The sequence below is a fragment of the Burkholderia latens genome (assembly GCF_001718795.1).
Taxonomy (GTDB): domain Bacteria; phylum Pseudomonadota; class Gammaproteobacteria; order Burkholderiales; family Burkholderiaceae; genus Burkholderia; species Burkholderia latens_A.
The window spans coordinates 1,441,536-1,556,878 of record NZ_CP013438.1 but is presented as its reverse complement, the minus strand read 5'-3'; the positions used below and the strand labels follow the sequence as shown (position 1 = coordinate 1,556,878).

General features: G+C 65.7%; 101 protein-coding genes and 3 pseudogenes (2 of these 104 cut by a window edge). 67 read left to right on the top strand and 37 right to left on the bottom strand.

The window, feature by feature from the left end:
* On the bottom strand, positions 1-969 hold the 5' portion of the coding sequence (locus WK25_RS26235) for an MFS transporter (protein WP_069243161.1). 492 nt of this gene lie to the left of the window's left edge; the window shows 969 of its 1,461 coding nt (coding positions 1-969); its start codon is at positions 967-969; its stop codon lies off the left edge, out of view.
* A gap of 169 nt (positions 970-1,138) precedes the next feature.
* Here WK25_RS26235 and WK25_RS26230 point away from each other — a divergent pair, with 169 nt between their 5' ends.
* Entirely contained in the window at positions 1,139-2,011 is an 873-nt protein-coding gene (locus WK25_RS26230) for a LysR family transcriptional regulator (RefSeq protein WP_040141212.1), read from the top strand.
* A gap of 413 nt (positions 2,012-2,424) precedes the next feature.
* Here the strand turns inward: WK25_RS26230 and WK25_RS26225 are convergent, their stop codons facing one another.
* Positions 2,425-3,324 (bottom strand): LysR family transcriptional regulator, encoded by a 900-nt coding sequence (locus WK25_RS26225; RefSeq protein WP_059548737.1) that lies wholly within the window; start codon positions 3,322-3,324, stop codon positions 2,425-2,427.
* Positions 3,325-3,423: 99 nt separating this feature from the next.
* On the opposite strand from WK25_RS26225, the gene WK25_RS26220 reads away from it, so the two are divergent.
* Positions 3,424-4,404, top strand: coding sequence for an NAD-dependent epimerase/dehydratase family protein (locus WK25_RS26220; protein WP_069243160.1), 981 nt, complete (start codon positions 3,424-3,426; stop codon positions 4,402-4,404).
* A gap of 87 nt (positions 4,405-4,491) precedes the next feature.
* Here WK25_RS26220 and WK25_RS26215 read toward each other — a convergent pair whose 3' ends face one another.
* From WK25_RS26215 to WK25_RS26195, 5 genes are all read right to left on the bottom strand, one after another.
* A complete protein-coding gene (locus WK25_RS26215; protein WP_040140340.1) occupies positions 4,492-5,193 on the bottom strand; it encodes a DUF2848 domain-containing protein in 702 nt (233 codons plus the stop codon).
* A gap of 50 nt (positions 5,194-5,243) precedes the next feature.
* Complete coding sequence (locus WK25_RS26210; protein ID WP_069243159.1) at positions 5,244-6,563, bottom strand: MFS transporter; 1,320 nt, start codon at positions 6,561-6,563, stop codon at positions 5,244-5,246.
* A gap of 111 nt (positions 6,564-6,674) precedes the next feature.
* Positions 6,675-7,364, bottom strand: coding sequence for a DUF4286 family protein (locus tag WK25_RS26205; protein WP_059548733.1), 690 nt, complete (start codon positions 7,362-7,364; stop codon positions 6,675-6,677).
* Positions 7,365-7,463: 99 nt separating this feature from the next.
* Positions 7,464-8,522, bottom strand: a complete 1,059-nt coding sequence (locus tag WK25_RS26200) for a LysR family transcriptional regulator (RefSeq protein WP_069243158.1) — start codon at positions 8,520-8,522, stop codon at positions 7,464-7,466.
* Positions 8,523-8,715: 193 nt separating this feature from the next.
* Positions 8,716-9,507 (bottom strand): SDR family NAD(P)-dependent oxidoreductase, encoded by a 792-nt coding sequence (locus tag WK25_RS26195; RefSeq protein ID WP_069243157.1) that lies wholly within the window; start codon positions 9,505-9,507, stop codon positions 8,716-8,718.
* 383 nt (positions 9,508-9,890) lie between these two features.
* On the opposite strand from WK25_RS26195, the gene WK25_RS26190 reads away from it, so the two are divergent.
* From WK25_RS26190 to WK25_RS26140, 11 genes are all read left to right on the top strand, one after another.
* A complete protein-coding gene (locus WK25_RS26190) occupies positions 9,891-10,769 on the top strand; it encodes a neutral zinc metallopeptidase (protein WP_069243549.1) in 879 nt (292 codons plus the stop codon).
* A 195-nt stretch (positions 10,770-10,964) separates the two neighbouring features.
* Positions 10,965-11,708, top strand: a complete 744-nt coding sequence (locus WK25_RS26185; RefSeq protein WP_069243156.1) for a helix-turn-helix transcriptional regulator — start codon at positions 10,965-10,967, stop codon at positions 11,706-11,708.
* A 319-nt stretch (positions 11,709-12,027) separates the two neighbouring features.
* Positions 12,028-13,530, top strand: a complete 1,503-nt coding sequence (locus tag WK25_RS26180) for an aldehyde dehydrogenase family protein (RefSeq protein ID WP_069243155.1) — start codon at positions 12,028-12,030, stop codon at positions 13,528-13,530.
* Between the two features lie 82 nt (positions 13,531-13,612).
* Positions 13,613-14,953, top strand: a complete 1,341-nt coding sequence (locus tag WK25_RS26175; RefSeq protein WP_069243154.1) for an aspartate aminotransferase family protein — start codon at positions 13,613-13,615, stop codon at positions 14,951-14,953.
* 244 nt (positions 14,954-15,197) lie between these two features.
* A complete protein-coding gene (locus WK25_RS26170) occupies positions 15,198-16,700 on the top strand; it encodes an APC family permease (protein ID WP_069243548.1) in 1,503 nt (500 codons plus the stop codon).
* On the top strand, positions 16,697-17,299 hold the full coding sequence (locus tag WK25_RS26165; protein ID WP_069243153.1) for a DUF3156 family protein: 603 nt from the start codon (positions 16,697-16,699) through the stop codon (positions 17,297-17,299). The genes WK25_RS26170 and WK25_RS26165 overlap by 4 nt, the downstream gene beginning before the upstream one ends.
* A gap of 54 nt (positions 17,300-17,353) precedes the next feature.
* On the top strand, positions 17,354-18,292 hold the full coding sequence (locus WK25_RS26160; RefSeq protein ID WP_040141204.1) for a helix-turn-helix domain-containing protein: 939 nt from the start codon (positions 17,354-17,356) through the stop codon (positions 18,290-18,292).
* Between the two features lie 169 nt (positions 18,293-18,461).
* Entirely contained in the window at positions 18,462-19,670 is a 1,209-nt protein-coding gene (locus WK25_RS26155; RefSeq protein WP_069243152.1) for a porin, read from the top strand.
* A 276-nt stretch (positions 19,671-19,946) separates the two neighbouring features.
* The gene (locus WK25_RS26150) at positions 19,947-21,185 is read left to right on the top strand and encodes an ABC transporter substrate-binding protein (protein WP_069243151.1); all 1,239 of its coding nucleotides are present in this window, start codon (positions 19,947-19,949) and stop codon (positions 21,183-21,185) included.
* A 34-nt stretch (positions 21,186-21,219) separates the two neighbouring features.
* Complete coding sequence (locus tag WK25_RS26145; RefSeq protein ID WP_069243150.1) at positions 21,220-22,089, top strand: carbohydrate ABC transporter permease; 870 nt, start codon at positions 21,220-21,222, stop codon at positions 22,087-22,089.
* On the top strand, positions 22,086-22,946 hold the full coding sequence (locus WK25_RS26140; RefSeq protein ID WP_069243547.1) for a carbohydrate ABC transporter permease: 861 nt from the start codon (positions 22,086-22,088) through the stop codon (positions 22,944-22,946). Before WK25_RS26145 ends, WK25_RS26140 begins: the two co-directional genes overlap by 4 nt.
* A gap of 9 nt (positions 22,947-22,955) precedes the next feature.
* On the opposite strand, the gene WK25_RS26135 is transcribed toward WK25_RS26140, so the two are convergent.
* Positions 22,956-23,978 (bottom strand): LacI family DNA-binding transcriptional regulator, encoded by a 1,023-nt coding sequence (locus WK25_RS26135; protein ID WP_069243149.1) that lies wholly within the window; start codon positions 23,976-23,978, stop codon positions 22,956-22,958.
* A gap of 6 nt (positions 23,979-23,984) precedes the next feature.
* Between WK25_RS26135 and WK25_RS26130 the strand changes: the two genes are divergently transcribed.
* Positions 23,985-24,905: a phosphatidylinositol-specific phospholipase C gene (locus WK25_RS26130; protein ID WP_156789109.1), complete on the top strand. Its 921-nt coding sequence runs from the start codon at positions 23,985-23,987 to the stop codon at positions 24,903-24,905.
* 70 nt (positions 24,906-24,975) lie between these two features.
* On the opposite strand, the gene WK25_RS26125 is transcribed toward WK25_RS26130, so the two are convergent.
* Positions 24,976-25,587 carry a LysE family translocator gene (locus WK25_RS26125; protein WP_069243148.1) on the bottom strand — a complete coding sequence of 204 codons (612 nt, stop codon included), beginning with the start codon at positions 25,585-25,587 and terminating at the stop codon, positions 24,976-24,978.
* An 86-nt stretch (positions 25,588-25,673) separates the two neighbouring features.
* On the opposite strand from WK25_RS26125, the gene WK25_RS26120 reads away from it, so the two are divergent.
* Positions 25,674-26,201, top strand: coding sequence for a GNAT family N-acetyltransferase (locus tag WK25_RS26120; RefSeq protein ID WP_040140315.1), 528 nt, complete (start codon positions 25,674-25,676; stop codon positions 26,199-26,201).
* A gap of 15 nt (positions 26,202-26,216) precedes the next feature.
* Here the strand turns inward: WK25_RS26120 and WK25_RS26115 are convergent, their stop codons facing one another.
* The 3 genes from WK25_RS26115 to gcvA form a co-directional block, all read right to left on the bottom strand.
* Positions 26,217-27,278 carry an alkene reductase gene (locus WK25_RS26115; protein ID WP_040140309.1) on the bottom strand — a complete coding sequence of 354 codons (1,062 nt, stop codon included), beginning with the start codon at positions 27,276-27,278 and terminating at the stop codon, positions 26,217-26,219.
* 71 nt (positions 27,279-27,349) lie between these two features.
* Positions 27,350-27,658 carry an ArsR/SmtB family transcription factor gene (locus WK25_RS26110; protein WP_040140307.1) on the bottom strand — a complete coding sequence of 103 codons (309 nt, stop codon included), beginning with the start codon at positions 27,656-27,658 and terminating at the stop codon, positions 27,350-27,352.
* A 200-nt stretch (positions 27,659-27,858) separates the two neighbouring features.
* Positions 27,859-28,758 carry a transcriptional regulator GcvA gene (gene gcvA / locus WK25_RS26105; protein ID WP_069243147.1) on the bottom strand — a complete coding sequence of 300 codons (900 nt, stop codon included), beginning with the start codon at positions 28,756-28,758 and terminating at the stop codon, positions 27,859-27,861.
* 120 nt (positions 28,759-28,878) lie between these two features.
* Here gcvA and WK25_RS26100 point away from each other — a divergent pair, with 120 nt between their 5' ends.
* Positions 28,879-29,583: an SDR family oxidoreductase gene (locus tag WK25_RS26100; protein WP_069243545.1), complete on the top strand. Its 705-nt coding sequence runs from the start codon at positions 28,879-28,881 to the stop codon at positions 29,581-29,583.
* 52 nt (positions 29,584-29,635) lie between these two features.
* Here WK25_RS26100 and WK25_RS26095 read toward each other — a convergent pair whose 3' ends face one another.
* From WK25_RS26095 to WK25_RS26085, 3 genes are all read right to left on the bottom strand, one after another.
* Positions 29,636-30,775, bottom strand: coding sequence for a patatin-like phospholipase family protein (locus WK25_RS26095; protein WP_069243146.1), 1,140 nt, complete (start codon positions 30,773-30,775; stop codon positions 29,636-29,638).
* Positions 30,776-30,884: 109 nt separating this feature from the next.
* A complete protein-coding gene (locus WK25_RS26090) occupies positions 30,885-31,226 on the bottom strand; it encodes a cupredoxin domain-containing protein (protein WP_040140302.1) in 342 nt (113 codons plus the stop codon).
* A gap of 35 nt (positions 31,227-31,261) precedes the next feature.
* Positions 31,262-32,206, bottom strand: a complete 945-nt coding sequence (locus WK25_RS26085) for a metallophosphoesterase family protein (protein WP_069243145.1) — start codon at positions 32,204-32,206, stop codon at positions 31,262-31,264.
* A 430-nt stretch (positions 32,207-32,636) separates the two neighbouring features.
* On the opposite strand from WK25_RS26085, the gene WK25_RS26080 reads away from it, so the two are divergent.
* The 9 genes and pseudogenes from WK25_RS26080 to WK25_RS26035 form a co-directional block, all read left to right on the top strand.
* Entirely contained in the window at positions 32,637-34,391 is a 1,755-nt protein-coding gene (locus tag WK25_RS26080; protein WP_069243144.1) for an ABC transporter permease, read from the top strand.
* A gap of 11 nt (positions 34,392-34,402) precedes the next feature.
* Positions 34,403-35,749, top strand: a complete 1,347-nt coding sequence (locus tag WK25_RS26075; RefSeq protein ID WP_040140296.1) for an AAA-associated domain-containing protein — start codon at positions 34,403-34,405, stop codon at positions 35,747-35,749.
* Between the two features lie 791 nt (positions 35,750-36,540).
* Positions 36,541-38,247, top strand: a complete 1,707-nt coding sequence (locus WK25_RS26070; protein ID WP_069243143.1) for a ShlB/FhaC/HecB family hemolysin secretion/activation protein — start codon at positions 36,541-36,543, stop codon at positions 38,245-38,247.
* Between the two features lie 81 nt (positions 38,248-38,328).
* Positions 38,329-39,234: a hypothetical protein gene (locus WK25_RS26065; protein ID WP_069243142.1), complete on the top strand. Its 906-nt coding sequence runs from the start codon at positions 38,329-38,331 to the stop codon at positions 39,232-39,234.
* A gap of 74 nt (positions 39,235-39,308) precedes the next feature.
* Entirely contained in the window at positions 39,309-48,761 is a 9,453-nt protein-coding gene (locus WK25_RS26060; RefSeq protein WP_156789108.1) for a hemagglutinin repeat-containing protein, read from the top strand.
* A gap of 188 nt (positions 48,762-48,949) precedes the next feature.
* On the top strand, positions 48,950-49,159 hold the full coding sequence (locus WK25_RS26055; RefSeq protein ID WP_069243141.1) for a hypothetical protein: 210 nt from the start codon (positions 48,950-48,952) through the stop codon (positions 49,157-49,159).
* Between the two features lie 110 nt (positions 49,160-49,269).
* Positions 49,270-50,402 (top strand): IS3 family transposase gene (locus tag WK25_RS26045; protein ID WP_156789107.1). Its coding sequence is split into 2 segments (ribosomal slippage): positions 49,270-49,519 and positions 49,519-50,402, totalling 1,134 coding nucleotides; the frame shifts between segments, so codons are not numbered across the junction.
* Between the two features lie 23 nt (positions 50,403-50,425).
* Positions 50,426-51,385, top strand: a complete 960-nt coding sequence (locus WK25_RS31465) for a hypothetical protein (protein ID WP_167432676.1) — start codon at positions 50,426-50,428, stop codon at positions 51,383-51,385.
* A 303-nt stretch (positions 51,386-51,688) separates the two neighbouring features.
* Positions 51,689-53,557 (top strand): annotated as a pseudogene (locus tag WK25_RS26035) (hemagglutinin repeat-containing protein); the annotation flags it as partial.
* A 22-nt stretch (positions 53,558-53,579) separates the two neighbouring features.
* On the opposite strand, the gene WK25_RS26030 reads toward WK25_RS26035, so the two are convergent.
* Positions 53,580-54,790, bottom strand: a protein-coding gene (locus tag WK25_RS26030; protein ID WP_135801118.1) for an IS3 family transposase whose coding sequence is annotated in 2 segments (ribosomal slippage) — positions 53,580-54,475 and positions 54,475-54,790 — 1,212 coding nt in all. Because the reading frame shifts where the segments join, the coding sequence is not laid out codon by codon here.
* Between the two features lie 162 nt (positions 54,791-54,952).
* Here WK25_RS26030 and WK25_RS31460 point away from each other — a divergent pair.
* The 6 genes and pseudogenes from WK25_RS31460 (at position 54,953) to WK25_RS30900 (ending at position 59,075) form a co-directional block, all read left to right on the top strand.
* Complete coding sequence (locus tag WK25_RS31460; RefSeq protein ID WP_167432675.1) at positions 54,953-55,258, top strand: hypothetical protein; 306 nt, start codon at positions 54,953-54,955, stop codon at positions 55,256-55,258.
* 5 nt (positions 55,259-55,263) lie between these two features.
* Positions 55,264-55,515: a hypothetical protein gene (locus WK25_RS26020; RefSeq protein WP_040140288.1), complete on the top strand. Its 252-nt coding sequence runs from the start codon at positions 55,264-55,266 to the stop codon at positions 55,513-55,515.
* A gap of 53 nt (positions 55,516-55,568) precedes the next feature.
* Positions 55,569-55,751, top strand: a complete 183-nt coding sequence (locus WK25_RS26015; RefSeq protein ID WP_156789104.1) for a hypothetical protein — start codon at positions 55,569-55,571, stop codon at positions 55,749-55,751.
* The gene (locus tag WK25_RS31455; protein ID WP_156789103.1) at positions 55,748-56,089 is read left to right on the top strand and encodes a hypothetical protein; all 342 of its coding nucleotides are present in this window, start codon (positions 55,748-55,750) and stop codon (positions 56,087-56,089) included. The genes WK25_RS26015 and WK25_RS31455 overlap by 4 nt, the downstream gene beginning before the upstream one ends.
* 248 nt (positions 56,090-56,337) lie before the next feature.
* A pseudogene (locus tag WK25_RS32210) lies at positions 56,338-58,476 on the top strand (hemagglutinin repeat-containing protein); the annotation flags it as partial.
* Positions 58,473-59,075 carry a hypothetical protein gene (locus WK25_RS30900; protein WP_083253085.1) on the top strand — a complete coding sequence of 201 codons (603 nt, stop codon included), beginning with the start codon at positions 58,473-58,475 and terminating at the stop codon, positions 59,073-59,075. The pseudogene WK25_RS32210 and the gene WK25_RS30900, both read left to right, overlap by 4 nt.
* Before the next feature lies 1 nt (position 59,076).
* Here WK25_RS30900 and WK25_RS26000 read toward each other — a convergent pair whose 3' ends face one another.
* Positions 59,077-59,673 (bottom strand): DUF4291 domain-containing protein, encoded by a 597-nt coding sequence (locus WK25_RS26000; protein WP_069243134.1) that lies wholly within the window; start codon positions 59,671-59,673, stop codon positions 59,077-59,079.
* A gap of 328 nt (positions 59,674-60,001) precedes the next feature.
* Between WK25_RS26000 and WK25_RS25995 the strand changes: the two are divergent.
* From WK25_RS25995 to WK25_RS25980, 4 genes and pseudogenes are all read left to right on the top strand, one after another.
* Positions 60,002-60,268: pseudogene (locus WK25_RS25995) on the top strand (transposase); the annotation flags it as partial.
* Positions 60,226-60,753: an SDR family oxidoreductase gene (locus tag WK25_RS25990; RefSeq protein ID WP_257785762.1), complete on the top strand. Its 528-nt coding sequence runs from the start codon at positions 60,226-60,228 to the stop codon at positions 60,751-60,753. The pseudogene WK25_RS25995 and the gene WK25_RS25990, both read left to right, overlap by 43 nt.
* Before the next feature lie 290 nt (positions 60,754-61,043).
* Positions 61,044-62,561 carry a purine-cytosine permease family protein gene (locus WK25_RS25985; RefSeq protein WP_069243133.1) on the top strand — a complete coding sequence of 506 codons (1,518 nt, stop codon included), beginning with the start codon at positions 61,044-61,046 and terminating at the stop codon, positions 62,559-62,561.
* A gap of 435 nt (positions 62,562-62,996) precedes the next feature.
* A complete protein-coding gene (locus WK25_RS25980) occupies positions 62,997-63,605 on the top strand; it encodes a cysteine hydrolase family protein (protein WP_069243132.1) in 609 nt (202 codons plus the stop codon).
* Between the two features lie 401 nt (positions 63,606-64,006).
* Here the strand turns inward: WK25_RS25980 and WK25_RS30895 are convergent, their stop codons facing one another.
* On the bottom strand, positions 64,007-64,384 hold the full coding sequence (locus WK25_RS30895; protein WP_083253084.1) for a YXWGXW repeat-containing protein: 378 nt from the start codon (positions 64,382-64,384) through the stop codon (positions 64,007-64,009).
* Positions 64,385-64,996: 612 nt separating this feature from the next.
* On the opposite strand from WK25_RS30895, the gene WK25_RS25970 reads away from it, so the two are divergent.
* Entirely contained in the window at positions 64,997-66,079 is a 1,083-nt protein-coding gene (locus WK25_RS25970; protein WP_069243130.1) for a porin, read from the top strand.
* A 168-nt stretch (positions 66,080-66,247) separates the two neighbouring features.
* Here WK25_RS25970 and WK25_RS25965 read toward each other — a convergent pair whose 3' ends face one another.
* Complete coding sequence (locus tag WK25_RS25965) at positions 66,248-66,646, bottom strand: GreA/GreB family elongation factor (RefSeq protein WP_040140274.1); 399 nt, start codon at positions 66,644-66,646, stop codon at positions 66,248-66,250.
* A 512-nt stretch (positions 66,647-67,158) separates the two neighbouring features.
* On the opposite strand from WK25_RS25965, the gene WK25_RS25960 reads away from it, so the two are divergent.
* Complete coding sequence (locus WK25_RS25960) at positions 67,159-67,488, top strand: DUF4148 domain-containing protein (RefSeq protein ID WP_040140272.1); 330 nt, start codon at positions 67,159-67,161, stop codon at positions 67,486-67,488.
* Between the two features lie 152 nt (positions 67,489-67,640).
* On the opposite strand, the gene WK25_RS25955 is transcribed toward WK25_RS25960, so the two are convergent.
* Positions 67,641-68,102: a CBS domain-containing protein gene (locus WK25_RS25955; protein WP_040140269.1), complete on the bottom strand. Its 462-nt coding sequence runs from the start codon at positions 68,100-68,102 to the stop codon at positions 67,641-67,643.
* A gap of 177 nt (positions 68,103-68,279) precedes the next feature.
* Here WK25_RS25955 and ribA point away from each other — a divergent pair, with 177 nt between their 5' ends.
* Both ribA and WK25_RS25945 read left to right on the top strand, forming a co-directional pair.
* On the top strand, positions 68,280-68,930 hold the full coding sequence (gene ribA / locus WK25_RS25950; RefSeq protein ID WP_040140267.1) for a GTP cyclohydrolase II: 651 nt from the start codon (positions 68,280-68,282) through the stop codon (positions 68,928-68,930).
* 288 nt (positions 68,931-69,218) lie between these two features.
* Positions 69,219-69,767: a GNAT family N-acetyltransferase gene (locus tag WK25_RS25945; protein ID WP_236857840.1), complete on the top strand. Its 549-nt coding sequence runs from the start codon at positions 69,219-69,221 to the stop codon at positions 69,765-69,767.
* 534 nt (positions 69,768-70,301) lie between these two features.
* Here WK25_RS25945 and WK25_RS25940 read toward each other — a convergent pair.
* From WK25_RS25940 to WK25_RS25930, 3 genes are all read right to left on the bottom strand, one after another.
* Positions 70,302-71,060, bottom strand: a complete 759-nt coding sequence (locus tag WK25_RS25940; protein WP_069243128.1) for a hypothetical protein — start codon at positions 71,058-71,060, stop codon at positions 70,302-70,304.
* Positions 71,061-71,112: 52 nt separating this feature from the next.
* The gene (locus tag WK25_RS25935) at positions 71,113-71,721 is read right to left on the bottom strand and encodes an acyl-homoserine-lactone synthase (protein ID WP_040140262.1); all 609 of its coding nucleotides are present in this window, start codon (positions 71,719-71,721) and stop codon (positions 71,113-71,115) included.
* A 210-nt stretch (positions 71,722-71,931) separates the two neighbouring features.
* A complete protein-coding gene (locus tag WK25_RS25930; protein WP_040140260.1) occupies positions 71,932-72,375 on the bottom strand; it encodes a DUF4902 domain-containing protein in 444 nt (147 codons plus the stop codon).
* Between the two features lie 73 nt (positions 72,376-72,448).
* Between WK25_RS25930 and WK25_RS25925 the strand changes: the two genes are divergently transcribed.
* The gene (locus tag WK25_RS25925) at positions 72,449-73,168 is read left to right on the top strand and encodes an autoinducer binding domain-containing protein (RefSeq protein WP_040140258.1); all 720 of its coding nucleotides are present in this window, start codon (positions 72,449-72,451) and stop codon (positions 73,166-73,168) included.
* Between the two features lie 38 nt (positions 73,169-73,206).
* Here WK25_RS25925 and WK25_RS25920 read toward each other — a convergent pair whose 3' ends face one another.
* The 6 genes from WK25_RS25920 to WK25_RS31445 form a co-directional block, all read right to left on the bottom strand.
* On the bottom strand, positions 73,207-73,914 hold the full coding sequence (locus WK25_RS25920; RefSeq protein WP_040140256.1) for an MgtC/SapB family protein: 708 nt from the start codon (positions 73,912-73,914) through the stop codon (positions 73,207-73,209).
* A gap of 331 nt (positions 73,915-74,245) precedes the next feature.
* On the bottom strand, positions 74,246-75,793 hold the full coding sequence (locus tag WK25_RS25915) for a TolC family protein (protein WP_069243127.1): 1,548 nt from the start codon (positions 75,791-75,793) through the stop codon (positions 74,246-74,248).
* Positions 75,780-77,861, bottom strand: coding sequence for an FUSC family protein (locus tag WK25_RS25910; protein WP_069243126.1), 2,082 nt, complete (start codon positions 77,859-77,861; stop codon positions 75,780-75,782). The genes WK25_RS25915 and WK25_RS25910 overlap by 14 nt, the downstream gene beginning before the upstream one ends.
* Positions 77,842-78,891, bottom strand: a complete 1,050-nt coding sequence (mdtN, locus tag WK25_RS25905; RefSeq protein WP_069243125.1) for a multidrug transporter subunit MdtN — start codon at positions 78,889-78,891, stop codon at positions 77,842-77,844. The genes WK25_RS25910 and mdtN overlap by 20 nt, the downstream gene beginning before the upstream one ends.
* Positions 78,888-79,181, bottom strand: a complete 294-nt coding sequence (locus WK25_RS25900) for a hypothetical protein (protein ID WP_040140249.1) — start codon at positions 79,179-79,181, stop codon at positions 78,888-78,890. Before WK25_RS25900 ends, mdtN begins: the two co-directional genes overlap by 4 nt.
* 88 nt (positions 79,182-79,269) lie before the next feature.
* On the bottom strand, positions 79,270-79,680 hold the full coding sequence (locus WK25_RS31445) for a hypothetical protein (RefSeq protein WP_156789102.1): 411 nt from the start codon (positions 79,678-79,680) through the stop codon (positions 79,270-79,272).
* Between WK25_RS31445 and WK25_RS25895 the strand changes: the two genes are divergently transcribed.
* A complete protein-coding gene (locus WK25_RS25895) occupies positions 79,679-80,827 on the top strand; it encodes a metallophosphoesterase (protein ID WP_069243124.1) in 1,149 nt (382 codons plus the stop codon). The two genes, WK25_RS31445 and WK25_RS25895, sit on opposite strands and share 2 nt — an antisense overlap.
* A gap of 6 nt (positions 80,828-80,833) precedes the next feature.
* Here WK25_RS25895 and WK25_RS25890 read toward each other — a convergent pair whose 3' ends face one another.
* Entirely contained in the window at positions 80,834-81,418 is a 585-nt protein-coding gene (locus WK25_RS25890; RefSeq protein WP_059774236.1) for a malonic semialdehyde reductase, read from the bottom strand.
* Positions 81,419-81,679: 261 nt separating this feature from the next.
* On the opposite strand from WK25_RS25890, the gene WK25_RS25885 reads away from it, so the two are divergent.
* From WK25_RS25885 to WK25_RS30880, 3 genes are all read left to right on the top strand, one after another.
* A complete protein-coding gene (locus WK25_RS25885) occupies positions 81,680-82,285 on the top strand; it encodes an alpha-ketoglutarate-dependent dioxygenase AlkB family protein (RefSeq protein WP_059547338.1) in 606 nt (201 codons plus the stop codon).
* A 318-nt stretch (positions 82,286-82,603) separates the two neighbouring features.
* A complete protein-coding gene (locus tag WK25_RS25880; protein ID WP_040140242.1) occupies positions 82,604-82,810 on the top strand; it encodes a hypothetical protein in 207 nt (68 codons plus the stop codon).
* Positions 82,811-83,008: 198 nt separating this feature from the next.
* Positions 83,009-83,281 carry a prepilin-type N-terminal cleavage/methylation domain-containing protein gene (locus WK25_RS30880; RefSeq protein WP_226208948.1) on the top strand — a complete coding sequence of 91 codons (273 nt, stop codon included), beginning with the start codon at positions 83,009-83,011 and terminating at the stop codon, positions 83,279-83,281.
* Here the strand turns inward: WK25_RS30880 and WK25_RS25875 are convergent.
* A complete protein-coding gene (locus WK25_RS25875; protein ID WP_167432661.1) occupies positions 83,239-84,012 on the bottom strand; it encodes an ImpA family type VI secretion system protein in 774 nt (257 codons plus the stop codon). The genes WK25_RS30880 and WK25_RS25875 overlap by 43 nt on opposite strands.
* Positions 84,013-84,040: 28 nt before the next feature.
* On the opposite strand from WK25_RS25875, the gene WK25_RS25870 reads away from it, so the two are divergent.
* Together WK25_RS25870 and WK25_RS25865 are read left to right on the top strand one after the other, a co-directional pair.
* Positions 84,041-84,952 (top strand): DotU family type IV/VI secretion system protein, encoded by a 912-nt coding sequence (locus tag WK25_RS25870; RefSeq protein WP_236857839.1) that lies wholly within the window; start codon positions 84,041-84,043, stop codon positions 84,950-84,952.
* Between the two features lie 255 nt (positions 84,953-85,207).
* Positions 85,208-86,167, top strand: coding sequence for an IclR family transcriptional regulator (locus tag WK25_RS25865; RefSeq protein WP_040140241.1), 960 nt, complete (start codon positions 85,208-85,210; stop codon positions 86,165-86,167).
* Positions 86,168-86,290: 123 nt separating this feature from the next.
* Here the strand turns inward: WK25_RS25865 and WK25_RS25860 are convergent, their stop codons facing one another.
* The gene (locus WK25_RS25860) at positions 86,291-87,370 is read right to left on the bottom strand and encodes a porin (RefSeq protein ID WP_059547336.1); all 1,080 of its coding nucleotides are present in this window, start codon (positions 87,368-87,370) and stop codon (positions 86,291-86,293) included.
* Between the two features lie 447 nt (positions 87,371-87,817).
* On the opposite strand from WK25_RS25860, the gene WK25_RS25855 reads away from it, so the two are divergent.
* From WK25_RS25855 to WK25_RS25785, 15 genes are all read left to right on the top strand, one after another.
* Positions 87,818-88,135: a non-heme iron oxygenase ferredoxin subunit gene (locus WK25_RS25855; protein ID WP_011354710.1), complete on the top strand. Its 318-nt coding sequence runs from the start codon at positions 87,818-87,820 to the stop codon at positions 88,133-88,135.
* Position 88,136: 1 nt separating this feature from the next.
* Positions 88,137-88,448 (top strand): recombinase-like helix-turn-helix domain-containing protein, encoded by a 312-nt coding sequence (locus WK25_RS25850; RefSeq protein ID WP_059547333.1) that lies wholly within the window; start codon positions 88,137-88,139, stop codon positions 88,446-88,448.
* A 60-nt stretch (positions 88,449-88,508) separates the two neighbouring features.
* The gene (locus WK25_RS25845) at positions 88,509-89,579 is read left to right on the top strand and encodes an aromatic ring-hydroxylating oxygenase subunit alpha (RefSeq protein WP_059547330.1); all 1,071 of its coding nucleotides are present in this window, start codon (positions 88,509-88,511) and stop codon (positions 89,577-89,579) included.
* The gene (locus tag WK25_RS25840) at positions 89,572-90,342 is read left to right on the top strand and encodes an SDR family oxidoreductase (RefSeq protein ID WP_040140237.1); all 771 of its coding nucleotides are present in this window, start codon (positions 89,572-89,574) and stop codon (positions 90,340-90,342) included. The genes WK25_RS25845 and WK25_RS25840 overlap by 8 nt, the downstream gene beginning before the upstream one ends.
* Positions 90,343-90,376: 34 nt before the next feature.
* A complete protein-coding gene (locus WK25_RS25835) occupies positions 90,377-90,904 on the top strand; it encodes a cupin domain-containing protein (protein ID WP_040140236.1) in 528 nt (175 codons plus the stop codon).
* An 18-nt stretch (positions 90,905-90,922) separates the two neighbouring features.
* A complete protein-coding gene (locus tag WK25_RS25830) occupies positions 90,923-91,819 on the top strand; it encodes an alpha/beta fold hydrolase (protein ID WP_059547325.1) in 897 nt (298 codons plus the stop codon).
* Positions 91,816-92,673, top strand: a complete 858-nt coding sequence (locus WK25_RS25825; RefSeq protein WP_059547322.1) for an IclR family transcriptional regulator — start codon at positions 91,816-91,818, stop codon at positions 92,671-92,673. Before WK25_RS25830 ends, WK25_RS25825 begins: the two co-directional genes overlap by 4 nt.
* The gene (locus WK25_RS25820) at positions 92,670-93,467 is read left to right on the top strand and encodes an SDR family oxidoreductase (RefSeq protein WP_069243121.1); all 798 of its coding nucleotides are present in this window, start codon (positions 92,670-92,672) and stop codon (positions 93,465-93,467) included. The genes WK25_RS25825 and WK25_RS25820 overlap by 4 nt, the downstream gene beginning before the upstream one ends.
* A complete protein-coding gene (locus WK25_RS25815) occupies positions 93,460-95,130 on the top strand; it encodes a thiamine pyrophosphate-binding protein (protein ID WP_040140232.1) in 1,671 nt (556 codons plus the stop codon). The genes WK25_RS25820 and WK25_RS25815 overlap by 8 nt, the downstream gene beginning before the upstream one ends.
* Positions 95,123-95,962 carry an aspartate dehydrogenase gene (locus WK25_RS25810; protein WP_069243120.1) on the top strand — a complete coding sequence of 280 codons (840 nt, stop codon included), beginning with the start codon at positions 95,123-95,125 and terminating at the stop codon, positions 95,960-95,962. Before WK25_RS25815 ends, WK25_RS25810 begins: the two co-directional genes overlap by 8 nt.
* An 81-nt stretch (positions 95,963-96,043) precedes the next feature.
* The gene (locus WK25_RS25805) at positions 96,044-97,534 is read left to right on the top strand and encodes an aldehyde dehydrogenase (RefSeq protein WP_069243119.1); all 1,491 of its coding nucleotides are present in this window, start codon (positions 96,044-96,046) and stop codon (positions 97,532-97,534) included.
* An 18-nt stretch (positions 97,535-97,552) separates the two neighbouring features.
* Complete coding sequence (locus WK25_RS25800) at positions 97,553-98,515, top strand: VOC family protein (protein ID WP_069243118.1); 963 nt, start codon at positions 97,553-97,555, stop codon at positions 98,513-98,515.
* Positions 98,512-99,756, top strand: a complete 1,245-nt coding sequence (locus WK25_RS25795; protein ID WP_069243117.1) for an NAD(P)/FAD-dependent oxidoreductase — start codon at positions 98,512-98,514, stop codon at positions 99,754-99,756. Before WK25_RS25800 ends, WK25_RS25795 begins: the two co-directional genes overlap by 4 nt.
* A 38-nt stretch (positions 99,757-99,794) precedes the next feature.
* Complete coding sequence (locus tag WK25_RS25790; protein WP_069243116.1) at positions 99,795-101,195, top strand: MFS transporter; 1,401 nt, start codon at positions 99,795-99,797, stop codon at positions 101,193-101,195.
* Positions 101,196-101,367: 172 nt separating this feature from the next.
* Positions 101,368-101,769, top strand: a complete 402-nt coding sequence (locus tag WK25_RS25785) for a PPC domain-containing DNA-binding protein (RefSeq protein ID WP_069243115.1) — start codon at positions 101,368-101,370, stop codon at positions 101,767-101,769.
* An 86-nt stretch (positions 101,770-101,855) separates the two neighbouring features.
* Here the strand turns inward: WK25_RS25785 and WK25_RS25780 are convergent, their stop codons facing one another.
* The 4 genes from WK25_RS25780 to WK25_RS25765 all read right to left on the bottom strand — a co-directional run bounded on the left by WK25_RS25780 (position 101,856) and on the right by WK25_RS25765 (position 106,223).
* Complete coding sequence (locus WK25_RS25780; RefSeq protein WP_069243543.1) at positions 101,856-103,091, bottom strand: DUF2252 family protein; 1,236 nt, start codon at positions 103,089-103,091, stop codon at positions 101,856-101,858.
* A gap of 112 nt (positions 103,092-103,203) precedes the next feature.
* Positions 103,204-104,490 carry an Nramp family divalent metal transporter gene (locus WK25_RS25775; protein ID WP_040140218.1) on the bottom strand — a complete coding sequence of 429 codons (1,287 nt, stop codon included), beginning with the start codon at positions 104,488-104,490 and terminating at the stop codon, positions 103,204-103,206.
* Positions 104,491-104,918: 428 nt separating this feature from the next.
* Entirely contained in the window at positions 104,919-105,167 is a 249-nt protein-coding gene (locus WK25_RS25770) for a hypothetical protein (protein WP_040140216.1), read from the bottom strand.
* A 621-nt stretch (positions 105,168-105,788) separates the two neighbouring features.
* Positions 105,789-106,223, bottom strand: a complete 435-nt coding sequence (locus WK25_RS25765; protein WP_069243114.1) for a universal stress protein — start codon at positions 106,221-106,223, stop codon at positions 105,789-105,791.
* A gap of 352 nt (positions 106,224-106,575) precedes the next feature.
* Between WK25_RS25765 and WK25_RS25760 the strand changes: the two genes are divergently transcribed.
* From WK25_RS25760 to WK25_RS25735, 6 genes are all read left to right on the top strand, one after another.
* Complete coding sequence (locus tag WK25_RS25760; RefSeq protein WP_069243113.1) at positions 106,576-108,060, top strand: amidase; 1,485 nt, start codon at positions 106,576-106,578, stop codon at positions 108,058-108,060.
* A gap of 243 nt (positions 108,061-108,303) precedes the next feature.
* Entirely contained in the window at positions 108,304-108,996 is a 693-nt protein-coding gene (locus WK25_RS25755; protein WP_069243112.1) for a hypothetical protein, read from the top strand.
* A gap of 161 nt (positions 108,997-109,157) precedes the next feature.
* The gene (locus WK25_RS25750; RefSeq protein ID WP_069243111.1) at positions 109,158-109,991 is read left to right on the top strand and encodes an arylamine N-acetyltransferase family protein; all 834 of its coding nucleotides are present in this window, start codon (positions 109,158-109,160) and stop codon (positions 109,989-109,991) included.
* Between the two features lie 116 nt (positions 109,992-110,107).
* Positions 110,108-110,284 carry a ribbon-helix-helix domain-containing protein gene (locus tag WK25_RS25745; RefSeq protein WP_040140209.1) on the top strand — a complete coding sequence of 59 codons (177 nt, stop codon included), beginning with the start codon at positions 110,108-110,110 and terminating at the stop codon, positions 110,282-110,284.
* 1 nt (position 110,285) lies between these two features.
* On the top strand, positions 110,286-110,636 hold the full coding sequence (locus WK25_RS25740) for a VOC family protein (RefSeq protein ID WP_069243110.1): 351 nt from the start codon (positions 110,286-110,288) through the stop codon (positions 110,634-110,636).
* A 10-nt stretch (positions 110,637-110,646) separates the two neighbouring features.
* On the top strand, positions 110,647-111,513 hold the full coding sequence (locus WK25_RS25735; protein WP_069243109.1) for a class I SAM-dependent methyltransferase: 867 nt from the start codon (positions 110,647-110,649) through the stop codon (positions 111,511-111,513).
* 52 nt (positions 111,514-111,565) lie between these two features.
* Here WK25_RS25735 and WK25_RS25730 read toward each other — a convergent pair whose 3' ends face one another.
* A protein-coding gene (locus tag WK25_RS25730) for an NAD-glutamate dehydrogenase (protein ID WP_069243108.1) crosses the window boundary here: on the bottom strand, positions 111,566-115,343 show its 3' portion. It continues 1,064 nt past the right edge of the window; only the last 3,778 of its 4,842 coding nucleotides appear in the window; the start codon falls outside the window, past its right edge; it ends in the stop codon at positions 111,566-111,568.

Sequence of the window (115,343 nt, the reverse complement as noted above, 5' to 3'; positions counted from 1 at the left end):
CCCTGACGCAAGCGGCGACCAGTGCAGGCAGCCCTGCAGGTAGATCCCGTAGCTCAGGAAGAACGCACTCAGCATGTAGAACAGGAACGCGAGCGCGAGCCCGAGCGCGACGACCGGGTTGCGCAGCAGCCGCACGTCGAGCAGCGGATCGCGGCCGCCTGCGAGCCTGCGCGCTTCGACTGCCAGCAGCGCGCCGAGCACCGGCAACGCGCCGACGAGACACGCGACCATCCATAGCGGCCAGCCGGCCTCGCGTCCGTGCGTGAGCGGGTAGACGAGCATCAGCAGGAACAGCGACAACAGCACGGTGCCCGGCACGTCGATGCGCTGGCCGCGCGGTGGCCTGCTCTCCGGGATGAAGCGCCAGCTGCCGAGCAGCGCAAGAATGCCGATCGGCACGTTGACCAGGAAAATCGCACGCCACCCCAGCCCGAACGGATGGAGGCTGATCAGCGCGCCCCCGCCGAGCTGACCGATCACGGCCGCGAGCCCGAACACGAAGCCGTAGAAGCCCATCACGCGCACCTGCTCGTGCGGGCTGAATACGCTGCGGATCGTCGCCAGCACCTGCGGTGCGAGGATCGCCGCAAACACGCCTTGCAGTACGCGACCGCGGACCAGCACCGCGCCGCTGCCGGCGAGCCCGCACAGCGCGGACGCGACGACGAAGCCGGCCATCCCGACCATGAACATCCGCTTGCGGCCGTACAGATCGCCGAGGCGCCCGCCGGTTATCTGCACGACCGCGTTCGCGCATGCATAGGCCGACACGACGAGCTGCAGCTCGGCCGGCCGCGCGCCGATGCCGTCGCGAATGGCCGGCAGCGCGAGATTCACGATGAAGTAGTCGAGCGGCGGCAGAATGGCGCCGACCAGCAGGACCACGAGCGCCCAGCCGTGATGGCTGCGCGGCGGCGCCGCGGCAGCCGCGCCGGATGCCGCGCAATGGGCGAGAGTGTTGTCGGTCATGAGCGAAGATCCGAAAAATTGAGGGCCGCAATGTACGAGACGCTTCCCGGATCAGGCCGTGACCGCGTCCGGGCGACGGTTGAACCGATATTGTGCGAATTGCCGATGATTCGGAAAAGCGGGAATTGGTGGTAGCATCCATCGGGTTATTCGATGGATGGAGGGCGCTGTGCGCGGTTTCGACCTGGATCAATTACGCACATTCGCGGCAGTGGCGGATGCCGGCAGCCTGACGGCAGCCGCGCCGCGGCTGCATTTGTCACAGTCGACCGTCAGCGAGCAGGTGCGCAAGCTCGAGTCGCGGGCCGGCGTGCCGCTGTTCGTGCGCAGCAAGCGCGGCGTGGAACCGACGCCGGCCGGCGCGCGGCTGTTGCAACATGCACGGCGCATCGTGGCCCTGAACGAGGCCGCGTTCGACGAATTGCGCGGCCAGGCGATCAAGGGCGAGTTGCGCGTCGCGATCACCGACTACTACCGCACGCACGAGGTCGCGGGCCTCCTTGCGCGGCTGCGCGAGTGCTACCCGCAACTGAGCCTGCACGTGAGCGCGATGAAGAGCGCGGACATCGAGATTGCGCATGCGCGCGGGCAGATCGATCTCGGCGTCGTGATGAATCTGTCGAGCGGCCCGTTCCGGCCTGCGTCGGCCGATACGCGCTGGGTGCTGCGGCGCGAGCCGCTGTCGTGGGTCGCGTCGCCGGCGATCGCCGAGCAGTTGCCCGAGCCGTTGCCGCTCGTGCTGTTGCCGGACGACTGCATGATGCATCAGATCGCGGTGCGCTCGCTCGACGAACAGCATGCGCCGTACGTGCTGGTGCACAGCGCGTCGGGTGTCGCGGGGCTCCAGTCGATGCTGGCGGCGGGGCTCGGCGTCGGGTGTTTGTGCGCGTCGGCGATCGGCGACGGTCTCGTGCGGCTCGGCGCGAAGTACCGGTTGCCGGCGCTGCCCGACGCGGTGTTTTCGCTGACACCGCCGATGCCGGGCGAGCGCGATACGGTCACGCAGGCGCGCGAGGTGTTGTCGCGGCAGCTGCTGATGTGAAATCGTACCGAGCGCTCGGCACGTTGCCGGGGAACCGGCGGGGGACGATGCGCATGAACGACGAACGGAAGCGCCGGATGGCCGAGCGGCTGCAATACGCGCTCGACCGGTGGCCGACGCGCGCTCGCTGATCCACTTCCCGCGCGTGCTCGCCCATGACCGGCACAACGCGGGCCAGCTCGCTGGCCGACGCGCCGCAGTCGCCGCATGCGAGTTCCGCGCTCGGCCAGGAAAATCGCGCGATCGGCGAGTATGAGGAGGCGATGGTCGACTGGGCCGACGCGCCGGAAGACGCCCTGCATTGCCACGATCAGCCCGACAATCCGTGGCGCCGCATCGCCGACATCCCGTTCGCCGGCAAGCGCTGCGAACAGCGCGCCGCGGCAATCGACGCAAGCGGTGTAGCGAGCGGCCTACTCGGCGGTCCCTTCTGCATACGCGCGCAGCCCGTTCGCCAGCGCATCGAACACGGCCCGGCAACGCGGGCTCGTGCGCAAATCCTCGTGCATGACGATCCAGGTTTCCAGTGCCATCGCCAGTTCGTCCGGCAGCACGCGCACGAGCCGCGCATCGCGTTGCGCGAGCCGGTTCTGGCAGAAGCCGATTCCGTAGCCCGCGCGAATCATCGCGAGATGCGCGAGATTGCTGTCGGTGCGCAACGCGAACGCATCGCGCTTCCAGAACGGCATCCCGCGCGCGGCTGAACGGATGAACGGCGTCACCGTATCGAAACCGATTAGCGCGTGATGCGCGAGTTCGTCGAGCGTTGCAGGCGTGCCGGTGCGCGCGAGATAGTCGTCGCGCGCATGCAGCCCGACGTCGATTGCGCCGACGCGTCGCGCGATGAGCGCTTCCTGCGCCGGCGACGCCATCCGCACCGCGATGTCGGCTTCGCGATTGAGCACGTCCTGAACGCGGTCGGTCGCGACCAGCTCGATTACGACCCCGGGATGGTCGCGCCGCAGCTGCGCGAGTATCGGCGGCAGCACCTCGACTGCGATCACGTCGCTCGCCGAAATCCGCACCGTGCCGCGCACGCCTGCGCCATGGCTCGCGGCCGCGCGCTCGAACGCGGCGGCCGCGCTGCGCAGCGCCTCCGCATGGCCGCGCAGCGCAAGCGCCGCCTCGGTCGGCAGCAGTCCCGACGGCGACCGGGTGAACAGTGTCTGCCCGAACGCGGCTTCGAGCGCCGCGACGTGGCGCCCGGCGGTCGGCTGCGTAATGCCGAGCGCGCGCGCGGCGCCCGACAGCGAGCCTTCTGTGAGTACGGCCAGAAAGGTGCGGTAGCGTTCCCAGCTCAGATCGATGGTCATACATAAATGTATAGCAGATCGACTATGTTCGGCAATTTATGAGTAGGGCGCAAACTGCCAGAATGCGTGCTGACAACGGTCCATTCACGGAGGATTGCAATGACGGCGAACGCAGACGGGACGCAACGACAGGCACTCGTGCTTGGCGCGAGCGGAGGCATTGGCGGCGAGGTCGCGCGTCAATTGCGCGACGCCGGTTGGCAGGTTCGCGCACTCAAACGCGGGCTCGACGCCGACGCGGTCGAGCGCGACGGCATCGCCTGGATGCGCGGCGATGCGCTGGACCGCGAAGCGGTGGTCCGCGCGGCGCGCGGCTGCAGCGTGATCGTGCATGCGGTGAACCCGCCCGGCTACCGGAACTGGTCGACGCAGGTGCTGCCGATGCTCGACAACACGATCGCGGCGGCGACGCACGCACAGGCGACTGTCGTGCTGCCCGGGACGATCTACAACTTCGGGCCCGACGCGTTTCCGGTGCTGCACGAAGATGCGCCGCAGCATCCGGTGACGCGCAAGGGCGCGATCCGTGTCGAGATGGAACGGCGGTTGCAGGCGGCGACCGCGCTCGGCGTGCGGACGATCATCGTGCGGGCCGGTGACTTCTTCGGTGCGCACGCGGGCAACAACTGGTTCGGGCAGGGGCTGGTCAAGGCGGGGCGGCCCGTCGCGGCCATCAGCGTGCCGGGGCGGCCGGGCATCGGCCACCAATGGGCGTACCTGCCGGACGTCGCGCGTACGATGGTCGCGCTGGTCGAGCGGCGCGCGACGCTGGAACCGTTCGCGCGTTTCCATTTCGGCGGCCACTGGGACGCGGACGGCACGCAGATGGCACAAGCCGTGCGCCGCGTCGCGCAGCGGCACGGGATGCAGCCGGCGGTGCGGCGGTTTCCGTGGTGGCTCGTGTGGGCGGCCGCGCCGTTCGTCACGACGATGCGCGAGATGCTCGAAATGCGCTATCTGTGGCGTGAGCCGCAGCGCATGGACAACGCGCGCTTGACGGCGGAGCTGGGGCGCGAGCCGCTGACGCCGCTCGACGCGGCGGTCGAGACGACGCTGGCCGGGCTCGGCTGCTTGCCGTGACGGCGGCCGTCGCGTCGGACGGCGGAGATGCGCCGCAGGCGCGGGCGCGCCACATTCCGCCGATCGCCGGACGCGCGCCAGCGTGCGTCATGCCACGACGGGCAGCACGTCGACTGCATACCGGTGCCGCAGGCTGCGGCCGAGCACCGGATCGTGCAATTCCATCTCGAACGCATCACCGTCGTCCATCGTCGCGATCGCGCCGTGCACGGCAACGGTGCCGCCGAACATCGCGCAGCGTGCGGGCATCGTGCGCCGGTCGTCGAAGCGCTGCCACAGCGCTTCGGGAGCCAGCAATGCGCTGACTGCGCCGTGCTGGTAAGCGATGCGCTCGCCGTCGCGTTTGACGAGCCACGAACGCATTTCCAGCGCGTCCCAGTGATCGGCGACATCCGCATGGCGCCACGCGTCGCGGCCGAGCGGCTTCGCGCATACCTGTTTCGATACAGCGACGCCGTAGGCCTCGACTTCCCGATCCGTATGATCGGAGCCGACCGTGACCAGCGTGCCGATCGAGCTGTCGATCGACACGCATTCGATCTCGCCGCCCGAGCGCGCGCCGAGCACGCCGATCGACGCCGCCTGACTGAGCAGCGCGGACGACACGCGATAAAAGCACGGTGTGGTCGATGGCGGCGCGACACCGAGCGCCGCGAGTTCGTCGATGTGTGCGCGGATCGCCGCCGGGTCGCGACCGGCCCAGCCGGCGATCACGACGCGTTCGATGTCGACGTCGACGGCGGCCGGCGCGTCGTGCACGAGCATCACGTTGAACGACAGGGTTTGCATGCAGGTATCCGTTTGAAGTGCGAATGAATGAGGAGCGGCTGCCGCAACGCTCAATCGGCGAGCGGCCGATGCGCGGTCTCGCGCGCTGCGAGCAGTGCGATCGACGTCACGACGAGTGCGGCGGTCACGTACAGCGACACGGCCGTCGTCGTTCCGGTCTGGCGGAACAGCGCCGCGATCACGAGCGGCGCGAACCCGCCGCCAACGATGCCGGCGAGCGTGTACGCCAGCGACGAACCTGCGTAACGCACACGCGTCGGAAACTGTTCAGTGACGAACGCGCCTTGCGGGCCGTACATTACCGCATGGATCACCAGGCCGATCGCAACCGCTGCGACGATCGCCGCCGGCCGCGCGGAATCGAGCAGCACGAAGAACACGAACGCCCATACGATTCCCGCGATCGCGCCGCCGAGGTAGACGGGGCGGCGCCCCAGGCGGTCCGACAGCGCGCCGAAGAACGGCACGGCGAGCGCGTTGCATGCGGTGCCGATCATCACGGCGGTCAGCGCGACGGGGCGCGACAGGTGCAACACGGTCGTCACGTAGGTCAGCGTAAACACGACGATCAGCGCGTACAGCACGTCGGAGCCGATTCGCGAGCCGCCGGCGATCAGCAGGCGCCGCCAGTGGGACTTCAGCACTTCGGCGACGGGCACGTCGGCGGTCGCATGCGATTCGGCGAGCTGCTCGAACTGCGGCGTTTCATCGACGCCGCGCCGCACCCAGAAGCCGAACGCGACGAGCAGCGCGCTCGCCGCGAACGGCACGCGCCAGCCCCACGACAGGAAGTCGCCGGGCGTGGTGGACAGCGTCACGAGCGCGATGCAGCCGGTGCCGAGCAGCGTGCCGAACGACGGGCCGATCTGCGTCCATGATGCGGACAAGCCGCGCCGCTTCTGGTCGCCGTGCTCGACCGACAGCAGGACCGCGCCGGCCCATTCGCCGCCGAGCGCGACACCCTGCACGAAGCGCAGCGCGACGAGCAGGATCGGGCTCAGGATGCCGGCCTGCGCATAGGTTGGCAACACGCCCATCAGCGCGGTCGTCACGCCCATCAGCACGAGCGTGAGCATCAGCACCGCGCGCCGGCCGATGCGATCGCCGAGGTTGCCGAACACGAAACCGCCGAGCGGACGCGACACGTAGCCGACCGCATACGTCGAAAACGCGAGAATCGTGCCCGCCAGCGGATCGACCGACGGAAAGAACAGATGGTTGAAGACGAGTGCCGCGAGCGTGTTGTAGATCGTGAAGTCGTACCACTCGAGCGACGTGCCGATCATGCTCGCGGTCGCGAGTCGGCTGTTGCGGACGCGGCGGGGCGCGTGGGCGGCGGGCTGGGCGAGAGTGCTCATGGTATCGGGCATGTCGTGAAGGGATGACGGGATGACGGACGGCGCCTGAGCGGCTGGGTGCCCGGCGCCATGCGCCGGGCGCAGCGTTGCCGATGTGGCCGCGCGGCAGCGTCGGGTTCCGGTTCAGCCGGGGAGGTCTGCCGCGGCCGCGGCTTCCGCTTCGGCGTCGCGACGTGCAGCCGGCAGCGGCGCGGCGGCGCGCCACAGCAGATCGAACGTGCGCACGTCGCCGTGGCCGGCGATTGCTGCGGCGACGCGGCGCGTGGCCGCGGCGTCGCTGCCTTCGATCAGCACGAGCGCATCGGCGTCCGGACGCGTGGCCGCATCGGCGCCGATCGGCGCGGACAGTTCCGGCACGGTACGGAACAATCGCGTCGCATGGATGCCGGGTTCGCGCAGCGCCACGTCGAAGCGTTCACGCAGGTGCGGCACGTCGATGCGCTCCGGCGGCACCACGAACAGCGCGAGATGGATGCCTTCGCCGTCGCCGGCCTCGAGCGTCAGGTCGCCGACGCGCCGCTGCGTGCCCGTCATCCGTTCGAAGTTCGCGAGCGACCACGCGGTCTGCTGCGTGAACGCGCGCCGGTACGCGTCGCTGCGGAACACGTCGAGCGTCTCCGTCACGTACAGCGCGAGATATTTGCGCGGGCCGCCGTCGGTTGCGCGAAACCGCCGCGCATGCGTGAAGCCGGGAATCGCGACACGCTCCTGCATATGCTCGCGGTCGTACCAAGCATTGAAATCGGCTTCGTGCGCGGGATCGATGTCCGTCCAGACGCAGAGCTGGCCGTGCGGAAGGGAAGGGCGGGTCATTGCGGGTTCCTTGCGACGCGGTGTGTCAGGAACTGCAGTGTCCCGAAGACGGGGCGCGCCCGTCCAACAAGAAAACAAATTCGCGGTGAACAGGTTTTCTTATGAGCGGCGCGGACGGCGTTTCGCAGCGGCGGCGGGCGGTGCGGATGCGGGCGCGCGCTTTGCCGCCGCGGCCACGGTGCCGGCCGTTGCGTTGGTGTTGGCCGCCGTGCGGGCACGCGTGTCGCTGATGACGCCGGCATCGGCCGTTACCACCGCCGACGGTTTCACTTGTCCCGCCGCGGCCGGCATTGCGCGCGCCACTTCGCTCGCCAGCTCCGCGATGCGCGCGGCGACCGGCAGCCCTTGCGTGCGATACGACGCGACGAGTGGCAGCGCAGGGAATTCCGGTTCGACGTCGAGCAGTTCGAGCGTGCCTTCGTGCAACTCGCGGCCGATGATCGCGGGCGGCAGTGCGGCCACGCCGAAGCCGTCGGCGACGAGCCGGATCATCGCGGCGACCGACGTGATGCAGTTGATGCTGGCCGGCCGCTCGACGGCCGCGAACAGCCGCTCGATCGTCGCATGCGGCCCCGAATGGCGCGAGAAGCTGATGATCGGATATGCGGCGAGCTGCGCGACGCCGAGCCGTTTGCCGCCGAGCCCGACGCGCGGGCTCGCGACCCAGCGCACCGGGAATTCGCACAGCGGCAGATTGGTGAAGTCGGGGCCCGGCACAGGATCGGTCTGCAGGATCAGGTCGACGCCGTCGGTACTCATCAGGCGGATCAGGTGCAGCGTGGTGTCGCTCGTGATCTCGACGTCGAGGCGCGGATAGCGCTCGCGCAGTTGCGCCATCAGCGCCGGAAACCAGCTGTGCACGATCGATTCGATCACGCCGATCCGGATCAGGCCCGCGTCGCTTGCCGCGTCGATATCGCGCCGCATCTCGCTGTCGAGCCGCACGATCCGTTCCGCGTACGCGAGCATGCGCCGCCCCGCGGGCGTGAGCGTGGCCGAGCGCGTGTTGCGGTCGAACAGCCGCACGTCGAACGCCTCTTCCAGCGACGCGATGCGGCTCGACACGGCCGCCTGCGTCGTGTGCAGTTTCTCGGCGGTGAGACGGAAGTTTTCCAGCTTCGCGAGCCAGACGAAGGTTTCCAGGAACCGGATGTTCATCGAAGTCCGAACGGTGAGGCCGTGCCGCGCTGCGGCGGGATCGGTCGATGTTAGCGGATTTCGGGCGCGGGACAGTAGCGAAGCGCGCACCCGCTCACGCGCGGGCGAACCGCCGACGGGCAGGATGCCGCGCGCCGAACGTCGCGCGTTCATGCGCCATGACGCAGCGTGCGGATAGGTGCGGTTGCCGGCGTCACAGCTTGTCGAACGCGAGCGTCGGCACGTCGACGACCGTCGCGCCGCCGTCGGCGACGAGCGTCGCGCCGCTGACGAACGACGCGTCGGGCGACGCGAGGAACGCGCACACGGCCGCGATCTCGTCCGGATCGGCCGCGCGCCGCAGCGGCACGTCGGCACTGACGCGTGCATAGGCCGCATCGAGCGTATCGCCGTATGCGGACATCAGCGGCGCCATTTCCGCATCGGCCATCGGCGTGCGGACCCACCCGGGGCACACCGCGTTCGCGCGCACGCCGTGCGGTCCGTAGTCGCGGGCGAGCGAACGTGCGAGGCCGAGCAACGCGTGCTTGCCGACCGTATAGGCGCACACGCCGGGACCGGCCGCGAGCGCGGCGATCGACGCGACCAGCACGATGCTGCCGCGCTGCGCGATCAGGTCAGGCAAGCACGCGCGTGCACTGGCGAATGCGGTGTCGAGATTCGCATGGATCGCATCGCGCCATTGCGCGTCCCCGGTTTCGCCGGCGCGGCCGAGACCGTGGCCGCCCGCGCAGGCGATCAGCGAATCGATGGGGCCGAATCGCGCGGCGATCTCCGGCAGGAAACGCGCCCAGTCGGCCGCGTTCGCGGCGTCGCCGGCGAGCGCCAGCCCGCCGAGTTCGGCGGCGAGCGCGTCCAGCGGCGCCCGGCGCCGGCCGAGCAGCACGACGCGGTCGCCGCGGGCCGCGAAGCGGCGTGCGCACGCGGCGCCGATACCGGTGCCTGCGCCGGTGATCGCGATCGTACGAGGGCGAGGGTGCGTCATGTCGTTCTCCGGAAGGGACGTTTCCGGTCACTCTAGGCGGTGCCCGCGCACGCCGGTATCCGCCGAACGGATGAATGCGATGCGGCATTTTGCAAAGGCTGACGATGTTCTGCGCCGAATCGCTCTATCCTCCGTATTTTTGCGACAAGTCGCAAAAGCCCGGCAAAATAGGCGCGGGCGAGCCCGCGCATCGACGTACGGCGCGCCGGCCCCGGCCAATTCCGTCGTGCAAGCGGAGCGGCCGGCGCTGCGATCGGCGCATGCCGCGCGAGCGTGCGCGGTGCGGATCGATCGCATTGGCCGATGATGAACGTCGCGGCGACGGGTCGCCCGGCTGCGCATCGCGCGGCCGGACCATCGACGAGAACAGGGAGGGGCCGGCAATGAGGCTGGACGACGAGAGAGAAAGCATGAACGTCGAGGATCGCCGCGGCGGCGGCGGCTTCGGCGGCGGGCGCGCGACCATCGGCATCGGCACGATCGTGGTCGCGCTCGCTGCATCGTATTTCTTCGGGATCGACCCGCGCGTCGTGCTCGAAGGCGCATCGGCGCTGCAAGGGCGGCAGCAGCAGGCGCAAACCGCGCCGACGCAACGCCAGGGCGCGCAGGCGAACGATCCCGGCGCGGTGTTCACGCGCAAGGTGCTCGGCAACATCGAGCGGACGTGGTCGGGCGTGTTCAACACGCAGCTGCACGCGCAGTACGAGCCGCCGAAGCTCGTGATGTTCACGAACTCGACGCCGACCGCGTGCGGCACCGGCCAGACCGCAATGGGGCCGTTTTACTGTCCGGCCGACCGCAAGGTGTATATCGATCTCGGCTTCTACGACGAGCTGCGCAAGCGATTCGGCGCGGGTGGCGATTTCGCGCAGGCGTATGTGATCGCGCATGAAGTCGGCCATCACGTGCAGAACCTGCTCGGCATTTCCGACAAGGTCGACGCCGCGCGCCGGCGTTCGAGCGAAGCGCGCTCGAACGCGCTGTCGGTGCGGATGGAGCTGCAGGCCGACTGCCTGGCCGGCGTATGGGCGAACAACGCGCAACGTGCAAACCAGCATCTGATGGAGCCCGGCGATTTCGAGGAGGGGCTAAGGGCGGCCGCCGCGATCGGCGACGACCGGCTGCAGCAGCAAGGTCAGGGCTATGTCGTGCCGGAGAGTTTCACGCACGGCTCGAGTGAGCAGCGCGTGTACTGGCTGCGGCGCGGGATGGAGTCGGGTGAGGTCAGCGCGTGCGACACGTTCGCCGCGAACGCGCACTGATACGAGCGCGAATCTGGATTCAGACCGGCCGCGCCGTGCGCGCACGCTGCTGCGCCGTCAGCGCGATAGCGCGGGCCGGCCGCGCCCCGCGCCCTGCCATCCCGAGACGAATTGCCGATTCGTGCTCACCGGTCAATTGCGGCGCCGGTAGGCTGGCGCGAACTCAGACGCGTCCGGCCGCCGGCCGCTCCAGCCATGCAGATTCCGCTCCCGATCCCACCCGTTACTGCCGCCGGCGACTGCGCCGACTGGCCGCGCGCGCTGCGTGCATGCGTCGCTGCGTTCGACGCGTTCGCGAGCCCGTCCGCGATCGTGTTCTACCGGCTCGACCTGAGCGGCGAGCCCGCCGATTTCGAGCTGTTCGGAATGCCGGAGTCAATGCATCGCACTTACCTCGCGCGTTACCGGATGCTCGATCCGCTGCATCCGTCGCGTTGCGCGGCGGCCGAGCCCGCGGTCGTGACGCTCGCGTCCCAATTGCCTGACGAAAGACGCGACGCGTCCGCGTACTGGACCCGTTTCCTGCGGCGACACGACGTGGCCGACGTCGTCGAAGTCTGGCTGCGCGACGACGCGTGCCGCACGGTCGGCGCGTTTTCGCTATTGCGCTTCGGCACCGGCGACGCAGACGGCAACAGCCCGGCTGGCCGTTTCGCGCCGGCCGAGATCGATGCGCTCGCGCGGCTGCAGCCGGTCGCCGAAGCCGCGCTGGCGCCGCTGCTGCGCGCGCGGCGCGGCATTCACCGGATCGGCTGCGAGGAGCGGCTGACGTATCGCGAGGAACAGATCGCACGCCTGGTGCGCGACGGCCGCTCGAACAAGGCGATCGCACGAGATCTCGCGCTCGGCCAGACGACGATCAAGACGCACCTGATGCGCATGTACCGCAAGCTCGGTGTGTCGAACCGCACCGAACTGGTCGGCGCATTGTTCCTGTAATTTCCCGCGCACCGCGCACCGCGCACCGCGCACCCCGCACCCCGCACCCCGCACCCCGCACCCCGCACCCCGCACCCCGCACCCCGCACCCCGCACCCCGCACGCTCACGTCCACCTCGTGCCGCATTGTTAGTCCGACGATGACTCGGAGCCCATGCGCCGCCGTGCCTGCGTCAGTGTCATCCACATGTCGAGTGCGTGTCGGTTGCCGATGCGCTGCCAATTTGCGCTCACCGGGCGCGTGACCGCGTCGATACAGTGGTCCGAAAACCGCGTGCCGAAGCGCATGCGGCCCGCCACGACAACTATCGGGACGCCCATGACCACCACGAACCACGTCGCCGTGAGCGACACCGTGCGCACCTTCCTCGCACGTGACTTCGGCCTTTTCATCGACGGTCGAATGCAGCCCGCGCATGCGGCCGCGCGCGTTGACGTGTACGACCCGGCGACGGCCGAGCGTCTCGCGACGGTTCCGGATGCCGACGCGGAAGACGTCGGCCGCGCGGTCGCGAGTGCGAAGCACGCATTCGACACGCGCGTGTGGAGCGGGCTGCGCCCTGCGGACCGCGAGCGCATCCTGCTGAAGCTCGCCGACCTGATCGAAGCCGACGCCGAAACGCTCGCGCAACTCGAAACGCTGAATCAGGGCAAGTCGATCCACGTGTCGCGCGCGATCGAAGTCGGCGCGACCGTCGAATACGTGCGTTACATGGCCGGCTGGGCCACGAAGATCACCGGCCAGACGCTCGACGTGTCGATCCCGTTCCCGCCCGGCACGCGCTACACGGCCTATACGCGCAAGGAACCCGTCGGCGTGGTCGCGGCGATCGTGCCGTGGAATTTCCCGCTGATGATCGCCGTGTGGAAACTGATTCCGGCGCTCGCGGCCGGCTGCACGATCGTGCTGAAGCCGTCGCCGGAAACGCCGCTGACCGCGCTGCGCGTCGCCGAACTCGCACGCGAAGCCGGCGTGCCGCCCGGCGTGTTCAACGTCGTCACCGGCGGCCGCGTCTGTGGCGCCGCATTGTCGAGTCACCCGGCGGTCGCGAAGATCTCATTCACCGGCTCGACCGCGACCGGCAAGCTGGTCGGCGCGGCGGCCGTGCAGAACATGACGCGCTTCTCGCTCGAACTCGGCGGCAAGAACCCGATCGTGATGCTCGACGACGTCGACGTCGCACAGGCGCTCGACGGCGTCGCCGCCGGTGCGTTCTTCAACCAGGGCCAGGTGTGCGCGGCCGCGTCGCGCATCTACGTGCACCGCAGCCGGTTCGCGCAACTCGCGGACGGCCTCGCAGGCGTCGCGCGGTCGATGAAGCTCGGCGCGGGCCTCGACACGACCGCGCAGATCAACCCGCTCGTCTCCGCGCACCATCGTGACAAGGTGCGCCAGCACATCGAAGGCGCGCGCCGCGCGGGTCTCACGTTCCTGGCGGGCGGCACGCCCGTCGACGATCTGCCCGGCTACTACGTGCGGCCGACCGTGATCGCCGATCCGCCGCCGGACAGCGCGATCGTGCGCGACGAAGTGTTCGGCCCCGTGATCGTCGTCGTGCCGTTCGACGATGCAGCCGACGCGGTGCGTCTCGCGAACGCGTCGCCGTACGGGCTCGCCGCGAGCATCTGGAGCAACGACCTGAAGCGCGTGATGAACCTCGTTCCGCAGATCGAGGCCGGCACCGTATGGGTGAACTGCCACGTTCCGCTCGACCCGTCGATGCCGTTCGGCGGCTACAAGCAATCGGGCATCGGTCGGGAGTTCGGCCAATACGCGATCGAAGGCTTCACCGAAACCAAATCCGTCTGCATCGCGCACTGACGCGCGGGCCGATCCAGGCGCCGCAAAAAACCGCGAAAAGCCGCAAACACCGCACAAACCGATCCGAAAAGTGGAGATTGCAATGAGCTATAACGAAGCGAAGTTCTGGCACCCGATGCTGCATCCGAACGAAATGAAACAGCGCAAGCCGATCCGCATCGTGCGCGGCGACGGCTGCTACGTGTTCGACGAAACCGGCAAGCAGCTGGTCGACGGCGTCGCAGGGCTGTGGAACGTGAACGTCGGGCACAACCGGCAGGAAGTGAAGGACGCGATCGTGCGCCAGCTCGACGAGCTCGAATACTTTCAGCTGTTCGACGGCATCTCGCATCCGCGCGCGGAAGAGCTGTCGAAGAAGCTGGTCGACATGATGGAGCCGGAAGGGATGCGCCGGGTGCTGTACAGCTCGGGCGGCTCGGATTCGATCGAAACCGCGTTGAAAATTGCGCGCCAGTACTGGAAGGTTCGCGGCCAGGCCGACCGCACGAAATTCATCTCGCTGAAGCAGGGTTATCACGGCACGCACTTCGGCGGTGCGTCGGTGAACGGCAACACGGTGTTCCGCCGCAACTACGAGCCGAACCTGCCGGGCTGCTTCCATGTCGAGACGCCGTGGCTGTATCGCAATCCGTTCACGCAGGATCCCGAGGAACTCGGCCGGATCTGTGCGGAAATGCTGGAGCGCGAGATCCAGTTCCAGAGCCCGGACACGGTCGCCGCGTTCATCGCCGAGCCGGTGCAGGGCGCAGGCGGCGTGATCGTGCCGCCGGCCAATTACTGGCCGCTCGTGCGCGAGGTGTGCGACCGCTACGGCGTGCTGCTGATCGCCGACGAGGTCGTGACGGGCTTCGGCCGCAGCGGCAGCCTGTTCGGCAGCCGCGGTTGGGGCGTGCGCCCGGACATCATGTGTCTCGCGAAGGGGATCTCGTCCGGCTACGTGCCGCTCGGCGCGACGGCCGTGAACGCGCGGATCGAGGATGCATTCGCCGCGAACGCGGATTTCGGCGGCGCGATCATGCACGGCTACACGTATGCAGGGCATCCGGTCGCGTGCGCGGCCGCGATCGCGAGCCTCGACATCGTCGTGAACGAGGATCTGCCGGCGAACGCGGCGAAGCAGGGCGCGTATCTGCTCGAAGCGCTGCGGTCGTTCCCGGAGCGCTTCGCGGCGGTCGGCGAGGTGCGCGGCAAGGGACTGATGCTCGCGCTCGACCTCGTTGCGAACAAGCAGACGCGCGAGCCGATCGATCCGCTGTCCGGCTATGCAAACGCGGTCGCCGAAGTCGCGCGCGAACACGGCGTGCTGGTGCGCCCGGTTGGCACGAAAATCATCCTGTCGCCGCCGCTCGTGATCCAGCGCGAGCAGCTCGACCGGATCGTCGATGCACTTGCCGCGGGCTTCAACGCCGTGCCGTTTGCATGACGGCGTGAGCGTGTGACGACGAACCGGCGGTGGAGGGCGGGATAACCCGCTGCCCACTGCCGGTTTGCCGATTTGCGCTATGACGGGCTTATTTTGCCTGCGTATTTTTTCGACTTCGGAGCAGGATTGGACCGGGCGGGGCCGGATGGTGAAGCGCGGAAGCGCCGGCCCCGGCCGATCGTGAAACATGGAGCCGGAGCGGCGCCGCAGCGGCGGCGCCGGCCGATACTGGAAGGAGACGAGGATGTCGGGATGGTCTGGATTGACCGGCGCCGCGGGCGATACGCCCGCCGGCGGGCCGGCTGAAGCGGGCGGCGGCGCGGTGCTGAAGGCGGGCGCGGTCGGTTTTCCGACGGCGCTCGCCAGCGCGGTGGGCCTGATCATGGCGAGCCCGGTGATTCTCACCGCGACGTCGGGTTTCGGGATGGGCGGCTGGGCGTTCGCGGTCGCGATGATCATCGCGTTCGTGATGATGCAGGCGCAGGCGACGACGTTCTCCGAAGCCGCCGCGATGCTGCCGACGGCCGGCTCGGTTTACGATTACCTGTCGTGCGGGCTCGGCCGCTTCTGGGCGATCACCGGCACGATTTCCGCGTACTTCCTCGTGCACGTGTTCGCCGGCACCGCGGAGACGATCCTGAGCGGGATCATGGCGCTCGTGAACTTCGAGTCGCTGAACGCCGCGTTCGAGAAGCACAACAGCGCGTGGCTCGTCGGCGTCGGCCTCGTGGTCACGTTCGCGATTACCAACATCATCGGCATCAAGGTGTTCAGCAAACTCGAGGTCGTACTGACCGCCGGCATGTGGCTGTCGCTGATGATCTTCGGGATTCTCGGCCTCGCGGCCGAGCCGGCCGTGCATCTCGACGGCTGGTTCGGCGGATCGGAAATCGGCACGTCGGCGCCGGCCGTGTTGTCGCTGGTCGGGATGGCGATGTTCATGTTCGTCGGCTGCGAGTTCGTCACGCCGCTCGCGCCTGAAATGAAAGCGCCGGGGCGCACGATTCCGCGCGCGATGGCGATCGGCCTCGTTGGCGTCGCGGTCTGCATGTTCCTGTACGGCGCGGCGATCCGTCGCCAGGTCGCGAACGTGCCGGTGAGCCCGGACGGCCTCACGCACCTGCTCGACACGCCGGGCGCGATTCCCGCGTTCGCGCTGCAGGTGCTCGGGCCGTTCGGGCGGATCTGGTTCGGCATCGCGTTCCTGTGCGCAGGCGCCGCGACGATCAACACGCTGATGGCCGGACTGCCGCGCATCCTGTACGGGATGGCGATCGACGGCGCGCTGCCGCGCTGCTTCGCGTATCTGCATCCGCGCTTCAAGACGCCGGTGGTTGGCATCGTCGCATCGGCGATCGTGCCGATCTTCCATGCATGGCTGATCAACGGCAATCTCGACAGCATCCTGCACCTTGTGCTCGCCGCGACCTGCGCGTGGGGTACCGCTTACCTCCTCGTCACCGCGTCGGTCGTGATGCTGCGGATCCGCCGGCCGGACCTGCCGCGTCCGTATCGATCGCCGTGGTTCCCGCTGCCGCAGATCGTGTCCAGCGTCGGCATCGTGCTCGCGATCTGGTATATCACGCCGCCCGGCATGAACGCACGCGACATCTACGTGCCGTTCGGCGCGATGCTCGGGCTAACCGCGCTGTATGCGCTGTTCTGGACGCTCGTCGTGCAGCGTCGGCATCCGTTCAAGCCGGTGCCGGTCGAGGAAGTGCTGCGCAACGAGCACGTCGCATCGTGAAGGCCGTGCTCGCGTGGTGGCGCGCGTCGCCCGATGCGCGGCCGCCCGGTTACCGGCCGGGCACGGTCGTCGCGCGCGTGCTGACCGACCTGCGCGCGGTGCGCGATTCGAATGGCGGCGCGGGCGCAACGGCAACCGCCGTTGCTGCCCGGCTGCCGAATGGCGTGCACGTGAACATCGCGGAGCGCGCCGATCGCCAGTTTCTGATGCATACCGTCAGCGTGCAGGTATCGGCGGCGGCGCGCGGTCCGGCCGGACACGGCCACGCGCGCATCGTGCAGACCGGCTGGCTGCGGCGCACCGGAATCGCCGCCACGCCGCTGCCCGGCTGCGACCCCGCGTTCGTGCGCGCCGTGTCGGCAATCGTCGCGCAGCCGGCAGTAATCGATGCGTTGCGCCCGCTGCACGTGACCGGCTGCACCATCGCCGCGTGCGACGGCCGATGGACGCTCGACGTTGCGCCGTTCGGCGGCAGCGAGGTCGTGAACCGGATGCCGTCGTTTCGCCGCTACGTGCGGCTCACCGGCGAGCAGGCCGCCGCGCTGTCGGCCGCGTGTGCGGCATTCGAAACTGCGCTGCGCGGAATTTTGCGGGGGTAAGCTGTGACGCTGCGCGCTGCGCAACGCGGATTCAGGGTTTTACCGGAGATGCCGATGCTGTTTCAGTCACGCTCACACGAAGACGTGCACGACCACGGGCTCGCGATCGCGGGCTGGCATCAGGTGTACCGCCAGATGACGCCGGGCCGGTTCAAGGGCACCGTCACGCAGGTGCTGTACGACGATTTCCATTTCTTTCGCGAGACGACCAATCGGCGCGTCGCGCAAACCGGCCTCGCGCCGCACGCGCGCACGTCGCTCGCGGTGCCGTTGTCGGTGCCGCTCGCCGGCACGTTCCAGGGGCAGCCGGTCGACGGCTATGCGCTGCTCGCGTTGCGCGCCGGCGAGGATTTCGAATTCCATACGCCTGAAGGAATGGGACTCGTGGGGATCAGCGCCGCGTCCGACATGATCGACGAACTGTGCGAGGCCGAATTCGGCGCGGCCGGCGCGCGCAAGCTGCGGCACGTGACGCGGCTGTCGGACGCGCAGGGCGTCGCGCTCGGCGCGCGGCTGTCGTCGCTGATCGACGACGCGCAGCGCAACCCCGGCTGCCTCGAATACGCGGCCACCCGCAAGATGTTCCGCGATGCGATGCTCGGCATGTTCCTCGATGCGCTCGAGCAGGGCATTGGCGTCGAGCGCCGCGACATCACGCATGCTACGTACAGCGATATCGTCAGCCGTTGCGAGAAGCACTTGCGCGATCGGCCCGAGGAGCCCGTCACCGTGCTCGAGCTGTGCCGCGCGCTGCGTTGCAGCCGCCGCACGTTGCAGACGAGCTTCCAGCGCGTCGCCGACGTCACGCCGGTTGGCTATCTGCGCACGATCCGGCTGAACGCGGTACGGCGCCTGCTGCGCACGACGTCCGCGCAGCAGCTTGGCGTCGGCGAGGCCGCCGCGAGCTGGGGCTTCACGCATCTCGGCTATTTCGCGCGCGAGTATCGCGACCTGTTCGGCGAACTGCCGTCGCAAACCTTGCGACCCGAATGACGCCGTCGTGCCGCGACGGCGCCGCCCGGCGCCGTCACCAATCAATCGCCGCTTCACCGTTTGCTGATTTGGGATAGGGGTCCGAAATTTTCGCTGGATAAAGTCCTGTCACCCATATCGGCAACCCATCGGTCTGTAGTGCAAACCGATGACAACAGAGGGGCGGGACATGACGATCGGACGACGACTGGCCGCGACTGCGGCGGCGCTGGGCTGCATGCACGCACACGCGCAGACCGCCGGCAGCGTGACGCTGTACGGCACGGTGGACACCGGCATCATCTATTCGACGAACCAGCAGTTCACGCGCGCCGACGGCAGCACGGGCGGCGGCCATGCGTGGCAGATGGGCGGCGGCAACCTCGTGCCGTCGCGCTTCGGGTTCCAGGGTGCCGAGCCGCTCGGCGGCGGGCTCGATGCGGTGTTTACGCTGGAGCAACAGTTCCTTTCCGCAAACGGGCAGGCGCTGCAGGGCGGCTCCGCATTCAGCCGGCAGGCGTGGGTCGGGCTGCGCCAGGACGGGATCGGCACGCTCGGTCTCGGCCGGCAGTACGACTCGTATACGGACATGCTCGGCACTTACGTGTCGAGCAACAACTGGTCGACCCCGTACGGATCGCATCTCGGCGACGTCGACAACCTGAACGCCGCATTCAACTTCAACAACGCGGTGAAGTTCACCAGCGCCGACTTCAACGGCCTGACGTTCGGCGGCACGTTCAGCTTCGGCGGCCGGGCCGGCGATTTTTCCGCAAAGCGCGGCTATGCGGTCGCCACAACCTACGCGCGCGCGCCGGTCGCGTTCTCCGTCGGCTATCTCGACCTGCATCAGCCGCTCGATGCGGCGCTCGGCGGCGCGAACGGCTATATCGGCGACTTCGCGTGCAGCAACGCGGGCGCGATGTACTGCCTGCTGCAGGACGCCGGCTCGATGCGCGCATTCGGCGCGGGCGGCTCGGTCACACTCGGTGCCGCGACGGCCGCGCTCACTTACACGCACACGCGCGTCGATGACAGCCGCTATTTCTCGACCGGCGCGCAGCCGCGCACGCAGGCGTTCACGTTCGATATCGGCGAGCTGAACGTCACGTACATGTTCACGCCCGCGCTGCAGGGCGGTGTCGCGTACATCTTCAACGCCGCGCACACCGACGGCCGCGGCACGACGCGCTTTCATCAGGTGAACGTCGGCACGAACTACAGCCTGTCGAAGCGCACCGCGCTGTACGCGGTCGCGATCGGCCAGATCGCGAGCGGCCGGGGGCTCGGCGCCGACGCGAACGGCAACGCGGTGAACTACGCGCAGATCCCCGTGCTCGCGAACAGCAATTCGAGTCGGCAGCTCGCGGTAATGGCCGGCATTCGTGTGAACTTTTGACGCCGGGTGCGGGCGGCGGCACGTGGGTCGCGTGCCGCCGCGCTGCACCCGCGTTGAGCGGCCGGCCCGTGCGTTCGATGGAAGTCGATGCTTGAAAAAAACATCCGGATGCCCGACCGAATGGGCGTGAATCCGCCGAACGCGCGCGTCGGTTTGACGAGCTTGCGGCTTGCCACAATACCTTCACGGTCTGCATGAACAATGGCGACGCTTCAGCATTGCACACGTGTGCAATGCACGACCGTTGCCTTCCATACGCCGACCGGGAGAGACCACATGACCCTGCTGAGCCGCCTGCGCGCGCTGTCCGCCGCCGTTGCGCTGTCCGTTGTCGCCGCGCACGCCTGCGCGGCGGATCTCGTCATCGCAGGCCGCGACGACATCTACGGCAAAGGGCTCGCCGACGCCGTCGCCGGTTTCACCAGGCTGCATCCGGGCACCGACATCGAGCTGCTGAAGCTGCCGAACGCGAACCTGTACCAGAAGCTGAAGCTGTCGATGCGCGAAGGCACCGGCACGTACGACCTCGTGATGATGGACGACACGTGGGCGCCTGAATTCATCGGCAACGGCTGGCTGAAGCCGTTGCCCGCATCGCTGGCCGACGCCGATCTCGTGCCTTCGGCGCTCGCGCTCGGCCGGAATGCGGGGGGCGTCCTGTACGCGCTGCCGATCGTCGGCAACGTCGAGATGTTCGCGTACCGGAAGGATCTGCTCGCGAAGTACAAGCTGCAACCGCCGCGCAACTGGGACGACGTGCTGAAGATCGCGCAGACCGTCGGCGGCGCGGACAAGAGCGTGTCGGGCGTCGTGTTCCGCGGCACCAAGGGCAACCCGGTCGTGACCGGCTTCCTGCCGATCCTGTGGGCGTATGGCGGCGATGTGTTCGACCGTGCCGGCAACGTGACGATCGATTCGCGCGAGTCGCAAGCTGCGCTGAAAACCTTCGTTGCGCTGAAGGCCTCGGCACCGAAGGACGTCGACGTGTATGGCGCCGCCGAAGTGCGCGACGCACTGCAGCGCGGCACCGCCGCGCAATCGATCGAAGTGTGGCCCGCATGGATTCCGGCGCTGGACGACCCGAAGCAGTCGCGCGTGGTCGGGCAGATCGCACTGCAGCCGCCGCCAGGACAGACGGCGGGTCCGGCGCCGATGCTCGGCATCTGGCAAATGGGCGTTCCGAAGGATGCGCCGCACGCGAAGCTCGCGCAGGAATTTCTCGCATACCTGAGCGCGCGCGACACGCAAACACGTCTTGCGGGAATCGGCATTCCGCCGACGCGCCGCAGTGTGTTCAACGATCCGGCACTGGTGCGCCAGTACCGCTGGTATCCCGATCAGCTGAAGGCGCTCGAAGCCGGTCGCGCGCGGCCGCGCGTGAAGGACTGGCAGCAGGTCGAAAGCATTCTCGGCGACCAGTTGCAGCTCGCGCTGACCGGTCAGGCGGCTCCCGACGCCGCGCTGCATCAGGCGCAGCAGAAGATCGCGCAGGCGATGGCAACGGCCGCCAAATGACGGCCCGCCGTCACGCATCGTCCGCAATCCGCGCATGAAGGCGCTCGGCCGAAGCCTGCCGTTCGTCGCGCTGCTCGGCCCCGCGCTGCTGGTGCTGGCCGCGCTCGCGCTGTATCCGGTCGCGCAAGTGCTCGTGGATTCGTTCTGCCGCGTCGACTACGCGGCCGGCCGGCGCGCGTTCGTCGGGCTGGCGAACTACCGCGCGGTGCTCGGCGACGACGCGTTCGCGGCCGGCTTCGGCAACACGCTGCGCTTCACGGTCGTCGCGTCACTGGCCGAGGTCGCGCTCGGCTTCGGTCTCGCGCTGCTGTTCGTGCGCGCGTTTCCGGGGCGGCGCATCGCGCTGCCGCTCGCGATCCTGCCGATGATGCTGTCGACGCTCGTGTGTTCGGCGATCTGGCGCAACTGGCTCAACTTCGACGGCTTCCTGAACGCGTTGCTTGCCGCGTTCGGACGCGAGGGCGCGCGTTGGCTGTCCGATCCGCATCTCGCACTGTGGTCGCTCGCGCTCGTCGACGTGTGGCAATGGACGCCGATGGCGTTCCTGATCGTGCTGGCCGGACTGCAAGCGATCCCGCACGAACTGTACGAAGCCGCTCGCACCGACGGCGCGAGCGAATGGCAGTGCCTGCGCGACATCACGCTGCCGCTCGCGGCGCCGCAGATCGGCCTCGCGCTGCTGCTGCGCTCGATCGACACGTTCAAGCTGTTCGACAAGGTCTATGCGCTGACGGGCGGCGGCCCCGGCAACGCGACGCAGACGCTGTCGACCTACATCTACGACACGGGCTTCCGCTTCTTCAACGTCGGGCCGGCGAGCGCCGCGTCGGTGCTGATGCTCGCGGCGTCCGCACTGCTGGTTTCGGGGTACGTATGGCAGACGGTTCGCAAGCGGCGCGCATGACCGCGCGACCGGCGCGCATCGCACCCGGGCGAACGGGCGCGGTATTCGGTCGCGCGGCGCCATGGATTCTGCGCATCGTCGCGCTCGCACTGTTGCTGTTGCCGTGCCTGTGGATGGGCGGCGCCGCGTTCATGCCGACGCTCGAGCGCCTCGATCATCCGCTGCGGATCTGGCCGGTCGCGCCGACGCTCGAGCATTTCACGTCGGTATGGTCGAACGGCCTCGGTGCGCCGCTTGTCAATTCGCTGCTGGTCGGCGCGGGCACGACGGTGCTCGCGCTGACGCTCGCGTTTCCGGCCGCCTTTGCGCTCGTGCGGCTGCGCTTTCCGGCGCGGCTCGATCTGCTGTTCCTGATGCTCGTGCTTGCATTGAAGCTGATGCCTCCGATCACGATTGCGGTGCCGCTGTTCGCGCTCGCGAAGCGGCTGCATCTGCTCGATTCGACGCCCGGGCTGGTGCTCGCGTACCAGCTTTACGCGCTGCCGATGGCGATCTGGATGCTGCTCGCGTTTGTGCGCGACGTGCCCGTCGAATACGAGGAGGCTGCCTGCATCGATGGCGCGGGCCTCGCGCGGCGGCTCGTGCAGATCGTGCTGCCGCTGTGCGCGCCAGGGCTGATCGCGACCGCGATCTTCGTGTTCATCGCCGCATGGAACGAGTTCCTGATCGCGCTGCTGTTCGTGTCGACGCCGAGCCGCTTCACGCTGCCGCTCGCGATTGCAGGCTACGTGACCGAAAACGGAATCGACTGGGGCGATCTGATGAGCGCGGGGCTGCTGGCGTCGCTGCCGACGCTCGCGGTGGCCGGCTACGTGCAGCGTTATCTGCTGCGCGGTTTCGCCGGCGGGCTGAAGTGATGCGACGCGTTACGCGCAGCTATGCCGCACCACGTGCGTGACCGGGACGATCCTCGTGCGCGACGCGCCGTCGAATGCGTGGATCCGGTCGGCGAGCAGGTCCACCGCTGCGTGTGCGAGCGCTTGCGTGTCCTGGCGCAGCGTGGTGAGCCGATAGGCGTTGTATTCGGCGGCAGGAATGTCGTCGAAGCCGATCACGCGCAGGTCGCCGGGCACGCGCAAGCCGTATGCGTCGCGTGCGGCATCGATTACGCCGAGCGCGAGCAGATCCGACGAGCAGAACACGCCATCCGGACGCTCGCCTGCCACGAAGAGTTGTCGCGCCGCGTCGATCCCGCACGCATGCGTGTCGGACCGCGTATCGATCGTGCGGACGAGCGTCGCGCCGAGCGTGTCGCCGTGCTGCAGCGCGTGCTCGAACCCGAGCGAGCGCGCGCGTGCGCTGTAGCTCGCGGTTCGCGGCCCGACGAACGCGAGCCGGCGCGCGCCGGCGAGCACCAGCCGTTGCGCGGCACCGGCCGCGCCTGCGGCGTTGTCGCTGACCACGACGTCCGCGCCGGGCAGGTTCGCTTCGCGGTTGATCATCACGACCGGAATCCGGTGATCGAGATACTGTTGCGCGACCGACAGCGGCGGCGATGCCGACGTCATCACGAGGCCCGCGACCCGGTAGCTGAGCAGCCGCTCGAGCGATTGCCGAACCTGATGCGGATCGTCTGCGTTGGTCACGAGCGGTGTGAACGCGCGTTGGCCGAGTGCGGCCATCAGGTCCGACAGCAGCCGCGCGCGGAACGGATTCTCGAAGCCGGCCGTCACGACGCCGATCATGCTGCTGCGCTGCGTGATCATGTCGCGTGCGATCAGGTTGACCTGATAGCCGAGTGCGCGCGCGGCCACCATCACGCGTTCGCGCGTTTCCGGCGCGATACTGGCCGTCGGCGAGAACGCGCGCGAGACCGCGGAGCGCGACACGCCGGCCCGCACCGCGACATCCGACGCGGTTACCCACGTTTTTCTTTCCTTGTCAGTCATCGATACATGAACCGTTCGCGACACGAAGAACCCGCGCCGCTGGCCGACTGGATGTCGGTGCTCGACGACGCGCGACTGCTGCACACGCTGACCTTACCCGGCAGCCATGACACCTGTGCGTATACCGTCGACGATCCGCTCGTGCGCACGCAGCACGCGCCGCTCGCGGCGCAGCTCGCGCACGGCGTGCGGCTGCTCGACATCCGCTGCCGGCACCGGAGCGATACGTTCGACATCCATCACGGCGGGATCGCGCTCGGCATGACGTTCGACGACGTGCTCGCGGACTGCACGCGTTTTCTCGATGCGCATCCGCGCGAATGCATCGTGATGTCGGTGAAGTACGAATGGCCGGCGCACGCATGCACGCGCAGTTTCGACGCGACGTTCGATGCGCATTGCGCGCGGCATCCACGGCTGCACTGGCATTCGGGCAGTGCGTTGCCGACGCTCGGCGACGTACGCGGGGCCGTGGTGCTGTTGCGCCGCTTCCGCAGCAGCCGGCCGTTCGGTATCGACCTGACGGCGTGGCCCGACAACGCGACGTTCACGATCGATCATCCCGATGCGGCTTTCGTGATCCAGGATGAATACCGGGTGCCCGTGCCCGGTTCGATTCACTACAAGTGGCGGGTGATCGACGCGCTGCTCACCGGCATGCCGTCGCCGGACAGCGGCCGCTGGGCGATCAATTTCTGCAGCGGGACAGGGATGGGCGCGAATCCGTCGGTAGTCGCGCACGGCGATGGCAGCGTGCAGGGGATTCACTCGCGGCTCGCGCAGCGATTGCGTGAAGCGCGCGGGCCGTGCGGCGCGATGCTGCTCGATTTCTGCGACGACGACGACTGGGCGCTGGTGCGGGCGCTGGTCGAATGCAACTGGCATGTGCGTGCGGCGGGAAACACGCGCAGGCCGGCCGGGTGTTAGTGTGAAGCCGCGCCGGGCGCCGCCCGATCGCGTGCGCGTTGCCGGTCACATTGCGACGCGCGATGCCGACCTAGCGCGTCGCGATCGCCACCGCCGCCCCCGCCATCGCGGTCGCACTCGTGCGGTTCGCGATCCGTTTCGCGCGGGCGGAGGTGAGGAACGCGCGCGCACGAACCGCAAGCAGCGACCAGAAGCAATCGGCGAGAATCAGGATCGCGAGCATCGTGCCGACCAGTTCGGCCCACGCGACGACGCCGACATGCGTCAGATCGACGATCGTCGGCAGTAGCGCGAGATAGAAGAGCATGATCTTGGGATTGCCGAGCGTCACAAGCGTGCCCGCGATGAACATCCGCCACGGCGACTGACCGCGCGGCAGCTCGCCGGCTTTCGTGTCGGTCGGCGCGGTCCACATTTTCCATGCGAGAAACAGCAAATACGCGACGCCGAGCAGCTTCAGCACGAGAAGCCCCGTCTCGAACGTGCGCGCGAACGCGGACAGCCCGGCGACGGCCAGCGTGAGCCACAGTGCTTCGCCAAGCCACATCGCGGCGAGGAACGGCAGCACGTCTCGCACGCCGTTCGTCAGCACGCGCGCGACGAGCGCGGCGACGCTTGGCCCGGGCGTGCCGGCGGTGACGAGCAGGGCGATGGCGAACACGGCGAGCGCGGACGGCGTCATGGCGAACCTCGTGGGCAGGGCGTTCGAAAGGTGTGAGGTTTCGATTATAGTGACGGCCGTCCCTGCTTGCCTGCTACGTCGTCGTGATGACAGTACCGATCCGGATTCGTCCCGCCACGCGGGAAGACGCGGCCGCGATGGCCGCCGTCGAAGTAGCCGCCGCCCGGCGGTTTCATGACGTCGGCATGCCCGACATCGCCGACGGTGAACCGACGCGTGCTGCCGACTTGCTGGCGCGCATCGCCGACGGCCACGCGTATGTCGCGACGGATGAAGCCGGCACGTGCGTGGGCTTTGCGTTCTACCGGCTGCTCGACCCGCAGCGGCTGTATCTGGAAGAACTGGATGTCGCGCCGTCGCACGCCGGGCAGCGGATCGGCGCGCGTCTGATCGAGCGGATCATGACGCGCGCCGCGCAAGACGGCATTGCACAGGTCGTGCTGTCGACGTTCCGCGATGTGCGGTGGAACGCGCCGTACTACGCGCGCCTGGGCTTTCACATCGTCGACGACGCATCGCTCGACGACACGCTGCGCGCGATCCGCGCACACCATATCGCGCTTGGCCTTGACGAAACGCAGCGTGTGTTCATGCGCGCGGACGTGCGCGCATGAACGCGGCGCAGGCCGTCAGGCCGCGTCGCTGAGCGCCGGGTAGTCGGTGTAGCCCGTTTCGCCTTCTGCGTAGAACGTCTCCGGCACCGGCTTGTTCAGCGGCGCGCCGAGTTCGAGGCGGCGCGGCAGGTCGGGGTTCGCGATGAACAGCTTGCCCCATGCGATCGCATCGGCGTCGCCGTTCGCGAGCGTGTGCTGCGCGGATTCGAGCGTGAATTGCTCGTTCGCGATCAGCGGCCCGCCGAACGCCTCCTTCAGGCGCGGGCTCAACTGGTCGCCCGAATAGGCTTCACGCGTGAAGATGAACGCGATCTTGCGCCGGCCGAGTTCGCGCGCGACATAGCCGAACGTCGCGGCCGGGTCGGAATCGCCCATCGTGTGCGCGTCGCCGCGCGGCGCGAGATGCACGCCGACACGGCCCGCGCCCCACACGTCGATCGCCGCGTCGACCACTTCGAGCAGCAGGCGCGCGCGATTCTCGATCGGGCCGCCGTAGGCGTCGGTGCGATGGTTGGTGCTGTCCTGCAGGAACTGGTCGAGCAGGTAGCCGTTCGCGCCGTGGATCTCGACACCGTCGAAACCGGCCTTCTTCGCGTTTTCCGCGCCGTGGCGGTACGCGGCGACGATGCCCGGAATTTCATCGAGTTCGAGCGCGCGCGGCGTCACGTACGGACGCTGCGGGCGCACGAGGCTCACGTGGCCGCCCGCGGCGATCGCGCTCGGCGCGACCGGCAGGTCGCCGTTCAGGAACACCGGATCGGAAATCCGGCCGACATGCCACAGCTGCAGCACGATGCGGCCACCGGCCGCGTGCACCGCCTGCGTCACGCGCTTCCAGCCTTCGACCTGTTCGTCGGACCAGATGCCGGGCGTGTCCGCATAGCCGACGCCTTGCGGCGTCACCGACGTCGCTTCGCTGATGATCAGCCCGGCCGACGCGCGCTCGGCGTAATAACGGGCCATCAGGTCGTTGGGCACGCGCGTGCTGCCGGCGCGGGCGCGGGTGAGCGGAGCCATCACGATGCGGTTCGGCAGTGTCAGGTCGCCGAGGGTGACGGGGTCGAACAGGGTAGGCATGGCGGAAAACCTCTTCACGAAAGGCGGGATCGCGCCGCGTCGTGCGCGGCGTGCGGCCCGCATGGCCTGAGTCAGAGTTCGCGACGCAGCGCGTCGAGAAATGCGTCGATGACGGCCTCGTTGCGCCGGAAGAACGCCCACTGGCCGATCCGCGTCGACGTCACGAGCCCCGCGCGCTGCAGCGTGGCGAGGTGCGCGGAGACGGTCGACTGCGACAGCCCGCAGCGCGCATCGATCTGCCCCGCGCAGACGCCGTGGTCAAACGGCAGCGTCTGGTCCGGAAAATGCGCGCCCGGCGTTTTCAGCCAGACGAGAATTTCCCGGCGCACGGGGTTCGAGAGCGCTTTCAGGATCGCATCGATGTCGAGTTCGGTCGGCATGGAAAGGCGGAAGGTTCAGCCGGAAAATCCGGGCAACTAGGTATCGTCGATGGCCGAATCATATATCGTAAAAACACGATATGTTCGATGACACTGTCGGTGGTGGGGTTTATTGCGCTCGATATCGGTAAATCGGGAACACGCGCGGATGCGAGCGGGGCGCGATCGGACGCGGGAAAAACGGCTGCGTGCGCGCCGAATCACGCGTTTCCATACTGCGCGAACAGCCACTGGCGCATCGCGCCGAGTGCGTACGACTCCGCATTCGCCTGCGGAAAGACGACGTAAAAGCCGAGCGACATCGGAAACGAGAAATCGAACACCCGCCGCAGCCTGCCTTCCGTGATGTCGCGTTCGACGAGCGGCTCGCTGGTCAGCGCGATGCCCTGTCCGGCGACCGCCGCGTCGATCGCGAGCAGCGACTGGCTGAATCGCGGTCCCTTCGTCGGATCCGCGCGGCCTTTGCCGCCGAGCTTCCCGATGAATTCGGGCCACAGGTCGTGCGCGTCGTGCAACAGCACGTGCTTGGACAAGTCCGCGGGCTTGCGGATCGGCGCGCCGCCGTCGAGCAGCGCCGGGCTCGCGACGGCGAAGACGTCGAGCGGAAACAGCAGTTGCGCGACCAAGCCCGGCGGAAACGGCGGTTTGCTCAACCGGATCGCAATGTCGACGCCGTCGGCCCGGAACGTGGCCAGCCGTTCGTCTGCGATCACGCGCACCTCGATGTCCGGATGCAGCCGGCTGAAGTCCGCCAGGCGCGGAATCAGCCACTTCGACGCGAACGATGGCGTCGTGCTGACCGCGAGGACCGTCGGGCGTTCGCCGAGGGCGTCCGTCGCATCCGAGATGATTTGCAGCGCGCGCTGAACCGACGAGAAATACTCGAGCCCGCCGCGAGTCAGCGCGAGCCCTCTGGGCAGGCGCCGGAACAACTGCACGTCGACGACATCCTCCAGATGCCGGACCTGCTGCGCGACCGCCCCCTGCGTCACGCCGAGTTCGTCGGCGGCCAGCCGGAAATTCAGGTGCCGCGCAGCGGCCTCGAATGCGCGGAGCGCATTGAGCGGCGGCAACCGGCGGGTGCGGGATAAAGCGTTCATGCAGTAGAAATTCTACAGTCTGGATGGAGAAATCATCGTTCGACAAGGCGATTATAGAGCCCTAAAGTGGCGCTTTGGATCGACGATCACGGCGTTGAGCCGATCTATCGGGAGAGCGGTATGACTGTAGAGAAAGTGGCTTTGATCAGCGCGGCGGGGAAGGGCATGGGGGCGGCGATCGCGCGCGATCTTGCGCACAACGGCTATCGCGTCGCGCTGATGTCGCCGTCGGGCAGTGCGGTCGAGCTCGCGAAGGAGTTGGGCGGGTTCGGCATCGCGGGGTCCGTCACCGAAGACGCCGACATCGCGCGCTTCGTGGACGAGACGCTCGCGAAGTACGGCCGCATCGATGCTGTCGTCAACAACACCGGGCATCCGCCGAAGGGCGACCTGCTGTCGATCGACGACGACAAATGGCACGAAGGGATCGACCTGATCGTGCTCAACGTCGTGCGTGTGCTGCGCCGCGTGACGCCGGTGTTCCTGAAGCAGGGCGGCGGCGCGGTGGTCAACATTTCGAGCTTCGCGGCCGACGCGCCGGAGCAGCCGATGCCGGTGTCGTCGGCGCTGCGCGCGGCGCTCAGTTCGCTCACGCGCCTGTACGCGGAGCGCTATGCGAAGGACAACATCCGCATCAATTCGGTGCTGCCCGGCTTCATCGACAGCTGGCCGGAGACGCCCGAGATCGTCGCGCGCATTCCGGTCGGACGTTTCGGCAAGACCCAGGAGATCGCGCAAACCGTGACGTTCCTGCTGTCTGAAGGCGCCGGCTACATCACCGGGCAGAACATTCGCGTCGATGGCGGCATCGTGCGCGCGCTGTAAGCGGGCGCGGCGTCGCGACGATGCGCGCAACCGGTCGCGCGGCGGCATCGGCTCAGTTGTGCCGCTCGCCGATCCGGTTCTCTTCGGGGCTCCATACGCTCAAGCCCTCCGTCGGATCGAGCGGCAATTCCCACGGCCGCGCGGCGATCGCCTGCATCGTCGCGTCGAAGCCGGCCTGGCGGCGCGCGGCGATCCCGTCCGGCGTGAAATCGATGTCCTTCCACTGATCGTCACCGTCGAGCCGCGGCGCCGCGAGCTTGATGACATGCATCGTCGTCTGGCAGCCCCACGCGGCGAGCGCCTGCACGTCGGCCGACGCGCGCTCCGCTTCCGGCAGCCGCATCACCAGTTCCTTGATCACATGGCGCAGTCGGTGAATCTGTTGTTGCCGCGCGATGTTGCTGTCGGTGCGGCTCGCGTACTGGATGTCCTTCTGCCGCTCCGACACCTGCCAGATGCTTTGCGGCTCTGGCCCGACCGGATTCCACATCTGCACCGAGAAGATGATCGAGCTGCGGCGCGGCGCATCGTCGAGCACGACCTCGACCGGCGTGTTCGAAAAGATGCCGCCATCCCAGTACGGCGCACCGTCGATCCGCACGGCAGGGAATGCGGGCGGCAGCGCGCCCGAGCTCATCACGTGTTCGATGCCGAGCGGCCGGTCGCGCGAATCGAAATAGCGCATCGTGCCGGTGCACGCATTGACCGCGCCGACCGTCAGTCGCGGTCGCCCCGCGTTCAGCAGCTCGAGATCGATCAGCGACGCGAGCGTGTCGCGCAGCGGCTCGACCACGTAGTACGACGCGTGCTCGACGCCGACACGCGCGAGCGGCCCGAGCCATGCGGCCGGATTCGGCCGGAAGAAGCCTGGAATGCCCGCGCCGATGACCGCGAGTTCGGCGCCGATCTTGTCCCAGCTCGTCGGGAAGCCCGGCACGTTCACGGCCGCGTGTTCGGTCACGTGGCGCCAGAATTCCGCCATCCGCTGCGCGCGGCGCGCGGGCGCGTTGCCGGCGATCAGCGCGGCGTTGATCGCGCCGATCGACGTGCCGATGACCCAGTCGGGCTGGATGCCCGACGCGTCCATTGCTTCGAATACGCCGAGCTGGTACGCGCCCAGTGCGCCGCCGCCCTGAAGCACGAGCACGGCCTGCCCGGGCAGTTTCGGATGTGCGGGTTGGCTTGCCGTCATCGCTGTCCTCACGGTCGATGCCGGCCGGCGAGTGCCGGCCGGTTGCAACCAGTGTAGGCGATCGGCGTCGGTCGGTGCCGGGTCGTCGCGCGCCGTGCGGCGCGCCGCGTCACTCCACCGTGATGGTTTCCTTCATGTAAGGATGGATGCCGCAGAACACCTTGTACACGCCGGGCTTGTCGAAGCGGAACGAGTAGGTTTCGTCCTGGTCGAGCGCTTTCGAATGAAAGATGCCCGCGTCGTTGACGACCGTATGCGGTTCCGCGTCGAGGTTTTTCCACGTGAGCGTCGTGCCGGCCTTGATCGTGGTCGACATCGGCGAAAACATGAAATTGCGGATCGTCACGAGCGGGCCGGCCGGCGTCTGCGCGAATGCTGCGAGCGGCGCGCCGGCGGCCGCCGCGCACATGAGCAGCGCGGCCGTGCGCATCGAAGGCTTGAGAAAGGTCATGTCGGTCTCCTTGCGTATCGAAAGCAGCCGAGGAATCACGCGATCGTCGTGTCGTGCAGCGACGCAGCGACCGGATGGCCGGTGAAGTCGACGGTCGTCACGCCGAGCATTGCGGGCAGGCGGTCGCGCGGCACGGCAAGCGGCACCGGCCCCGGTCCGTTGCCGGCGGTCGGTTGCGGGAATGCGGTGGAGCGCGCGGTATGGAACGTCACGTTGCCTTCGACTTTCGACACGATCTGATGGATGTGTCCGTTCAGCACCGTGACCGAGCCGAAGCGGCGCAGCAGCGCCATCGCCTGCGGCGCGTCGCCGGTGCCCCAGCCCCACGGCTCGTAGATCGTCCACATTGGCATGTGCGAAAACACGACGATCGGCGTACTCGACGACTGGCCCTTCAGATCCTGCGCGAGCCACGCGAGCTGTTCGTCGCCGAAGCTGCCGAGCCCGTTCGGCTTGAAGTGCATCACGTTGACGAGCGCGACGAAGTGCACGCCCGCGTGGTCGAAGCTGTAGTAGCCGCGGTTGTTCGATGCGTTGCCGAACCGGCTGAAGTATTCGGCGCCCGAACCGTCGGTCACGTCGTGTTCGCCGGGCACCGTGTGCAGTTCCGGCACGCGCAGCCCGGACAGCAGCTGTGACGCATGGTCGAACTCTTCGGCCTTCGACAGATGCGTGATGTCGCCGGTATGGATCGCGAGCGCGGGCGTCGCCGGCATCGCGTTGACGAGATCGATGGTTTGCCGCAGCGTGGCCGCGACGTCAGGATTCGCGTCCTTGTTGAACCCGATGTGCGTGTCGCTGATCTGCACGAACAGCGGCCGGCCCGCATTCGCGGGAAGTGCGGTGCCGCTTTGCGCGAGCGCGAGATCGAACGGCGTCAGAACGCCGCCCGACAGCGTGAACAGCGTGCCGAGGCCGCCGAACGCCATGCATTGCAGGGCCTTGCGGCGCGACGGGCGAGTGGGATTCGATGAAGACATGTGAGCCTCGCATTCGTATGACGGAACCGGACGGCCGGGTCGTCCTGGATTAAGCCGGCGCTTTCGCATGCGATACCGATGCGGCGGCGGTTTTATTCCCGCGCGTTGCGACGCCGTGCCGGGCGGTGACGGCCGGCCGATGACCCGTCAATGTCCTGTAAGTGACACGACATATGTGCGTCACGCCCGCCAGATAGCCTGCGACACCGAATCACGTGTCCGGAGCCCCTCATGCCGAATCCCGCGGCAACGGAAACCCGCGGTGCGGCTCGTCGTCGCCGGCCCGCCGTCAGACTCGCGCTGCCTTTCCCGATCGCCGTCGATCGTCCATCCGGTTCGCGGGCTCAAGCTCATATCCGCTGACGCACCTGTCGGCCGCGCGGCATGCGGCCGGCCCCATCGATCTTTCAATTCGACCAAGACGCTACCGATGGATATCAGTTTCTTCGACCCGAACCGCACCGCCAACGCGTCCGCGTGGCGCGTGCTGCCCAACCGCTGGGATGCGGTCGCGTTTCCGCTGATCATCGGCATCCTCGCGATGGCGATCGTCGGCTTTCACGAAACGATGGCGCCGATCGCCGTGCTGCAGACGCAGAAGATCTCGCTCGATCCGTCGAACCTGCCCGAATACGCGCTGCGCACCACGCTGCGGATGCTCGCCGCGATGGTCGCGTCGCTCGCGTTCACGCTCGTGTACGGCACGCTCGCCGCAAAAAGCCGCCGCGCGGGCATGGTGCTGATCCCGATCCTCGACATCCTGCAATCGGTGCCGGTGCTCGGCTATATCTCGTTTACGGTCACGTTCTTCCTCGCGCTGTTTCCCGGGCGCGTGCTCGGCGCCGAGTTGGCTGCGATCTTCGCGATCTTCACGAGCCAGGCATGGAACATGACGTTCAGCTTCTACCAGTCGCTGCGCACGGTGCCGCGCGATCTGAGCGAGGTGTCGCGCGGCTTCCATCTGACGCAGTGGCAACGGTTCTGGAAACTCGAGGTGCCGTTCTCGATGCCGGGGCTGATCTGGAACATGATGATGTCGATGTCGGGCGGCTGGTTCTTCGTCGTCGCGTCGGAGGCGATCACCGTCGGCAACCAGACGATCACGCTGCCGGGCATCGGCGCGTATCTCGCGCAGGCGATCGCGGACAAGAACCTCGGCGCGGTGGGTTGGGTGATCGTCGCGATGTCGGTCGTGATTCTTGCGTACGACCAGTTCCTGTTCCGCCCGCTCGTCGCGTGGGCCGACAAATTCCGGATGGAGAACACCGCGTCCGGCGACGCGCCGCAATCGTGGCTGCTCGACATGATGCGTCGCACGCACCTGATCCATCAGTTGCTGGTGCCGGCCGGCTGGTTGCTGTCGCAGGCGGCGCGCATTCCGTTGCGCGCGCCGTCGTTCCGCGTTACCAGCGCGCGCGGCGCGGAGAGCCGTCGATCGTCGCGCATCGGCGACATCGTGTGGGGCGCATTCGTGATTGTGCTGACCGCATACGTTGCGTGGCGCGTCGTCAGCTTCGTCGCGACCGGCGTGACGATGGCGGAGGTTGGGCACGTGATCATGCTCGGACTGATCACGCTGCTGCGCGTGCTGGTGCTGATCGCGATCGCGTCGGTAATCTGGGTGCCGCTCGGCGTGCTGATCGGGCTGCGCCCGGCACTGGCCGAAAAGATCCAGCCGCTCGCGCAATTCCTCGCCGCGTTCCCGGCCAATCTGCTGTTCCCCGTGTTCGTGATCGTGATCGTGCGGTTCCATCTGAACGCCGACATCTGGCTGTCGCCGCTGATCGTGCTCGGCACGCAGTGGTACATCCTGTTCAACGTGATCGCGGGGGCGATGTCCTATCCGAACGACTACAAGGAAGCGACGAAGAATTTCCGTATTCGCGGCTGGCAGTGGTGGCGTCAGGCGATGCTGCCCGGCATCTTCCCGTACTACGTGACCGGCGCGATTACCGCGTCGGGCGGCGCGTGGAACGCGAGCATCGTGTCCGAGTTCGTGCAGTGGGGCGACACGAAGGTCGTCGCGCACGGTCTCGGCTCGTACATCGCCCAGACCACCGCGGCTGGCGACTTCCCGAAGATCATCCTCGGCATCGCCGTGATGTCCCTGTTCGTTACCCTGTTCAACCGCGTGCTGTGGCGTCCGATGTACGCGTATGCGGAATCCCGGCTCCGTCTCGATTGAGAGTAAGCGCGATGCAAAATTCGACTGTAATCAACGCCCCTGTCCAGACGTCCCAGCCGCTTCAGCCGCCGCGCCTCGGCGACGAAATCCTGCGCGTCGACCACGTGAGCCGCGGCTTCAACAAGACGCAGGGCGAGCTGCTCGTGCTCGACGATGCCAACCTGTCTTTGCGCGAAGGCGAGATCGTCGGGCTGCTCGGCCGCTCCGGGTCGGGCAAATCGACGCTGCTGCGGATCATCGCGGGGCTGATCGAGCCGACCGGCGGTGAGGTCACGTATCTCGGCAAGCCGCTGCGCGGCCCGGCCGAAGGCGTCGCGATGGTGTTCCAGACCTTCGCGCTGTTCCCGTGGCTGACCGTGCTGCAGAACGTCGAAGCCGGGCTCGAGGCGCTCGGCGTCGGCGCGCGCGAGCGGCGCGAGCGTGCGCTTGCCGCGATCGACCTGATCGGCCTCGACGGTTTCGAGAACGCGTATCCGCGCGAACTGTCGGGCGGGATGCGGCAACGCGTGGGCTTCGCACGCGCGCTCGTCGTCGATCCGACGATCCTGCTGATGGACGAGCCGTTCTCCGCGCTCGACGTGCTGACGGCCGAGACGCTGCGTACCGACCTGCTCGACCTGTGGACGCAAGGCCGGATGCCGATCAAGTCGGTGCTGATCGTCACGCACAACATCGAGGAAGCGGTGTTCATGTGCGACCGGATTCTCGTGCTGTCGTCGAACCCGGGCCGCGTGATCGCCGAGATCAAGGTGCCGTTCAAGCACCCGCGCAACCGGCTGGATCCGGATTTCCGCAAGCTCGTCGACGACATCTACGCGAAGATGACCGCGCGCCAGATCGGCGAGACGACGAAGAAGGGGCTGGAGCTCGGCAGCTGGCTGCCGCAAGTGTCGACGAACCTGATGGCCGGCCTGATCGAGACGCTGGCAATGGCGCCGTACCACGGCCGCGCGGACATGCCGGAAATCGCGCGCACGCTGCATCTGGAAGTGGACGACCTGTTCCCGATCGCGGAAGTGCTGCAGTACCTCGGTTTTGCTGACGTGCGCGAAGGCGACGTGTTCCTGACGCCGTCTGCGCGCGTGTTTGCGGAATTCGGCACGCAGGAACGCAAGCTGATGTTCGCGGATCATTTGCTGAAGCACGTGCCGCTCGCCGCGCGGATCAGGAGGGTGCTGAACGAACGGCCGGGCCATCGCGCGCCGCGCGTGCGGTTCGAGCAGGAGCTGGAAGATTTTCTGTCCGATGACGCGGCGGAGGAAACGCTCGACGCGGTGATCGACTGGGGGCGTTACGGCGAAGTGTTTTCATACAACGACAAGACCGAAGTGTTCAGTCTCGAGGACGTCGAGAGTTGAGATCCGTCGATCGGTGAGAGGCTGGCCGCGGGCTTCGATCCGGACACGCGCCAGGTATCCAGGCCCGGAAGGGCTGCTCCGCATGATGCGCCTGAGCGAATCGCTCAGGCGCACGTCCGCGTGTGCGTTGCTGAACGGTTCATTGAGATGCCCGAGCGCGGGCGGCGTCCGAGCACACGCGGTCTCCGAGGCACCTTTCCTGCCCGGTAGCCCGGTCAGCTATCTCCAATCCGCCCGTTCTCCATCCCCAATCCGTTGTGAACGCACAACACGATGAACGCTGCATCATGTGAAGGCCAATTGCGCGATGCAGGCCCGTAAGGGATTTTGGCAATGTCAACGATGGATGCCTGATCTATTTGTTTCGAATCGTCAACGTGGAATGCCGATGCATCGGGACATCGGCATGCGCGTCGCACAGAATCGGCATTTGATAAAAGTCCGCCAGCAGATCTGATGCTTAATATTTGTCTGAATAATCAATGGGCAAAACATAGGATTGGCAGCAGATTGGTACCGGATGCAGATCAAGATCGACGTGCACAGTTTGAAAAATGAAAAAGTGAAAAGCGTCAAGATCCGAGTTTATTAACTAAATGTCCCAGAGTATTACGCAGTGCGCGGTGATAGCGAGAATGAAAAATTGAAAAATCGTTCTCGCAATAAATGCGTGCCCGAGGCCCGGAGGGAAGGTTCCACGCGTAGCGTGGCGATTTGCAGTTACTGACACTGTGGATTGAAATATTTTTGTAAACTGCGCGGCGAGAGACCAATCATTACGCCGCTAATAAGTGAAGAATCGCGAAACTTCGGCAGCGTGGATTTCGGCGTTGGCGAGCGTTTCCGCGCTGGCACAAGGCATTCCGCCGTCCGAAATCACGCCCGGCCCGCAAATCCAGCGTTTGCAGCAGCAGCAACTTGAAGCCGCCAAGGAGCTGAATCCTCGTCCGAATGTGCTGACGCCGACAGGTGAAAAGCCATCGGCGGCCAATATCAAGCATCTGCCGAGCGACACGCCGTGCTTTCCGATCCGGGAAATTGCGCTGGAAGACAATCCATTTGACTGGCTTGCCACCGTGTTGCAGCCGGTCGTCGGGCAGTGCGTCGGCAAGACCGCACTCAAGCATATTCAGGACGTTGCCAACAATGCATTGATCGCGCGCGGTCACGTGACGTCGCGCGTGCTCGTGCCGACGCAATCGCTGCAATCGGGAACGTTGGCGCTACGCGTCGTGCCCGGCCGTATCAGCGATCTCCGAGCTGACAGGCCGACGATCGGATGGATGCGTACTGCACTTCCGACGTCGCGCGGGGCGCTGCTGAATCAGCGTGACATCGATCAGGGGCTGGAAAACCTGCGGCGCTTGCAATCGCAGTCCGACGCGACATTCGACATCGCGCCCGGCCCTACTCCGGGAGACTCGGAACTCGTTCTGCATCCCGGGACCGGCAAGCGCTGGCATGCCGTCATCGGTGCAGACAACGCCGGTATGGACACCACGGGCAAGTATCAATTGTCCGGCTCGTTTACGTTCGATTCGCCGCTGCACCTGTATGACCAGTTGCAGATTGCCGGCACGACGAATGCGAATGTCGGCGCGTCCGACAAGGGCAATCAGTCAGTTTCCGCGAACTACAGCGTACCTGTCGGGTATGCGTTGCTGACGCTTGGCGCGAGCCGTGCGCGCTACAAGCAGACGGTGGCCGGCTTCGACGCGCCGATCGAATACACAGGTGTCCAGTCGCAGCTACAGGCGGGACTGTCGGGCGTGGTCTATCGCAACGCCCATGCGCGTACCGAACTCCACGGCAACCTGTTCCACAAGATCGGCCGCAACGCCATCGACGGCGTCGACATCCCCGTACAGCACCGCGACATCGTCGGCTACGAGCTGGGCGTGTCCCACCGCCAATACCTCGGCGATGCAGTCGTGGACGGCTCGTTTGCGTGGCGGGCATCGTTGCCGGGCCTGTCGAGCAATACGGGCACGGTCGTCGGTTCGCCGGATTTCGACGGCAAGACCCGCGTCGAAGTGGCAAGCGTCAATGCCCGGCTTCCTTTCAGGATCGGCGTTCAGACGTTCTCGTACCAGTTCGGCTGGAACATGCAGAACGCGCGCACGCCGCTGACGCCTTCGGACTACTTCACGATTGGCACACGCTACGCGGTGCGCGGGTTCGATCAGCAGCTCACGCTTGCAGCGGAGAGCGGTTGGGCCGTGTCGAACGAGCTCGACTGGTACGTGCCGACGCCGATCGGTACGCAGGCCCTTTATGCGGGGATCGATGCCGGGCGCGTACGCGGGGCCGCCGCACAGTACCTGCTTGGCGGAACGCTGGTGGGAGCGGTCGTTGGCGTACGAGGCAATCTCGCGCCGAAGAACGTGCTCGGGGCGGCGCTCAGCTACGAAGTGTCGCTCGGTTTCCCGGTGTCGAAGCCGCAGGGATTCAAGACTGGCTCGCCGACGCTGCTGTTTCAGGCCAGCACATTGTTTTAGTGCGCTGTTGGGTTGGCCCGAGCCGGGATGAGAGCCTCGCCTCGGTGCTTTGATGAACGAGAAGGAAAAGACGGAAAGACTATGCAAAACGTGTACGACAAGCAGACGCGCCGAACCCTGAAAGCCGCGACGGCGGCGTTTGCCGCGATGGCGGCCCTGGGACTGAGCGGATGCGGCGGCGGTGACGACGGTGATAGCGGCGCAGCCGCATCGGGCAACGTGCCTTCCAACGGAGGACCGGGCGGTAGCGCATCTTCGGGTGCGGCGATTCGGGTTGAAGGCCAGTCGCAGTCGGTTTCGAGCCAGCACTCGACGGTTCGCATTCTGATGCCGCCCGCGTCGTGGAATGGCGGTCAGATGCCGAATGGCAACTACGTGCTCAGAGCGCTGTCCCAGCCCGCCGCCGCGCTGAAAGAGCAGGCGCCGGGGGCCTATGTCGCGATTCCGTACGATTCGTCGGGCACGGTCAAAACCTTGACCAAAGGCACCGTGACGGACCTCGCCGGAAATGGCTCCATCGCGATCGGTCGCTGGGCCGACGGCGCGGATTCGTCGGGCGCTTCGTACAACGCCAACCAGGGGCAGGCATGGGCCGTTGGCGTACCGGTTGCGATCGATGCGAGCGCGCCGGTGCAAATGCAATGTTCGCTGGCCTTCGCGACGCGTCCGACGCCGACCGATGGCAACACGGCGCCGGGTTCGCTGATTGGCGCCACGGCGACGCTGACGAGCGGAACGGACACCTTTGGCAATCCGGGCATCAACTACACGTTGAATCTCCAGTACTCGATCGGCAGCGACAGGGACCAGACGTTCGTCGGCACCTCCGCGATCGGGTCGACGGTACTGAGCGCGAAAACCCGATCGTCGCTGATGAGCACGGTCATGGGCCCGGACGCGAAGCAGCCGTATCTCGTCGTGTCGTACGGCATCCCGGCTGCGACGACGGGCAACATCAATGGCTTGGTCGCGCTCAGCTGCAAGTAACGTGCGGGCAAGGCCGGCTGCGTGCCGGAATGCACGCGCAGCCGGCCTGAAACACAATCAAGAATAAAACGATCATGAATTCGGGAATCTTTCGCTTGGTGTTCAGTGCCGTGCGCGGCATGCTGGTGGCCGTTGACGAAAACGCGTCGGTGCATGGAGGAGGGGAGCGCGCTCGAGTGCGGCGGGCGGTTCACCTTGCATCGGCGGATTCCGGAATATCGATCTGGTTCGCTGCCCGCGCAACGGCATTCGCCGCGTTGTGCACGTTCGGCATGCAACCGTTGGCGGTTGAAGCGCAAGCAACGCTGCCCATGACGCCCGACCGCAGCGGACCGACCCACCCGGTCGTCGGCGTGTCGGCATCGGGTATCCCGCTCGTCAACATCACGGCACCGCGAAACGGCGTGTCGTTGAACAACTTCACGCAGTACAACGTCGGCACGAAGGGCGCGGTGCTGGTCAACAGCGGGAGAGATTCGCAGTCGCAACTGGCCGGTTGGGTGCAGGGCAACCCGTTCATCGGCAACAACCCTGCGCGCGTGATCGTCAACCAGGTCACGTCCGGCAATCCCAGCCAATTGGTTGGGCCGACGGAAATAGCGGGCAGCCGGGCGAATCTCGTGATCGCAAACCCCGCCGGTATCACGTGCTCGGGTTGCGGCTTCCTGAATGTTCCGCGCGTCACGCTGACGACCGGCGTGCCGACCTTCAATACCGACGGCACGCTCGCTGGCTTGAACGTAATCCAAGGACAAATCGGCATTGGCGGCGCGGGGCTCGATGCGCACGGTAGTGCGATCGACCTGATTTCGCGCGCGATGACGATCAACGGCCAAGTGTGGGCAGATTCGATCAATGCGGTCGCCGGTGCGAACCGTGTCGACTACGCAAGCAACGCCATGCAGGCGCAGGCGGGCACGGGCGCGACGCCGGGTGTCGCGATCGACGTCCAGGCGCTGGGCAGCATGTTCGCCAACAGCGTCCGGATGGTCGGAACCGAGGCTGGCGTCGGCGTTCGGGATGCAGGTGCCATTACGTCCCTGACCGGAGACATCCAGGTCTCGAATAATGGCGATGTGACGATTGCGCCTGGCGCGCGCGTTCAATCGGCTGCCAACACGCGCATCGAGGGCGCCAACGTGTCTCAGCAGGGCACGGTGGTCAGTGCTCGAACTACGGAGCTGGATGCGTCCCGGGCGTTGTCGAACGCCGGAACGATTTCGTCAGGCGGCAATACGGACCTGACGGCTGCGACGTCGCTCGACAATGGCGGACACGCTTACGCGGGTGCCGACCCGGCCGGCAATCTGGTCGGCGGCGGCTCCGTCACGGCACGCGCGGCCGACATCACCAGCAGCGGAACGTTGGCGGCGGGCGACAACGTGAATGTCTTCGCCGGCGGCGTCACGCTCGACCATGGAACGGTCGCCGCAGAGAACGCGATCAACGTGACGACAGGCGGCACGCTATCGAACGTTGGCGGCACGATGAGCGGTCAGAACGTGGCGCTGAATGCCGGACAGTTGATCAACGACTCCGGCGCCATCGGTTCGAGCAGCCAGGCGAACGTGACGGCGCGAGCGGTTTCCAACCGGGCCGGTACATTGTCGGCCGATGTGTTGTCGCTGAACTCGACGGGGGCGCTCGACAATACGCGAGGGCATATTACGGCGCGCACCGCGCAGATTGCCGCAACCGACTTGACGAACGTCGCGGGAGAGATTGGCACGTCGACGGGCGCGTTGTCGGTCGCGGCAACCGGCAACGTGTCCAACGATAGCGGAAAGATAGCGGGCGGTAGCGGACTCGCGCTGGCGGCGAGCGCGGTTTCCAATGCGCAAGGCCAGATCGGGACCGTGGCAGGCGATACATCGCTCAATGTCGCGCGGTCGCTCGACAATGCGAAAGGCAAGATCGCGTCCGCGCGAGAGCTGACCGTCCAGACTGCGGAACTGAACAACGGTACCGGAACGCTCAGCGCCGGCGCAGCCCATATCCACGCTGCCGACATTGCCAACGCGGGCGGTGAGATCGGCACAGCCGACGCATTGACGATCGCAGCGTCCGGATCGGTCTCGAACCGCGCTGGTGCCATCGTCGGTGGGAACGGCCTGACATTGACCGCCGACGGCGTCGACAATACGTCGGGCAAGCTCGGATCGATGACCGGCGACACGACGCTGCGAGCTACGCAGGCCGTGACCAACACAAGCGGCACCGTGAGTTCGGCCGGCCAGCTCAACATGAATGCCGACACGCTCGTCAACGACAACGGTAGCGTTACCGCGGGTACGAACGCCACGATTCGGACCGCCGGTTTCAGCAATGCCGGCGGCGAGATCGGCTCGACGGCGGGCGTGTTGTCGGTGAGCGCGTCGCGCTTGGCGTCGAATGACGGCGGCAAGCTGGTCGGTGCATCCGGTACTGCAGTCACGGCAAACACCCTGAGCAACCATGCAGGGCAGATCGGTACGTCGTCTGGCGACACCGCGTTGAACGTTGTGCAGACGATCGACAACACGAGCGGCAAGATCGCCTCGGCGGGCGCGCTGACTGCGCAAGCCGCCGCGTTCGACAATACGGAGGGGATGGTTTCGGCCAATGCCGCGAAATTCGATATTGCCGGCTCGCTGACGAACGCGGGCGGTACGATCGGCGCGACGCACGAGGCGATCATCGCCGCACAGTCGGTATCGAACCGGGGCGGCACGATCGGGTCCGTCTCGGGCGGCTTGTCCGTCACGACGGCCGGCACGACCGACAACGCGGGCGGCAAACTGCTCGCGTCTGGCAACACGACGCTGACGAACGCCGGGCTCTTGAATGCTGGCGGCACGATTACGGGCTCGAACGTTGCTCTGGCATCGGGCCAAAGCGCGATCGACAACACGCTCGGCACCGTGGCGGCGAGTCAATCGCTGATCGGTCGATCGAGAGCGTTTGATAACCGTTCGGGCCTCGTGCAGGCAACCGCTGCCGTCGACATCGACTCGCACGGCCAGACGTTCGATAACGGCGTGTTGCCGGGGCAGACCACAGGCGGTCAGGTGCTCGGCAATGGCGTAACGCTCGCGACCGGCGCATTGAATAATGCCGGCGGCGCGGTGTCGTCGAGCGGCGCAGCGGTCATCCGCTCAACCTCGGTGGTCAACGATGGCGGCGCGCTGGTCGCGGACGGCGCCTTGGCTGTACAAAGCCCGGGTACCGTGTCGAACGCGGCCGGCCAGATCGGTGGCAACAGTGATGTGCGCGTGTCCGGTACGGCCGTCGACAATACGCGCGGGGCGATGCACGCAAGTGGCAAGCTGTCGGTGAATGCCGACACGATCCGGAATGCGCAAACAGCCAATGCGACGTTGCCCGCGACGGCCGGTGTACCGGGCATGGTCGCGGGCATGGAAGGCGCAAGCGTCGTCCTGACTGCGAGCCACACGATCGACAATACGGCCGGCTCCGTTCGGGCGGACGAGGATGCGACGCTGACCGCTCCGACGATCGACAATTCGTCGGGCAGCGTCCAGTCGAAGGGTGCCGCGGTGCTGAGTGCCGCCAATACGCTGATCAACAGCCAAGGCGACATCAACGGCGGTCGGAAGCTGACGATCTCGACGGGCACGCTCGCTAACGACGGCAAGCTTCAATCGGCCGGCGACGTCATTGTGACGGCCCAAGGTGACCTCACGAACAGTGGCCAGATCGTGGCGGGGCATGATCTGACGGCGACTGCCGGCGGCACGCTCGACAACACCGGCACGCTGTCGGCAGGCAACGCTGCCAGCGTCGCTGCCAAATCCGTGCGGAACCGTGCGACCGGCGAGATCGTCGGCGGCAATGTCGCCAACGTTCATGCGAACGAGTCGATCACGAACGAAGGTCTGATCGATGGCGGTGCAACGACGGTGACTGCCGGCGATACCGTGAATAATGCGGGCGGCCGGATATATGGCGATAGTGTCGCGGTCGGTGCGAAGACGGTGATCAACGACCGGAACGTGAAGGGCGTCGGCGGTGTGATCGCGTCGCGGAGCGACCTCGACATCGGCGCGCAGACATTCAGGAATCTGAACAACGCATTGATCTATGCGAGCAACGATATTCGTGTCGGCGGCGGGCTGGATGCGAACCGTCGGGCAACCGGCAGCGCGCAGATCGTGACGAACAACGGTGCGCAAATCGACGCCGGCCGTGACATCACGATCGACACCAATCGCTTCGAAAACCTGAACTCGAATTTCCAGACGTCGACCGTTACGACTACCAGCGGCAATCAGCTGTGGTATCAGGTGCCGGGCTCGACCGAGAAGATCGATCCGTCGACCGTCTATCTGTACCAGAAGAACAACCATGAAATTCGCCCGGGTACCGACTACCAGTGGGCGCTCGACGACGATCAGAAGTTCATTCTGCTGCCCTCCACGAAATATCCGTTCGCCGAGTATGCGAAGTACACGATGAACGGGGTGGCGGGCAAGATCGATAGCACTGCGTATCCCGCAAACAATTTCGGTAGTGAAGGTGTTGCTTCGCAAACTGGTGCGTATCGGACGGTGCCGGCCGATATTTGGGCAACGTTCGGCGTGGCGCCGCCGCCCGATGTAAATCCCGCGTGGACCAGGCAGGGGCCGTTTGCCATGACGGGTCTCGCCGGGCTGTTTGCCGGCCGCAGAGGGGTGGGTAGCGACTGGTTCTCCGTCAAGCCGCCGACCGAAGCTGATGTAACGGGCGAAAAGCCGAATCCCTTCGGTCCGCCGAGTCCATCATGCCTGACCTCGACCCACGCGGCTTGTGCGCCATTCCAGCAGTGGTACAAGGACACCGTCGCCGCCTACCAGAACCTGAACCGGGCGCTCGTTGGCTATAACGGAGACGTGGCGAGCCGCCTCGTTCAGACCTACACCGTCTATACGGCCAACGTGACATCGACCAAGGATGTCGTGACGGCTTCGCAACCCGGCACGATCACGTCTGGTCGTAGTATCACAATCAATACCGCCTCGGGCGTCAACGACAAGAGCCAGATCGTGGCCGGTGACGGCAACAATCCGAAAAACGTACAGAACATCGGTGCGCAAGGCGCGGAAACGTTCACGGGCTCAGGGCAGGCGATCTATACGTGGGTTCAGTCTGGCGGAGCGTTCAGCGGCGACGAGCGTGCGACCAGCTCGACGCCGTTCGTGCCGGCCATTCCGCCGCAGACGATCGATCTTCCTGTCGTATTGACCGATCCAGGCAAGCCGTCGAATCCGATCAAGAGCGTGGCGGTTGCCACGTCCGCGGCGCAGGGGGCGAGCGGAACCGGTGTGGCACCGGTGGCCGGTAAGGATATTGGTGCGCAAGGAATCGCCGGCGTATCCGTGCAGGGTGTCGGCACCGAAATGGTAACGGCGGTGAAGGCCAATGTCGGCGGCGTCGTCGTGCGGACGGTAACGCCGAGCACGCGCCTGCCCAACAATGCGCTGTACCAGGTGACTAGCGACCCGGGCAGCCGTTTCCTGATCGAAACGGATCCGCGCTTTACCGATCGGCGGAAATGGCTGTCGAGCGACACGATGCTCGATGCACTCAAGATCGATCCGAACACGGTCCTCAAGCGAATCGGCGATGGCTTCTACGAGCAACAACTGATCCAGCAGCAGATCATCCAGACGACGGGCCAGCGGTTTATTGGCAACTACACGGACAACGAGAGCGAATACAAGGCGCTGATCGCCAATGGAGTGACGGCAGGGCAGCAGTTCGGCCTGAACGTCGGAACGGCGCTGACCGCAGCGCAGATGGCTGCATTGACCAGCGACATCGTGTGGCTCGTCAATCGGACGGTGACGTTGCCGGACGGTAGCCATCAAACCGTGCTGGTGCCACAGGTGTATCTGCACGCGAACGCGGCGGACGTGACCGGCGAAGGCGCGATCATTTCCGGCAAAAACGTCACCGTCGATGCGGACGGCGCATACAAGAACTCGGGCACGATTGCGAGCCGCAACGTGACGATCATCCATGCGGATTCGATCGACAACCGAGGAACGGTCGCAGGCGGCACCGTTGTGGCGAGCGCCGACAAGGATCTGAACAACCTCGGCGGGTTGATCCAGGGCAATACCGTGGCGTTGTCGGCGGGGCGTAACATCAACCTGACCACGACCACGAGTTCAGCTACCACGAAGACCGGCACTGCAACCGGTATCGATCGCATTTCGACGATTAATGCGGGCATGTTGCACGCGGCGGCTGGGCACGATCTGAATGCAAATGCAGCTGCGATTGCGACCACCGGCGACGCGGTGCTCGCAGCCAACAACGACGTGAACCTGAACGCGGTTCGCCAGAGCAGTCAGGATGCGATCAAGTGGGACGACCGAAATCACGCCGAACATTCGGCCTCGCGTGATATCGGAACGCAGATCGCGACGGGCGGCAATCTGGCGGTCGTCGCCGGCCGCGATGTGAACGCGACGGCGGCTTACGCGAATGCACAGGGCGCAATCGGCGTGAGCGCCGGCCATGACGTTAACTTGAAGGCCGGCGAACAGAGCGCCAGTGCAAAGGATGAACACTATCGCAAGGAAGGCGGCTTCTTGTCGTCTACGTCGACGCATACGATCGATTCAAGCAGCTATACCAATTCAATCGGCACGACGTTGTCGGGCAGCACGGTTGCGGTGCAGGCCGGTAGCGACCTGACGGCGACCGCCGCGACGATCGCAGCGACCAACGACGTGAGCCTTTCTGCGGGCCGAGATCTGACGATCACGACGGCGGATACGGCGTCTAGCGAGTATCACTACAAGGACGTGAAGAAGTCCGGTCTCGGCAGCGCGGGTGCGGGCATCTCGTATGGCACGAACCAGACGATCGATACCAGCCGCGATACGGTGAAGGGTACGCAGGGCAGCCTGATCGGCAGCACGGACGGCAGCGTGTCGATGGTGGCCGGCAACAAACTCCATGTGACCGGTTCGGACGTTGTCGCCGGCAAGGACGTCACGGGCATCGCGAAGGAGGTGACGATCGATGCGTCGCAGACGGATCGTCGTCACGAAGAAACCCACGAAGTGAAGAGCTCGGGTTTCACGTTGGCGGTGAAGTCGCCGGTGATCGATGCGATCCAGAACGTGAATCAGCAGGCGCAAAGCGCCGGCGGCAGCCACGATGGGCGGGCGGCTGCGCTGCATGCGATTGCCGCGGCCGGTGGCATGGCCGATCTGGTCGGCGCAACGGGCAGTATGACGAAGGCGCTGAACGATCCGAAGGGCAAGGTCGAGGCGAAGGTGGAGTTGAGCTTCGGCTCGTCGTACAGCAAGACGACGTTTACCGAGGACAGCACGCAGCACAACGGCAGCAGCGTGAAGGCGGGCGGAACCGCCGCGTTCGTCGCGACGGGTGACAAGAACGCCGGGCAGGGCAACGTGACGATCCAGGGATCGGACGTGAGCGCGAAGGACGTGCTGCTGCAGGCGACGAACAAGGTCAATCTGGTCAACAGCACGGACACCGACAGCACGCGCAGCACGAACGAGTCGAAGAGCGCGAGTGTGGGCGTGTCGTATGGCACGGGTGGTTTCGGTGTGTCGGCGTCGATGTCGCGCGCGCATGGCGATGCGAATTCGGATGCGGCCACGCAGAACAATACGCATATCAACGCGGGCAATACGGCGACGATCGTGAGCGGAGGCGACACCAATATCGTCGGTGCGAACGTCAACGCGAACAAGGTGATTGCCAATGTCGGCGGCGATCTGAATCTCGCGTCGGTGCAGGACACGAGCCGCAGCGCAGCGCACCAGAGCAGTTCGGGCGGCGGGTTCAGCGTCAGCCAGGGCGGCCGCAGCGCGAGTTTCAGCGCACAGAGCGGCCATGCGAGCGGCAACTACGCGGGTGTGAACGAGCAGGCGGGTATCCAGGCTGGAGACGGTGGTTTCGACATCACCGTGAAGGGTAATACCGACCTGAAGGGCGCTTACATTGCGGGCACGGCGACGGCTGAGAAGAATCAGCTGACGACCGGGACGTTGTCGTTCTCGGACATTCGGAACCATTCGGAATACGACGCTAGCAGCGTTGGTGTGAGTGCCGGTGGTGGCGTTGGTGACGGCGGCAACAACTACGCTACGCATGGGGCGACGAGCGGCAAGAATACGGGTGGTGCATTGCCGCTGTACGTGAGCGAGAGTGGCGGCAGTAGCGCGACGACGAAGAGCGCGATCGGCGACGGCAGCATCACGATCACGGATAAGGAGAATCAGAGGCAGGACATTGCGACGCTGAACCGGGATACGTCGAATCTGAACGGTCAAGTCGATAGAACGCCGGACTTGCAACAGGTGCTGGGCAATCAGTCGGATCTGATCAACGCGGCGCAAGCGGCGTCGGAGGCGATCGCGAAGCAGATCGGAAACTATGCGGACAGGAAGGAGCAAGCTGCACGGGATGCTGCTGCCGCGACTGACGATCCGACGCTCAAGGCGCAGTATTTGCAGGACGCGAAGAACTGGGCCGAAGGTGGCGACAATCGCGTTGCGCTACACATTGCAGGCGGTGCGCTGACGGGTGGATTGACGGCGGACGGATTGGGCGCAGTCGGCGGCGCAGCGGGGGCAGGCGTGTCGGCGAAGCTGGCGCCGCAACTGAACGAAATTGCGCAGTCGATCAAGGACGCGGGGCCGACGGGTAACAAGAACGTCGACGAACTGCTGGGTAACGTCGCGTCGAATCTGTTGGCGGGTGGGGCCGGTGCGGTGGTTGGCGGCGGGACTGGGGCGTTGACGGGTGCTGCGGCCGATCGGTTCAACCGGCAGTTGCACGAGGACAACAAGGCGAAGGAGCAGACGCTGGCGAAGAAGCTGGCATCGGAAAGCGACGGGAAATACACGGTGCAGCAGATTCAGGATCAGATGGCGCAAATGGATCTGGTGATGAGCGATGGAGGGGTGTTGCCGGGCAATGTTCGAGTAGCGTCGGGAGAGATGCCGCAGGACGGGACGGAGTGGACGCGGTACGGCGTGAACAAGGCGGGTCAGACGGTGTGGACGCAATCGTTGGGTCCGGGCGATCCTGATTTGCAGGCGTATATTGTGAAGGGAGCGCAGGGTAGCGGGTTCTCGTATCAGGCGACGACGACGGGCAAGAATCCAGGCCTGGTCCGTGCACCGGACTTTGTGAACTTCCAGATTGATTATTTCGTGGGCAGTGTGTGGGGAACGTTTACGCGGGATGGAAATGCGTTCTTCGGAACTGGTGTCAATATGGCGCTTCCCAATCCAGTTCAGGCATCAGCAAGTATTACTGCCGGCTGGCTCAATCGAACGAGCGTCGCTCCTGGCCAGACAAATAACTTTGCTGGAGGCTATGCCGGTGGCATGACTGGTGCTTACGGCATATTTGGCACAGGCATCATGAATTCGCCGGGTAATGGAACTGCGACCATTATTGGTGTTGGTGGTGGGGTTAGCGCCGGGAAGAACACTAACGTTGGTGGTGTCGGTGGCGGGTACAGTAATGATCAAGGTAAGACAGGGATTAGGTGGTAAATATGGTTGGAATTCCAGGCTCGGCTCCTAAAACACGTGGGCAAAAGATAGTTGGGGTTATTGCCTTCACCGCGCTGATGGGCTTCATCGTGTACGTGGTGTTGAAGAACATCTTTTTTAGCTGAACGACTGAGCCCGGCGTATGCCGGGCTCGGTGTTTAGGCCTGTTTCGAAGGAGGTCGACGGCGATGTCGTCGTTCAGCGGCGAGTTGCTGCTCGTCACGGATGCGATCCAGAATCTCCTGTTCGGTCATCTCGCGATTGGCGATGCGGTAGTGGTGATCGGGGGAGATGGTCAATTGCTGGGAGCGGTAATTGACGGAGAGGAGCACATGGTTGCCGGGCACAAAGCCGGCGGTGGCGAGCAGGCGATCGACGGCGCTCTGCCACGGGTGTAGTGGTTCAATGCCCTTGGACAGTTCGAAAAGGAGGTAACGTGTCGTTGTAGTGGTTCAATGCCCTTGGACAGTTCGAAAAGGAGGTAACGTGTCGTCTGGAGGGCCAAAGCATGGTCAGGCGTGCGTTTTCCGAGGAATTCAAAGAAGAAGCGATACGACTCGTCGTAGAGCAGGGTTACCCCTTTTCCAAGGCGTGTGAGGCTGTCGGAGTTGGGGAGACCGCACTGCGTCGCTGGGTCGCACAGTGGCGAGCGGCACACAGTTTAGATGCGCCGAGTCCGGCACAACTCAGTGCAGACGCGCGTCGGATCAAGGAACTGGAGGCGCGCGTAGCCGAACTCGAACGGGAGCGTGAAGTTTTAAAAAAATCCACGGCCTTCTTCGTCAAGGAGCTCGAACGCTCCTGGAAGTGATCCAGGCGATGGAGAAGGCCTACCCGGTAGCGCTGATTTGTCGACTGGCTGGTGTAGCACGCAGCAGCTATTACGCATGGAGGGCGCGCCAAGGCAGATCAAATCGCGATGCGACGGTACTGGAAGCGGTGCGCCGTATTCATGAGGAGACTCGTCGAAGCTACGGCAGCAGGAGGATGTCGCAAGCGTTGCGCTTGCTCGGACACAACGTAGGACGTTATCGAGCACGATCGTTGATGCGTAAGGCTCGGCTGGTGCGGTCTAAGCGCGTACATCGTTATCGAGTGGCGCAAGCCGAGAGTCTGATTGCGCCGAATCTGCTTGCACGACGATTCGATCCGGCGCAGCGCAATCAGGTATGGGTGGGCGACATCACGTTTGTGCAGACTAGGCAGGGATGGCTTTACGTGGCCGTCGTCATGGATCTGTATGCGCGCCGCATTGTGGGCTGGGCGTTTAGTCAGCACGCGGACACCGACTTGGTGCTCAAGGCATTAAGACGGGCTTACGATCATCGTCGCCCGGCACCAGGCTTGATGTTCCATTCGGATCAGGGCTGCCAATACACGAGCACGCGCTTTCTCGCCGAGCTGCGCGCCCGTGGCGCGATCCAGAGTATGAGCCGGCGCGGCAACTGTTGGGACAATGCGGTGGTCGAGCGCTTCTTCCGAAGCCTCAAAAGTGAATGGATCGGCGAGCAGTTGTACTTCGATCACCGCCATGCAGAGCAAGACATCACCGACTATTTAGTCGATTTCTACAACCATCGTCGCCTTCACTCGGCTGCGAAGGGAATGCCGCCAGCGCGTTTCGACGCGCTCGCAGCCTAACCCGGAGCTATGTCCAGAGTTACTTGACCACTTCAGTCGGAGGTGGAGTGGGGGCGTTGACTGGAGCGAGTGCCGATCGCTTCAATCGGCAGTTGAGTCCGGATGAGTACGCGCGAGCGAAGAAGGATGCGAAGATCGTGGCGGAGAAGCTGGGGATCAGCGTGGAGTTGGCGGAAGGTCGAATCGTAGCGGAGATGCTGAGGAATTCGGACAAGCAGATGGCAGAGGCATCGGGTGGAAAGCACGATTACGAAGTTCGGAGCATCGTGGGCTGCCAAAATCTGAACTGCGCCGGTTACAAGAACGACCCGCAGTATGCGAATCACGCTTACAACAGCGAGTACATCAAGCCGAATCAGGATGCGTATGACCGAGGACAGCAGCAGTTGGGCCAAGGGCAGACGTATAACGATATGGTGACGTCGAATACGAAGAAGGACCCGGTGGGAACGACGTTGGCTGGAGTGGGGATGATCGGACTCGGGATTGTGACGGCTGGTGGCATTCCGACTCTTGCTGGCATGGCGACGGGCGGCAGCATTGGCGCTGTGGTGAACGCCGGTGCTCAGTACGTCTTCAACGACGGGAAGATCAACTTTATTGATACTGCGATGGCCGGCGTTGCAGGAGCGTTGACGTTTGGTACGGGTTTATCACCGGCCCTGCTGATGAATACGGGTGCAGCTCTGACCGGTTCGGCACTCCAGGGAAGCAATCCGAACATGGGTATGGCCGGCGCAGCCGCTGGATCTCTGATTGGTTATGGTGCAGGCGGAAAAGTTGAGGGAATATTGAATCAAAAATTCAACCCGTGGTATCGGCCAGATTGGATTGATTTGGGGCTTGGAGTATCAAAATATGTGCCGCGAAGTGCATTGCCGTCGGTAGGTGGAACGGTTGCGGGTGCGGTTGGATCAGAAAGCGCCGGTGGCAGTGTTAATGCAATATTTAATCGTGATGTTTCTCGACCTTCCAAGCAATGATGAAATTTAAACGCGAACTGGCGACCATTGTCTATTTTTTTATATTCTTTTCGCTGATATTTGTTGTGATTGGAGTTTTATTTGAGTTTCTGGCGTGGCCAGGGTTAGCATGGTTAGCGGGGGCGGGAGGCTACCATCTGCCGTCGTGGGATCGACTTTTTAAATGGGTGACGCTGATGGGTCTAGTGGTTCCGCCATGCACATTGATAATGTGGTTCTGCGAGAAGAGGAGATCAGGGCGATGAAGCCTGAGACGGCGAATCTGGCGTTTGCCGGGTTCGTTGTTTGTAGCGGGGGCAGCCGACGTTTAACGAGGACAGCACGCAGCACAACGGCAGCAGCGTGAAGGCGGGCGGCACCGCCGCGTTCGTCGCGACGGGTGACAAGAACGCCGGGCAGGGCAACGTGACGATCCAGGGATCGGACGTGAGTGCGAGGGACGTGCTGCTGCAGGCCACGGACAAGGTCAATCTGGTCAATAGCACGGACACCGACAGCACGCGCAGCACGAACGAGTCGAGGAGCGCGAGTGTGGGCGTGTCGTATGGCACGGGCGGATTTGGCGTGTCGGCGGCAATGTCGCGCGCACACGGCGATGCGAACTCGGATGCGGCCACGCAGAACAATACGCACATCAACGCGGGCAATACGACGACGATCGTGAGCGGAGGCGACACCAATATCGTCGGTGCGAAAGTCAATGCGAACAAGGTGATTGCCAATGTCGGCGGCGATCTGAATCTCGCGTCGGTGCAGGACACGAGCCGCAGCGCGGCGCACCAGAGCAGTTCGGGCGGCGGGTTCAGCGCCAGCATGGGCGGCGGCAGCGCGAGTTTCAGCGCGCAGAGCGGCCATGCGAGCGGCAACTATGCGGGCGTGAACGAGCAGGCGGGTATCCAGGCTGGGGGCGGCGGCTTTGATGTGACGGTCAAGGGCAATACGGACTTGAAGGGAGCGTACATCGCCAGTACGGCGACGCCTGACAAGAATCAGTTGACGACTGGGACGTTGTCGTTCTCGGATATTCAGAACCACTCGGAATACGATGCAAGTAGCTTCGGAGTCAGTGCCGGTGGTGGAGTTGGCAATGGCGGTAACAACTACGCGACTCATGGGCCGACGAGCGGCAAGAATACAGGCGGTGCGTTGCCGCTGTACGTAAGCGAGAGTGGCGGCAGTAGCGCGACGACGAAGAGTGCGATCGGCGACGGCAGCATCACGATCACGGATAAGGAGAATCAGAAGCAGGATGTGGCTACGCTGAATCGTGATACGTCGGACCTGAATGGTACGGTAAGCAAGATGCCGGATCTGCAGCAGGTGCTGAGCAATCAATCGGATCTCATCAACGCGGCGCAGGCTGCATCGGAAGCGATCGCGAAGCAGATCGGTAACTATGCGGACAGGAAGGAGCACGCCGCCCGGGATGCTGCTGCGGCGACTGACGATCCGACGCTCAAGGCGCAGTATTTGCAGGACGCGAAGAGCTGGGCCGAAGGCGGCGACAATCGTGTTGCGCTACACGTTGCAGGCGGTGCGCTGACGGGCGGATTGACGGCGGGCGGATCGGGTGCGGTGGGTGGCGCTGCGGGAGCGGGTGTGTCGGCGAAGCTAGCGCCGCAACTGAATGAAATCGCGCAGTTGATCAAGGAGGCGGGGCCGACGAGTAACAAGAACGTGGATGAACTGCTGGGTAACGTCGCGTCGAACCTCCTGGCGGGCGGAGCCGGTGCGCTTGTGGGTGGTGGGACCGGTGCGTTGACGGGCGCTGCGGCCGATCGGTTCAATCGGCAGTTGTACGAGGACGGCAAGGCGAAAGAAAAGACGTTAGCGAAGCAACTGGCGGAAAAAAGCAAAGGCCGATATACGCAGGCGCAGATTGAGGATCAAATGCGGATCATGGGAGGATCAATTGGCGGAGATCGTGAGTCTGGGGCACCTGCAACATTGGTCGGGACGATGCCGACCGACTCCGGTGCGAAATGGCACTATGCGGGGCACACCGATGACGGCAAGCCGATTTGGACCCAGATCACGGTGCGGCCGAATGCTGAATTGCAGAGCTACATACTTGCGAATTCTGCTTCGGCGCAGAACGGAGTGCCGAACATCGTGTATGACCAGACCGGGAAGAAGGGCTCTAGCTTTGAGGTAACGGGGCCGTGGAGTTGACCCTGTAATCCCGGACACAGCGTCACACTAAGGTTGCTGAATCCATTGAGCGCCGGAACTCGCGAGGCGAGCGGTACTTCAGCGCGCTATGGGGATGCTTCTCGTTGTAATGCTCGAACGCGATGGCCAAGTTGCGTGCAGCAGTCGCTGCGTCCGGCTTTGGCATGAAGGCAACGTAGTCGCGCTTCATTGTCTTCACGAAGCTCTCGGCCATCCCGTTACTTTGCGGGCTGCACACCGGCGTGGTCAATGGCTTCAGGCCGATGGCCGCTGCAAACCGGCGTGTATCGTCGGCCGTATAGCCCGAACCGTTGTCACTCAGCCACTCGATTTCGGACGGTGTATGCAGCTCGTTGCCAAACCGATTTTCCACTGCTGCCAGCATGACGTCGCGCACGATGTCGCCGCTGTGACCTGCCGTCGTAGCCGCCCAGCTCATCGCTTCGCGGTCGCAGCAGTCAAGCGCGAATGTCACTCGAAGCGGCTCGCCGTTGTCGCAGCGGAACTCGAAGCCGTCCGAGCACCATCGCTGATTGCTGCGCGCGACGGCCACCTTGCCATCGTGCCGACGTTGCGGCCGAGGCGGGGCTGGACGCCGTTGCATCAGCAGACCGTGAGTGCGCATGATGCGATAGATGCGCTTCGCATTGAACGGCACCTGTCCGGCAGCAATGCGTTCATTGCGCAGCGAGCCCCACACCCGGCGATAGCCATAGCTGGGCAAATCGCCGACGACTCGGCGGATTTCCTCGACCACGCTCGCATCGTCCGTCTGCCGCGATTGACGGCCATCGCGCCACGTCACCGGACGCGACAGTCGTGCCGATACGTTCGAGCGCGACACGCCGAGAACTTCACAAACCAGTTTCACTGGTCGTCCTCCGGCAGCGAGGGCGAGTGCGCTATCCATTTTTTTGCTCGGCCATACTCGACTGCTTCGCGGAGAATCTCGTTCTCCATGGTCTTCTTGCCGAGCATCCGCTGCAGCTCACGAATCTGCTTGAGGGCATCGGCCAGCTCTGATGCAGGGACCACTTCCTCTCCAGCCTTGACCGCCGACAGACTCCCGTCCTGGTACAGCTTGCGCCAGTGGAACAGCTGGTTCGGGTTCACGCCGTGCTGGCGCGCAACCATCGAAACCGACTTCCCCGGTTCGAAACTCTCGCGAACCATCGCCAGCTTCTGCTCCGCCGTCCAGCGCCGCCGACGCTCCGGGCCCGTCAACACTTCCATCACTTCCTGCCTGGTGTTAGTCAAAAACACAGTCTTATGCCTACCCGCTAGTTTAAGTGAGAGGCTATGTCCGGTGTTTCAGGGGGCTGCTCCAGGCCGTTCACGAAGTTTGATCGGACGGATGTGAATTACGTGAGAAACACGACAGCGGATACGGCGGCGATGGTTTCGACGAATGCGGGGCGAGTTGGCGCGATTGCTGGTGCGGTGTCATCGGTTCCGGGCCCTAGCCAAGCCGCAGCGGCTGGTGTGGCAACTACGGCGTCCGCAATTGGTTTAGGCGCGAGTGCAATTGAACAGGTGCTGCGTCCGAACCTTGGAGCCTTCACGGTCGGGTTCGCGACGGATATGACTGCAAAGCCAGTTCTGGACCGGTTGCCATTGTACGGTCCATTCATTAATGAATGGCTTGAGTTATGGAAAAATTCAGCTGCGGCAGATCAGATCAAGAAACGGATAAATAGGTGAGCTAGATGAAGTTGATTGATGATGGAAACTTCAAAGAGTGGATTAGGATAATATTTGTCGTGGTCGGCATCGGAATGGTTGTTGGCTCGGCATTGATAGGCCTTAATTCGATTGTATCTAAGGGCATATTTATGCTAGGTGTCGCGGTGGCGGCAATTGGTGGATATGCGTCACAGGCTCATATGCTCAAGATCAAGCCGTTTGACAACGGCTATAAGAGAGCACGCGACAGCTACAAATCGAAAGATGATCATTAAAGGAGGTAAATAAAACGACCGCGGAGTTGGCGGTGGTGCGGTTCGCGGAATTAATGTCGAATATTGTCGCCGGCAAGGACGTCACTGGCATCGCGAAGGAAGTGACGATCGATGCGTCGCAGACGGACCGTCGTCACGAAGAGACCCATGAAGTGAAGAGCTCGGGTTTCACGCTGGCGGTGATGTGCCTGGACCGTTTACTCGTTTGCCGAATCAAGCCGAAATCCATGATATGAGGGCTACAACTGCAGATTTGGCATCATTTGTGGCAACGACTGCCGGACGAACAGGCGCGCTTGCAGCTGCAGCGGCCGAAATCCTCGGGCCGTTGTCGCCAGGATGGGCCGGAATTGCAGGAGGGGCGACATTCGTTAGATGGGTCGCAGGTGGAGTTGAGCAAGTGTTGCGACCGAATGCAGCTAACTATATTGGTAGCGGCGTTGTCGATTTGGTTAATTATTTTGTTTCTGCGCGGGTGCCACTCCTTGGTCCGGCTCTAAATGAAGCTGCGGAATCGATTAAAGGTGGTGCATGGATGCAAGATCTTCAAAATTCGAAGAAAGGAAGAAAATGATTCCTGCTTGGCTTGTAAAAGATGGGAATTTAACTGTGTTGGTTCAAGCGGTATTGACCCTTGGAGGGGGCTGCGATTGCTTTAATTGGGCTGAAATATGATCCAACACTGTGGGTGGCAACATTGGGATTCTTTATTGCAGCGATAGGCGGGTTTTCGAGTCGAGCGCATATGTTGAAAATCAAACCATTCGACAACAGCTATAAGAAGGCACGCCACAGCTACAAGACGGACGACGACGATCAGTCGAAGTAGAAACGACGAACCCGACGAGCAATACCGCGACGATCGTCAGAGGTGGCGATACCAATATCATCCGCGCGAACAAGGTGATTGCCAATGTCGGCGGCGATCTGAATCTAGCGTCGGTGCAGGATACGAGCCGCAGCGCGGCGCACCAGAGCAGTTCGGGCGGCGGGTTCAGCGCCAGCATGGGCGGCGGCAGCGCGAGTTTCAGCGCGCAGAGCGGCCATGCGAGCGGCAACTATGCGGGCGTGAACGAGCAGGCGGGTATCCAGGCTGGGGACGGCGGCTTTGATGTGACGGTCAAGGGCAATACGGATCTGACGGGAGCGTATATCGCGAGTACGGCGACGCCTGACAAGAATCAGTTGACGACTGGGACGTTGTCGTTCTCGGATATTCAGAACCACTCGGAATACGATGCAAGTAGCTTCGGAGTCAGTGCCGGTGGTGGAGTTGGCAATGGCGGTAACAACTACGCGACTCATGGGCCGACGAGCGGCAAGAATACAGGCGGTGCGTTGCCGCTGTAAGTGAGCGAGAGTGGCAGCAGTAGTGCGACGACGAAGAGCGCGATCGGCGACGGCAGCATCACGATCACGGACAAGGCGAACCAGAAGCAGGATGTGGCGACGCTGAATCGTGATACGTCGGACCTGAATGGTACGGTAAGCAAGACGCCGGATCTGCAGCAGGTGCTGAGCAATCAATCGGATCTCATCAACGCGGCGCAGGCTGCATCGGAGGCGATTGCAAAGCAGATCGGAGCCTATGCGGATAAGAAGCAGCGTGAAGCATTGACAGCGGCGGCAAACGAGACCGATCCGAAGCTTCAGGCGCAATATTTGCAAGATGCGAAGGACTGGGCCGAAGGCGGCGACAATCGCGTTGCGTTACATATCGCTGGTGGTGCATTGACGGGCGGGTTGACCGGTGGGGGATTGGGAGCAGCCGGTGGAGCTGCGGGCGCCGGTGTGTCGGCGAACCTCGCGCCGCAGCTGAATGAGCTCGCTAAATCGATTAAGGACGCGGGGCCGACTGGTTACGCGAGCGTAGACGAACTGCTGGGGAATCTTGCGTCGAACGTGCTGGCAGGCGGAGCGGGGGCGTTGACTGGAGCGAGTGCGGATCGCTTCAATCGGCAGTTGAGTCCCATGGAAATCGACAAGATCAAGGCTTTGGCAGGGAACAATGTCGATCTCTACAACCGCTTGATTGCAGCTGCTTGCTCGCAAGTCGATTGTTCTGCGGAGTTCGTGAAGGGTACCGCGGACTTCCGGCATTATGACGACATGCAGAAACTTGGAGCGCAAGACGCTCGCGCACAGAAGATCTTGCGTGATGCGCAAGCGAGCGATCCGACGTTCCTGCAATACACTTGGACGCAGAGGGCGTGGGATGCTGCGAAGCTCGCGAACAGCAAGGCCACGCAAGTTGCGTCGTGGGTGGGAACGGCCGCTTCATCAGGCATTAAGACAGTAGCCAACGCTGGCGTGCAGGGCGTATTGCAAACGCTGGACGGGTTGTCTGCTGTTGGTGGCGGCGTCGGCGATCCGGTCAGTGAGATCGGCCAATCGATCCAGCAGAACGGTTTGAAGCAAACGGCCGTCAATTCGGTTGCTGGCCTGGCCGATACGATGAAAGCGGTGGGTCAAGGTGATCCAAATGCTGTCGGTACTGTTGTTGGCACCGTTGGGGGTATCGTTGCGGGGGCGAAGATCGCTGGCAAGATTGGCGCACCGGACGTGACGGTTGGTGACACCTCAACTGTCTACCGGGTGCAAGGTGGCGAGATGCCTAACGCGAGCAAGACACTTATTACGCTGGATTCTAACGGAAACGCGATTATTCAGAATGGGACGTTGAACATTAGTATTGGTGACTCCGCGCATGCGGAATATTTCAAAACATTGCGCCCTAATAGCTCCGTGACTTCATTCGAAATACCTGCGTGGCTAGACGATTTCATCCAAGAGAATGCGATTCCGCAGTATCGCTATAATAGTAACCCGTTGAACCAAGGTGGATTGGCTCCTAAGATAGTCGATCCGACCACGCCAGGCCGCTCTTACGAGCTGCCATCACCTTGGGGGCAATGGTTGCAGGAGAATGCAGTTCCAGGATCAGGTAAGGTGAAGCAATGAAAGATCTCGAAAAAATTCTAGGGCCAGCATCCCGCGACCTGCTTGACCGGCAATATGCCGTTGCTGTGGCGCGTCACAAGGGGGCGGTTCATTGGCTATTGTCCGACCACGATAATTTGGTACTCGATTGGGAAAAGTGGAGGAGCGAGTTTGTCGCTGCAGGCTACGAAGTGCCTGATGAGGGTGCAACGGCAATGGAGAGAGCCGGTATTGTAGTTGTCGACGAGAATTCAGCTGAAGAATTCTTGAGGGAGCCGGCGACTCATCGATTAAGTATTGGCTTTTTGAGGAACGCTCTACTGGAGAGATTCCCAAGTGCGAAATCTTGGTGGGACGTGGGTTTTTTGTTCCCAATTGCGTTCATTGATTTTGATAGCAGGCGATTCTTCGGTTTTTATCATGATGGTCCACGGTTGGAGCGCTATGTTCCTGATGGTTGGACCGGGGAATTTGTCGACTTTGCGAATACCTTGCCCGATCATGTGTTCCCGGCCGTCGATAAATTTTGGATCGTTGACGGCCGAGATCTGTTGCATGAACTAAATGAGCGCGGACGGGTACAGCATTCGGGTGGTGCGGTAAGCGATCGCTCAAACTAAATTAAGCGCTGGGTTCGTAAGCGGTCTCTATGGGCAGCAAGGTGCGGGCTGACTCGAGATCGCCTTGGAGGACGAGAGAGTGCACGCTATATGCCAGTGGAGTTACGTCGGTGATGCGCTGTATCCACTCATGCACATACAGATCGACGGCTTGCTTGCTGAGGCCGATCTGGATCGCACGGTGTGTGAGCGGTTGTAGCGATAGATCGCGCTCCGGGTCCCATTGAACGCGTACGGGAGCGCTCTCCTTAATGCGCAACCATTCCTCTCGATCCATTGCTTCCTCAGGGTGGCTCGGGCAGCTATGAGCCAATGCCCACTCAAAGCCTTCGCGCGATATGTCGATGGCGAGAATGCGTCTTTGTCCGGAATCTTTCAGTCCCCAGCCTGAACGGTACATCATCCACATGAACGATGGCTTAATCCAGGTCATTCGTTCCATCTTGAACGGTGGCGAAACGAACGTTCCATTCATCAGAGCAGAATCGGCGATCGCGTCTGAGTACGCTTGGTAGACCCGGATTGTGTGGTCGTCGTACATCGCGCGGATTTGACGGATTGGGATCGCTGCGTGGTGCGGTTTCAGGTGATTTTCCATGACTGCATTCTAGCTCGAGACTCGTCTTCTAGATGGCTTGGAAGCAGGTTGTTCCGATTGGGTCGGATGTCCTGATCTGCCCTGGAATTTTCGGACCAATTGAAATTTGAGAGAATGGCTTGGTGAGCGGCCCCCAGTAAAAATTACCATGATGTAAGCGAGTTTTCGGCGGACTTTTTCAGTATGAAAGAAGCCGTACGATGAAACGCAAGCGCTTCAGTGTCGTGCAGATTGTGGCGGTGTTGAAACAGGCGAAGCAGGCATGCCGGTAGCGGAGCAAACCTGCTATCGCTGGAAGAAGGTGTATGCCGGTTTGCGGCCCGTGGGGGGACGAAATACGCGCCCGATTGCCGCACTCTGGCGCCGGGTCTGGGATCAGGTGATTCGGTTCTATGCCTTCGCGCCTGACATCCGAAAAATTGTAGATACGGCCAACGCGATTGAGTGGCTACACATGCAGCTTCGGAAGATCATCAAGGCACGCGGCCACTTCCCATCGGACGAGGCCGTACTCAAACTAATCTGGCTGGCGCTGCGCAACGTCGTGGCCAAATGGACCGGTTCCCGGCACGGTTGGAAGAGCGCCATGACTTAGTTCGCGCTGCTTTACCCGGAACGATTCTCAGCGTGCGCCGCGATGCGACGGCGGCCATCGACGCGAATCTGAAAAGCACGCTCGTCACGACGCTGGCTGTGTTGCCGCACTTGGCCGAGCGCGCCGCGCGGATCGTCAACATCGGCTCGATTGCCGCGCGCGCCGGGAGTCTGCTGCCCGGCGGTCTTGCGTATGCGGCGGCGAAGGCGGCCGTCGAAGGGTTCACCGTCGCGCTCGCACGCGAGCTCGGGCCGCGCGGCGTCACGGTCAATGCGGTTGCGCCCGGCTACATTGCCGCCACACGTTTCTTCGGCGACGCAGGCGTCGCACCGGGCATCGCGGCGGCGATCCGCGACCAGACGCCGCTCGGCCGCCCCGGACATCCGGACGATGTTGCCGACGCGGTTGCATGGCTTGCCGGACCGCGCGCCGGGTTCGTCACCGGTGCGATTATCGCGGTGAACGGCGGCTGGCGAGTCGGCTGAAGCGCAGGGTCGACGCGGCCCCGGCTGCGTGGCAATAGTGAATCGTCGGCGCTCCAGCTTCGCGGGCGCTGCGTCATGACAGTCGCACCGCCCACGATCCGCGTCGCGCGCGAAGCGCACACCCGTCCGCCGGTTTGCCTGCGGCAAACATTGCTCCCCTTCGTCGTAAACGTCTCGAATGCGTGATATTTGCGCCGCCCGATCCGGTTTAGAGTGGCCGCGAATCAATGACGATGTGTCGTATGGCCGCAGTAGCCGCCGTACCGACGCACCAGAGGAGTTGGAGACAAATGGGTGAAGGCAGAATTACGCAAATCGAATCGTTCGGTTTCGAGCGCATTCCTGACGCATCGCGCCATGCGCGTCCGATCGATTTGTTCCGGTTGCTGTTCGGCGGCTGCAATACGTTTTCCACGTCGGTGCTCGGCAGCTTTCCCGTGCTGGTCGGGCTGTCGTTCAAGGCGGGCGTCGCCGCGATCGTGCTCGGCGTGCTCGCGGGCACCTGCATTCTTGCGCCGATGAGCCTGTTCGGTCCGCGCAACGGCACAAGCGACCCCGTATCGTCCGGCGCGCATTTCGGCATCCACGGCCGGATCGTCGGCTCGTTCCTTGCACTGCTCACGTCGATCGCATTCTTCTCGCTCGCGGTGTGGAGTTCCGGCGATGCGCTCGTCGGCGGCGCGCACGACCTGGTCGGCGTGCCGGTCAACGGCTTCACGCTCGGCGCTGCATACCTGGCGTTCGCCGTGCTCGTGCTGATCGTCTGCATCTACGGCTTCAGGTTCATGCTGCTGGTCAACAAGGTCGCCGTGTGGGCCGCGAGCCTGTTGTTCGTCGCGGGCCTGTTCGCGTTCGCCGGGACGTTCGACATGAACTACGCGGGTACGCTGAACCCGGGCAGCGCGGGTTTTTGGGCCGCGTTCGTCGGCGCGGTGCTGGTCGCGTTGAGCAATCCGGTGTCGTTCGCGTCGACGCTCGGCGACTGGGCGCGCTACATTCCGCAGCACACGCCGAAGCGGCGCGTAATGGGCGCCGTGTTCGCCGCGCAGATCGCGACGTTCGTGCCGTTCTTTTTCGGCCTCGCGACCGCGACGATCATCGCATCGAAGGCGCCCGCGTTCATTGCATCGAACGATTACGTCGGCGGGCTGCTCGCGGTGTCGCCGCGCTGGTTCTTGTTGCCGATGTGCCTGATCGCGATCATCGGCGGGATGTCGACCGGCACGACGGCGCTATACGGCACAGGCCTCGACGTGTCGAGCATGTTCCCGCGCTGGCTGAACCGCGTGCGGGCGACGCTGCTGATCGGCACGCTCGCGATCGCGTTCATCTTCATCGGCCGTTTCTGGTTCAACCTCGTCGAAAGCGTCGCAACGTTCTCGACGCTGATCGACACGTTCAGCTGCCCGTGGATGGCGATCATGGTGATCGGCTACGTGACGCGCCGCGGCTTCTATCTTGCCGATGACTTGCAGGTGTTCAACCGCGGGTTGCGCGGCGGCCATTACTGGTTCACGCACGGCTGGAACGTGCGCGCGATGGGGGCATGGCTGCCGGCCGCGTTCCTCGGGCTGTCGTTCGTAAACCTGCCCGGCCAGCTCGTCGGGCCGCTCGGCAATCTCGCCGGCGGACTCGACCTCAGCGTGCCGGTGTCGCTGGTGGTCGGCGGCATGCTGTATTTCGTGCTGCTGAGTGCGTATCCGGAAGCGGATGGCGTATACGGCCCGCGTGGACGCTTTGTCGTGCGCGGCGGCAAGCCGGCGGCGCGCGCGGTCGGTGCGCCGGCGATTCAGCCTAAGGGGTACTGAGCACAGGATGCCGTGGAACACGGTGCCGCCGAGCGGGAGAGCCGCCGGCGGCATCGTCGTGTCGGAAGCGCGACGGCTTGCGAACGGGCTCGCGTGAACGTGGTTTCGCGATGCGGCCCGTGAAGAAATACGCGAAACGGGCCGCCGGTGGCGGGGGCGAGGCCGTCCGCCCGGTTTCGTGATGATGGGGTGCTACGGCCGCAGGCGCACATGGACGTACTGTCGCACGCGGGCTGCGTACAGGTTGGCCCGATTCTGTCGGACGTTGTCCTGCGGGCGGCTGTCGCACGGAGCTGCACGGCACGACACTGGCGCCTCGCGGTCGCTGCAGGCCCGTTCCCGAACGGCAATCTGCCACGGGGCCGCGTACGGCGGCATTTGTTGCCGAACCGCCGTTCCGTTCGATGTGCCACAACCTGGAGTAGAGAGCGACTCATGCAACATCCGACCATCCGCACCCTGGCCGGCGCGAGCGCGCCGACGTCGATCGACGCCGCGCGCACCGCGCTACTGGTGATCGATTTCCAGAACGAATATTTCAGCGGCCGGCTGCCGATTCCGGAAGGGCCGCGTGCGTTAGCCAATGCGCAGCGCGTGATCGCGTTCGCCGATCGTGCGGGCATTTCCGTGTTCCACATCCAGCATGCCGGTGCGGCCGACGGCCTGCTTTTCGCCGACGGCAGCGACAGCTTCCGCTTCCATCCGGACCTGCAGCCGGCGCCGCATCATGCGGTCGTGAAGAAGACGTCGGTGAGCGTGTTTCCTACGACCGACCTGGACGAGCGCCTGAAAGCCGCCAGCATCGACACGCTGATCGTCACTGGTTTGATGACGCATGCCTGCGTTGCAGGCGCGGCGCGCGATGCGGTGCCGCTGGGGTACGCAGTGATCGTCGTCGACGACGCGTGCGCGACGCGGGACCTCGACGTCGCCGGCGGCACGGTGCCGCACTGCGATCTCCATCGCGCGACGCTGGCCGCGCTGTCGGATACGTTCGGCGACGTGCTGACGACCGAGCAGGTGCTCGCGCTCGGCGTCGCCTGAACCACGCGTGGCCGGCGCTTGAGCGTCGCTCGCGCGCGACGCGCTCAATCAGCCCGTCACGCGGGGCGTGGATCCTTGCCTCGATCCGCCGCGTCGAGGCGCGGGCGCGGCGACAACATCGTGTTCGCGTTCGCGGTTCTTCCGTTGCTGCGTGGGTTACGTCCCGGTGTTCGACGATCATGCCGTCCTTCACGCCGAAGAGATCGACGAGCGCATCGCTGCGCTAGCCCGACCAATCGATTACATGCGCGGGCAGTTAGACGAGATCGCCCTCGGTCGCACTACGGAGAATTCGCGGGGGGTCCGGGGTCTTTTTGAACGCGCGGACGAACGGCGCGACCGGCCAGCATGAACGTTCCGCCCGTGCCATCGGGCCAGCACGCGCGTGGCGGACTGTTCGCCTATCGCCATGCGCCGTCGACGTAAACCCACACTTGTCCCTGGCGACGCCAGTAGCCGGGCACCCACCTATGCCCCGGGCGCCGCGCGAGCCAGCGTCCGGGCACCCATATATAGTGGCCGCGCTGCCAGCGCCAGTAGCCGTCGGCCCAGACATAGCCGTGCGGCCGCGGCGGCGGCGGCCGGCGATCGCGCCGCGGGGCCGGTGGCGCGAAGCGTGGACGATCGGAATAAGGCGGTCTGCCGGGTCCCCGGTCTGTACCGGGCGGCCGATATCCGGGCGGTGGGACGGGCTGGGCCGAGGCGGCGTGTAGCCAGCCGCCCGTACCGACGACAGCGGCGGTCAGTCCGATCGCGCGCAACCACAAGCGTCGATTCATGCAGATCCTCTTATATAAGTGCTGAAGGCGGCCTTACATTAGCCTGCTGGTCCTGGGGCCGGGTTACGGGCCTCGTTAAGCCTGTTACTGCATGTCACGACGGGGACGCGTCAGTGGCACTCCGGGGGGCGATTCCCAACCGCGGGAACCACAGAAAGATTGCGGAAAGCGGCAGCGGCCGAGCGATCCCGTGTTTACTGTTCGTGCCACGGCTTTTAGGCGACCGTACCCGTTATTTGAGATTAAACCAAGTAAAAATTACCGTTTCTCGGCGGCTGCCACGATTCCGTTTGTTGTTTCTATGCAACCGTCAAGACGATGACATGAAAGAATGGTGGGATGAAAGCCTACAAAAAGCGGCCGTCAAGAAGTCAAAAAAATACGTCAAAACAAATACTTATAACTCGTCCCCACTTTCATTATTTCTAGTTCTGGAAAAGCTTATTTCTTTATTTGCAGATCGCTCCCCTAGGGTACACCCCTAAACTCACGGTTCCCAAACGGGCAACTATCCGGGCGCAGCCAGCAGGACCGATGGCGTTTCCGGGCGGTTGCAGACCGTTTATGAACAAGGTCGCGAGACCTGCCTCTTTTTAGAAGGGAGCTCCACGAATGAACAAGACTCTGATCGTTGCAGCAGCTGCAGCATCGTTCGCTACCGTCGCTCACGCGCAAAGCAGCGTCACGCTGTACGGCGTGCTGGACGCAGGCATCACCTACCAAAGCAACGTCGCCGGCAAGTCGCTGTGGTCGATGGGCTCGGGTATTGACCAAAGCCGTTTCGGCCTGCGTGGTTCGGAAGACCTCGGTGGCGGCCTGAAGGCAATCTTCACGTTGGAAAGCGGCTTCGGCATCGGTAACGGCAAGCTGGGCAACAACGGCGGCATGTTCAACCGTCAAGCATTTGTCGGCCTGTCGAGCCAGTACGGCACGGTCACGCTGGGCAAGCAATACGATGCAACGCAAGACTACCTGGCGCCGCTGACGGCAACGGGCACGTGGGGCGGCACGTACTTCGCGCACCATGGCAACAACGACCGTCTGAGCACGAACGGCGACGTCGCACTGAATAACTCGGTCAAGTTCACGAGCGCTAACTACGCTGGCCTGCAATTCGGCGGCACGTACTCGTTCTCGAACAACCAGAACTTCGGCAACAACCGTGCGTACAGCGGTGGTCTGTCGTACCAGTTCCAAGGCCTGAAGCTGGGTGCAGCGTACTCGCAAGCGAACCTGGGTGACGGTACCAACGCCAACGGCGCGACGAACATTGCTTCGCAAGGTCGTATCCGCACGTACGGTGCTGGTGCTGGCTACGCATTCGGCCCGGCACAAGTCGGTGCTGCATGGACGCAATCGCGTATCGACAACCAGGCCGCTGGCGTTCCGACGCAGCGTACCGACAACTACGAAGTCAACGCGAAGTACAACCTGACGCCGGCTCTCGGCCTGGGCGCAGCGTACACGTACACGAACACGAAGATCGACGGTGGCAGCTCGCACTGGAACCAGTTCGGCGTGCAAGCTGACTACTCGCTGTCGAAGCGCACGGACGTCTATGCGCAAGCTGTGTACCAGCGCGGCGCGAAGGGCAACGCGATCGGCACGTCGATCTACAACGGCGACGTCAGCACGCTGCCGAGCTCGTCGATCAACCAAACCGCAGCAACGGTTGGTCTGCGTCACCGCTTCTAAGCGTGACGGCTGGGTAACCAGCTTCGCAGCTCAAAAAGGCGCCTTCGGGCGCCTTTTTTTTTCGACTGTGAAATGCGTAGCCGACGATCCGGATCGTGGGGGCGCAAAAAAAGCGAGGCACGGACCTCGCTTTTTCGCATTCGGGGCAGGGTGCGGCTGTGCGGTGAATCAGCGCGTATATTCGCCGTTGGCTTCCGGCTGAAACACGATCTCGGCGACCTTCATCAGCTTTTCGGCGCCGCTCGGCTGCATCACCTTGACCATCTGGCCGCGTTGCGTACCCAGCAGCGCCATGCCGACGGGCGAGAAGACGTTCAGTCGGCCGAGCTCGAGGTTGGCGGCATCGGGATAAACGATCGTCCAGGTGGCCTGTTCCTGGGACGCTTCGTCGAGCAGTGTGATCTGCGAATTCATCGTGACGACGTTCGCCTTGATGGCGTCGGGCTGGACGATATCGGCGCGCTCAAGCAGCGTGTCGAGCATCGCCTGAAAGCGCGGGTTGTGCTCGGCGTGCTTCTCGAGACGAGCGACGTCGAGTTCGGTCAACTGGTAAAGGCGTTGTTTCATGGCAGTTCTCCAAATGATCGGCATGGGGCAGGCGTTGCGTGCCTATGGGGATCGCCCGGAGCCTGTCTGACCTGGCTCCGGAAGGAGGCCGTGCCGTCAGTTCAGGCGCCGGGCAGGGGCGAGCGGTGCCTGGGCCGTGCGTCGAAGGCAGGGGTGCGCCGGATGGCCGGCGCGCGCGCCCGCGCCGGCGAGGCCGGACGGTGAAACCGACGAAGGCGTGAGCGCGTGCATGGTGGACAGAGATCGACAGGCGAATAAAACCTTACGATTCTACAACACAACCTTCCGAATGGGTAATCGGGTTGTCGGCCTTTCGTCAGGCATTGTTCTGAAAATGGTTCAAGTAATAGTGATCTTGCGGGATATCGGCGGGCGATTTTTTCCGAAAACGCAACGCAGTATGTTCAAACCAAGGGTTTCCCCTTGGTATCGCGAGCACTACACTTGATCCATCGCTTCAGACAGTCCCGCCCGAAGCGACGCCAAAAGAGAACATATTTCGGAGGTCCATCATGAAGTCGATCATCTACGCAGCGATCGCTGCATCCGTTCTTGCCACCCCGATCGCATCGTTTGCGCAGTCCGAGCAAGGTTTGACCCGCGACCAGGTGCGCGCGGAACTCGCGCAACTCGAACAGAACGGCTACAAGCCGCTCGCAAGCGATGCGCAATATCCGCAGAACATCCAGGCTGCAGAACAACGGATCCAGCCGAACCAGCCGACGCTTGCCCAGGCCGACACGAGCGGCTATGGTGCGGTCGCGACGAGCGCAGGCCAGTCGGGCCGCCGCATGACGCGGGAAGCGCCGAACCCCGTGAACTCCGTGTACTTCGGCAACTAAACATCTCCGGGTCTGCCCGAGCACAGTATGTGACCGACCGGACGCGCGCCACCCGCGCGCGTCTGCGTCAGCAGAGCAGAACCTCCGTCGCCGCATTCCGGCGGCTTTACCGCCCAGACGCTCACGCGTTTGGGCCTTTTTTGCTGCGACACTCAGGTGGACGTGACGGCCGGCGTGCCGTGGATATAGTGCTCCAGCTGGCTGATCGTGAATTGCTGATCGGCAATCACGCTTTTCACGAGGTCGCCGATCGAGATCAGGCCGATCAGCTTGCCGCCGTCGAGAACGGGCAGGTGGCGCATCCGGTGTTCGGTCATCAACGCCATGCACTCATCGGTGGATTGCGACGGTTCGACGTAGCGCACCTTCGACGTCATGATTTCATCGACGCGCGTTGCCTTCGACGAGCGCTCCTGCAGTACGATCTTGCGCGCGTAATCGCGCTCGGTGACGATGCCCGCGATTTCATCGCCGTCCATGACCAGCAGCGCACCGATTCCCTTTTCCGCCATCAGCTTGATGGCGTCGTAGACGAAATCGGTTTTCTTGACGGTGTAGATGGTGCGGCCGGAGTCCGGCTTGGCCTTGAGAATTTGCGCGACAGTCGTGCTCATGTGCTTTCTCCGTGTGCTGGACGATGCAGGGAAGGCAGGGCGTGATGCGCGGCACCCGACGGGCCCAGTATAGCCGGGCCGGCGGCGGCAGTCGCGTGACGTTTCCAGATTAGCGGTAAACTCCGGTCACGCACTATCCACACAACTCCTACATTCCTGATCGTTTCCACTGAATTCATGATGTCTTCGCGTCCCCAATCGCCCGCGCAGGGCAATGGCCAGGCCGACGAGTGCGTGACGCTCGTCGCCACCGCGTCGCTGCCCACGCGCTACGGTACGTTCACGTCGTACGCTTTTCGCGTATCGGGCAGCGATGCCGAACATCTCGCGCTCGTGATGGGTGACGTTACCGGAGAGCAGTCCGTGTTGACGCGGCTTCATTCCGAATGCCTGACCGGCGACGTGTTCGGCTCGTACCGCTGCGATTGCGGCGAGCAGCTCGATCTCGCGCTGCGTTACATCGCGGCGGAAGACCGCGGCGTGCTGCTGTATCTGCGCGGTCACGAAGGGCGCGGCATCGGCCTGAGCAACAAGATCCGCGCATATGCGTTGCAAGAGCAAGGGCGCGACACCGTCGAGGCGAATCTCGACCTCGGCTTGCCCGATGACGCGCGCGAATACGACTCGGCCGCAGCGATCCTCCGGATCCTCGGCGTGACGTCGGTGCGACTGATGAGCAACAATCCGAAGAAGTTCGACACGCTCGTGAAGCACGGTATTCCCGTGTGCGAACGCGTGGCGCTTGCGGTGCCCGTGCGCGAGGAAAACGAGCGTTATATCCGGACCAAGCAGGTGAAGTTCGGGCATTACTTCGAGGAAAACGAGTAATAGCGTTCGACGGACTGCCGCCCGACGTGTGCGGGCGTCGGGCGCTCCTTCGACGAACTTGCGGCGGGAAACGAAGCGCCGTGCTTCGTTCAATTTCTGTCGCCCGTTGTTGCGACCACCGATGTTCCCGGCCGGCACTGATGGCGATCGCGATTGACGCGTCCTTTCGCTGCGCGTTCCGCCTTGTTCCTTCGCTGCGAGATTGCGCGCGTACGGCTCCGCGCATCGCGTATCTCCTGCATGTCCCGATCACGGTAGAACTGGCCATTGAATATCGAATCCGCACGCTTGACGTTGCGTCGCTGGCGACCTGACGATGCCGGCGGGCTGGCTGCGATGCATGCGGATCCCGATGTGACCGCGTGGCTCGCGCGCGGGCCGATGTCCGTCGATGAGGCAGAAGCCGCCATCGCGCGCTTCGAAGCGCATTTCGATGCGAACGGTTTCGGTGTATGGGCGATCGAGCGTCGTGCCGATGGTGCACTGATCGGCCTCTGCGGTTTGTCGCGCGAAGTTCGCGACGAGCACCCGATGGCGCCGTGCATTGAGATCATATGGCGTCTGGCGCGCGCATCGTGGGGGCATGGCTACGCGAGCGAAGCGGCCGCCGCTGCACTGGCCGACGGATTCGACCGGCTCGAGCTCGGCGAGATCTTCGCGTGGACGGCCGCAGCGAATTCGAGATCCCTAAAGGTTGCGCAGCGGCTCGGAATGGCGCGGCAGCCGACGCGCGATTTCGATCATCCCGCGCTGCCGCAGGGACATGCGTTGCGACACCATGTCGTGTTCGTCACGCGCACAACGTGCGTTCATCTCGACGGCCGCGTCAGCACGTAACAGCACGGGCGTGCCCGTCCCCTCAGCGCCACTCCGCGTTCTGCAGGACGATCCCGGCAACGGTCCGCGTCCTTGAACGTCCATCCTGTCACGATTTGATCGATGTCTCGCGCGAGAAGCCCTCCGCGGCGGCGCGTGCGTATGTCGCATCGGATGCTGGGCGATCGGGCGGAGAGCCGATAGGTTGAACGCGTCGCAGCGCATGCATTCGGCTCTGTCGAGATGGGCGACGGGTTGGGGTAATGCCGACACCGGCTGCGCGCGAGCCGTTCGTCGATGAGACATCGCGGGAGCGAGGCCGCCCGTGCGAGGAGCGAAAGAGGGCTTCGATGCAGCCCTAATTAATCACGCAGGCAAGAAAAAGCCCGCTACTGGAGCGGGCTGAATCCATGTTTGGAGACATGGAGGAGACGGATGTAACTTTAAGGGAAAACCCGAGGGCTGGCAAGCCCTAGTTGCAATTGTGCAACGCAACGCAACCCGCGCCGTACCCGACAACGGCGGTAACCAACGTGCCAGCCGCCGCCGTCGCTTTCACATTCCGCTCGCTCGCGCGTGTGCGGCGAGCGCACCGAACCGCTCCTGCGCGACCGGTACCGCGTACTTGTCGCGCATTTCCGTCTCGATCCACGCGCAGGCCTCGCGCGCGCAGTCGGTGAGCGCGTGCCGCGCCGCGTGTCCGTCGATGTCGTAGACGAAACGCACGCCGACCTCGTCATCGGCCACTTGCCGCTGCAGCTGGTTGAGCTGTAGTTGCGGCCCGTGCTGCTGCGACAGTGCGCGCAGCTCGTCGAAGTGATATTCGAGCCAGTCGGCAAAGAACAGCGCATCGCTGTGGCAGCGTAGACGGAACGCCGCACTGCGCGACGGACGCGGTGCGTCGCCGGCAGACGGTTGCGCGCCATTCGATGCGACGATCGCATCGAATGGCGCGAGCGGCTGACGGATACGCCGGTACGGCTCGCGTTCGCGTAGCGCGTGCCACAGCAACTCGTCGCCGGCTGCGCCCGACGGCTGCATCGTCAGATCGTGCCGGCCGTCACCTACGGGGGCGACGTCGCGGATCACGAGACGCAGCGAGCAGAGCGGCTCGTCGGCTGCAAGCAGCGTGGCCGCGCGCGGCAGCCCGCACACGAGCGGCGCCGCGCCGGCCGAGCGGAACACGAGCCCGCGGCGATCGAGCCGCACGAGCGGCAGCGGCCGCGGATACAACGGGTACGCAACCGCGATGCGGGCGCCGCCGGCGCTCGTCAACCCGGGCATCATCGCGCGAAAGACCTGAGACTGGTCCACGGTATTTCTCCTTCGTTACGATGCCGCCCGGCCGGACTACGCGCGTTCCGGCTCAGGCAGCGATGGCTTCCCGGGAGGCCCGTCCCGGCTCGATTCCAAGTGCAGCAAACGTTTGCGGATCGATGTCGATCCAGCACGCGACCACCAGACGACCGTCCACCTGTTTCGGCGGCCCTGCGCGGTGCGCGTGCACACCGATCCGGCGGAACAGCCGCTCCATGCTCGCGAACGTCACGCCGATCAGCTGCCGCGCACCCAGCTGCGCCGCGCATTCGACGACGGCAGCGAGCATCGGGCGGACGGCCCACTCGGCGTTTCCCGCTCCGCTTTCGTCGCCGGTTGCCGCAAACCGCGACAGTTCCCACACGGCAGCCGATTCCGGCAGCGCGACGTCTTCGGCGATCAGATCGGCGAACAGCGACTTCAGCAGATACGGACGCGTGGTCGGCAACAGGCGCGCACACCCGCACATGTCGCCACTGGCGTTTCGTGCGAACACGTAGACGGTATCGTCGCGATCGAACTGATCGCGCTCGAAGCTTTCGTTCGCCGACGGAAGCGCCCACCCGAGCTGTTCGACGAATACACGGCGCCGATAGCGCCCTAGATCCGCTGCAAGTTCGTACGGCAACCGCCCTTCCTCGTGAACGAAGGTCCGCATGGTGTCCTCGGATCGATACTTTGGTATGCACGCATTACATCGCGCGTCCCGAGGCGGCGGTAACTGGTAACTCTTACAGGGTGACGCATCGGTCGATGCGATTTGACCGGTGGTAACGGTTTCTTGATCGGTGGGATTGAAATACGGGCGGGTTTTGCTTATAAAGACCGCCAGTCTTGCGGAAATGTCAGACGAAACTGCGCCCGATTGTCACTGGAGCGTCGGACCGGCATGATAGGCATCGTCGCGGCCCAGAAGCGACGACGCGACTGCCGCCGGCCAGTCCACACAGCCGAGCCGCTCGATGAGCGCGGCAGCGGTGCGGAACATGCCGAGATCGGCGCCCGCGGTGTCGACGGCCATGATGTTGCTGCGGACGTCGCCGCCCGCGATCACGAACGCGCCCGTCGCGCGCTCGAGATACCAGTCCCAGCCGACCGTCACGTATGCGACGCCGGCACTGGCAGGACGATGCCATTCGGTGTAGCCGGCCAGGCGCGCGTCGATGGCGCTGTCGCGCAGTTCCGCGAGCAGCGATGCATCGAGGCCGCTGGCGACATGGTCGAGCGCGAGCGCGGCCAGTGCGCTTTCGGAAAGGCGCACGTAGCCGTCCGGAGACGGGCCGCGGACCGGATGCAACAAAGGTGAAGTCATGCGCGGAATGTATCAGCCCCCAACCGGTGCTGGCACCTGACAGGTATGACAGCGTGACGTTGTCGGAGAAAGAATGGAATTGCGCTGGCAGGATGCCTACCAACAGTTCAGTGCCGCGGAAGACGAGCAGCAGCTCTTCCAGCGGATCGCCGCCTATTCTAAACGCCTGGGCTTCGAATATTGCTGTTACGGTATTCGCGTGCCGCTGCCCGTGTCGAAGCCGGCGGTCGCGATCTTCAATACCTATCCGAACGGCTGGATGGAGCACTATCAGGCGCAGAACTATATCGAGATCGACTCGACGGTTCGCGACGGCGCACTGAGCACCAACATGATCGTCTGGCCGGACGTCGACCGGATCGATCCATGCCCACTGTGGCGGGACGCGCGCGACTACGGGCTGTCGGTGGGCGTCGCTCAGTCGAGCTGGGCGGCGCGCGGCGCGTTCGGCTTGCTGAGCATCGCGCGTCATGCCGACCGGCTCACGCCGGCCGAGATCAACATGCTGACGCTGCAGACGAACTGGCTCGCGAACCTGTCGCATTCGCTGATGAGCCGCTTCATGGTGCCGAAGCTGTCGCCCGAGGCGGGCGTCACGCTGACCGCGCGCGAGCGCGAGGTGCTGTGCTGGACGGCCGAAGGAAAGACCGCGTGCGAAATCGGCCAGATCCTCAGCATCTCGGAGCGTACGGTCAACTTCCACGTGAACAACATCCTCGAGAAGCTCGCGGCGACCAACAAGGTGCAGGCGGTGGTCAAGGCGATCTCGGCCGGGCTCATCGACACGCCCTGACGCGCGGCCGGATGCGGCGGGCCGGCCGCCGCCGCCGCTCACTCCATCATCGGCTCGGCTTCCTTGGCGGTCCAGCTCACGCTGGAAATGCTCTTCTCCATGCTCATCCGGCTCGCAATCTGCTCAAGTTTCTGCTGATCCTTCGGATGCAGCTTGAGCGTCGCGGTCACCTTCAGCCGGTCGGGCTGCTCCGGCACGTCCTCGCTCGTCAGGCTTTGGAACGACAACGGTTTCGCGTACATCGAGTTCGACAGCAGTGTGCGGATGTGCACTTCGTCGGCGGCCAGGCAGATCACGGTGATCTGGTATTCGCGCACGAGATCGGCGTTCGACACGGGGGTCGCGTTGATCGCCTGGCTGACGCCGCGCAGCACCGTGTTGGTGAGCAGCACGACGCCCGTGCCGGCGAGCGCCGGCACGTAATGGCCGGACCCGGCCAGCACGCCGACGGCGGCCGAGCACCACAGCGTCGCGGCCGTGTTGATGCCCTGGATCGAGCCCTTGTCGCGCATGATCACGCCGCCGCCCAGAAAGCCGACGCCGGATACGACGTACGCGGCGATCTGCGTGACGCCGGCCACGCCGTTGCCCGTCAGCACGCCGAGCGTGACGAACAGGCACGCGCCGCTTGCGACGAGCGTGATGGTGCGCAAGCCCGCCGTGCGTTGCCGCATCTGGCGTTCGAGGCCGATCGCGACGCCACAGGCGAACGCGGTGAAAAGACGGAGTGCGAAATCGAGAGTCATGGGTGTCCTGCCGTGCAAGGCGCGGATGCCGGCCCGCGTCGCGGCCGCACGAGGTCGCGCGCGGCACGAGGGCCGTCATCGCGCGGTACTGTAGCGCGCGAATGCGTCATTCAGTGTGAAACGGGCGGCGTGCGGGCTCGCGTGACGCGAGCCGCGGCAGGAGAACTGCGGCGGACAGGCGTTCAGGCGGCAAGCGGCGCACGCAACGAAGTGCTGCAACTGTCCACGATGGTTCCTGATAGAAGAATGCGCGGCATTCTAGTAGGCCGCCCGCGCGGGCGTCAACCCGTCCGGCGGGCGGCCGCGAACGGCCGGTGCGGCACGGCGAAGGTTACTGCGACGTGCCGATCGTCCCCGTGGCAAGCGCGAGTGCCGCGGCGGCCGACAGCGCGCCCGCGTAGCTGTCGACTTCCGCGTTGCGGGCCGCCAGCAACTGGCTTTGCGCGATCGTCGCATCGGTCACCGAGCCGACGCCGTTGCGATATGCGGTGAGCGCCGCGTCGTAGCTCGTCTGCGCAGCATCGACGAGCGCCTTCGCCGCGTCGTGCGACGCAAGGCTCGTCTGCACCGCGTTCTGCGCGGCGACGACCTGGCGCACCGCTTCCTCCTTGGTCCGCGTGAGGCGCGCGGACGCGCTCTCCGCATCGTTGCGCGCCTGCATCAGCACGGCCGAGCGCAGGCCGCCGTCGTACAACGGGATCGTCACGCCGACGAACACGCTACTGCCGTAGCGGCTGCCGTTCAGGTTCACGGTCGCCGCCTGGTCGCCGATCGCGGGCAGCGCGGTGATCGCCGTGCCGCCGCTGGCATAGGACGTCGACGCCGACAGGAAAATCTTAGGCATGAACGCGGCTTGCGCGGCCTTGATCTTCGCGCGGTTGGCTTGCTCGAGCGCATACGCGCCCTGCAGGTCCGGGCGGCGCGCGATCGCGTCGGACACGATCGCGTCCACCGATGAAGCGAGCGCAGGCGGCAGCGGGCGCTTGGGCAACTCGGCGATCGACGGCTTCGACAGCGGCGAGATGCCGAGTGCGGAGACGAGCGCGAGGTAGCCGTCGCTTTCCGCGCCGTTCGCTTGCACGAGCGCGAGATTCGCCTGCGCGCGATTCTGCGTCGCCTGCGCGAGTTCGACGACGGTGCCGACGCCTTGCCTGAGCCGAGCGCGAGACGCGGCGAGGATCGCGTCCGCGTTCGCCAGGCCCTGCCGCGCGCTGGCCGCGCGCGAGCGGGCGGCTTCGTACCGGTAATACGCGACGGTCACGTCGTGAATCACCTGCTGGTGCACGGCCGTGAATGCGACATTCGACGCGACCGACGCCTGCTCGGCGGCCTCGACGCGCGCCGCGCGGCCACCGAAATCGAACAGCAGCCATTGCAGCGACAGCGCCGAGATCGTGCCGTGCACGGTCGTGTTGCTCGACGAGTCGCCGAGGATCGTCGACGTCGAGCCGTGCTTCGCCTGATATCCACCCATCGCGGTCGCGGACAGGTTCGGCAGATACGCGGTCTTCGCGATGCCGACCGCGAGCGCCGCGTTGCGCGCGTCGTTCCAGGCGATGCGGGTCAGCGGATTCGTCGATTCGGCGAGATCGATCAGCTCGGGCAGCGTATATGGATGCGTGGCATCGAGTGCGGCGGGCGGCGGCACCGACGCGAGCGCGGGCGAGGCCGGCAACGTGTAGTCGTGCGGCGTGCGCTGTGCGGACGCAAGCGGCGGGGCCGGCACGATGTCGCCGGCGGCCGACGTTTGCGGCTGCCATGGACGGTCGGGCGCCTCGGGCGCGAGGTCGACCGAGGACGTGGCGCAACCGGTCAGCGCGATCGCGGTTGCAAGCGCGGCGGCGGCGATCGACGCGGCCGGCGTTTCAGGGACGCGCATGAGGGGCAGGCTCCATCGGTGTGGCTTGACGCGCGGCTTCGGCAATGTGCGCGAGCCGCGTGTCGATCAGGTTCAGCAGCGCGTCGCGTGCAGGATCGGCGGAGGTGGCGACCGGCACGGTCGCTGCGCGTTCCGGCGACGACGGCGGCGCCGAAGCGGCATCGCCAACGGGGGCGCCTTCGCGCGGTTCGACCACGCGCGCGAGCCGTGCATCGATCGCCGCATCGCCCGGCGTGCGTTCGGCGAGCAGGAACAGCGGGCCTTCGAGCGCGCCGAGTTCCGCAAGTGCGCGCCGCCGGGTCGCGAGCCACGTGGCGGCCGGGCGGACCCACGACGGTTCGTAATGGATCAGCCCGAGTTCCTGCGCGATCGCGCCGTGACGCGCAAAGGCTTCCGCCGCGAGCGTGCGGCGTTCGGCGGGCTGCGCGACCTGCACGATACGGCGCCACTGGTCGCGCAGCGCGGCGAGTGCGACGTCGATCTGCTTGCCGATGCTGACGGGCCAGATGCGTGTGAACACGAGATACACGACGATGTTGCCGAGCAGGATGCCGATTGTGCGATCGCGCGCGAGCGTCAGGTCGAAGCCCGGGCCCGCGCCCTGGATCACGCACAGGAAGAATGCGAATGCGACCTGGAAACCCGCATACGCGATGCGCGGCGAACCGAATGCGATCCACGCGGACAGCCAGGCGCCGGCGAATACGAGCGCCATCAGCTCGCCGATCGACGACAGTGCCGGCACGACGAACACGAGCGCCGCGGTGCCGATCAGCGCGCCGACGATGCAGCCGGCGATCCGCAGCGTGAGCTTCTCGACCGTCTCGGCCGTCGAGCCGAGCGACACCATGTAGCAGGTGATGAAGCAGGTGTGGATGCCGGACCAGTCGAGCTGCGAATACAGCAGGTAGCAGAACATCGCCGCGACGGTCGTCTTCAGCGCGTAGCGAATGTGGTCGGGATTGGTGCTGGCGTCCGGCAGGAAGAAGCCGCTGCGCGGCGCGGGCGCTGCGGCGGGCGCCTTCGCCGGCGAAGCCGATGCATCGGTCGAGGTCGCGGCCGGTGCATCCGGTGTCGCGGGCAGCGGCAGTGGCGGTGGCGGCTCGGCAAAATGCGTGATGGCCGCGTGCAGATCGGTCGCGACGACGCGCGCGAGCGGCGCCAGCGTATCGGTCGGCGGCAGTGCGAGCGTGACGTCGACCGGATAGCCGCCTTGTTCGAGGATGCCGGCCATCTCGTCGAGTGTCGCCGCGGCCGGTTCCGCGAATGCGGCGGGCAGGCGTGCGTCCGGCTCGCGGTCGGCGAGCGCAACCGCCACGAGCAACGCGGTGCTCGATGCGATCGCGTGTCGCAGCGCGGGCGCGCCGGTGGCCGGCGTCGATCCTTCGAGCGTCGACAGCTTCAGCCACGTGAGCATCTGCTTGTCGCCTTCGCGCAGGCTCGCGTCGAAGGCCGCGCGTGCGTCGTCGTCGCCGCGTAGCCGCCGCGCGGCGAGCCGCAGCCGTGTCGCGAGCTGCGCGAGTGCGAGCTTGCGCGGCGACGGCGCGATCAACAGGTTGACGACGATCGCGACGCCGACCGGAATCGCGACCATCAGCCACGCGTAGAGCAGCGCGCGCGTCGCGGCTTCGCCGACCGGCGCGAGGCCGAGCTGGTCGAGCCCGAAGCCGACGATCATCGCGAGGATCGCGCCGATCGGGCGCAGCTTGCTGGCCGACGTCAGATACAGCAGCGCGACCGACAGCACGGCCATGCATGCGACGCGCAGCACCGAGTAGTCGATGCTGAAGATCGCGACGCCGACCACGAGCGCGATCACGAGCGTGACGAGCAGCAGCATCGCGGCCGCCAGCACGACGCTCGTCACGCGATCGGCGCGATTCAGGAAGAACACGACGTAGGCGGAGATCGCGGCTTCCGGCGTGCCGTAGCCGCTCGTCACGAGCACGACGAGCGCGCAGATCAGCGCGACCCGAACGGCCATCGCGGCGCGGCCCGGAAACGGCGCGAGCAGTCGCAGCACTTCGCGCGGGCCGGGCGCGCGGACCTCAGCGGCAGGCTGAGCCATGCCGGACCTCGACGATCGCGCTCGCGCCGACTCGCACGAGCTTGCCGTCGGGTTCGTCGAGCTTCACGCGCACCGGGAAGCGCTGCGCGACGTGCACCCAGTTCACGGAGTTCTGCACGATCGGCAGCGCGCGCGGCAGATTGATGCGCGCGCTGTCCGCGATGCCGGCGCCGATGCCGACGACCTTGCCCGTCAGCGGACGGCTTCGGTCGATCATCGAATAGACCGTCGCGCATTCGCCGACCGCGATTCGGTTCAACGACGTTTCGCGGAAATTGCCGACGGCGAACCATTCGCTCGCATCGATCAGCGTGAAGATCGACTGGTTCGGCGCGAGCGTCTCGCCCGCGAGCACGGTCAGGCCCGTCACGAGCCCGTCGTGCGGCGCGCGCACGACCGTATCGTCGAGCGCGTGCTGCGCGCGGGCGAGCGCGGCTTCGCGTGCATGGAGCGTGGCGATCGCGTCGGCGTCGTCGCCGATCGTCTGCGCGGATGCGCGCTGCTGTTCTTGCGCCTGCGCGAGCGAAACGGCCGCGTCGCGCTGCCGGACCTTCGCCTGGTCGAACTGCTGCGCGCTGACGTAGCCTTGCGCCGCGAGCGGCGCGAGCCGGTTCACGTCGCGCGTCGCGAGGTCATAGTTTTGCGAGGCACGCTTGACCTGCTCGGCGGCCACGGCCGCGTTCGAGCGCTCGCCGATCAGCGACCGGCGGCGCGTGTCGAGCGACGCGCGTGCGAGCTCGAGATCGGCCTGCGCCTGCGCGACCGTCAGCCGGTACGGCACCGGGTCGATTTCATACAGCAAGTCTCCTTTCGCGACGCGCTGGTTTTCGTGGACCGCGAGCCGCACGATGCGTCCGCCGACGGGCGACGCGACGTGCACGACGTCGGCGTCGATCGACGCGTCGTCGGTGGACGGGTAGGCCGTCGTGCGGTGGTATGCGTACGCGAGCGCGGCGATGCCGAGCGCGACGATCGCCAGCGCGATCACGCGACCTTTCGTGGAGGGGCGGGCGATGCCGGCGGCCTTCATGCGAACGGCCCCGTGCCGGCGAGCCACACGATCACGGCGACCACGAGGCCGATCGCGGTGCAGACGGCGAGCTGGTAGGGGACAGTGGCGGCCCAGCCGGTCGCGACGAACACGCGGTGCGCGACGATCGCGCCGATGATGCCGACGATCGCGCTGACGAGCCAGAGCGGGAAATACGCGCCGAACAGGACGTACGACGGTGCGCCGCGCGACGCGCAGCCTGCGAGCGGCAGGGCTGGCGCCAGTGTGGCGGCGACACGCAGGAGCGCGCGCGACGTTGTTTTTCTCATGTGTGACGAGCTCGACGTTGTAGGTGAATGCCGGGCGCGGCGCAATGCGGTCCGTCGCCGCGACGACGATTCCGCGATACGGAGCCGATCATAAAACAGCGCGATGCGGATCGCCAGCGATGCCCCGCGTGCAGGCGGCTCGCATCGGGCGCGCGGCCGGCGCCTCGGGATGGTCGGTGACGATCGCGATTCTGCCAGCGCCTGCGGTCGCAGAGTTGCCGTCTGCATGCAAAAAATCGTCAGATGAAACCGGGTCGACGCCATTTGCGTGCCGACGCAACGGGAATCGGCGAGTCGAATGCCGGATTGCAGCGCAAACGCGGATGAATCCGCATTCCGGCCGCGCAGTGCGTTTGCCGCGGCCGCGATCCGTCGTGCCGCCCGGTATCTGTGTACCATCGTGCGAATAGCGCGACGCGTGACGGAAACTGACGCACGGTTTCGTCCGATGCGCGGCGCGGAAGCGGTAGCGGTACCGCAACGAGGATGAACGTTCCATGCGAAGTTTCTTTGTCCGCTTCATTGCGATCGGCGTGCTGTTCCACTTGTACGTCGGGCTGCGGATCATTCCCGACGCCTTCGCGTCGCCGCTCGCGCGCACGCTCGCGGCGCTCGTGCTGGCGAGCTTCGTCGTGCTGATTCCGGTCGGCATGTTCTCGCGCCGCTTCGACGAAGGCTGGGCCGCGACGCTGGCCGGCTGGGCCGGCTCGCTCGCGATGGGTTTCTTTTCGTCGCTGCTGGTGCTGACGTTCCTGCGCGATCTGGTGCTGCTCGGCGTCGTTGCATGGCGGCATCCGGGGCATGACGGCGCCTGGAGCGGCGCGGCATCCGACACGGCACTCGGTGTGCTGGCGGGCGCGGTGCTGGTCAGCGCGATCGGATTCGTCGGCGCGCGCCGCACGGCGGCGGTCAAGCGCGTGTCGATTCCGGTCGACGGACTGCCGGCCGCGCTCGACGGGCTGACGATCGTGCAACTGTCGGACATTCACGTCGGGCCAACGATCAAGCGGCCTTATATCGAACGGATCGTGCGCACGGTCAATGCGCTCGACGCCGATCTCGTCGTCGTGACGGGCGACGTGGTTGACGGCCCGGTGAAGCGGCTGCGCGAGCACACGGCGCCGCTTGGCCGCATGCAGTCGCGGCACGGCAGCTTCCTCGTGACGGGCAACCACGAGTACTACGCCGGCGCGCATGCATGGATCGACGAGTTCCGGCGGATCGGATTGAAGGTGTTGCTCAACGAGCATGTGCTGATCGAGCACGACGGCGCGCGCGCGGTGCTCGCGGGCGTCACGGATTTCACGGCGGGCGGATTCGATCCCGCGCATCGCAGCGACCCCGAGCAGGCGCTGGCGGGCGCGCCGCACGACGTCGCCACGAAGATCCTGCTCGCGCACCAGCCGCGCAGCGCGGAAGCGGCAAGCCGCGCCGGTTTCACGGTCCAGCTGTCCGGCCATACGCACGGCGGCCAGTTTCTGCCGTGGCCGCCGTTCGTGCGCCTGCAACAGCCGGTGATCGGCGGGCTGAGCCGGTTCGGCGAAATGTGGCTCTACACCAGCCGCGGCACCGGCTACTGGGGGCCGCCGAACCGTTTCGGCGTGCCGTCCGAAATCACGCTGATCCGGCTGGCACGCGGCCGCTAGCGCGCGTCAGACGATGCGCGCGATATCGTCGAAATCGAAGCGCGGGCTGCGCGGGAACAGGCCGGCCGGATCGCCGTAGCCGAGATTCACGAGGAAGTTGGTTCGGATCGCGGTGCCCGCGAAGAATTCGGCGTCGACCTTGGCGGCATCGAAGCCCGACATCGGGCCCGCGTCGAGGCCGAGTGCGCGGGCCGCGAGGATCAGGTACGCGCCCTGCAGCGACGAGTTGCGGAACGCCGTGGCTTCGATCAGCGCGTCGTTGCCGGCGAACCAGCTGCGCGCGTCGGCGTGCGGGAACAGGCGCGGCAGGTGCTCGTGGAATGCGAAGTCCATGCCCACGATCACGGTGACGGGCGCGGCCATCGTCTTCGCGAGATTGCCTTCGGACAACGCCGGTTTCAGGCGCGCCTTCGCTTCCGGCGACTTGACGAACACGAAGCGCGCGGGGCTCGCGTTCGCCGACGTCGGGCCGAATTTCGTGAGGTCGATCAACCGGTGCAGCAGCGCGTCGTCGACGGGTTTGTCCTGCCATGCGTTGTGGGTGCGTGCGGTGAGGAACAGCTGGTCGAGGGCGGAATCGGAGAGGGTCATGGTGGGTCCGTGGAGAAATCGGCCGGGTCGTGCCAGCCGGCATTGCGGAACAACGCGGCGCCCTGGATAAGGGCGCGTTGCGATACGCCGCGATGATAGCGTGGCGCGCGAAAACGCACCGGCCTCGCGATCGGCGATTCGGGGCGCCCGGGCGCTCGGGCGTGTGACGCGACGGAATGACAGCGCATGGCGGCGCGCGTCGCCGTTGGCTACCATGCAGACATGGTTCATCCGTCTCGTTGACTCTTGCCCGATTCCGACATGTCGACGCCCGATCTTTTCGCCGATACGCCCGCGCCCGACGTGGACTGGTACCCGGGCTGGCTCGCGCCGGCCGAGGCCGATCGTATGCTGGCCGCGCTGATCGACGAGGTTGCGTGGCGGCAGGACACGATCCGAACGCCGCGCGGGCGCATTCCGCTTCCTCGGCTCACAGCGTGGCAAGGCGAGCCGGACGCCGTCTACGTGTATTCGGGAATCCGCAACGTGCCCGCGCCGTGGACGCCGGCCGTGCTCGACCTTAAGCGTGCGGTCGAGGCGACCTGCGACGCGCGTTTCAACAGCGTGCTGCTCAATCGTTATCGCAACGGGCAGGACAGCCTCGGCTGGCATGCGGACAACGAGCCGGAGCTCGGCGACGCGCCGGTGATCGCGTCCGTGAGCCTCGGCGCGATGCGCGTGTTCGACTTGCGTCATCGCGCCACCGGCGTCGTGCACGCGTACCGGTTGACGCACGGCAGCCTGCTGGTGATGCGCGGCCGTACGCAGGCTGAGTGGCAGCACCGCGTGCCCAAGGCGCCGGCGGTGCAGGGCGAGCGGATCAACCTGACTTTTCGGCGAGTAATGACGGGGGAGGCGGCACGCTAGCCGCGCCGGCCGGAAGGCTCGCCTCTCCCGGTGGCGCGCCCCGTTTTTTATCCGATCCGCTGAAGCGCTCGTCCATGCGGCACGTTGACGCACAGGTGCTGCGCACGCCGGGGGAATCGGCGGCGAGGCCCGCGCCACAAGGGTTTCAGTTGGATTTCATCGACTACCCGGTTCTGATAGGCAGGTGTAAGCCCTGATGGTGCGTCGCAACAACCATTGACTAAACTGTCGAATGGCTGAAACGCGCCGCGAACCGGCGCATCTTTTCGACATGCACGACGCGTTGCCGATGCGACGCGTAGCGCAGGAGCATAATTCTTGACCGTACTGGACTCATCCCTCGAACCCTCGCTGCACGTCTTCGAACAAGACGGCGCATGGCAATGGGCGCTGACGGTGAAGCGGGTGTCCGGCGTCGGTGTGAAAGTCGTCGCATTCAGCACGGACGGCTTCCCCGCCGAAGCCGACGCGCATGCCGCCGGCCAGCTTGCCCGTGCCGAGTATGACGACGCCGTGACGGCCTGACGTCGCGCCGCGCCGATCCCGTGCGCGGATCGGCGTGATCGTCCGTTCCCGGCCGTTTTTCTTCTTCCTTTCCGTTTTTCTCCGTTTCCCCGGCTTTGCGGTCGCGCATTGCGTGATGGCGTGGCCGCGCCATGCGTCGATCACGACAAATGGTCCGCACCTTCCGAAAGCACTTGCCCTACGCGCAGCTTAACGTGCATGCGCGGCGTCCGCCGTGCCGGCGATGCGCGATGCATCGCGCGGCCGGCGCGCGGCGAACGGCGACGACTCATCGACAAGAGCGCAGGTCATGTGCGACGACAGAATCGACCTTCACCGCGCCGCACCGGCGCCGCTACGGGATTCACGCTGATCGAGGTGCTGATCGCGCTGGCGATTGTCCGAGCGATAGATGCGCGTATTCAACTGGAGGGACCATCCCTCCGCTGTCACGTGTCGTCCGCTTCTTCCCATTGCACAAGCAAGTCGTGAGGAATTGCTTTGACGATTTCGGCGTAGCGCTTGCCGGCGAACCGTTCCGCTCGGTTGAGCAACACGGGGATCGGGCTGCTCGGCTCCTGCGTGTCGAACCAGATCCGGGCCATTCGGATCAACGCAAGCGCCGCCTCGCGGTCGACAGGTTCAGGCGTCGGCCGGGCCGGCGCGGCATCGAACACGCTGGCCGGTTCGGCGTTTGCAGGAGCTGGCGTCTCCGTCGCGTTACGTTTCGTCGGCGCTTCGGTTGGCGGGACGGTTTCGACGGGTCCGGACGGTTCTTCATCGGGTTCGTGCCCCGTTGCCTCGGCCGGCACGCTCAGCTTGGCTAGCAATCCGATCAGCGGCGACAGGTCGGGACGGTACGCTTCGAGATGTCGGGCGCTCCATGCGTCGATCGCATCGAGGCAGGCGATTGCGTCGTCGAAGCCTGACATGGCAGCCGGTTGCCGGTCACGCAGATCGCGCAACTGCTGGGCAACGGACTCGGGCGCGAGCGCATCGGCCGGCCGCGGAACGGCAAATGCGCGTTCGACATCGCGAACCTGCAGCCGGGTCAGCGTGGATTTCGCGAGGACGATTTCGCGTACATCGGCGAGTAGGCCATCCGGATCTGCAAGTGCCTGCAGCGCATTCATTCGCATGTCGAGTGCTGCGTCGCGCTGGTTCCCGGTATCGGACTGCGGATTGATATGTTCCCCGAACGCCTGCAGCCAGGCCGCCAGCAACCTGTGCTCCGCGCTCGACGAAGCCGCGATGCAGACGAAATGGGGACGACGCGATGCAACCGGCGCCGAGTGGCAAACGAATGGCTTGGCAGCGGCATTCGGCCATGATCGCCAGGGCGGCGACCGAGTCTTCCGGCTGATTGACGAAGCGATGCGCAGCCCGCGCGAACATCTCGATCTGATCGAGGTGTTCCAGAATATCCTCGATCTCGGTTTCTGCGGCCGATATCGCCATGAAAGCGGCGGCCGACAGCGCTTGCAACACATTCGCGCGTGCGTGCATGACGCGGTGGTGACGGGCGGCCTGTGCTTCGATCCGGTCGCCGAAACGGTACGCACGCGGGCGCGTGCGGTCGATCCGTGGGTGCGGCCGGTACGTGTGCGTCGGTCGCGGCTGCGAATCGTCGGAGGACTCGTCGCTGCGTTGCTGGCGGGGGCCGCCGGCTATGCCGCTGTGGATCATTGGGTCCGCGCGGAGCGCGTCCGTCCGCCGGTGTCGTCGCTCGATCTGCTGGCCACCAGTCTTTCCGCACGCCTTCGCGACGACATCGCGGCCGGCAACGTCGAGTTGATCGGCGGTACCGGCCGACGCGCGTTGACGCTTCGGCTCGGCAGCATGTTCGGGCCCGGCGATGCGGCGGTGGCGCCGTGGGCCGCGTCCATCGTGGCGGCCGTCGGCAGGGAAATCGCGGCGTCGGGCCGTGACTCGAACCTCCTCGTCACCGGATACACGGATAGCGTGAAGGCCCGCCCGGCGCGCCCCGGTTTCAATCAGGCGCTTTCCGAAACGCGCGTCCGGCAAGTTGCGCAAATCCTCGTCGCAGCCGGGGTGCCTGCGCAGCATATCGGTGTGGTGGGCGACGCCGATCCGCTGGCGGACAACGGTACGCCCGACGGACGCGCGAGGAATCGCAGAGTCGAAGTGACCGTCTCGGATTGATACACGACGTCCGGTGCCCGGTGCCCGGTGCGCGACGGCGCGGCATGACGGAGGGCCGTGCCGCAGATGTCGTGGCCGGGCATGTTCCGGTGGGCAGCTCCGTCTATCGCTGCTATCCTTCCAATCGCGCCAGACTATTCCGTCGGTGCATTGTGCCGGCCACATCCGCCGGATCCTGTTGATCCTGCCCGGTCGAAATTCGATAATCAGTCATCGCTGGTACCTCGTGAACGATTTCTTTCCGTCCATGCGCACATGGCCAAGACAACGATGAGCGGCGCATCGAAACCACCGGCGAAGCCGGCAAGTGCGCCGCTCGCGACAGCGGGCGACGACGCCGACCACGACGCGCCGAAGCACGGCGCGGCCGACGACGAATCGTCGGGCGGCGGGTCGTCGTATCTGGTTCCGGGACTCGAGCGCGGGCTGCGGATCCTCGCCGAATTCTCCGCGCGCGAGCCGGTGCTCGGCGCGCCGGAATTGTCCAAGCGCATCGGCATCCCGCGCACGACCACATTCCGTCTGCTGCAGACGCTCGAGGCGCTCGGCTTTCTCGAGCGCGTAAACGGCGACCGTTATTTCCGGCTCGGCGTCGGCGTGCTGCGGCTCGGTTTCGAATACCTGAACTCGCTCGAACTGACTGACCTCGGCACGCCGGTGCTCGAACGGCTGCGCGACGCGACTGGCCTGTCGACGCATCTGCTGATTCGCGACCAGCGCGATGTCGTGTTCGTCGCAAAGGCGCAGAGCAACACGTCGATGTTCGGCTCGGTGAAGGTGCACGTCGGCACGCGGTTGCCCGCGCATGCGACCGTGCACGGCCACGTGCTGATGGGCGATCTCACGCGTGACGCGCTGCGTCAGCTGTATCCGGAGAAGCGGCTCGAACAGTTCACCGAGCGCACGCCGGGAACGGTCGACGAACTGTACGAGCGCGTGCGTCAGTACGCGCGGCTCGGCTACGCGGTCAGCGAGGCTGCGTTCGAGAGCGGCATCTCGGCCGTGACCGCGCCGGTGCGCGACCATTCGGGCGCGATCGTCGCGGCAATTACCGCGACGGTGCCGCGCTCCGAGATCGGCGAGGCGGGCGAGAAGGAGCGGCTCGTCGAAGCGGTGTGCGGCGCGGCGGTCGACCTGTCGCAACGGCTGAACTACCGGCCGCTCGAAAGCGATCCGACGTTCGCGCACGCGCGGCACCGCGTCGCGATGTTCTGATCGGTCGAACAAGCGGCGTCGCGCGGTTTCGCCAATCGCCTGTAGTCCATCGTCAAAGACAAAAGAGCAGCCCGCGGGCTGCTCTTTTCGTTTCCTGCATCGGATGGGTGCGACCGGCGCCGCTCAGAACGAGTGGTGAATGCCGGTCAGCACGATCACCTGATTCGACGTGCTCGACGTGCCGGCGGTGAAGAACGCGGCTTTCGCGCCGCCCGAACCGTGCTCGTACAGCACGTTCGCATAAAGCTGCGTGCGCTTCGACAGCGCGTAGATGTCGCCCAGCTCGACCTGCGTCCAGCGGCGTCCGGCCAGCGTCGTCGTCGCCGCGCCGCCCGCGATCGTATTGAACGCACTGCTGCGGTAGTTCACGCCCGCGTCGTAGCTCTGGAACGTGTCGGAGAACCCGTTCGACTGCATCTTCACGCGCGTGTACAGGCCATGCACGAGAAAGTCGCCGATCTGGTACGACGCGCCCGCGCCGATGTTCTCGACCTTGTTCGCGAGATAGCCGTTCGCAGTGTTTTGCCCCTGGAACGACGTGATGCCCGTCTGGCCGATCAGGATCGCGCGGTCGTGCTCGTTCGAGTAGACGGCCGCCGCCTTGAACGGTCCGTTCGCATAGTTCAGCGCGACGCCGACCGACTTGCCGGTCGAGAAGTTCGTCGTGTTGCCGAGCGCCATCGTTGCCGCGGCCGAGAAGCCCGCGACATTCGGCGACCGGTACTTGACCGCGTTGTTGTACGGCACGTTGCCGGTCGCGGCGAGCCCGTCGATGTTGCCGGGGTGGAACGCATACCAGCTCAGCGCGAGGTACGCGGTGCTGAGCGGATCGAGGTAGTCGAACGTGAGCGGCGTCTGGCGTCCGAGCGTCAGCGTGCCGTAGCGGTCGGAACTCAGACCGACATAGGCGGCGCGGTTCCAGATGGTGTTCGCGGTCGCGAACTGGCCGTTGTTCGTATAGAAGCCGTTTTCGAGCTGGAAGATCGCAGACAGGCCGCCGCCGAGATCTTCCTTGCCCTTCAGACCCCACCGGTCGGGCTGTGTATTGCCCTGGATCATCGCCCACTTCGCATGGCCGCCGACGTTGTTCACGTACGCGATGCCGGCATCCAGGCTCCCGTACAGCACCACGCTGCTCTGCGCCCAAGCGCCCGACAGGGCGCCCATTCCGATCACTGCTGCTGCTACCGCTTGCTTGACCATTTGATCTCCTGACTCTCCAAACCTGATGAAAAACGCGTCGTGGCGGCGGGCGCGGGGACGGCCGGCCGTCGCGCGATCTTCACCACCGGCGGGCATTTTTATGTTCCATATAAGGAACAGTGTGCCTCTGATGGAATGGAGTATAGAGGCGTTGCACCGAGTATCAAAAATAAATTTATCGGGCCGGATGAGGGTTCGGGCAATCCCGGATGCGATACGTGGTATCGCGCAGCGCAGACATAAATGCCCGTCAACAAACAAAAAATTCGACTTGTTGCGGGGCGGGTGCGCAATTGCCGCCCGGGCAGTCGGTGTTTTCCCTAGGACCTGCAGCTTTTTGTTTTACTCGCGGAAAGTCACTCCTATAATCACCATCCATAAACTGCTGTTCCGGATATGGAACAAATCCGGAGCGAACCGAGAGTCGATCAGAAGGAAGGGTGTGAGATGTCTGAACAATGGGTTTGCGCCGGCCATGCCGGCGCGCTGTCGGAAGACACGCCGATCGAGTTCAAGCGGACCGACGGCGTCGAAATCGGGATCTACCGCGTCGGCGACGACGTGTATGCGCTCGAGAACGTGTGTCCGCATGCATACGCGTTGCTGACGCAGGGGTTCGTCGACGAAGGCACGGTCGAATGCCCGCTGCACGAGGCCGTGTTCGACATCAAGACCGGCGAATGCCTGAAGGGCCCGGGCGGGCGTGCGCTGAAGCAGTACGCGGTGCGCCTGGCGGGTGAGGAAATCCAGATCAAGGTGGAGTGACATGAAAGAAGCGACCGTCAATTTCAATCCCTTCCTGAAGCCGTGGGTGGCGCCGCAGCCGAACAACGTTGCGGGCAAGGGGCAGATCGAGATCCCGGGGCAGGTCGAGAACCAGGTGTGGCAGAACCGCAAGGCCGCGCCGACGCAGTATGAGAACGACCTCGGCGACGCGCTCGAACGCGTGTTCGAGAGCGGCGCGACGGAGCTGGACGATGTCGTCGCCGGGCTGAACCGCATCGGCTTTCGCGCGCCGGACGGCAGCGTATGGACCGCCGAGCGTTTCCGCGCCGAAATCGCGTCGCTGGCGGAATGAGCGCAGCGACCGCGCCGCGCGCCTGAGCGCCGACCCGACAACCGCATCCGGAGCACACTGATGACGTCCCCCGCACAACATGAAGTCCCACACGACCCGGTCCGCGACTACCTGGACCGCGGCATCAAGAACTATTGGTATCCCGTCGCGCCGAGCTGGCAGGTGTCGAACGCGCCCGTCGGCCTCACGCGCCTGTCCGAGCAGATCGTGCTGTGGCGCGATCACGAAGGAAAGGTCCATGCGCTGGAAGATCGCTGCCCGCACCGCGGCGCGCGCCTGTCGCTCGGCTGGAACCTCGGCGGCAACATCGCCTGCTGGTATCACGGCATCGAAGTCGACGGCGGCGGCACGGTCAATCGGGTGCCGGCCGTATCGAACTGTCCGCTCGAAGGCACGAAGTGCGTGAAGTCGTATCCGGTCGAAGAGAAGGCCGGCGCGATCTTCCTGTGGTTCGGCGACGAAGCGCACGGCGAGCCGGCTCCGCTGAACCTGCCGGAGGAACTGGTCGCCGACGAATATGCGCACTTCCTGTGCGTGTCGAACTGGAAGTGCAATTACCAGTACGCGATCGACAACGTGATGGACCCGATGCACGGCGCGTATCTGCACGCGACGTCGCACTCGATGGCCGAAGGCGACAAGCAGGCCGAGATGCGCGTGCGCAAGACGGAAACGGGCCTGATGTTCGAGAAGATCGGCCAGCGCGACGTGAACTTCGACTGGGTCGAGCTCGGCGAAACGGGCTGCCTGTGGATGCGTCTCGCGATTCCGTACAAGCAGAAGTTCGGCCCGGGCGGCAACTTCGGGATCATCGGCTTCGCGACGCCGGTCGACGGCGACAACTGCCAGGTCTACTTCTGGCGCACCCGCAAGGTCAGCGGCTGGCAGCGCGACGTATGGCGCTTCATGTACCGCAACCGCCTCGAAGGCCTGCACTGGGACGTGCTCGAGCAGGACCGCTACGTCCTCGAAAGCCTCGCGCCGAACGCGCGCGATCACGAATACCTGTATCAGCACGACGTCGGCATCACGCGCGTGCGCCGGATGCTGCGCCAGCGCGCGCAGGAACATCTGTCCGCACTCGACGCGCACCGTGCGGCGCAAGCCGCGGCGGAGCCCGCGAATGGCTGAGTTCGCGCCGGTCGTTTCGCTGCCGGGGCGCCGTGTGCTCGTCACGGGCGGCGCGCGCGGTCTCGGCGCGGCGTTCGTGAAAGCGCTGGTCGCCGCGGGCGCGCAGGTCGCGTTCGGCGACGTGCTCGCCGACGAGGGCCGTGCGCTGGCCGCGCAGCTCGCGCAAGCCGGCCACACCGCGCACTTCTTCGCGCTCGACCTGGCCGATCCGGCGAGCATCGACGCATTCGTCGCGCAGGGCGCGGCGGCGCTCGGCGGCATCGACGCGCTGATTAACAACGCGGCGATCACGAACTCGGGCGGCAAGTTGTCGACGGAGCTCGACGTGCCGACCTGGGATGCCGTGATGAACGTGAACGTGCGCGGCGTTTGGCTCGTCAGCAATGCGGCGCTGCCGCACCTCGCGAAGTCGGGCCGCGGCGCGATCGTGAACCTCGCATCGGACACCGCGCTGTGGGGCGCGCCGAAGCTGCTCGCGTACGTCGCGAGCAAGGGCGCGGTGATCGCGATGACGCATGCGCAGGCGCGCGAGTTCGGCGCGCACGGCGTGACGGTCAATGCAATTGCGCCGGGGCTCACCGAAGTCGAGGCGACGGCCTACGTGCCGGCGGAGCGTCACGCGTTCTACATGCAGGGGCGGGCGCTCACGCGCGCGCAGGTGCCCGACGACGTGACGGGCCCCGTGCTGTTCCTGCTGTCGGACGGCGCGCGCTTCGTGACGGGTCAACTGCTGCCGGTGAACGGCGGCTTCGTAATGAATTGAATCGAAGTTTTCATTGGGAATGAAGGAGAGAACGATGGCGGACGCAGATCTCGAACGCAAGTCGTGGGACCAGCCGGAAGGCGCAAGCTTCGGCGACTGGATGGAAGGGCGTGTCGCGCGCTACGCGACGCGTCGCTACGACTGGGACGCACTGAAGTTCCAGGCCGACTACGACCCGAAATACCGCCGTGCGCAGATGCGCTACGTCGGCACCGGCGGCACGGGCGTCGCGAAGGACGTCAATACGGTGCCGGCCGGCAACTTCACGTTCTCGACGATGGTGATCCCGGCCGGCAACATCGGCCCGAGCCACATCCACGTCGACGTCGAGGAAATCTTCTTCGTGCTGCGCGGCAAGATGAAGGTGATCTGCGAGCGCGACGGCGAGACCTGGGAAGCCATTCTCGGCGAGCGCGATCTGATCTCGGTGCCGCCGGGCGTGTATCGCACGGAAATCAACATCGGCGAGGAAGACGCGCTGATGTGCGTGATGCTCGGTTCGCCGAAGCCGATCACGCCGACGTATCCGCCGGATTCGCCGCTCGCGAAGATCAAGCGCTGAGACGGGGCGGAGCAAGCGATGAGTGTCATCGACAAACGTGAACGCGACCGCACCGCGGCGTTCGCCGCGCTGCTCGGGCAGTTTCCCGAACAGCGTTGCGCGGCCGGCGCGACGGGCACGATCGGCTATCGTGAGGCCGGCGCGCAGCACGCAGGCCGCGCGCTGCCCGTCGTGCTGCTGCACGGGATCGGCTCGGGCGCCGCATCGTGGGTGCGCCAGCTCGACACGCTAGGTGCGTCGCGGCGCGTGCTCGCGTGGGATGCGCCCGGCTACGGCGCGTCGACGCCCGTGCACGGCGCGTCGCCGGCGGCGGCCGATTACGCGGCGTCGCTGAACGCGTGGCTCGAGGCACTCGGCATCGAACGCTGCGTGCTGGTCGGGCATTCGCTCGGCGCGATCATCGCGGGCGGGTTGGCACGCGTGATGCCTGCGCGGATCGCCGGCCTGCTGCTGATCTCGCCCGCGGGCGGCTACGGCAGCGCGCCCGCCGAAACGCGCGACACGCGGCGCGATGCGCGTCTCGCGATGCTCGCGGAACTCGGCCCGGCCGGGCTCGCGGAGCAGCGCAGCGGCAACATGCTGTCCGGTTTCGCGGGCGAGGAAGCACGTGCATGGGTGCGCTGGAACATGGCGCGCATCGTGCCGGCCGGCTATGCGCAGGCCACGCATCTGCTCGCGAACGCCGATCTCGCGTCCGACCTCGCCGGTTTTCGCGGCCGCACGGCGGTCGCGGTCGGCGCACACGACGCGATCACGCCGCCCGCTGCATGCGAGCGGATCGCCGCGGCCGCGCACGTGAAGCTGCAGGTGATTCCGCAGGCCGGTCATGCGGGCTACGTCGAAGCGCCGGCCGTTTATTCATCGCTGATCGATGCGTTCTGCCGCCAATGCGATCGTCAACGGGGGCTGGAATGAGCGAACCGCTGGAACGCCAGGACACGGAAAACGCGAAGTCCGAAGCCAGCTACGTGGTGCCGGGCCTCGAACGCGGTTTGCGGATCCTCGCCGAATTCTCGCCGCGCGAGCCGGTGCTCGGCGCGCCGGAACTGTCGAAGCGGCTCGGCATCCCCCGCACGACGGTGTTCCGTCTGCTGCAGACGCTCGAATCGCTCGGCTTTCTCGAGCGCGCCGACAAGGATCGCAACTACAAGCTCGGCATCGCCGTGCTGCGGCTCGGTTTCGAATATCTGAGCTCGCTGGAGCTGACCGATCTCGGGCTGCCGGTGATCGAGAGCCTGCGCGACGCGACCGGCTTCACGACGCACATCGTGATCCGCGACGGGCGCGACGTGGTGTTCGTCGCGAAGGCGCAGAGCCAGGCGCCGGTGTTCAGCTCGATTCGCGTGAACGTCGGCACGCGGCTGCCCGCGCACGCGACGACGCACGGCCACGTGCTGATGGGCGACCTGTCTCTCGCGGAGTTGCGCGCGTTGTATCCGGAAGGCACGCTGAACCAGATGACGAGCGCGACGCCGGCAACGGTCGACGCGCTTTATGAAGCGATTCGCGAAGACGCGCTGCGCGGTTACGGCGTCAGCAATTCGTCGTTCGAACGCGGGATCTCGGTGGTCACGGCGCCGGTGCGCAACGACACCCAGAAGATCGTCGCGTGCATCACGGTGACGGTGCCGCGACCGGAGATCGACGCGGCGCTGATCGCCGACGGTCTGATCGACAAGGTGCAGCGCGCGGCGGCGGAACTGTCGCGGCGGCTCAATTACCGCTCGGATGACGAGCATACGTTTCTGAAGGCATTAGGACTCCGATGATTGAGATCGACTTGACCGGGCAGGTGGCGGTGGTGACGGGCGGTTCGTCCGGCATCGGCCTCGCGACCGCCGAACGGTTTCTGCAGGCCGGCGCGTCGGTCGCGATATGCGGCCGCGATGGCGAACGCCTCGAGCGCGCGCAAGCGCTGCTTGGCGGCAAGTATCCGGGCGCGCAACTGCTGGCCGAGCGCTGCAACGTACTCGACGAAGCCGACGTCGCTGCGTTCGCGCAAGCCGTGTCCGACCGCTTCGGCCGCGCCGACATGCTCATCAACAACGCGGGCCAGGGCCGCGTGTCGACCTTCGCGGAGACGACCGACGACGCGTGGCGCGAAGAGCTCGAACTGAAATACTTCAGCATCATCCGCCCGACGCGCGCGTTCCTGCCGCTGCTGCGCGATGCGGCCGCACCGACGATCACGTGCGTGAACTCGCTGCTCGCGCTGCAACCTGAGCCGCACATGGTCGCGACGTCGTCGGCGCGCGCGGGCGTGCTCAGCCTCGTGAAGTCGCTCGCGACCGAGCTGGCGCCGCAGCGCATCCGCGTGAACTCGATCCTGATCGGCATCGTCGAGTCGGGTCAGTGGCGCCGCCGCTACGAAGCGCAGGCGCAGGCCGGCGAAAGCTGGGAAGACTGGACGGGCGCGCTCGCGCGCAAGAAGAACATTCCGCTGAACCGCTTCGGCAAGCCTGACGAGGCCGCCTGGGCGCTTTTTTATCTCGCAACGCATCTGTCGTCCTACACGACGGGCAGCCATATCGACGTTTCTGGAGGCTTTGCACGCCATGTCTAAAAAAACCACGGTTGGCGAGCTGATTGCCGCCTTTCTCGAGCAGTGCGACGTCAAGACCGCATTCGGTGTCATCTCGATCCACAACATGCCGATCCTCGACGCGATCAACTCGCGCGGCAACATCCGGTATGTCGGCGCGCGCGGTGAAGCAGGCGCGGTGAACATGGCCGACGGCCTCGCCCGCGTATCGGGCGGCCTCGGCGTCGCGTTCACGAGCACGGGCACGGCGGCGGGCAACGCGGCGGGCGCGATGGTCGAGGCGCTGACGGCCGGCACGGCGCTGCTGCACATCACCGGGCAGATCGAGACGCCGTATCTCGATCAGGATCTGGCCTACATCCACGAAGCGCCCGACCAGCTGACGATGCTTGACGCGATTTCGAAAGCCGCGTTCCGCGTGCGCACGGTCGAGACCGTGCTGCCCACGATCCGCGAAGCGGTGCGCATCGCGCAGACCGCGCCGACGGGCCCCGTGTCGGTCGAGATCCCGATCGACATCCAGGCCGCCGAAATCGAATGGCCGGAAGACCTCGCGCCGGCGCACGTCGCGGTGCGCGAGCACGACGAAGCACGCGTCGCGCAGCTCGCCGACGCGCTCGCAGCGAAGCGTCGTCCGCTGCTGTGGCTCGGCGGCGGCGCGCGCCATGCACGCGCGGAAGTCGAACGGCTGGTGAAGCTCGGCTTCGGCGTCGTGACGAGCGTGCAGGGCCGCGGCGTGCTGCCGGAAGATCACCCGGCGACGCTCGGCGCATTCAACGTGCATTCCGCCGTCGAAGCGTTCTACAAGACCTGCGACGCGCTCGTCGTCGTCGGCTCGCGCCTGCGCGGCAACGAAACGCTGAAGTACAAGCTCGCGCTGCCGCAGCCGCTGTTCCGCGTTGACGCCGACGCACTGGCCGACAACCGCGGTTATCGCAACGCGCTGTTCGTGCACGGCGATTCGAAACGCGTACTCGCCGACCTGGCCGATCGCCTCGAAGGCCGCCTGTCGGTCGATCCGCAGTTCGCAGCCGATCTCGCGGCCGCGCGCGAGCAGGCCGTCGCCAGCGTGGCGGAAGGCCTCGGGCCATACAAGAAGCTGGTCGACACGCTGCAGGCAGCGGTTGGCCGCGACTACAACTGGGTGCGCGACGTGACGATCTCGAACAGCACGTGGGGCAACCGCCTGCTGAAGATCTTCGAACCGCGCGCGGGCGTGCACGCGCTGGGCGGCGGCATCGGCCAGGGCATCCAGATGGGCATCGGCGCGGCACTGGCAGGCTCGGCCGCGAAGACGGTGTGCCTCGTCGGCGACGGCGGGCTGATGGTCAACGTCGGCGAACTCGTGACGGCCGTGCAGGAAAACGCGAACGTGATGATCGTGCTGATGAACGACCAATGCTACGGCGTGATCCGCAACATCCAGGACGCGCACTACGGCGGCCGCCGCTGCTTCGTCCAACTGCACCAGCCCGATTTCGCGCAGTTCTGCGCGAGCTTCGGCCTCACGCACTATCGGATCACGTCGCTCGACCAGGCGGAAGCGATCGTGCGCGAAGGAATCGCGAAGGCCGGGCCAGTGATGGTCGAAGTCGACATGCTGTCGGTCGGCTCGTTCGCTTCGGCATTCGCGGGCCCGCCGGTCAAGAAGGAAGAAACGCCGTCGGAGCAGCAATATGCTTGACGGACGCCACCCGTCCCACGCCCGCGCGCACGCGCCCGTCGACGTCGCGATGATCGGCTTCGGCGCGATCGGTGCAGCCGTGTACCGCGCGGTCGAGCACGATGCGTTGCTGCGCGTTGCCCACGTAATCGTGCCCGGGCATCAGCGCGACGCGGTGCAGCGCGAACTCGGCAGCGCGGTGGAGGTCGTGTCGTCGGTCGACGCACTGGGCCGCCGCCCCGAGTTCGCGCTCGAATGCGCGGGCCACAGCGCGCTCGTCGATCACGTCGTGCCGCTTCTGAAGGCCGGCACCGACTGCGCGGTCGCATCGATCGGCGCGCTGTCCGATCTCGCGCTGCTCGACGTGCTGTCGCAGGCTGCCGACGAAGGCGATGCGACGCTGACGCTGCTGTCCGGCGCGATCGGCGGGATCGACGCGCTCGCATCGGCGCAGCAGGGCGGTCTCGACGAGGTGCTGTACGTCGGTCGCAAGCCGCCGCTCGGCTGGCTCGGCACGCCCGCCGAGGAACTGTGCGACCTGCGCACGATGACCGAAGAGAAGGTGATCTTCGAAGGCACCGCGCGTGACGCCGCTCGGCTGTATCCGAAGAACGCGAACGTCGCGGCGACGGTCGCGCTCGCGGGCCTGGGACTGGATGCGACGCGCGTGCGCCTGATCGCCGATCCGGCGGTCGCGCGCAACGTGCATCGGATCACCGCGCGCGGCGCGTTCGGCGAGATGTCGCTCGAAATGAGCGGCAAGCCGCTGCCAGATAACCCGAAGACGTCCGCGTTGACCGCGTACAGCGCGATCCGCGCGCTGCGCAATCGCGCGGCCCGCTGCGTGATCTGAGCGGAAGCCTTCGGACATTGAGCGCCCGCCTGCGCGACCGCGCGGGCGGCCGCGCAGACACAGATTTGTGGGATTTGTGACATGACTCCATTCGATACGAGCCTCGTGCCCAACGGCGACATCCTGATCGGCGGCGAGTGGCGGCGCGGCCGTGGCGCGCCGTACGCGAGCATCTATCCGGCCGACCAGTCGCTGAACATGGAAGTATCGACGGCGAATGCGGAAGACGCGGCCGACGCGATCGTGGCCGCCGACGCCGCATGGCGGCGCGCCGACTGGGCCGGACTCAAGCCGCATCAGCGCGCGCTGGTGCTGTACCGGATCGCCGACCTGATCATGCAGCGTCAAGAGGCGCTCGCGAACCTGCAGCGCCGCGACAATGGCAAGCCGATCGGCGAGACGCGTGTGCTCGTGGCGAGCGCGGCCAACACGTTCCGCTATTTCGCCGCGTGCCTCGAAACGCTCGACGAAGAATTGACGCCGTCGCGCGGCGACTACCTGACGATGAGCGTGTACGAGCCGATCGGCGTGATCGCCGCGATCACGCCGTGGAACTCGCCGATCGCGTCCGACGCGCAGAAGCTCGCGCCCGCGCTCGCCGCCGGCAATGCGGTGGTGCTGAAGCCGGCCGAGGTCACGCCGCTCGTGTCGCTCGCGCTCGCGCGGATCTGCGAGGAGGCCGGCGTACCGAAGGGCGTGCTGAGCATGCTGCCGGGCAAGGGCTCGGTCATCGGCGACGTGCTGGTGCGTCATCCGCTCGTGAAGAAGGTGTCGTTTACCGGCGGCACCGAAGTCGGTCGCGGCATCGCGCGCATCGCGGCGGAGAAGCTGATGCCGGTGTCGCTGGAACTCGGTGGCAAGTCGCCGACGATCGTGTTCGACGACGCCGATCTCGATCACGCGGTGAACGGCGTGCTGTACGGCATCTTCAGTTCGTCGGGCGAGGCATGCATCGCGGGCTCGCGCCTGTTCGTTCAACGCACCGTGTACGACGCATTCATGCAGCGGCTGGTGGCCGGTGCCCGCAAGCTGCGCGTCGGCGATCCGCTGCGCGCCGACACGCAGATGGGCCCGCTGATCACCGCGAAGCATCGCGAGTCGGTGGAGCGCTACGTCGCGCTCGGGCTGGAGGAGGGCGGCCGCCTGCTGTGCGGCGGCGAGCGGCCGTCGGGCGACGGGCGCGACGACGGCTTCTTCTATCAGCCGACGATTCTCGAAGGCCTGTCGAACAGCGCGCGCATCTGCCAGGAAGAAATCTTCGGGCCGGTGCTGGTCGCGATGCCGTTCGACGACGAAGCGTCGCTGATCGCACAGGCGAACGACAGCGTGTTCGGCCTTGCGGCGGGCATCTGGACGCGCGACTACAAGCGCGCGTGGCGCATCGCGCGGGCACTGGAGACAGGCACCGTCTGGATCAACACGTACAAGCTGTTCTCGATTTCCACGCCGTTCTCGGGCTGGAAGGAGAGCGGGATGGGGCGCGAAAAGGGGCGTCTCGGCATCCGCGAGTACATGCAGCAGAAGAGCCTCTACTGGGGCTTGAACGACGCGCCGCTGCCGTGGGCGAACTGAGCGAAGGGGAATGACGCAATGAGCATCTTGGGTATCGAGCAGATCACGTACGGTGTCGACGACCTTCCGACGTGCCGGCGCTTTTTCGCCGACTGGGGCTTGAAGGAAGTCGCGCACGACGATACGCGCGCACGTTTCGAAACGCTGAACGGCTGCACCGTGCTGGTCGTAAAAGCGGACGATCCGTCGCTGCCGCCCGCGTTCGAGGCGGGCCCGACGCTGCGGGAAGTCACGTGGGGCGTCGCGACGCGGCAGGAACTCGACGCGTTGCGCGCGAAGCTCGCCGGCCAGCCCGGCTATTACGCGCAGGACGATGCGCTCGGCTGCATCGATCCGAACGGTATGGCGATCCGGATCGAAGTGACGCGCAAGCGCGCGCTCGACATCACAGGCTCGCCGTCGAACGTGTGGGGCCGCACGGCCCGGGTCGACCAGCCGAGCCCGATCTATGCGCGCGCGGAGCCGGTTGAAGTCGGGCACGTCGTGTTCTTCACGAATTGCCTCGACGCGCAGGAGGCGTTCTATCACGACCTGCTCGGCTTCGAAACGTCGGACCGCTATCCGGGCCGCGGCGCGTTCATGCGCTGCGCGCCGCACGGCGGCCATCACGACCTGTTCCTGCTCGCGCTGCCGAACGGAAAACGCGGCCTGAACCATGTCGCGTTCACCGTCCGCGACATCCACGAAGTGTTCGGCGGCGGCATGCACATCGACCGCTGCGGCTGGGAAACGCAGCTCGGGCCCGGGCGTCATCCGGTGTCGTCCGCGTACTTCTGGTACTTCCAGAACCCGGCCGGCGCGCTGATCGAATACTACGCCGACGAAGACGTGCTGACGCCCGAATGGCAGCCGCGCGAATTCGAGCCGGGCCCGACCGTGTTCGCCGAATGGGCCTTCGACGGCGGGCTCGACGGCAACACGCGCCGGCAGAAGAACGCGAAGGCGCCGGAAGGCAAGTTCATGACGGAGCGCAAATCATGAGCGAAACGAACTCGGAGGAATCGGCCGCGCCGCGCACGGTCGTCGTGATCGGCGGCGGACAGGCCGCCGGCTGGGTGCTGAAGACGCTGCGCGCGGAAGGCTTCGCGGGCCGTCTCGTGATGATCGCCGACGAGCCGCATTTGCCATACGAGCGTCCGCCGTTGTCGAAGGCCGTACTGGCCGGAGAAGCCGACATCGACACGGTGCGCGTCGTGCGTCCGGACGAATTCCAAGCGCTGAACGTCGAAGCATGGCAGCCGGAACGCGCGGCGTCGATCGACCGCGCGCGCCGTATCGTGAAGACCGAAAGCGGCCGCGAAATCGAATACGACCGCCTCGTGATCGCGACCGGCGGCACGTCGCGCCGTTTGCCCGATGCACTGGTCAGGACCACGAATCTCCATTACCTGCGCACGCTCGACGAAGCGGCGGCGCTCGGCGAGAAACTGCGCGCGAGCCGGCGCGTGCTCGTGATCGGTGGCGGCTGGATCGGCCTCGAAGTCGCGGCCACCGCGCGCAAGCTCGGCGTCGACGCGGTCGTGGTCGAAGGTGCGCCGCGGCTGTGCGGTCGATCGGTACCGCAGATCGTGTCGGACTTCCTGCTCGACCTGCACCGCGCGAACGGCGTCGATGTGCGCGTGGGCGCCGCGCTCGAGTCGCTCGATGCACAGCCGGGCGACGCATCGAAGGTGCGTGCGACGCTCGCCGACGGCACGACGATCGACGCGGATTTCGCGGTGGCCGGCATCGGCCTCGCATTGAACGCATCGCTTGCGAGCGATGCGGGACTCGCGATCGACGACGGCATCGTCGTCGACGAATTTGGCGCGACCAGCGATCCGGCGATCTTCGCGTGCGGCGACGTCGCGAACCATCACAACGGCTGGCTGAAGCGCCGCGTACGGCTCGAATCGTGGGCGAATGCGCAGAACCAGGCGATCGCGGCCGCGAAGGCCGTGCTCGGCGTGCGCGCGCCGTATGCGGAGATTCCGTGGTTCTGGTCCGATCAGTACGACGTAAACCTGCAGATCCTTGGCGATTTGCCGGCCGATGCGCAGCTCGTCGTGCGCGGCGATCTCGCCGCGCGTCGCGCGACGCTGTTTTTCGTGGGCGATGGGCATGTGAGAGGTGTCGTCGCCATCAACAACGCACGCGAGCTGAAGCTTGCGCGCAAGTGGATGAACCAGGGCCGGGCAGTGGACACGGAAGCCCTGGCAGACACGACCAAATCGCTTGCCTGAACGGCAACCACGCCAAAAGGACCCAGGAGAGACCCCGCATGAGCACTTTCGACAATGTCGTGGCCGGCAGGGCCACGATGGAAGCTGCCGCCTCCACGCCCGGCGCGATCATCGCGCGGCTCGAGCGGCTTCCGGCCAACGCGATGCAGATACGCGCACGCGTGCTGATCGGCGCCGCGACGTTCTTCGACGGCTTCGACGTGATCACGATCGCGGCGACGCTGCCGCTGCTGATCCACAAATGGGGGCTGTCGCCGACGCAGATCGGCATGCTGATCGCGTCCGGCGCGATCGGCCAGCTGATCGGCGCGTTCCTGTTCCCCGCGCTCGCGGAAAAGCACGGCCGTGTGAAGGCGATCGCGTGGAGTTCGGCGGTGATCGGCATCACGAGCATCGCGAGCGGCTTCGCGCCGACGTTCGAGGTGTTCGTGCTGCTGCGGATCTTGCAGGGGCTCGGGCTCGGCGGCGAGTTGCCGGTCGCGGCCACGTACATCAACGAAATCACGCGCGCGCACGGCCGCGGCCGGTTCGTGCTGCTGTACGAGATCGTGTTCCCGATCGGCCTGCTGGTATCGATGGCGCTCGGTGCGCGGCTCGTGCCGCGGTTCGGCTGGGAGATCATGTACTTCGTCGGCGGGCTGCCGCTGATTCTCGCGCTGGTGCTGACGCATCTCGTGCCCGAATCGCCGCGCTGGCTCGCATCGCGCGGCCGGCTCGCGGAAGCCGGGCGTGCGGTGGGCGTATTCGAAGCGTCCGTGCGGGGCGAGTTGCCGGCGGTCACGCAGGTGGCCGCCTACGACGAGATGGTGCGCCAGCATCCGAAGCGCCGGATGAGCGACCTGCTCAGTGCCGCGTATCGCAAGCGCACGCTCGCGGTGGCGACGCTGTGGGCGACCTGCGGGTTCATCCAGTACGGACTGTCGACGTGGCTGCCGACGATCTACAAGAACTTCTATCACGCGCCGCTGCAGCTTGCGCTGAACCTCGCGGTGATCGGTTCGGTGATGGGCGTGCTCGGTTCGCTCGTATCCGCGCTGCTCGTCGACAAGCTCGGCCGCAAGCCGGTGATCGTATGGTCGTTCGTGCTGTGCGCGCTGTCGCTGGTGTTGGCGGGCGTCTATCACGCGTCGTCGGTGTATGTCGTCGCGGTCTTTTGCTCGCTGTCGCTGGGGCTGATGGCATCGGGCTTCATCACTGCGTACGTCTATACGCCGGAGCAATATCCGACGAGCATTCGCGCATCCGGCTGCGGGCTCGGCAGCGCATGGCTGAAGATCGCGTCGTTCGCGGCGCCGATGATCGTGCCGCACGCGATCATCGGCGGGAATCTCGCCCCGGCGTTTTACCTGATCGGCATCGTGCCGCTGATTGCGGCGTTGACCGTTCATTTCGTCGGGATCGAGACGAAGGGGAAAGTGCTGGAGGCGCTCGAAGCATAAGCGCGGCTGGCATCCGGGGCGCGCGACCGGTCAGCGAGCCGGTCGCCATCGGATCGGAACGCCGCGTGTTGCGCATGTCGCAGGCGCGGCGTCCAGTCCGCCTGCGGCTTGCCGGATTGGGTCGCCGATTGTACTCTTGCCGATACTCGCCGTCACCAGCAGGTAATCGACCATGCAAGCCCATCCTCTGCGTCTTGTTCCCGGCGACGATATGCGTGCGTCGATCGAGCAAGCGCTGCGTGGGCTCGACGCTTATGCGGGATTTGTCATCCAGGGCATCGGCAGCCTCAGCGTCGCGCAGTTGCGCTTTGCCGGCATCGACGCGCCGAGCGAATTGCGCGGCAACCTCGAAATACTGACGCTGGCCGGCTCGGTCGCGCCGGACGGCGCACATCTGCATATGTCGGTATCGGATGCGCAGGGTCGCGTATGGGGAGGACACGTCGCGAGCGGCTGCGTCGTGCGGACCACCGCCGAGATCCTGCTCGTGCTGTTGCCTGCGCATCGCTTCTCGCGAGAACCGGATGCGGGCACCGGTTTCAACGAGCTGGTGATTCACGCGGCAGCGGACTGATCGATTGCGGGCCGAACGCCGTACACGCGCGGTGATGGGTGTGCTGACCGCAACCGCAACGGCGGACGACGAGCGACGGCGACGATTCAGCGAACCGTCTTGCCAAGCGCGTGACGCCGGCAATGTTCGAGGTACGCCTCCTCATGTTCGGCCATCAGTTCGATGATGCTGCGCCACAGCCATGAAGGCGCGTCGACCGTCTTCGGCCGTTGACGACGCAGCTCCGCATGCCACGCGCGTTGCGTCGCGTCGTCCATCTGCGCGGCGTGCGCGTGGCCGACCACCCACGCGAGATAGCGCGCGGCCTCGACCGCATCGGCTTCCGACAGCCGCTCCGCTTCGAGTTTCAGATCCTGCGGCATCAGTTCCCGCATGACGACGGAACGCCCGGCGAGGCGCGCCGCGCACATCCGGCTCCCCAGCATCGGCGACACGTGTCGTGCGCCTTCGAGCACCCGTTGCGCGGGGTCGCGCGGCATGCGCACGCCGGCCTGTTTCGGCGCCTTTGCGGTCGTCGCCTCCTTGATGTCGATCAGGAAGGGCGGATCCCCGTCGGCACAGGCGTCGTCGATATCGAGCATCACCGCGAACCGGCGGCGTCCGAGCGAACTGCAGCCCTTCACCCAATACGCCGCGTCGAGCACCTTCATCTTCGCGTCGCTGCGGGCGGAGCGGCTGAGCGCTGCGCTGATCGGCGCAACCGGCGACGATTCGAACAGCGCATGAAGGTCGGTCCGCTCGCGCTCCGACAGCGGCCAGAAGCGTTTGCCCAGCGGGATGCGCGGCGTCGCGTTCCGGATCGTCTGCCGGTCGAGTTTGCGCCAGGACCGGTGCAGCGCCGCCTTCATCGCGATCTTCACCGCGCTTGGGCGCTGCATGTGGCCGGTTTCGTGGCGGTGCCGGGTATCGAACGCGCGCTCGTAACCATCGATCAGCGCTTCCATCATCCGCCACGTGGCGACGCCGGGCAGGTTGGAGCTGCGCGCCGCGGTCGCGAGCGAGAAGCCGAGACGCAGCACGTCGTGGACGGGATTGCCGATCACGCTCTGGTCGAGATCGCGAATCTGCACGGCGACCTCGCCCGTCTTCGCCGCGACGGGGCCGAGATTGCCGAGATGACAGTCGCCGCCGATCCATATCGCCGGACCGTCCGGCAGCGTTTCGGCGCGATGGTTCTCGAGCCACGCGTAGAAGCGCTCGGCCGTGCCGCGCGTGTAAGTGTGGATCGAGCGCGCCATCTTGCGGCTGCGCAGCGTTGCAAGAATCCGGGCGCGCTGGTCGCTCGTCGGCAGCCGCGCCGATGCTGCGGTTTTTTTTGCCACGATACCTTCTCCTTCCGTCACGCCGTGAGGCGCCTCCAGTGCGGATGCCGTGCACGCGAGCCCGCTGCTTCGCCGATGCGACGCGGTCGCGCGTCGGTGTAACCGCGTGCGCTCAACCGGGCACGAACACGCCGATCGCCGCGATCGCCATCGCGGCCGTCGCCACCCAGCCGCCCCACGCGAGCATCCCCTTGACGGCGAACTCGCCCATGATGCGCGTGCTTCCAGCCATCAGCATCATCACGATCATGATCGGCACGGCGGCGAGGCCGTTGATCACCGCGCTCCAGTAGAGTGCGCGGATCGGGTCGAAATGCATGAACGTAATCGCGACGCCGCCGACGATCGCGAGCGCGATGACCGCATAGAACTCCGGCGCGACGCCGATGCGCAGCGCGAGGCTGTTGCGCCACCGAAACGTGCCCGCGGCCGCGTATGCGGCCGATCCGGCGAGCACCGGCAACGCCAGCAGGCCGGTGCCTATGATCCCGAGCGCGAACAGCATGTACGCGAAATGCCCTGCGATGGGTTCGAGCGCGCGCGCGGCATCCGCCGACGTCTTCACGTCGATGTGATGCCGGTTGAGCGTGGCCGCCGCCGTCAGCGTGATGAAGAATGCGATCACGTTGGACACGCCCATGCCCACCCACGTGTCGAAATTGATGCGCCGCAATTGCGCGGGCGCCTGATGTGGCATGCGCCGCAGCGGCCGCTGATTCGGCGCCGCGTGCAGCTCCTCGACTTCCTGCGACGCTTGCCAGAAGAACAGGTAAGGGCTGATCGTCGTGCCGAGCACGGCGACGACCGTAGTCAGGTAACCGGCGCTCAATTGGACGTGCGGCAGCACGAGCGCGCGGCCGACGTCGGCCCAATCGACCGGCACGACAAGCGCGACTGCGACATAGGCGAGCAGCACGAGCGCGGTCCACTTGAGCAGGCGGGCATAACGTTCGTAGGGCACGAAAATCTGCAGCACGGCCGATATGCCGCCCAGGCACACGACGTACAACTGCTGCGGGCCGTGCAGCAGCAGATTGACCGCGGCACCCATCGCCGACAGGTCGGCCGCGATGTTGATCACATTCGCGACGATCAGCAGCACGACAGTGACGTAGAGCAGCCATGCCGGGTAGTGCGCGCGCATGTTCGACGCAAGGCCCTTGCCGGTCACGCGGCCGATTCGTGCGCTGACGAGCTGGATGGCCGTCATCAGCGGATAGGTCAGCAGCAGCGACCAGAGCAGCTCGAACCCGAACTGCGCGCCGGCCTGCGAGTACGTACCGATTCCGGACGGATCGTCGTCAGCCGCGCCGGTGATGAGGCCCGGCCCAAGGCGGCGGAGCCACGTTGCCGCATGCGCACGAGGCGGCGCGGAATCGAGGGACTCGTTGTCGTTCATGATTGCGACCCGTGGGGAGGGGTAATCGAGCCGCAATTGGCGTGCCCGGGCCGCACGAAAGGCGGAGGGGCCGTGGGCGGCGGGTTGCCGGAGAGTGTCGCGAGCGGTGCGGCGCCCGCGTCTGCTGTAGCCGGTGCGCAGGAACGGGCGGTGGCTGCCCGCGTACGACGGTCGATTCGAACAGAGTGGGGGCGCAACGGCAGCGACGCTCGAAGTTGCCGCGCGATACTGGCCGGTTGCTACCGCAACGACGCGTTGGCGATGCGGCGTCGCCCGTTCATCGATTGCATCGGGTGCCGGATGGAGCGCGGATGCGCGTGATGGGGGAAACCGCTGCGGGCGGCGCAGTGCGAAGAGCGGGGGAGCCGGTTATGCCGGCTGCGGCTAAAGCGGCGGGTGTCCGGGCACCCCGCCCGGGTCGCCCGACGTCAACGTGCCGCCATCGCGACGTCGCGGTCGCCGCGGCCGGTCACAAGACAGCCGGACATGAACGCCTCGCGCTGGCTGTCGGCGGCCGCGCTGCCGAAACCCCGGCTGAGCGCGTCGAATTTCACCTGTTCGGCTCCCTGCGAACACGCGATCGGGCTCGCATCGCGGCCTTGCGCATGCAGCAGCGCGCGATCGCCGATCAGGTAGGTCAGCAACGCGAAAAAAGCGATGTGTACGACTCGTCTCATGATTCGTCTCCTCGTCGCGCAAGCGTAACGCGGACTCGTTCGTCGAATCACTTGGGGCTTCCCCCGGTAAACGTCTGCTGAAAGACGGTGGCGCAGCCTGATCGTGTCCCGTTTTCGCGGGGCGAATGGCGCATGGGCGTGGCGGCCGGCCGCGATCGCGGTGCGATTGACGCTAGTTTGACGAATGTCAGGATGCGCGCGGGGCAAGGCGATCGCGCGGCCGGTCAGCGCGATAGCATGAATGCATGTTTCAACGGAGCACGATGTGCGGCAGGCGATGGGCACGGCGGTTCCGTACGCAGCAGATACGTGTTCGACATCGCTATCGAAATAGTGAGGAATCCAGATGCTTAATGTTTCTTCCGTGCTGATCAGCATGGCGCCATTGTGGCTGATTTTGCTGGGCGCATCGTCGTTGGCGACTTACCTCGTGTTCTGGCGCAAGGCCATCAAGTAAGCGTTATACCGCGCGCAACCGTCGCGCGTCACCTCGAAAGAGAAACGTCGACGCCGTGGGTTTCGATGCCGACGGCATCGGGTTCGAGCGCATCGCCGGTCGCCCGGCAATCAGCCGTCGCGCGTGCCGGCAACCGGCTTCCCACGGCGACGCTGACGCCGCGTTCATTGCACCGCCGTCACCGGCACATTCGAAATACGGACGAGCCGGCTCATCACGCTGCGCGTGAACATCGACAGCAGCCGATGCAACGGGCCGTGTCTCGGCGCGACGACGACAATTTCGTCGCAGCCGGTCTCCGCCGCGACGGCCGCGATCGTATCGGCCACCGGCCCGACCTTCTTCACCACGCTGTACCGCACACCGGCTTCCCGCAAGATTCGTTCGGCCATCGCGAGATCGGCGCACGCAAAGCTGTCTTCGATCGAACGCAATCGAGACAGCGGATGAAACGCCTCGAGCCGCGTTGCCTCGAGCGGCATCTGTACGTTGACGAGCACGACCTCCGACGCGCAGCGCTCGCTATACAGGAACGCCGCATGACGGACCGCGTGAAGCGAGCGCGGCGAATGGCCGACCGGCACCAGCAGCTTGAGCATGAGGAATACCCCAGAGTCGAGATGGTTGCAGCGTAGCTTTCCGCGGGATCGCGAGGTCTAAAGAGTTCGGTCGGCCGCGTAAAAATATCGTCAATGACGGCCTTGTCGTTGCGCCAATTAGAAATATAAGAAATTTAAGTTTATGCGCATAAACGTTTTCGCCAACCGGCCGCGCGTGACGCCGATTTAGTCGGTTCCTCGATGAATCGCCGCGGAAAATATCGGAGGTCGGCGATCCGGCGTCGCGTAGAGTAGAGCATCGGCGTGCGGCGTGGCGCCGCGCGGCGGCCGCTCCGGCCGCCCTCGGGGCCGTCGCTTGCCCCCATCCGACATCGATCCCAGGAGACTTCGCATGCCGCACCGCGCCCCGCAGCTTCTCGCGCCCGCTTCCATCCCCGTCGACCCGATCGTGCGCCTGTCGGCCGGCGAGCTTGCGTCGGCGATCCGCAGCAAGGCGGTGTCGTGCGTCGAGACGATGCGCGCGTATCTCGATCACGTCGCGCGCGTGAACGGCGCGGTGAACGCGCTGATCTCGCTGCGCGATCGCGATACGCTGCTCGCTGAAGCCGCCGAAAAGGACGCCGCGCTCGCCCGCGGCGAGTATCACGGCTGGCTGCACGGGATGCCGCAGGCGCCGAAGGATCTCGCGATGACGAAAGGGCTGCGGACGACCTACGGGTCGCCGCTTTTTCGCGATAACGTACCGCAAGCCGATTCGGTCGGCGCGGCGCGGCTGCGTGCCGCGGGCGCGATCTTCATCGGCAAGACCAATACGCCGGAGTTCGGGCTCGGCTCGCACACGTTCAACGAAGTGCACGGCGCGACGCGCAATCCGTACGACCTGACGAAGAGCGCGGGCGGCAGCAGCGGCGGCACGGCCGCGGCGCTCGCATCGCGGATGCTGCCGGTGGCCGACGGCAGCGACTTCGGCGGCTCTTTGCGCAATCCGGCCGCGTTCTGCAACATCTACGGGTTCCGTCCGTCGCAGGGGCGCGTGCCGCGCTGGCCGGGCGTCGACGTGTACATGCAGCAGCTCGGCACCGAAGGGCCGATGGGCCGCACGGTCGGCGACGTCGCACAGTTGCTCGCGATCCAGGCCGGTTACGATCCGAACGATCCGCTGTCGCTCGCCGAAGATCCCGCCGTGTTTGCGGAGCCGCTCGACAGGGATCTGCGCGGCCAGCGCATCGCGTGGGTCGGCGACTGGAACGGCTATCTCGCGACCGAGCCGGGCGTGCTCGCGCAGTGCGAACAGGGGCTCGCGACGCTGCGCGAGATCGGCTGCGACGTCGATGCGGCGCTGCCGGCATTCGCGCCCGAGCGGATCTGGCGGCTGTGGCTGGCGCATCGGCATCTGTTGTCGGGCGGCGGGCTGCTCGCGCACTATCGCGACCCGGCGCGCCGCGCGCTGCTGAAGCCCGAGGCGATCTACGAGGTCGAAGGGCTGCTCGCGATGCAGGCTGCCGACGCGTTCGACGCGAGCGTCGAGCGCACTGCGTGGCATCAGGCGGTGCTGAGCTTTTTCGATCGCTACGACTTCATCGCGGCGCCGACCGCGCAGGTGTTCCCGTTCGACATCGGGCAGCGCTGGCCGAAGGAAATCGCCGGCCGCGCGATGGATACGTATCACCGCTGGATGGAAACGGTCGTCCCCTGGACGCTGGCCGGATGCCCGGTGATCAGCGTGCCGGTCGGCTTCAACGACGCCGGCTTGCCGATGGGGATGCAGCTGATCGGCCGTCCGCGCGCGGATCTCGAGGTACTGCAGCTCGCGCGCGGCTACGAGCGCGCGGCCGATTGGGTCGGCCGCAGGCTGCCCGACTGGATGGCGGTCTGACGCGCTGCAGCGGCGGTCCCGAAACCGGAGCGCGCGATATTCGCGCGCCACAGGAACGAATTTCGATGCTTGCGTGATCTCGGTCGGCAAACACGATGGAATGCGCGCGGCGGCATGACGCGACGACCGAATTGCAAGCGGCCGCGGCCCGCGATTTCGTTTCGATGTGTTTCAGTCGTTGCGGCCGCGCGCGACGCGCTTCGACAATATCGGCCTCGATATTTCCGGCACGAGGGAGCACAGATGAAACACATTCGCGCGACGGGCAAGCAACTCGCATCCGCGAGCCTCGCACTCGGCATCCTGTTGGGCGTACACGGCGCCGCGCATGCGCAGCTCGACCTGCAGTCGATCGGATCGGCGCTGCTCGGCGGCGGGCAGCAGCAGGCCGCTCCGTCGCAGGGCGGCGTCGCGCAACTGATGCAGGCGTACGTCGGCGCGAACCAGCAGGTGCTGGCCGGGCAGTCGTCGCTCGCGTCGGCGATGGGGCTGACCGGCGCGGCCGGCCAGGCGCAGCAGGCCGCGAGCCTGCTCGGCGGCGGCGATGCGCTGACGCCGGCCGCGCTGTCGCAGATGGGCGGCGCGCAGCAGTCGGTGTCGCAGGCGCTCGGCCAGGCCTTCGCGAGCGGCGGCGCATCGCACGGCCCGATCGACAAGCAGGCGTTCAGCAACGGCCTCGCGTCGCTCGGCCAAGGCCTCACGCAGTACTCGCAGTTGCAGCCGGGGCTCGGCAGCCTTGGTTCGGCGAGCGCCGCGTCGCTGCTGCAGGCAGGGCTGAATCCGCAGAACATGCAGGCCGCGTCGTATATCGCGCAAAGTGCGCCGAGCCAGCTGCAGTCACTGGCGTCGACGCTCAGCGAGGCCGTGCAGTTCGCGACTCGCCAGGGCATTTCGGTGCCGCCGGTCGCGTCGTCCGCGCTGAAGCTGCTGCCGTAACGCAGCCGAAGCGGCGCGCGGTGCCGGCGCCGTGCGCGGCGATCCGGGATCAAAGGGGGCGCGGCGCGCGGGCGTTATCCGCACGAACAGACCCCGGGCAACATGGGGATTTCGCTCGATGCTATCGTGGCGTGTTCCCAGTTCCCGGTGCCGGTTCATCCATGACTGACTCGTTCGACCTCCCGCGCTACTTCGCCCGCATCGGCTATGACGGCCCGGCCGAGCCGACGCTCGACGTGCTGCGCCGGCTGCATCTGCTGCATCCGCAGGCGATTCCGTTCGAAAACCTGAATCCGCTGACCGGCGCGCGCGTCGCGCTCGACCTGCCCGCGATCGTCGACAAGGTGATTGCACACCGGCGCGGCGGCTACTGCTTCGAGCTCAACAAACTTTTCCACACCGCACTCACGACGATCGGCTTTCGCGTGACGCCGCTGATCGCGCGCGTGCGCTGGATGCGCCCGCCGGAAGTCGTCACTGCGCAGACGCACATGTTGCTGCGCATCGACGTCGACGGCGCGGCATGGCTCGCGGACATCGGCTTCGGCAGCGCGACGCTCACCGCGCCGCTACGCTTCGCGCCGGGCGAGCGGCAGCCGACGCCGCACGGCGCGTTTCGCGTCGTCGCCGCGCCCGTCGATGGCGAGTTCGACATGGAGTTCGAAATCCCCGACGGCTGGCAGACCACTTACCGGTTTTCGCTGAAACCGGCCGAATGGATCGATTACGAAGCCGCGAACTGGTTCACGTCGACGTATCCCGAATCGATCTTCGTCAACGACCTGATCGCATGCCGCGTGCTGCCCGACGGCCGCGCGGCACTGTTCAACACCGTGCTGACGCTGCGCGACGCGGCGGGCGCCGGGCGCACGGTCACCTTCGACGACGCGGCCGCGTGGGGCGCCTGCCTGCGCGACACCATCGGCATCGATACGACCGGCTTCGATCTCGACGCGCTGTTTGCGCGGGTGGCCGCGCGGGCAGACACGATGTGACTGCGCGGCAAGCGGGCCGTGGCGGCATCGCGGAGCAGGGAACCCTGCGCCGCACGCTGCGGCCGCTTTCGGCTCATCGGTTGACTTTTGCTATTTTGCTAGCATACTAGCCCCCCATGACCGACGAAGAAGTGAAGCAATTCAACGTGTACCTGCCGCTGAGCCTGATCCGGCAGGTCAAGCATCGCGCCATCGAGACGGAGCAGTCGCTGTCCGCGCTCGTGGCCGACGCATTGCGTGCGTACCTGGCCGCTCCGCCGCCCGGGGCCGGCCCGTCCACCCAGGAGGATTGACATGTCATCCGAGCGAATCGAAGCCGTGTACCTGACCACGCACAACTGGGGCAAGTCGGCGAAGTTCTTCCAGGCGCTGGGTTTCACGCTGGAATTCGAAACCGATCACAACTCGGGCCAGCTGCGAAACGGCGACGGCCCGTTCCTGTTCATCGCCGAAGTGCCGGCAACCGAGACGCCCGGCATGCAGGTGGTGCTGAAGGTGCCCGACGAGCGTGCAGTGCGGCCGCAACCGATCGTCGACGTCGTCACGCCGTTCGAGGATACGCACTGGGGCACGCGCGACATGACCGTGCGCGATCCCGACGGCCGCGTGTGGCGCCTGCAGGCGCCCGGCACGTCGAGCGCGTGAGGCGAAGGCGATGTCCGATCACGATCGCGAACAGGGCGCGCCGGACAGCACCGCCGCGCGCGTCGCGCTGTGGCGCGCGCTGCACGTGGCGTGCGATGCGCCGCCGCACGTGCTTGCCGACGAGGTCGGGCTGCGCCTGCTCGCGCCCGCACCCGGCTGGCAGCAGCGCGGCGACATGGATCCGCAGTTCACGCGGTCCTTTCGAGCGTCGATCGTCGCGCGGGCGCGTTTCATCGAGGATCTCGTCATCGAGCAGGCCGCGCACGGTGCGACCCAGTACGTGATCCTTGGCGCGGGCCTGGACAGCTTTGTGCAGCGCCGGCCCGAGATGGCGTCGCGCGTGACCGTCTTCGAGGTCGACCAGCCGGCGCCGCAGGCGTGGAAACGCAGCCGTCTGAGCGAGCTCGGCTTCGGCGTGCCGGACTGGCTGCGGTTCGTGCCGGTCGATTTCGAGGCGAAGGAGTCTTGGCGCGACGCGCTCGTGCGCGCGGGTTTCGACACGGGCAAGCCGGCGGTCGTGGTGTCCACCGGCGTGAGCATGTACCTGACGCGCGAAGCGAACGCAGCCGCATTGCGCGAAGTCGCGTCGCTCGCGCCGGGCTCGACGTTCGCGATGACGTTCCTGCTGCCGCTCGAACATGCAGATCCGGACGTGCGCCCGGGCCTCGAAATGGCCGCGAAGGGCGCGCGCGCAAGCGGTACGCCGTTCATCAGCTTCTTCATGCCGGCAGAAATCCGCGCGCTCGCGCGGCAAGCGGGCTTTGCGCGCGCCGAGCATGTGTCGGCCGCGGATCTCGCGCGTCGCTACTTCGCCGATCGGACCGACGGCCTGCGTCCGCCGAACAACGCGGAAGAGTTGCTGGTCGCGACGGTGTGACGCCGCTGGCGGCCCGCACGCGCGTGGCGTCCGCCGCGACCATCGACGTTCATCACGCGCGTTCGAGCACGGCCATTTCGCGCACGACGACGAGCAGCACCGCGAGGCTTGCTCCACCCGACGCGCGCAGGTCGGCCAGCAGGTGCTCGTAGCGTTGCAGTGCCGCGTCGCGTCGCTCGCGCCATGCATCGACGATCGCGTCCGGCGACGTCGAATCCGCCGATTCCGCGAATGCGCTGGTCGCGAGCGTGCGCTTGAGCCGCGCGACTTCCGCGAGCGCGGCTGCGCGCGCCAGCATGTCCCAGTGCGTCGGCGTCGGCAGCGCCGCCGCGCGTTCGCCGATCCAGCCATAGTTCAGCAGCGTGCCGAGCGAGAAGTAGACGCCCGCCACCAGTTCGAGACTGCGATCGCAAGTCGCTGCGACTTCGGCGATGTCGAGCAGCGCGGCAGAGATGTCGCCGCTCGCGACACGCGCCGCGAGCGCGCCGTCGACGCCCGCGTCGGTCAGCACGCGTTGCCGCTCGGACAACGCGTCGAGATCGCTCGCCGGCAGCAGCGACGGCAATTGCGGCGCGATGCGCGCGACCGCGTCGCGGCAGCGCGCGATCAGGCCGCCGACGCCGCCGGCGGCCACCGCCCCCGACTGCAGCTGCCGCAGGAACCACAGCGCCGCGCGTTCCAGCAGCCGCGCGACGTCGACGAACATCCGCGCCTGCACGTCGTCGGCAACCCGGTTGTCGAGCGCGTCGATGTCGCGCCACACCGCATCGAGATCGAACACGTCGCGCGCCATGATGCATGCGCGCACGATGTCCCCCGGTTTCGCGTCGGTTTCCTCCATTAGCCGATGCACGAACGCACAGCCGACCCGATTGACGAGCGCGTTGGTCAGGTGCGTTGCGAGAATCTCGCGGCGCAGGGGGTGGCGCTGCATCGGTTCGCTGAAGCGTTGTTGCAGCGGCTTCGGGAAATAATCCACCAGCATCGCGGCGACCAGCGGATCCTCGGGCACGTCGGATTCGAGCAGCGCGTCGTACAGCCACATCTTGCTGTACGCGAGCAGCACCGCGCGTTCCGGCGAAGTGAGGCCCTGTTTCGCGGTTTGTCGTTCGGCGATCTCGTCGTCGGTCGGCAGGAATTCGATCACGCGGTTCAGGCGGCCCGCGCGTTCGAGCCAGCGCATCAGGCGCGCCTCCGCATCGAGCAGCTCGACGCTGTAGCGGCCGGCGATCGAAAGCGCCTGCGTCTGGTAGTAATTGTCACGCAGCACGAGCAGCCCGACTTCGTCGGTCATCTCCGCGAGCAGTGCGTTGCGCTGCTTCTCGGTCATCTCGCCGTCGCCGACGACGAGCCCGAGCAGAATCTTGATGTTGACTTCGTGATCCGAACAATCGACGCCTGCCGAGTTGTCGATCGCGTCGGTGTTGATGCGCCCGCCGCGTTGCGCGAACTCGATGCGGCCGAACTGCGTGCAGCCGAGGTTGCCGCCTTCGCCGACGACCTTGCAGCGCAGGTCCGCACCGTTCACGCGCACCGCGTCGTTCGCGCGGTCGCCGACCTGCTGATGGGTTTCGTGCGTCGCCTTCACGTAGGTGCCGATCCCGCCGTTGTAAAGCAGGTCGACCGGCGCCTGCAGGATCGCGCGGATCAGCTCGGTCGGCGGCAGCGCGTGTGCGTCGATGCCGAGCGCGGCCTGCACGGCCGGCGACAGCGGGATCGTCTTCGCGGTGCGCGGATAGACGCCGCCGCCCGCCGAAATCACCGACGTATCGTAGTCGGCCCAGCTCGAACGCTCGAGCGCGAACATTCGCTGGCGTTCGGCGAAGCTCGTCGCCGGGTCGGGGTTCGGATCGAGAAACACGTGCCGGTGATCGAATGCCGCGACGAGCCGGATATGCGGCGACAGCAGCATTCCGTTGCCGAACACGTCGCCGGACATGTCGCCGATGCCGACCACGGTGAAGTCGGTGGTCTGCGTATCGACGCCCATCTCGCGGAAATGCCGCTTCACCGATTCCCACGCGCCGCGTGCGGTGATCGCCATCTTCTTGTGGTCGTAACCGACCGACCCGCCGGACGCGAACGCGTCGTCGAGCCAGAAGCCGTATTCATGCGAGATCGCGTTCGCGTAGTCGGAGAAGGTGGCCGTGCCCTTGTCGGCCGCGACGACGAGATACGGATCGTCGGGATCGTGCCGCACCACGTCTGGCGGCGGCACGATCGCGTTGCCGGCGAGATTGTCGGTCAGGTCGAGCAGCCCGCGCAGGAACGTCTGGTAGCACGCGATCCCTTCCCGCATCCACGCTTCGCGATCGCTCGGCGGCGGCGGGTTCTTCACGACGAAGCCGCCTTTCGAGCCGACCGGCACGATCACGACGTTCTTCACCATCTGCGCCTTCATCAGCCCGAGCACCTCGGTGCGGAAATCCTCGCGGCGGTCGGACCAGCGCAGGCCGCCGCGCGCGACGCGCCCGCCGCGCAGGTGCACGCCCTCGACGCGCGGCGAGTACACCCAGATCTCGAACATCGGTTTCGGTTCGGGCAGGCCCGGCACCTTCGCCGGATTGAACTTGAACGACAGGTACGGCTTCGATTCGCCGTTCGCGTCGTGCATGAAATAGTTGGTGCGTTCGGTCGCGTTGATCACGCCGAGGAACTGGCGCAGGATCCGGTCCTCGTCGAGGTTCGGCACCTGGTCGAGCGCCGCCTCGATCGCGTTCAGCAGGCGTTCGGCCTGCACGTCGCGCGTGCTGCCGATCGCCGGGTCGAAGCGCAGCAGGAACAGTTCGACGAGCTGCCGCGCGATCGCCGGGTTGCCGGTCAGCGCACGCTCGATGTAGGCGTCGCTGAACGTCGAGCCGACCTGCCGCAGGTATTTCGCATACGCGCGCACGATTGTCACTTCACGCGCGCTCAGCTGCGCGCGCAGCACGAGGCGGTTGAAATCGTCGTTCTCGATGCGCCCGCTCCAGATCCGGTCGAATGCATCCTCGAACAGCGCCTTCACGCGCTCGATGTCGAACTCTGTGTCGTCGGCAAGCTCGAGGCCAAAATCGTGCACCCACGCGGGCACTGCGTCCTGCGTCTGGATCCGGTACGGCCGCTCCTCGTCGACGCGTACGCCGAGATGTTCGAGCATCGGCAGGCTGCGCGACAGCGCGATCGGCTCGCCCGCGCGATACACCTTGAAGCGGAACGCGCGCGGTCCGGCTTCGATCGGGCGGTACAGGTTCATCGCGAGCTGGCCCGACGCCTTCACGCGTTCGATCAGCTCGATGTCGCGCACGGCCGTGCGCGCCGGATAGTCGTCGCGGTAGCCGGCCGGGAAGGAATCCGCATAGCGCTGCAGCAGGCGGTTGCCTTGCTCTTCGCCGAACGCGTCGAGCAGCGCGTCGGCGAGATCGTCCTGCCAGCGGCGCGCGACTTGCACGAGCCGCGCTTCGAGTTCGCGCGTGTCGACGTCGGGCATCGTGCCCGGCTCCGCGTGGACGACGAAATGAATCCGCGCGATCGCCGATTCCGACAGCAACGGCGTGAATTCGACGTTCACGCCGTTGTACGCATCCACCAGCAACTTCGCGATGCGGCGGCGCAGGTCGGTGTTGTACTTGTCGCGCGGCACGAACACGAGACACGACACGAAGCGGTCGAAGCGGTCGCGCCGCACGAACAGGCGCGTGCGCTGGTGTTCCTGCAGCCGGAGAATGCCGAGCGCGATGTCGTAGAGCTGATCTTCGTCGGCCTGGAACAGCTCGTCGCGCGGATAGGTTTCCAGCACCGTCACGAGCGATTTGCCGAGATGTCCCTTCGGCAGGAAGCCGGCGCGCTGC

What these genes read in the sequence shown, in the direction of transcription:
- WK25_RS26225 (WP_059548737.1), bottom strand. Translation starts at nt 3,324, where the DNA reads ATGACCATCGATCTGAGCTGGGAACGCTACCGCACCTTTCTGGCCGTA.
- WK25_RS26220 (WP_069243160.1), top strand. Translation starts at nt 3,424, where the DNA reads ATGACGGCGAACGCAGACGGGACGCAACGACAGGCACTCGTGCTTGGC.
- WK25_RS26215 (WP_040140340.1), bottom strand. Translation starts at nt 5,193, where the DNA reads ATGCAAACCCTGTCGTTCAACGTGATGCTCGTGCACGACGCGCCGGCC.
- WK25_RS26210 (WP_069243159.1), bottom strand. Translation starts at nt 6,563, where the DNA reads ATGCCCGATACCATGAGCACTCTCGCCCAGCCCGCCGCCCACGCGCCC.
- WK25_RS26205 (WP_059548733.1), bottom strand. Translation starts at nt 7,364, where the DNA reads ATGACCCGCCCTTCCCTTCCGCACGGCCAGCTCTGCGTCTGGACGGAC.
- WK25_RS26200 (WP_069243158.1), bottom strand. Translation starts at nt 8,522, where the DNA reads ATGAACATCCGGTTCCTGGAAACCTTCGTCTGGCTCGCGAAGCTGGAA.
- WK25_RS26195 (WP_069243157.1), bottom strand. Translation starts at nt 9,507, where the DNA reads ATGACGCACCCTCGCCCTCGTACGATCGCGATCACCGGCGCAGGCACC.
- WK25_RS26190 (WP_069243549.1), top strand. Translation starts at nt 9,891, where the DNA reads ATGAGGCTGGACGACGAGAGAGAAAGCATGAACGTCGAGGATCGCCGC.
- WK25_RS26185 (WP_069243156.1), top strand. Translation starts at nt 10,965, where the DNA reads ATGCAGATTCCGCTCCCGATCCCACCCGTTACTGCCGCCGGCGACTGC.
- WK25_RS26180 (WP_069243155.1), top strand. Translation starts at nt 12,028, where the DNA reads ATGACCACCACGAACCACGTCGCCGTGAGCGACACCGTGCGCACCTTC.
- WK25_RS26175 (WP_069243154.1), top strand. Translation starts at nt 13,613, where the DNA reads ATGAGCTATAACGAAGCGAAGTTCTGGCACCCGATGCTGCATCCGAAC.
- WK25_RS26170 (WP_069243548.1), top strand. Translation starts at nt 15,198, where the DNA reads ATGTCGGGATGGTCTGGATTGACCGGCGCCGCGGGCGATACGCCCGCC.
- WK25_RS26160 (WP_040141204.1), top strand. Translation starts at nt 17,354, where the DNA reads ATGCTGTTTCAGTCACGCTCACACGAAGACGTGCACGACCACGGGCTC.
- WK25_RS26155 (WP_069243152.1), top strand. Translation starts at nt 18,462, where the DNA reads ATGACGATCGGACGACGACTGGCCGCGACTGCGGCGGCGCTGGGCTGC.
- WK25_RS26150 (WP_069243151.1), top strand. Translation starts at nt 19,947, where the DNA reads ATGACCCTGCTGAGCCGCCTGCGCGCGCTGTCCGCCGCCGTTGCGCTG.
- WK25_RS26145 (WP_069243150.1), top strand. Translation starts at nt 21,220, where the DNA reads ATGAAGGCGCTCGGCCGAAGCCTGCCGTTCGTCGCGCTGCTCGGCCCC.
- WK25_RS26140 (WP_069243547.1), top strand. Translation starts at nt 22,086, where the DNA reads ATGACCGCGCGACCGGCGCGCATCGCACCCGGGCGAACGGGCGCGGTA.
- WK25_RS26135 (WP_069243149.1), bottom strand. Translation starts at nt 23,978, where the DNA reads ATGACTGACAAGGAAAGAAAAACGTGGGTAACCGCGTCGGATGTCGCG.
- WK25_RS26130 (WP_156789109.1), top strand. Translation starts at nt 23,985, where the DNA reads ATGAACCGTTCGCGACACGAAGAACCCGCGCCGCTGGCCGACTGGATG.
- WK25_RS26125 (WP_069243148.1), bottom strand. Translation starts at nt 25,587, where the DNA reads ATGACGCCGTCCGCGCTCGCCGTGTTCGCCATCGCCCTGCTCGTCACC.
- WK25_RS26120 (WP_040140315.1), top strand. Translation starts at nt 25,674, where the DNA reads ATGACAGTACCGATCCGGATTCGTCCCGCCACGCGGGAAGACGCGGCC.
- WK25_RS26115 (WP_040140309.1), bottom strand. Translation starts at nt 27,278, where the DNA reads ATGCCTACCCTGTTCGACCCCGTCACCCTCGGCGACCTGACACTGCCG.
- WK25_RS26110 (WP_040140307.1), bottom strand. Translation starts at nt 27,658, where the DNA reads ATGCCGACCGAACTCGACATCGATGCGATCCTGAAAGCGCTCTCGAAC.
- gcvA (WP_069243147.1), bottom strand. Translation starts at nt 28,758, where the DNA reads ATGAACGCTTTATCCCGCACCCGCCGGTTGCCGCCGCTCAATGCGCTC.
- WK25_RS26100 (WP_069243545.1), top strand. Translation starts at nt 28,879, where the DNA reads ATGACTGTAGAGAAAGTGGCTTTGATCAGCGCGGCGGGGAAGGGCATG.
- WK25_RS26095 (WP_069243146.1), bottom strand. Translation starts at nt 30,775, where the DNA reads ATGACGGCAAGCCAACCCGCACATCCGAAACTGCCCGGGCAGGCCGTG.
- WK25_RS26090 (WP_040140302.1), bottom strand. Translation starts at nt 31,226, where the DNA reads ATGACCTTTCTCAAGCCTTCGATGCGCACGGCCGCGCTGCTCATGTGC.
- WK25_RS26085 (WP_069243145.1), bottom strand. Translation starts at nt 32,206, where the DNA reads ATGTCTTCATCGAATCCCACTCGCCCGTCGCGCCGCAAGGCCCTGCAA.
- WK25_RS26080 (WP_069243144.1), top strand. Translation starts at nt 32,637, where the DNA reads ATGGATATCAGTTTCTTCGACCCGAACCGCACCGCCAACGCGTCCGCG.
- WK25_RS26075 (WP_040140296.1), top strand. Translation starts at nt 34,403, where the DNA reads ATGCAAAATTCGACTGTAATCAACGCCCCTGTCCAGACGTCCCAGCCG.
- WK25_RS26065 (WP_069243142.1), top strand. Translation starts at nt 38,329, where the DNA reads ATGCAAAACGTGTACGACAAGCAGACGCGCCGAACCCTGAAAGCCGCG.
- WK25_RS26060 (WP_156789108.1), top strand. Translation starts at nt 39,309, where the DNA reads ATGAATTCGGGAATCTTTCGCTTGGTGTTCAGTGCCGTGCGCGGCATG.
- WK25_RS26055 (WP_069243141.1), top strand. Translation starts at nt 48,950, where the DNA reads ATGTCGTCGTTCAGCGGCGAGTTGCTGCTCGTCACGGATGCGATCCAG.
- WK25_RS31460 (WP_167432675.1), top strand. Translation starts at nt 54,953, where the DNA reads ATGGTTTCGACGAATGCGGGGCGAGTTGGCGCGATTGCTGGTGCGGTG.
- WK25_RS26020 (WP_040140288.1), top strand. Translation starts at nt 55,264, where the DNA reads ATGAAGTTGATTGATGATGGAAACTTCAAAGAGTGGATTAGGATAATA.
- WK25_RS26015 (WP_156789104.1), top strand. Translation starts at nt 55,569, where the DNA reads ATGTCGAATATTGTCGCCGGCAAGGACGTCACTGGCATCGCGAAGGAA.
- WK25_RS31455 (WP_156789103.1), top strand. Translation starts at nt 55,748, where the DNA reads ATGAGGGCTACAACTGCAGATTTGGCATCATTTGTGGCAACGACTGCC.
- WK25_RS30900 (WP_083253085.1), top strand. Translation starts at nt 58,473, where the DNA reads ATGAAAGATCTCGAAAAAATTCTAGGGCCAGCATCCCGCGACCTGCTT.
- WK25_RS26000 (WP_069243134.1), bottom strand. Translation starts at nt 59,673, where the DNA reads ATGGAAAATCACCTGAAACCGCACCACGCAGCGATCCCAATCCGTCAA.
- WK25_RS25990 (WP_257785762.1), top strand. Translation starts at nt 60,226, where the DNA reads ATGGACCGGTTCCCGGCACGGTTGGAAGAGCGCCATGACTTAGTTCGC.
- WK25_RS25985 (WP_069243133.1), top strand. Translation starts at nt 61,044, where the DNA reads ATGGGTGAAGGCAGAATTACGCAAATCGAATCGTTCGGTTTCGAGCGC.
- WK25_RS25980 (WP_069243132.1), top strand. Translation starts at nt 62,997, where the DNA reads ATGCAACATCCGACCATCCGCACCCTGGCCGGCGCGAGCGCGCCGACG.
- WK25_RS30895 (WP_083253084.1), bottom strand. Translation starts at nt 64,384, where the DNA reads ATGAATCGACGCTTGTGGTTGCGCGCGATCGGACTGACCGCCGCTGTC.
- WK25_RS25970 (WP_069243130.1), top strand. Translation starts at nt 64,997, where the DNA reads ATGAACAAGACTCTGATCGTTGCAGCAGCTGCAGCATCGTTCGCTACC.
- WK25_RS25965 (WP_040140274.1), bottom strand. Translation starts at nt 66,646, where the DNA reads ATGAAACAACGCCTTTACCAGTTGACCGAACTCGACGTCGCTCGTCTC.
- WK25_RS25960 (WP_040140272.1), top strand. Translation starts at nt 67,159, where the DNA reads ATGAAGTCGATCATCTACGCAGCGATCGCTGCATCCGTTCTTGCCACC.
- WK25_RS25955 (WP_040140269.1), bottom strand. Translation starts at nt 68,102, where the DNA reads ATGAGCACGACTGTCGCGCAAATTCTCAAGGCCAAGCCGGACTCCGGC.
- ribA (WP_040140267.1), top strand. Translation starts at nt 68,280, where the DNA reads ATGATGTCTTCGCGTCCCCAATCGCCCGCGCAGGGCAATGGCCAGGCC.
- WK25_RS25935 (WP_040140262.1), bottom strand. Translation starts at nt 71,721, where the DNA reads ATGCGGACCTTCGTTCACGAGGAAGGGCGGTTGCCGTACGAACTTGCA.
- WK25_RS25930 (WP_040140260.1), bottom strand. Translation starts at nt 72,375, where the DNA reads ATGACTTCACCTTTGTTGCATCCGGTCCGCGGCCCGTCTCCGGACGGC.
- WK25_RS25925 (WP_040140258.1), top strand. Translation starts at nt 72,449, where the DNA reads ATGGAATTGCGCTGGCAGGATGCCTACCAACAGTTCAGTGCCGCGGAA.
- WK25_RS25920 (WP_040140256.1), bottom strand. Translation starts at nt 73,914, where the DNA reads ATGACTCTCGATTTCGCACTCCGTCTTTTCACCGCGTTCGCCTGTGGC.
- WK25_RS25915 (WP_069243127.1), bottom strand. Translation starts at nt 75,793, where the DNA reads ATGCGCGTCCCTGAAACGCCGGCCGCGTCGATCGCCGCCGCCGCGCTT.
- WK25_RS25910 (WP_069243126.1), bottom strand. Translation starts at nt 77,861, where the DNA reads ATGGCTCAGCCTGCCGCTGAGGTCCGCGCGCCCGGCCCGCGCGAAGTG.
- mdtN (WP_069243125.1), bottom strand. Translation starts at nt 78,891, where the DNA reads ATGAAGGCCGCCGGCATCGCCCGCCCCTCCACGAAAGGTCGCGTGATC.
- WK25_RS25900 (WP_040140249.1), bottom strand. Translation starts at nt 79,181, where the DNA reads ATGAGAAAAACAACGTCGCGCGCGCTCCTGCGTGTCGCCGCCACACTG.
- WK25_RS25895 (WP_069243124.1), top strand. Translation starts at nt 79,679, where the DNA reads ATGCGAAGTTTCTTTGTCCGCTTCATTGCGATCGGCGTGCTGTTCCAC.
- WK25_RS31445 (WP_156789102.1), bottom strand. Translation starts at nt 79,680, where the DNA reads ATGGAACGTTCATCCTCGTTGCGGTACCGCTACCGCTTCCGCGCCGCG.
- WK25_RS25890 (WP_059774236.1), bottom strand. Translation starts at nt 81,418, where the DNA reads ATGACCCTCTCCGATTCCGCCCTCGACCAGCTGTTCCTCACCGCACGC.
- WK25_RS25885 (WP_059547338.1), top strand. Translation starts at nt 81,680, where the DNA reads ATGTCGACGCCCGATCTTTTCGCCGATACGCCCGCGCCCGACGTGGAC.
- WK25_RS30880 (WP_226208948.1), top strand. Translation starts at nt 83,009, where the DNA reads ATGCGCGGCGTCCGCCGTGCCGGCGATGCGCGATGCATCGCGCGGCCG.
- WK25_RS25870 (WP_236857839.1), top strand. Translation starts at nt 84,041, where the DNA reads ATGCAGACGAAATGGGGACGACGCGATGCAACCGGCGCCGAGTGGCAA.
- WK25_RS25865 (WP_040140241.1), top strand. Translation starts at nt 85,208, where the DNA reads ATGGCCAAGACAACGATGAGCGGCGCATCGAAACCACCGGCGAAGCCG.
- WK25_RS25860 (WP_059547336.1), bottom strand. Translation starts at nt 87,370, where the DNA reads ATGGTCAAGCAAGCGGTAGCAGCAGCAGTGATCGGAATGGGCGCCCTG.
- WK25_RS25855 (WP_011354710.1), top strand. Translation starts at nt 87,818, where the DNA reads ATGTCTGAACAATGGGTTTGCGCCGGCCATGCCGGCGCGCTGTCGGAA.
- WK25_RS25850 (WP_059547333.1), top strand. Translation starts at nt 88,137, where the DNA reads ATGAAAGAAGCGACCGTCAATTTCAATCCCTTCCTGAAGCCGTGGGTG.
- WK25_RS25845 (WP_059547330.1), top strand. Translation starts at nt 88,509, where the DNA reads ATGACGTCCCCCGCACAACATGAAGTCCCACACGACCCGGTCCGCGAC.
- WK25_RS25840 (WP_040140237.1), top strand. Translation starts at nt 89,572, where the DNA reads ATGGCTGAGTTCGCGCCGGTCGTTTCGCTGCCGGGGCGCCGTGTGCTC.
- WK25_RS25835 (WP_040140236.1), top strand. Translation starts at nt 90,377, where the DNA reads ATGGCGGACGCAGATCTCGAACGCAAGTCGTGGGACCAGCCGGAAGGC.
- WK25_RS25830 (WP_059547325.1), top strand. Translation starts at nt 90,923, where the DNA reads ATGAGTGTCATCGACAAACGTGAACGCGACCGCACCGCGGCGTTCGCC.
- WK25_RS25825 (WP_059547322.1), top strand. Translation starts at nt 91,816, where the DNA reads ATGAGCGAACCGCTGGAACGCCAGGACACGGAAAACGCGAAGTCCGAA.
- WK25_RS25820 (WP_069243121.1), top strand. Translation starts at nt 92,670, where the DNA reads ATGATTGAGATCGACTTGACCGGGCAGGTGGCGGTGGTGACGGGCGGT.
- WK25_RS25815 (WP_040140232.1), top strand. Translation starts at nt 93,460, where the DNA reads ATGTCTAAAAAAACCACGGTTGGCGAGCTGATTGCCGCCTTTCTCGAG.
- WK25_RS25810 (WP_069243120.1), top strand. Translation starts at nt 95,123, where the DNA reads ATGCTTGACGGACGCCACCCGTCCCACGCCCGCGCGCACGCGCCCGTC.
- WK25_RS25805 (WP_069243119.1), top strand. Translation starts at nt 96,044, where the DNA reads ATGACTCCATTCGATACGAGCCTCGTGCCCAACGGCGACATCCTGATC.
- WK25_RS25800 (WP_069243118.1), top strand. Translation starts at nt 97,553, where the DNA reads ATGAGCATCTTGGGTATCGAGCAGATCACGTACGGTGTCGACGACCTT.
- WK25_RS25795 (WP_069243117.1), top strand. Translation starts at nt 98,512, where the DNA reads ATGAGCGAAACGAACTCGGAGGAATCGGCCGCGCCGCGCACGGTCGTC.
- WK25_RS25790 (WP_069243116.1), top strand. Translation starts at nt 99,795, where the DNA reads ATGAGCACTTTCGACAATGTCGTGGCCGGCAGGGCCACGATGGAAGCT.
- WK25_RS25785 (WP_069243115.1), top strand. Translation starts at nt 101,368, where the DNA reads ATGCAAGCCCATCCTCTGCGTCTTGTTCCCGGCGACGATATGCGTGCG.
- WK25_RS25775 (WP_040140218.1), bottom strand. Translation starts at nt 104,490, where the DNA reads ATGAACGACAACGAGTCCCTCGATTCCGCGCCGCCTCGTGCGCATGCG.
- WK25_RS25770 (WP_040140216.1), bottom strand. Translation starts at nt 105,167, where the DNA reads ATGAGACGAGTCGTACACATCGCTTTTTTCGCGTTGCTGACCTACCTG.
- WK25_RS25765 (WP_069243114.1), bottom strand. Translation starts at nt 106,223, where the DNA reads ATGCTCAAGCTGCTGGTGCCGGTCGGCCATTCGCCGCGCTCGCTTCAC.
- WK25_RS25760 (WP_069243113.1), top strand. Translation starts at nt 106,576, where the DNA reads ATGCCGCACCGCGCCCCGCAGCTTCTCGCGCCCGCTTCCATCCCCGTC.
- WK25_RS25755 (WP_069243112.1), top strand. Translation starts at nt 108,304, where the DNA reads ATGAAACACATTCGCGCGACGGGCAAGCAACTCGCATCCGCGAGCCTC.
- WK25_RS25750 (WP_069243111.1), top strand. Translation starts at nt 109,158, where the DNA reads ATGACTGACTCGTTCGACCTCCCGCGCTACTTCGCCCGCATCGGCTAT.
- WK25_RS25745 (WP_040140209.1), top strand. Translation starts at nt 110,108, where the DNA reads ATGACCGACGAAGAAGTGAAGCAATTCAACGTGTACCTGCCGCTGAGC.
- WK25_RS25740 (WP_069243110.1), top strand. Translation starts at nt 110,286, where the DNA reads ATGTCATCCGAGCGAATCGAAGCCGTGTACCTGACCACGCACAACTGG.
- WK25_RS25735 (WP_069243109.1), top strand. Translation starts at nt 110,647, where the DNA reads ATGTCCGATCACGATCGCGAACAGGGCGCGCCGGACAGCACCGCCGCG.